The organism is Sapientia aquatica (genome assembly GCF_004358105.1).
GTDB lineage: Bacteria > Pseudomonadota > Gammaproteobacteria > Burkholderiales > Burkholderiaceae_D > Solimicrobium > Solimicrobium aquaticum.
In genome coordinates, this window is sequence record NZ_SMYL01000001.1 from 518,569 (window position 1) to 633,911 (window position 115,343).

103 protein-coding genes (2 of these 103 only partly in view) are annotated in these 115,343 nt (G+C 47.8%); 59 read left to right on the forward strand and 44 right to left on the reverse strand.

The genetic code is table 11. The annotated features are described in order from the left end of the window. Positions 1-1,065: the beginning of an Rne/Rng family ribonuclease gene (locus E2I14_RS02400; RefSeq protein ID WP_133325050.1), read on the reverse strand. 1,995 nt of this gene lie to the left of the window's left edge; the window shows 1,065 of its 3,060 coding nt (coding positions 1-1,065); its start codon is at positions 1,063-1,065; the stop codon falls past the left edge of the window. A gap of 705 nt (positions 1,066-1,770) precedes the next feature. Here E2I14_RS02400 and E2I14_RS02405 point away from each other — a divergent pair. The 6 genes from E2I14_RS02405 (at position 1,771) to ccoS (ending at position 7,130) form a co-directional block, all read left to right on the forward strand. Next, the gene (locus E2I14_RS02405) at positions 1,771-2,781 is read left to right on the forward strand and encodes an RluA family pseudouridine synthase (RefSeq protein ID WP_133325052.1); all 1,011 of its coding nucleotides are present in this window, start codon (positions 1,771-1,773) and stop codon (positions 2,779-2,781) included. A gap of 54 nt (positions 2,782-2,835) precedes the next feature. Continuing rightward, positions 2,836-3,495, forward strand: a complete 660-nt coding sequence (locus tag E2I14_RS02410; protein ID WP_133325054.1) for an HAD-IIIA family hydrolase — start codon at positions 2,836-2,838, stop codon at positions 3,493-3,495. 31 nt (positions 3,496-3,526) lie between these two features. Beyond that, positions 3,527-3,892: a Rieske (2Fe-2S) protein gene (locus E2I14_RS02415; protein ID WP_133325056.1), complete on the forward strand. Its 366-nt coding sequence runs from the start codon at positions 3,527-3,529 to the stop codon at positions 3,890-3,892. 510 nt (positions 3,893-4,402) lie between these two features. Then, positions 4,403-4,636: a heavy metal translocating P-type ATPase metal-binding domain-containing protein gene (locus tag E2I14_RS02420; protein ID WP_133325058.1), complete on the forward strand. Its 234-nt coding sequence runs from the start codon at positions 4,403-4,405 to the stop codon at positions 4,634-4,636. A gap of 38 nt (positions 4,637-4,674) precedes the next feature. After that, positions 4,675-6,894 (forward strand): heavy metal translocating P-type ATPase, encoded by a 2,220-nt coding sequence (locus tag E2I14_RS02425; RefSeq protein ID WP_165967728.1) that lies wholly within the window; start codon positions 4,675-4,677, stop codon positions 6,892-6,894. Between the two features lie 32 nt (positions 6,895-6,926). Further along, positions 6,927-7,130, forward strand: a complete 204-nt coding sequence (gene ccoS / locus E2I14_RS02430) for a cbb3-type cytochrome oxidase assembly protein CcoS (RefSeq protein WP_133325062.1) — start codon at positions 6,927-6,929, stop codon at positions 7,128-7,130. Here the strand turns inward: ccoS and mnmH are convergent. After that, positions 7,096-8,154, reverse strand: a complete 1,059-nt coding sequence (gene mnmH / locus E2I14_RS02435; protein ID WP_133325064.1) for a tRNA 2-selenouridine(34) synthase MnmH — start codon at positions 8,152-8,154, stop codon at positions 7,096-7,098. The two genes, ccoS and mnmH, sit on opposite strands and share 35 nt — an antisense overlap. Positions 8,155-8,347: 193 nt before the next feature. On the opposite strand from mnmH, the gene E2I14_RS02440 reads away from it, so the two are divergent. After that, the gene (locus E2I14_RS02440; RefSeq protein ID WP_133325066.1) at positions 8,348-9,358 is read left to right on the forward strand and encodes a patatin-like phospholipase family protein; all 1,011 of its coding nucleotides are present in this window, start codon (positions 8,348-8,350) and stop codon (positions 9,356-9,358) included. Between the two features lie 137 nt (positions 9,359-9,495). Here E2I14_RS02440 and E2I14_RS02445 read toward each other — a convergent pair whose 3' ends face one another. Further along, positions 9,496-10,017, reverse strand: coding sequence for a C40 family peptidase (locus E2I14_RS02445; protein ID WP_133325068.1), 522 nt, complete (start codon positions 10,015-10,017; stop codon positions 9,496-9,498). A gap of 189 nt (positions 10,018-10,206) precedes the next feature. On the opposite strand from E2I14_RS02445, the gene E2I14_RS02450 reads away from it, so the two are divergent. The 9 genes from E2I14_RS02450 (at position 10,207) to E2I14_RS02490 (ending at position 16,604) form a co-directional block, all read left to right on the forward strand. Then, a complete protein-coding gene (locus E2I14_RS02450; protein WP_133325070.1) occupies positions 10,207-10,614 on the forward strand; it encodes a GlcG/HbpS family heme-binding protein in 408 nt (135 codons plus the stop codon). 52 nt (positions 10,615-10,666) lie between these two features. Beyond that, the gene (locus E2I14_RS02455) at positions 10,667-11,551 is read left to right on the forward strand and encodes an aldo/keto reductase (protein WP_133325072.1); all 885 of its coding nucleotides are present in this window, start codon (positions 10,667-10,669) and stop codon (positions 11,549-11,551) included. A gap of 175 nt (positions 11,552-11,726) precedes the next feature. Then, a complete protein-coding gene (rpsF, locus tag E2I14_RS02460; protein ID WP_133325074.1) occupies positions 11,727-12,095 on the forward strand; it encodes a 30S ribosomal protein S6 in 369 nt (122 codons plus the stop codon). Between the two features lie 80 nt (positions 12,096-12,175). Beyond that, positions 12,176-12,466, forward strand: a complete 291-nt coding sequence (gene priB / locus E2I14_RS02465) for a primosomal replication protein N (protein ID WP_133325076.1) — start codon at positions 12,176-12,178, stop codon at positions 12,464-12,466. Positions 12,467-12,513: 47 nt separating this feature from the next. Then, the gene (gene rpsR, locus E2I14_RS02470) at positions 12,514-12,798 is read left to right on the forward strand and encodes a 30S ribosomal protein S18 (protein WP_105532900.1); all 285 of its coding nucleotides are present in this window, start codon (positions 12,514-12,516) and stop codon (positions 12,796-12,798) included. Positions 12,799-12,836: 38 nt separating this feature from the next. Next, positions 12,837-13,289 carry a 50S ribosomal protein L9 gene (gene rplI / locus E2I14_RS02475; protein ID WP_133325078.1) on the forward strand — a complete coding sequence of 151 codons (453 nt, stop codon included), beginning with the start codon at positions 12,837-12,839 and terminating at the stop codon, positions 13,287-13,289. A 165-nt stretch (positions 13,290-13,454) separates the two neighbouring features. Continuing rightward, positions 13,455-14,843: a replicative DNA helicase gene (locus tag E2I14_RS02480; protein WP_133325080.1), complete on the forward strand. Its 1,389-nt coding sequence runs from the start codon at positions 13,455-13,457 to the stop codon at positions 14,841-14,843. Between the two features lie 120 nt (positions 14,844-14,963). Continuing rightward, positions 14,964-15,590 (forward strand): DUF47 domain-containing protein, encoded by a 627-nt coding sequence (locus tag E2I14_RS02485; protein ID WP_133325082.1) that lies wholly within the window; start codon positions 14,964-14,966, stop codon positions 15,588-15,590. Positions 15,591-15,593: 3 nt separating this feature from the next. Then, positions 15,594-16,604 carry an inorganic phosphate transporter gene (locus E2I14_RS02490; protein ID WP_133325084.1) on the forward strand — a complete coding sequence of 337 codons (1,011 nt, stop codon included), beginning with the start codon at positions 15,594-15,596 and terminating at the stop codon, positions 16,602-16,604. Positions 16,605-16,701: 97 nt separating this feature from the next. On the opposite strand, the gene cysK is transcribed toward E2I14_RS02490, so the two are convergent. Both cysK and trhP read right to left on the reverse strand, forming a co-directional pair. Then, a complete protein-coding gene (gene cysK, locus E2I14_RS02495; protein ID WP_133325086.1) occupies positions 16,702-17,682 on the reverse strand; it encodes a cysteine synthase A in 981 nt (326 codons plus the stop codon). A gap of 213 nt (positions 17,683-17,895) precedes the next feature. Then, positions 17,896-19,257 carry a prephenate-dependent tRNA uridine(34) hydroxylase TrhP gene (gene trhP, locus E2I14_RS02500; RefSeq protein ID WP_133325088.1) on the reverse strand — a complete coding sequence of 454 codons (1,362 nt, stop codon included), beginning with the start codon at positions 19,255-19,257 and terminating at the stop codon, positions 17,896-17,898. A gap of 336 nt (positions 19,258-19,593) precedes the next feature. On the opposite strand from trhP, the gene E2I14_RS02505 reads away from it, so the two are divergent. Both E2I14_RS02505 and E2I14_RS02510 read left to right on the forward strand, forming a co-directional pair. Beyond that, on the forward strand, positions 19,594-20,727 hold the full coding sequence (locus E2I14_RS02505; RefSeq protein WP_133325090.1) for an HDOD domain-containing protein: 1,134 nt from the start codon (positions 19,594-19,596) through the stop codon (positions 20,725-20,727). Positions 20,728-21,474: 747 nt separating this feature from the next. Further along, positions 21,475-23,700, forward strand: coding sequence for a S9 family peptidase (locus E2I14_RS02510; RefSeq protein WP_227544558.1), 2,226 nt, complete (start codon positions 21,475-21,477; stop codon positions 23,698-23,700). An 85-nt stretch (positions 23,701-23,785) separates the two neighbouring features. On the opposite strand, the gene E2I14_RS02515 is transcribed toward E2I14_RS02510, so the two are convergent. Continuing rightward, positions 23,786-24,139, reverse strand: coding sequence for a CZB domain-containing protein (locus E2I14_RS02515; RefSeq protein ID WP_133325092.1), 354 nt, complete (start codon positions 24,137-24,139; stop codon positions 23,786-23,788). A gap of 63 nt (positions 24,140-24,202) precedes the next feature. Then, entirely contained in the window at positions 24,203-24,793 is a 591-nt protein-coding gene (locus tag E2I14_RS02520; protein WP_133325728.1) for an arylesterase, read from the reverse strand. Between the two features lie 61 nt (positions 24,794-24,854). Here E2I14_RS02520 and E2I14_RS02525 point away from each other — a divergent pair, with 61 nt between their 5' ends. The 3 genes from E2I14_RS02525 (at position 24,855) to E2I14_RS02535 (ending at position 27,406) form a co-directional block, all read left to right on the forward strand. Then, positions 24,855-25,586, forward strand: coding sequence for an ABC transporter ATP-binding protein (locus tag E2I14_RS02525; protein WP_133325094.1), 732 nt, complete (start codon positions 24,855-24,857; stop codon positions 25,584-25,586). A gap of 112 nt (positions 25,587-25,698) precedes the next feature. Continuing rightward, complete coding sequence (locus E2I14_RS02530; protein ID WP_133325096.1) at positions 25,699-26,847, forward strand: MGDG synthase family glycosyltransferase; 1,149 nt, start codon at positions 25,699-25,701, stop codon at positions 26,845-26,847. Continuing rightward, a complete protein-coding gene (locus tag E2I14_RS02535) occupies positions 26,834-27,406 on the forward strand; it encodes a hypothetical protein (protein WP_227544559.1) in 573 nt (190 codons plus the stop codon). Before E2I14_RS02530 ends, E2I14_RS02535 begins: the two co-directional genes overlap by 14 nt. Before the next feature lie 76 nt (positions 27,407-27,482). Here E2I14_RS02535 and E2I14_RS02540 read toward each other — a convergent pair whose 3' ends face one another. Further along, entirely contained in the window at positions 27,483-28,166 is a 684-nt protein-coding gene (locus tag E2I14_RS02540; protein ID WP_133325098.1) for an HAD family hydrolase, read from the reverse strand. 406 nt (positions 28,167-28,572) lie between these two features. Between E2I14_RS02540 and E2I14_RS02545 the strand changes: the two genes are divergently transcribed. Further along, the gene (locus tag E2I14_RS02545) at positions 28,573-29,127 is read left to right on the forward strand and encodes a flavodoxin family protein (protein WP_133325100.1); all 555 of its coding nucleotides are present in this window, start codon (positions 28,573-28,575) and stop codon (positions 29,125-29,127) included. A gap of 161 nt (positions 29,128-29,288) precedes the next feature. Here E2I14_RS02545 and E2I14_RS02550 read toward each other — a convergent pair whose 3' ends face one another. The 3 genes from E2I14_RS02550 to E2I14_RS02560 are packed head-to-tail and all read right to left on the reverse strand — an operon-like array spanning position 29,289 to position 32,055. After that, positions 29,289-29,906, reverse strand: a complete 618-nt coding sequence (locus E2I14_RS02550; protein ID WP_133325101.1) for a LysE family translocator — start codon at positions 29,904-29,906, stop codon at positions 29,289-29,291. Positions 29,907-29,918: 12 nt separating this feature from the next. Then, on the reverse strand, positions 29,919-30,734 hold the full coding sequence (locus tag E2I14_RS02555; protein WP_133325102.1) for an alpha/beta fold hydrolase: 816 nt from the start codon (positions 30,732-30,734) through the stop codon (positions 29,919-29,921). Position 30,735: 1 nt separating this feature from the next. After that, entirely contained in the window at positions 30,736-32,055 is a 1,320-nt protein-coding gene (locus E2I14_RS02560; protein ID WP_133325103.1) for an O-acetylhomoserine aminocarboxypropyltransferase, read from the reverse strand. 263 nt (positions 32,056-32,318) lie between these two features. Between E2I14_RS02560 and E2I14_RS02565 the strand changes: the two genes are divergently transcribed. Then, positions 32,319-32,768 carry a CBS domain-containing protein gene (locus E2I14_RS02565; protein ID WP_133325104.1) on the forward strand — a complete coding sequence of 150 codons (450 nt, stop codon included), beginning with the start codon at positions 32,319-32,321 and terminating at the stop codon, positions 32,766-32,768. A gap of 94 nt (positions 32,769-32,862) precedes the next feature. On the opposite strand, the gene E2I14_RS02570 is transcribed toward E2I14_RS02565, so the two are convergent. Further along, positions 32,863-33,465 (reverse strand): 2OG-Fe(II) oxygenase, encoded by a 603-nt coding sequence (locus E2I14_RS02570; protein WP_133325105.1) that lies wholly within the window; start codon positions 33,463-33,465, stop codon positions 32,863-32,865. Positions 33,466-33,754: 289 nt separating this feature from the next. Between E2I14_RS02570 and E2I14_RS02575 the strand changes: the two genes are divergently transcribed. Both E2I14_RS02575 and fdhD read left to right on the forward strand, forming a co-directional pair. Next, positions 33,755-35,398 carry an OFA family MFS transporter gene (locus tag E2I14_RS02575; RefSeq protein WP_227544560.1) on the forward strand — a complete coding sequence of 548 codons (1,644 nt, stop codon included), beginning with the start codon at positions 33,755-33,757 and terminating at the stop codon, positions 35,396-35,398. Between the two features lie 157 nt (positions 35,399-35,555). Next, on the forward strand, positions 35,556-36,422 hold the full coding sequence (fdhD, locus tag E2I14_RS02580) for a formate dehydrogenase accessory sulfurtransferase FdhD (protein WP_227544561.1): 867 nt from the start codon (positions 35,556-35,558) through the stop codon (positions 36,420-36,422). A 6-nt stretch (positions 36,423-36,428) separates the two neighbouring features. Here fdhD and E2I14_RS02585 read toward each other — a convergent pair whose 3' ends face one another. Continuing rightward, positions 36,429-37,520, reverse strand: a complete 1,092-nt coding sequence (locus E2I14_RS02585; protein WP_133325106.1) for a substrate-binding domain-containing protein — start codon at positions 37,518-37,520, stop codon at positions 36,429-36,431. A 137-nt stretch (positions 37,521-37,657) separates the two neighbouring features. On the opposite strand from E2I14_RS02585, the gene E2I14_RS02590 reads away from it, so the two are divergent. From E2I14_RS02590 to E2I14_RS02605, 4 genes are all read left to right on the forward strand, one after another. Continuing rightward, positions 37,658-38,203, forward strand: a complete 546-nt coding sequence (locus tag E2I14_RS02590; RefSeq protein WP_133325107.1) for a formate dehydrogenase subunit gamma — start codon at positions 37,658-37,660, stop codon at positions 38,201-38,203. Continuing rightward, positions 38,200-39,735 carry a formate dehydrogenase beta subunit gene (locus E2I14_RS02595; RefSeq protein ID WP_133325108.1) on the forward strand — a complete coding sequence of 512 codons (1,536 nt, stop codon included), beginning with the start codon at positions 38,200-38,202 and terminating at the stop codon, positions 39,733-39,735. The genes E2I14_RS02590 and E2I14_RS02595 overlap by 4 nt, the downstream gene beginning before the upstream one ends. Before the next feature lie 110 nt (positions 39,736-39,845). Beyond that, on the forward strand, positions 39,846-42,701 hold the full coding sequence (gene fdhF / locus E2I14_RS02600) for a formate dehydrogenase subunit alpha (protein ID WP_133325109.1): 2,856 nt from the start codon (positions 39,846-39,848) through the stop codon (positions 42,699-42,701). A 62-nt stretch (positions 42,702-42,763) separates the two neighbouring features. Further along, positions 42,764-42,985, forward strand: coding sequence for a formate dehydrogenase subunit delta (locus E2I14_RS02605; RefSeq protein ID WP_133325111.1), 222 nt, complete (start codon positions 42,764-42,766; stop codon positions 42,983-42,985). On the opposite strand, the gene E2I14_RS02610 is transcribed toward E2I14_RS02605, so the two are convergent. Continuing rightward, complete coding sequence (locus tag E2I14_RS02610) at positions 42,977-44,452, reverse strand: NAD(P)H-hydrate dehydratase (protein ID WP_133325113.1); 1,476 nt, start codon at positions 44,450-44,452, stop codon at positions 42,977-42,979. The genes E2I14_RS02605 and E2I14_RS02610 overlap by 9 nt on opposite strands. A gap of 54 nt (positions 44,453-44,506) precedes the next feature. Continuing rightward, positions 44,507-45,757, reverse strand: a complete 1,251-nt coding sequence (locus E2I14_RS02615; protein ID WP_133325115.1) for an FAD-dependent oxidoreductase — start codon at positions 45,755-45,757, stop codon at positions 44,507-44,509. Between the two features lie 338 nt (positions 45,758-46,095). On the opposite strand from E2I14_RS02615, the gene E2I14_RS02620 reads away from it, so the two are divergent. Further along, complete coding sequence (locus E2I14_RS02620; RefSeq protein ID WP_165967729.1) at positions 46,096-47,751, forward strand: phospholipid carrier-dependent glycosyltransferase; 1,656 nt, start codon at positions 46,096-46,098, stop codon at positions 47,749-47,751. Positions 47,752-47,766: 15 nt separating this feature from the next. Here E2I14_RS02620 and E2I14_RS02625 read toward each other — a convergent pair whose 3' ends face one another. The 3 genes from E2I14_RS02625 to glpD all read right to left on the reverse strand — a co-directional run bounded on the left by E2I14_RS02625 (position 47,767) and on the right by glpD (position 51,612). Continuing rightward, complete coding sequence (locus E2I14_RS02625) at positions 47,767-48,474, reverse strand: MIP/aquaporin family protein (RefSeq protein WP_133325119.1); 708 nt, start codon at positions 48,472-48,474, stop codon at positions 47,767-47,769. Positions 48,475-48,538: 64 nt separating this feature from the next. Beyond that, positions 48,539-50,038 (reverse strand): glycerol kinase GlpK, encoded by a 1,500-nt coding sequence (glpK, locus tag E2I14_RS02630; protein WP_133325121.1) that lies wholly within the window; start codon positions 50,036-50,038, stop codon positions 48,539-48,541. A 50-nt stretch (positions 50,039-50,088) separates the two neighbouring features. Then, positions 50,089-51,612, reverse strand: coding sequence for a glycerol-3-phosphate dehydrogenase (gene glpD, locus E2I14_RS02635; protein WP_133325123.1), 1,524 nt, complete (start codon positions 51,610-51,612; stop codon positions 50,089-50,091). A 627-nt stretch (positions 51,613-52,239) separates the two neighbouring features. Here glpD and gcvH point away from each other — a divergent pair. The 3 genes from gcvH (at position 52,240) to gcvT (ending at position 56,863) form a co-directional block, all read left to right on the forward strand. Beyond that, positions 52,240-52,617, forward strand: a complete 378-nt coding sequence (gene gcvH, locus E2I14_RS02640) for a glycine cleavage system protein GcvH (protein ID WP_133325125.1) — start codon at positions 52,240-52,242, stop codon at positions 52,615-52,617. Positions 52,618-52,803: 186 nt separating this feature from the next. Further along, positions 52,804-55,671 (forward strand): aminomethyl-transferring glycine dehydrogenase, encoded by a 2,868-nt coding sequence (gcvP, locus tag E2I14_RS02645; RefSeq protein WP_133325127.1) that lies wholly within the window; start codon positions 52,804-52,806, stop codon positions 55,669-55,671. A 49-nt stretch (positions 55,672-55,720) separates the two neighbouring features. Further along, a complete protein-coding gene (gene gcvT, locus E2I14_RS02650) occupies positions 55,721-56,863 on the forward strand; it encodes a glycine cleavage system aminomethyltransferase GcvT (RefSeq protein WP_133325129.1) in 1,143 nt (380 codons plus the stop codon). A gap of 135 nt (positions 56,864-56,998) precedes the next feature. On the opposite strand, the gene metE is transcribed toward gcvT, so the two are convergent. Then, positions 56,999-59,332 carry a 5-methyltetrahydropteroyltriglutamate--homocysteine S-methyltransferase gene (gene metE, locus E2I14_RS02655; RefSeq protein WP_133325131.1) on the reverse strand — a complete coding sequence of 778 codons (2,334 nt, stop codon included), beginning with the start codon at positions 59,330-59,332 and terminating at the stop codon, positions 56,999-57,001. Between the two features lie 95 nt (positions 59,333-59,427). On the opposite strand from metE, the gene E2I14_RS02660 reads away from it, so the two are divergent. Continuing rightward, complete coding sequence (locus E2I14_RS02660; protein ID WP_133325133.1) at positions 59,428-60,348, forward strand: LysR family transcriptional regulator; 921 nt, start codon at positions 59,428-59,430, stop codon at positions 60,346-60,348. A 13-nt stretch (positions 60,349-60,361) separates the two neighbouring features. Here the strand turns inward: E2I14_RS02660 and E2I14_RS02665 are convergent, their stop codons facing one another. Continuing rightward, positions 60,362-61,117 carry an NRDE family protein gene (locus E2I14_RS02665; protein WP_133325135.1) on the reverse strand — a complete coding sequence of 252 codons (756 nt, stop codon included), beginning with the start codon at positions 61,115-61,117 and terminating at the stop codon, positions 60,362-60,364. Positions 61,118-61,126: 9 nt separating this feature from the next. After that, the gene (gene ygfZ, locus E2I14_RS02670; RefSeq protein WP_133325137.1) at positions 61,127-62,149 is read right to left on the reverse strand and encodes a CAF17-like 4Fe-4S cluster assembly/insertion protein YgfZ; all 1,023 of its coding nucleotides are present in this window, start codon (positions 62,147-62,149) and stop codon (positions 61,127-61,129) included. A 195-nt stretch (positions 62,150-62,344) separates the two neighbouring features. Here ygfZ and mltG point away from each other — a divergent pair, with 195 nt between their 5' ends. Next, positions 62,345-63,322 carry an endolytic transglycosylase MltG gene (gene mltG / locus E2I14_RS02675; protein WP_133325139.1) on the forward strand — a complete coding sequence of 326 codons (978 nt, stop codon included), beginning with the start codon at positions 62,345-62,347 and terminating at the stop codon, positions 63,320-63,322. Positions 63,323-63,341: 19 nt separating this feature from the next. After that, positions 63,342-63,959, forward strand: a complete 618-nt coding sequence (tmk, locus tag E2I14_RS02680; RefSeq protein WP_133325141.1) for a dTMP kinase — start codon at positions 63,342-63,344, stop codon at positions 63,957-63,959. A 71-nt stretch (positions 63,960-64,030) separates the two neighbouring features. On the opposite strand, the gene E2I14_RS02685 is transcribed toward tmk, so the two are convergent. Next, positions 64,031-64,843, reverse strand: coding sequence for an outer membrane protein assembly factor BamD (locus E2I14_RS02685; RefSeq protein ID WP_227544562.1), 813 nt, complete (start codon positions 64,841-64,843; stop codon positions 64,031-64,033). Positions 64,844-64,888: 45 nt separating this feature from the next. On the opposite strand from E2I14_RS02685, the gene E2I14_RS02690 reads away from it, so the two are divergent. Beyond that, on the forward strand, positions 64,889-65,953 hold the full coding sequence (locus E2I14_RS02690; protein ID WP_133325145.1) for an RluA family pseudouridine synthase: 1,065 nt from the start codon (positions 64,889-64,891) through the stop codon (positions 65,951-65,953). Beyond that, positions 65,937-66,722: a peptidoglycan editing factor PgeF gene (gene pgeF / locus E2I14_RS02695; RefSeq protein WP_133325147.1), complete on the forward strand. Its 786-nt coding sequence runs from the start codon at positions 65,937-65,939 to the stop codon at positions 66,720-66,722. Before E2I14_RS02690 ends, pgeF begins: the two co-directional genes overlap by 17 nt. A 47-nt stretch (positions 66,723-66,769) precedes the next feature. Here pgeF and E2I14_RS02700 read toward each other — a convergent pair whose 3' ends face one another. Further along, a complete protein-coding gene (locus tag E2I14_RS02700; protein ID WP_133325149.1) occupies positions 66,770-67,018 on the reverse strand; it encodes a hypothetical protein in 249 nt (82 codons plus the stop codon). Positions 67,019-67,067: 49 nt separating this feature from the next. On the opposite strand from E2I14_RS02700, the gene phaC reads away from it, so the two are divergent. The 3 genes from phaC (at position 67,068) to phaR (ending at position 70,520) form a co-directional block, all read left to right on the forward strand. Beyond that, positions 67,068-68,855: a class I poly(R)-hydroxyalkanoic acid synthase gene (phaC, locus tag E2I14_RS02705; protein WP_133325151.1), complete on the forward strand. Its 1,788-nt coding sequence runs from the start codon at positions 67,068-67,070 to the stop codon at positions 68,853-68,855. A 46-nt stretch (positions 68,856-68,901) separates the two neighbouring features. Next, positions 68,902-69,642 carry a 3-ketoacyl-ACP reductase gene (locus tag E2I14_RS02710; protein WP_133325153.1) on the forward strand — a complete coding sequence of 247 codons (741 nt, stop codon included), beginning with the start codon at positions 68,902-68,904 and terminating at the stop codon, positions 69,640-69,642. A gap of 323 nt (positions 69,643-69,965) precedes the next feature. After that, positions 69,966-70,520, forward strand: a complete 555-nt coding sequence (gene phaR / locus E2I14_RS02715; protein ID WP_133325155.1) for a polyhydroxyalkanoate synthesis repressor PhaR — start codon at positions 69,966-69,968, stop codon at positions 70,518-70,520. 115 nt (positions 70,521-70,635) lie between these two features. Here phaR and E2I14_RS02720 read toward each other — a convergent pair whose 3' ends face one another. From E2I14_RS02720 to E2I14_RS02730, 3 genes are all read right to left on the reverse strand, one after another. Continuing rightward, entirely contained in the window at positions 70,636-71,382 is a 747-nt protein-coding gene (locus E2I14_RS02720) for a LytR/AlgR family response regulator transcription factor (RefSeq protein ID WP_133325157.1), read from the reverse strand. A 156-nt stretch (positions 71,383-71,538) separates the two neighbouring features. Then, positions 71,539-72,876, reverse strand: coding sequence for a sensor histidine kinase (locus tag E2I14_RS02725; RefSeq protein ID WP_133325159.1), 1,338 nt, complete (start codon positions 72,874-72,876; stop codon positions 71,539-71,541). 71 nt (positions 72,877-72,947) lie between these two features. Next, positions 72,948-73,199: a hypothetical protein gene (locus tag E2I14_RS02730; protein WP_133325161.1), complete on the reverse strand. Its 252-nt coding sequence runs from the start codon at positions 73,197-73,199 to the stop codon at positions 72,948-72,950. A gap of 343 nt (positions 73,200-73,542) precedes the next feature. On the opposite strand from E2I14_RS02730, the gene E2I14_RS02735 reads away from it, so the two are divergent. Further along, positions 73,543-74,304, forward strand: a complete 762-nt coding sequence (locus tag E2I14_RS02735) for a hypothetical protein (RefSeq protein WP_133325164.1) — start codon at positions 73,543-73,545, stop codon at positions 74,302-74,304. A 120-nt stretch (positions 74,305-74,424) separates the two neighbouring features. Here the strand turns inward: E2I14_RS02735 and recJ are convergent, their stop codons facing one another. Then, the gene (gene recJ / locus E2I14_RS02740) at positions 74,425-76,149 is read right to left on the reverse strand and encodes a single-stranded-DNA-specific exonuclease RecJ (protein WP_227544563.1); all 1,725 of its coding nucleotides are present in this window, start codon (positions 76,147-76,149) and stop codon (positions 74,425-74,427) included. Positions 76,150-76,158: 9 nt separating this feature from the next. After that, entirely contained in the window at positions 76,159-77,154 is a 996-nt protein-coding gene (locus E2I14_RS02745; RefSeq protein WP_133325166.1) for a hypothetical protein, read from the reverse strand. 45 nt (positions 77,155-77,199) lie between these two features. On the opposite strand from E2I14_RS02745, the gene E2I14_RS02750 reads away from it, so the two are divergent. The 3 genes from E2I14_RS02750 (at position 77,200) to E2I14_RS02760 (ending at position 80,099) form a co-directional block, all read left to right on the forward strand. Continuing rightward, entirely contained in the window at positions 77,200-78,462 is a 1,263-nt protein-coding gene (locus E2I14_RS02750) for a lipoprotein-releasing ABC transporter permease subunit (RefSeq protein ID WP_227544564.1), read from the forward strand. Continuing rightward, positions 78,455-79,174: a lipoprotein-releasing ABC transporter ATP-binding protein LolD gene (gene lolD / locus E2I14_RS02755; RefSeq protein ID WP_133325170.1), complete on the forward strand. Its 720-nt coding sequence runs from the start codon at positions 78,455-78,457 to the stop codon at positions 79,172-79,174. The genes E2I14_RS02750 and lolD overlap by 8 nt, the downstream gene beginning before the upstream one ends. Positions 79,175-79,340: 166 nt before the next feature. Continuing rightward, entirely contained in the window at positions 79,341-80,099 is a 759-nt protein-coding gene (locus tag E2I14_RS02760) for a GNAT family N-acetyltransferase (RefSeq protein ID WP_133325171.1), read from the forward strand. A 61-nt stretch (positions 80,100-80,160) separates the two neighbouring features. Here the strand turns inward: E2I14_RS02760 and E2I14_RS02765 are convergent, their stop codons facing one another. Together E2I14_RS02765 and ppk1 are read right to left on the reverse strand one after the other, a co-directional pair. Then, positions 80,161-80,634: a SixA phosphatase family protein gene (locus E2I14_RS02765; RefSeq protein ID WP_133325173.1), complete on the reverse strand. Its 474-nt coding sequence runs from the start codon at positions 80,632-80,634 to the stop codon at positions 80,161-80,163. Between the two features lie 22 nt (positions 80,635-80,656). After that, positions 80,657-82,741, reverse strand: coding sequence for a polyphosphate kinase 1 (gene ppk1, locus E2I14_RS02770; protein ID WP_133325738.1), 2,085 nt, complete (start codon positions 82,739-82,741; stop codon positions 80,657-80,659). Positions 82,742-83,163: 422 nt separating this feature from the next. On the opposite strand from ppk1, the gene pstS reads away from it, so the two are divergent. From pstS to E2I14_RS02815, 9 genes are all read left to right on the forward strand, one after another. Continuing rightward, complete coding sequence (pstS, locus tag E2I14_RS02775) at positions 83,164-84,219, forward strand: phosphate ABC transporter substrate-binding protein PstS (RefSeq protein ID WP_133325175.1); 1,056 nt, start codon at positions 83,164-83,166, stop codon at positions 84,217-84,219. 191 nt (positions 84,220-84,410) lie between these two features. Further along, positions 84,411-85,343, forward strand: coding sequence for a phosphate ABC transporter permease subunit PstC (pstC, locus tag E2I14_RS02780; protein ID WP_227544580.1), 933 nt, complete (start codon positions 84,411-84,413; stop codon positions 85,341-85,343). 44 nt (positions 85,344-85,387) lie between these two features. Then, complete coding sequence (gene pstA / locus E2I14_RS02785; protein ID WP_227544581.1) at positions 85,388-86,248, forward strand: phosphate ABC transporter permease PstA; 861 nt, start codon at positions 85,388-85,390, stop codon at positions 86,246-86,248. 13 nt (positions 86,249-86,261) lie between these two features. Further along, positions 86,262-87,053 (forward strand): phosphate ABC transporter ATP-binding protein PstB, encoded by a 792-nt coding sequence (gene pstB / locus E2I14_RS02790; RefSeq protein WP_133325179.1) that lies wholly within the window; start codon positions 86,262-86,264, stop codon positions 87,051-87,053. A gap of 58 nt (positions 87,054-87,111) precedes the next feature. Then, the gene (phoU, locus tag E2I14_RS02795; RefSeq protein ID WP_133325181.1) at positions 87,112-87,816 is read left to right on the forward strand and encodes a phosphate signaling complex protein PhoU; all 705 of its coding nucleotides are present in this window, start codon (positions 87,112-87,114) and stop codon (positions 87,814-87,816) included. A 17-nt stretch (positions 87,817-87,833) separates the two neighbouring features. Beyond that, complete coding sequence (locus tag E2I14_RS02800) at positions 87,834-88,523, forward strand: response regulator (RefSeq protein ID WP_133325183.1); 690 nt, start codon at positions 87,834-87,836, stop codon at positions 88,521-88,523. Positions 88,524-88,675: 152 nt separating this feature from the next. Beyond that, positions 88,676-89,968 carry a phosphate regulon sensor histidine kinase PhoR gene (gene phoR, locus E2I14_RS02805; protein ID WP_133325185.1) on the forward strand — a complete coding sequence of 431 codons (1,293 nt, stop codon included), beginning with the start codon at positions 88,676-88,678 and terminating at the stop codon, positions 89,966-89,968. Between the two features lie 344 nt (positions 89,969-90,312). Beyond that, the gene (locus tag E2I14_RS02810; RefSeq protein ID WP_133325187.1) at positions 90,313-91,560 is read left to right on the forward strand and encodes a dicarboxylate/amino acid:cation symporter; all 1,248 of its coding nucleotides are present in this window, start codon (positions 90,313-90,315) and stop codon (positions 91,558-91,560) included. A 188-nt stretch (positions 91,561-91,748) separates the two neighbouring features. Further along, positions 91,749-94,169 carry a PAS domain-containing sensor histidine kinase gene (locus tag E2I14_RS02815; protein WP_133325189.1) on the forward strand — a complete coding sequence of 807 codons (2,421 nt, stop codon included), beginning with the start codon at positions 91,749-91,751 and terminating at the stop codon, positions 94,167-94,169. A gap of 17 nt (positions 94,170-94,186) precedes the next feature. Here the strand turns inward: E2I14_RS02815 and E2I14_RS02820 are convergent, their stop codons facing one another. From E2I14_RS02820 to egtD, 3 genes are all read right to left on the reverse strand, one after another. Beyond that, complete coding sequence (locus E2I14_RS02820; protein ID WP_133325191.1) at positions 94,187-94,411, reverse strand: VF530 family protein; 225 nt, start codon at positions 94,409-94,411, stop codon at positions 94,187-94,189. A gap of 131 nt (positions 94,412-94,542) precedes the next feature. Further along, positions 94,543-95,778: an ergothioneine biosynthesis protein EgtB gene (gene egtB / locus E2I14_RS02825; RefSeq protein ID WP_133325193.1), complete on the reverse strand. Its 1,236-nt coding sequence runs from the start codon at positions 95,776-95,778 to the stop codon at positions 94,543-94,545. Beyond that, positions 95,768-96,718, reverse strand: coding sequence for an L-histidine N(alpha)-methyltransferase (gene egtD / locus E2I14_RS02830; RefSeq protein WP_133325195.1), 951 nt, complete (start codon positions 96,716-96,718; stop codon positions 95,768-95,770). The genes egtB and egtD overlap by 11 nt, the downstream gene beginning before the upstream one ends. Before the next feature lie 95 nt (positions 96,719-96,813). Here egtD and E2I14_RS02835 point away from each other — a divergent pair, with 95 nt between their 5' ends. The 3 genes from E2I14_RS02835 to E2I14_RS02845 all read left to right on the forward strand — a co-directional run bounded on the left by E2I14_RS02835 (position 96,814) and on the right by E2I14_RS02845 (position 98,709). Beyond that, on the forward strand, positions 96,814-97,098 hold the full coding sequence (locus E2I14_RS02835) for a DUF427 domain-containing protein (RefSeq protein ID WP_133325197.1): 285 nt from the start codon (positions 96,814-96,816) through the stop codon (positions 97,096-97,098). Between the two features lie 240 nt (positions 97,099-97,338). Next, positions 97,339-97,785 carry a hypothetical protein gene (locus E2I14_RS02840; protein ID WP_133325199.1) on the forward strand — a complete coding sequence of 149 codons (447 nt, stop codon included), beginning with the start codon at positions 97,339-97,341 and terminating at the stop codon, positions 97,783-97,785. Positions 97,786-97,992: 207 nt separating this feature from the next. Next, positions 97,993-98,709, forward strand: coding sequence for a glutathione S-transferase (locus E2I14_RS02845; RefSeq protein ID WP_133325201.1), 717 nt, complete (start codon positions 97,993-97,995; stop codon positions 98,707-98,709). A gap of 88 nt (positions 98,710-98,797) precedes the next feature. On the opposite strand, the gene E2I14_RS02850 is transcribed toward E2I14_RS02845, so the two are convergent. From E2I14_RS02850 to E2I14_RS02860, 3 genes are all read right to left on the reverse strand, one after another. After that, positions 98,798-100,021, reverse strand: a complete 1,224-nt coding sequence (locus tag E2I14_RS02850) for a WG repeat-containing protein (RefSeq protein ID WP_133325203.1) — start codon at positions 100,019-100,021, stop codon at positions 98,798-98,800. 200 nt (positions 100,022-100,221) lie between these two features. Next, positions 100,222-101,721, reverse strand: a complete 1,500-nt coding sequence (gene amaB / locus E2I14_RS02855) for an L-piperidine-6-carboxylate dehydrogenase (protein ID WP_133325205.1) — start codon at positions 101,719-101,721, stop codon at positions 100,222-100,224. Between the two features lie 131 nt (positions 101,722-101,852). Continuing rightward, a complete protein-coding gene (locus tag E2I14_RS02860) occupies positions 101,853-102,941 on the reverse strand; it encodes a saccharopine dehydrogenase family protein (RefSeq protein ID WP_133325207.1) in 1,089 nt (362 codons plus the stop codon). Positions 102,942-103,151: 210 nt separating this feature from the next. Here E2I14_RS02860 and E2I14_RS02865 point away from each other — a divergent pair, with 210 nt between their 5' ends. After that, positions 103,152-103,610 carry an Lrp/AsnC family transcriptional regulator gene (locus tag E2I14_RS02865; RefSeq protein ID WP_133325209.1) on the forward strand — a complete coding sequence of 153 codons (459 nt, stop codon included), beginning with the start codon at positions 103,152-103,154 and terminating at the stop codon, positions 103,608-103,610. Here E2I14_RS02865 and E2I14_RS02870 read toward each other — a convergent pair. Next, entirely contained in the window at positions 103,607-104,158 is a 552-nt protein-coding gene (locus E2I14_RS02870; RefSeq protein ID WP_133325211.1) for a DUF924 family protein, read from the reverse strand. The genes E2I14_RS02865 and E2I14_RS02870 overlap by 4 nt on opposite strands. Positions 104,159-104,167: 9 nt before the next feature. Beyond that, positions 104,168-104,449 carry a helix-hairpin-helix domain-containing protein gene (locus E2I14_RS02875; protein ID WP_133325213.1) on the reverse strand — a complete coding sequence of 94 codons (282 nt, stop codon included), beginning with the start codon at positions 104,447-104,449 and terminating at the stop codon, positions 104,168-104,170. A gap of 163 nt (positions 104,450-104,612) precedes the next feature. Here E2I14_RS02875 and E2I14_RS02880 point away from each other — a divergent pair, with 163 nt between their 5' ends. Continuing rightward, on the forward strand, positions 104,613-106,613 hold the full coding sequence (locus E2I14_RS02880) for an alpha/beta hydrolase family protein (RefSeq protein WP_133325215.1): 2,001 nt from the start codon (positions 104,613-104,615) through the stop codon (positions 106,611-106,613). A 137-nt stretch (positions 106,614-106,750) separates the two neighbouring features. Here the strand turns inward: E2I14_RS02880 and E2I14_RS02885 are convergent, their stop codons facing one another. From E2I14_RS02885 to E2I14_RS02910, 6 genes are all read right to left on the reverse strand, one after another. Next, entirely contained in the window at positions 106,751-107,740 is a 990-nt protein-coding gene (locus tag E2I14_RS02885; RefSeq protein WP_133325217.1) for an FHA domain-containing protein, read from the reverse strand. Positions 107,741-107,952: 212 nt separating this feature from the next. Further along, entirely contained in the window at positions 107,953-110,373 is a 2,421-nt protein-coding gene (locus tag E2I14_RS02890) for a fibronectin type III domain-containing protein (RefSeq protein WP_133325219.1), read from the reverse strand. A gap of 303 nt (positions 110,374-110,676) precedes the next feature. After that, positions 110,677-111,300 carry a response regulator transcription factor gene (locus tag E2I14_RS02895; protein ID WP_133325221.1) on the reverse strand — a complete coding sequence of 208 codons (624 nt, stop codon included), beginning with the start codon at positions 111,298-111,300 and terminating at the stop codon, positions 110,677-110,679. Positions 111,301-111,318: 18 nt separating this feature from the next. Next, positions 111,319-113,784 (reverse strand): ATP-binding protein, encoded by a 2,466-nt coding sequence (locus tag E2I14_RS02900; RefSeq protein WP_165967730.1) that lies wholly within the window; start codon positions 113,782-113,784, stop codon positions 111,319-111,321. A gap of 90 nt (positions 113,785-113,874) precedes the next feature. Continuing rightward, positions 113,875-114,585 (reverse strand): substrate-binding periplasmic protein, encoded by a 711-nt coding sequence (locus E2I14_RS02905; protein ID WP_133325225.1) that lies wholly within the window; start codon positions 114,583-114,585, stop codon positions 113,875-113,877. Positions 114,586-115,145: 560 nt separating this feature from the next. Continuing rightward, positions 115,146-115,343: the 3' end of an ABC transporter transmembrane domain-containing protein gene (locus E2I14_RS02910; RefSeq protein WP_133325227.1), read on the reverse strand. Its footprint extends 1,563 nt past the window's final position; only the last 198 of its 1,761 coding nucleotides appear in the window; its start codon lies beyond the right edge, outside the window — the gene reads right to left on this strand; the stop codon is at positions 115,146-115,148.

Below are 115,343 nucleotides of genomic sequence, written 5' to 3' on the forward strand. Positions count from 1 at the left end.
GCGCTGATTTTTGGCGTTTTCCATGTCGATAAAATCGATCACGATCAAACCGCCCAAGTCACGCAAGCGCAATTGGCGCGCAACTTCTTCTGCCGCTTCGCAGTTGGTGTTAAACGCGGTTGCCTCAATGTCTGAGCCGCGAGTCGCGCGCGCCGAGTTGACGTCAACTGACACTAACGCTTCGGTATGATCGATAACAATCGCGCCGCCCGATGGCAATGGAACAGTGCGTGAATAGGCGGTTTCGATTTGGTGTTCAATCTGGAAGCGCGAGAACAGTGGCACATCGTCGCTGTAACGCTTTACGCGATGCACCATGTCAGGCATGACGTGGCTCATGAACTGCTGAGCTTGTTCAAAAATATCGTCGGTATCAATTAAGATTTCGCCGATATCGGGTTGGAAGTAGTCGCGGATGGCGCGAATGACTAAGGACGATTCTTGGTAAATCAAGAATGCACCTGCTGCCGATTTGTTAGCACCTTCAATTGCGCGCCACAATTGCATTAAATAGTTTAAATCCCATTGCAACTCATCGACATTGCGACCGATACCTGCCGTACGAGCAATGACCGACATGCCGGATGGCAGATCAAGCTTATCCATCGTGTCGCGTAATTCTTGACGATCTTCGCCTTCAACGCGACGAGAAACTCCGCCGCCCCGTGGGTTGTTGGGCATTAACACCAAATAGCGACCAGCCAAGGACACAAATGAAGTCAGCGCCGCGCCTTTATTGCCGCGCTCTTCTTTTTCCACTTGCACCATGATTTCTTGACCTTCACGCAGCGCTTCTTTGATCGAAGCGTTACGTGGGTCAGCACCTTCTTTAAAGTAGCCGCGAGCGACTTCTTTGAAAGGCAAAAAGCCGTGGCGATCTTCGCCGTAATTGACGAAGCAGGCTTCTAAGGAGGGTTCGATGCGGGTGATGACGCCTTTATAAATATTGGATTTGCGTAATTCACGTCCAGCAGTTTCGATATCAATATCAATGAGTTTTTGCCCATCAACAATTGCCACTCGCAATTCTTCTTGTTGCGTGGCATTAAATAACATTCGTTTCATTGTTTACTCCATGATCTTTCGATCACTTTTGAGGCGCGAAATATGAATTTCGCACCGGCTTTACATGGGATGCACGTAGAGTTGGAGTAGCTTATGTAAGGAAATTTGCGCGGGATAGCGATGAGTACAACATCATGCTAAGGGCATGAATGGAGGGGTATCGAGTGCACATGTCTCTGGGCTACACAATTATGAGCGGTTTGCTTCAATAATCTGTGTAAGTAGAACAAAGTTCATCGCCAGGCGATGCGCAACTTGACTGTGCGTGTCACTTAAGTGTCCTATGACAGGATACGCTGGATAAGCAATCCTATTAACACCACGTCATAATCATTCTCATTTCGCTTATTGGCTTGCAACTTAGCGAAGTGATATTTTTGATTATTACGCTGCACTGCACAGCTTGTAAAAATCGATAACACAACAATTCATAAACCTAACAGCATACCCAACGTGAGTAACTGCTGTTTGGTAAAAATTCTCAATATCTAAACTACGACAATCTAATTCTCGGCAACTGATAATTCGGCATTAAAGTCCTATTCGGCATTAAAGCTCTATCTATGCACTGAGAAGGAACGCACACATCTTTTCAGTCAAATTTGCAAATAGGCGAGGCTGACTGACTCACCTCTGTGTAGAATGTATTCTTTTATTCCCACACAAGCAATTTAATTTAAATTGCGAACTAATTATATATTCAAAATGAAGGACTTAGCGAAATTTAATAGCAAGTCGCATGAAAAGAGTGCTCCTAATCAGGAACAATCTGCTGCGGCGGCGGTTGCACAGGTCCAAATGCTAACAATTTCGGAAGAAGACGTTGGTCAACGTATTGATAATTTCTTATTGAAAATATGTAAAGGCGTGCCAAAAAGTCATGTTTATCAAATTCTGCGCTCAGGCCAGGTTCGGGTAAATAAAGGTCGGATCGATCAGTTATATCGATTGAAACTGGATGACGTGGTGCGCGTCCCGCCGGTTCGGATGTCGGAGGCCAAAGTTAATAATGCGCCACGTGCTGAGTTTGCCATTCTGTTTGAAGACGCTCATTTATTAATTATTGATAAACCCAGCGGGGTTGCCGTGCATGGCGGCTCCGGCGTGTCTTATGGTGTTATCGAACAGTTACGTGCTTCGCGACCAGATGCTAAATTTTTGGAATTGGTGCATCGCCTTGATCGTGAAACATCAGGAATCTTGCTCTTGGCAAAAAAGCGCTCTGCATTAACCAATTTGCATGAACAAATGCGCGATGGTTTGACGGACAAGCGTTACTTAACATTAATTCAAGGCGACTGGAAAAATCAGCGCCAGCATATTAAATTACCTCTACATAAATACACGGCGGCCGACGGCGAGAGACGGGTTCGGGTGCAAGCCGACGGAATGGCCAGCCACACAATCTTTACATTGCTGCGCCGATTTGGTGAATTTACCTTGTTGGAAGCTGAATTAAAAACTGGTCGCACGCACCAAATTAGGGTGCATTTGTCGGCCAGTGGCTTTGCCATGGCTGGAGATGACAAATACGGCGACTTTGCGCTGAATCGTCAACTCCAAAAGCCGCAAGGCACACGAATTGCTTTAAAGCGGATGTTTTTGCATGCGCACCAAATAACCTTTACGCATCCAGACACCGGAGTTGCAATGACGGTCAAATCACCTTTGCCGCCAGATTGCGAACAATTCTTGACCAGTTTGTTGGAAAAATAAATCAAATAAATCACCAAAAGTGATGGAACTTGAAACAGGGGACGTTGATTTAAGATGGCAAAACGAAAATATGACCTAATAGTATTTGATTGGGATGGCACCCTCATGGATAGCACGGCCACCATCGTGCGCTGTATTCAAGCCGCCGCACGCGATCTGGGCTTGCCTATTCCCAATGACACCAATGCTTCGTATGTAATTGGCTTAAGCTTGCTCGATGCGATGCAAGCGGCGATTCCCGATATCGATCCTAAATACTACCCGCGCATGGTTGAGCGCTATCGCTACCATTTTTTAACCCAAGATCATGAATTGGTCTTGTTTAATGGTGTCAAGGATATGCTTAGTGAGTTGGCGCAAGATGGCTATTTCTTAGCTGTCGCAACCGGTAAAAGCCGAGTTGGTTTGAACCGCGCACTTAACGCTAGTAAGCTACTTTCTGTATTTGATGCTACCCGCTGCGCTGACGAAACATTTTCCAAGCCGCATCCAGCCATGTTGCTAGAGTTGACGCGGGAATTGGGGCAAGACATCAAGCGTACCGTGATGATAGGCGACACTACTCACGACCTATTAATGGCCAATAACGCTGGCGCGGACGCCATTGCCGTTAATTACGGCGCGCATTCGACCTCAGTTTTGCAAGAATATAATCCCCGGTATATGGCCAATTCAGTCACGCAGTTGCACGATTGGCTGACTGAGAATGCCTAGACTTAATTAGTTTCGCTATCAACGATTTGAAATGACGACTATTTTTGTATGTGAATCCAGTGATCTGCTTGAAGGCGGCAAAGGCGTGCGCTTTCCGGTAACGGCAGGCGACCAAGATACGACGGGCTTTGTTGTGCGCTATGGCGGCGAAGTGTATGGCTATTTAAATCGCTGTGCCCACGTCCCGATTGAGTTGGACTGGAATCCGGGTGAATTCTTTGAGGGCAGCGGATTGTATTTAATGTGCTCCACGCATGGCGCAATTTACCAACCCGATACCGGACATTGCAGCGGCGGTCCTTGTAGAGGGGGACGGTTGCGCGTGATTAAAGTGATAGAGGAATCGGGAAAAATCTCTTGGTTCCCTGACGAATTTGTTCGTCCAGCGCGCGCTTAGTGGGCCAAGGTATCTTGTCGCTGCCTGCGTAAAACGCAGTCTTTATAAAACACGCAACACTATAGTTTTCATCAAAAACAGTCCTAGACCAATAGTTTTAATTATCTTGGACTGTCAATTAAACAGGAATATATTTGTGACTTAGAGAAACAACCCAAAGGGGGCATTATTGAATAACAATTCCAGTAAGCATTTATCGATCGAATCTGTTACCCGATGATTTTCCTTGGTTTTTCTGCGAAGTTAGTCGTTGTGCATCGATAGCAGATTTTCTTTTAATTAGCTGTAAAGTAGTTGCACCTGTTGTAGTCGATACAGGATCGAGGATTGTTTAAATCCTCTTGGTTTCTCGGATGAAGGAACAAAAGCGGTGGTGCAATGCCACCGTTTTTCATTTCAGCGTGCCAATCTCAAAGTATTTCTTCCCGTTATTTTTTATCCTATATCAAGGTTGTTAGTTTGACTTGGGTTAAACTTCTCAGCTAGTTACGTTAATCACAATCGCGGCAAATGGGAATTCGTCAATTTTTTAATCGGCTCCAGCAAACGACCAAGCAAGAATCGGTGGCTTGTTACCATTGTGGCGAGCAGGTATCCTTGCGTCGGGTCGTTCGAGCCGATTTCAACGGAGCCTCACGCGAACTCTGTTGCCACGGCTGCGCTGCCGTATTGATGATGATTGAAACCAACGGCTTGATCGACGTCTATCTCAGCAATAAATCGCCCGTTAAACCTGTTAGTTAATGGGATTAAAGCCTGCGCTAATGGATATCAATTCAACTATGACTAGCTCCACGACCGAACTTGCGTCAGTGTCGCCAGCTCCCCAATCCCAAGAAAAAATCAGTCTAAACGGCATGCGCTGTGCAGCTTGTGCTCAATTGATTGAATTTCGACTAAAACAATTAGCCGGTGTCGATAAAGTGGTGATGAACTATGCCGGACATCGAGTCGATGTGACATGGCAACCAGAGACGACCTCGTTGCACAAAATCATCCAAGCCGTGCAGGATTTAGGCTACGGCGCCTTGCCGGAAGGCGAACATAAACTGCTGGAAAAGCGCCAAAAAAAGGATGTGTGGCGTTTGTTTGTTGCGGCTTTCGCAATGATGCAAGTGATGATGTATGCCTTTCCATCGTATATGGAGCCACACCCCGAAGTCGGCGGCGACCTAACGCCAGAGATTGATCATTTGCTCAAATTAGCTTGTTTTGCGCTAGCGATTCCTGTTTTGTTATTTTCCTCAATGCCGTTTTTTAAAGCGGCTTGGCGCGATATTAAAAACCGTCATGTTGGAATGGATGTGCCGGTCAGTACCGGAATCTTAGCGACCTTTTTTATGAGCGCTTGGGCCACTTTTACTGGCGGCCATGTTTATTTCGATTCGATGATTATGTTTGTGTTTCTGCTGTTGTCGGGCCGAATGATCGAGGCCCGAGTTCATCAAAAAAGCACCGCAGCATTGCGCAGTTTGACGCAGCTAACGCCCACATTTGCGCAGTATTTGCCCAACTTTCCTAACGTGCGAAACAGTGTGCAAATCGAAGCGCAACAATTACGGATTGGCGACTATGTGTTGGTACCACCTGGCGCCCAAATCCCCGCCGATGGTTGCGTGGTTGAAGGCAATAGCGAGTGCGACGAATCGTGGATGAGCGGCGAATCGAAACCGCAACCGAAGACAATGCATTCCAAATTAATTGGTGGTTCGTTGAATCTGACGAATCCTTTGGTGATGCGCGCCGAACAGGTAGCCGAAACTACCCAGTTCGCGCATTTATTGCGCATGATGGAAGCGGCCAGCAACGAGAAGCCACCATTGGTTGCGCTGGCTGATCGCCATGCCAGCCATTTTTTAACCATCATTATGCTGCTCTCAATAATCACCGGATTAGTGTGGTGGCAAATCGATCCTAGTCGGGCAATTTGGGTAGCGATCACGGTGTTAGTGGTAACTTGCCCGTGCGCGTTGTCGTTGGCGACGCCGGGCGTAATGTCGGCGGTTATTGGCTTATTGGCCAAACGCGGTGTGCTAATCGCTAAAGGTTCCGCGATCGAAGGATTGGCCCGTGCAGAGCACATTGTGTTTGATAAAACCGGTACGTTGACCGAAGGCAAATTGTCGTTAAGTGCCAGCCACATTTGGCGCGACGATACGAGCGCAATGCAAGTTTGCTCGGCGATGGCGGCGGCTTCGTTGCATCCCGTTTCTAAGGCATTGGTGGCAAGCGGCGCACTGCCGGAAAGCGCGATTGTTTGTGATCGATTGATTGAGGAATCTGGCCTAGGTATGCAGGCCAGCTACCTTGGCAATACCTATCGCTTGGGTAGGCCGAGCTTTGTGCAAGAACTGAGTTCCGGTTCTCAATCTGGCGAGATAGCGAGCTTACCGAGCATTTTTCAAAATTCGAGTTTGTGTGCGTTCGGTGACCAAGATGGATTGATCGCGCTGTATGCGCTCGCAGACGGGTTGCGACCTGATGCGCGGGAAATGGTGCGCCAATTGCATTCCATGGGCATCAAATTGCATATCCTTTCTGGTGATAGCGCGAATGTCGTACAACGAATTGCAGCGGAATTAGGTCTCGATCAAGCGCAAGGTGAAATGAGTCCTGAACAAAAATTTGCAGTCATCCAAGCGATGCAAAAAAACGGTGCGCGCGTGGTGATGATGGGTGATGGCATGAACGACGGGCCTAGCCTTTCAATTGCTAACGTATCGATTGCCATGGGGCAGGGTGCGCCGATTACCCAAGCGCGCAGCGACGTTTTATTGCTATCAAACCGTTTGTTGGATTTTTCGTATGCGGTGCAAATGTGTCGCCGTTCGCTGCGTTTAATTAAAGAAAATTTAGCGTGGGCGATTGCGTACAATGTACTCGCGATTCCCGCTGCGGTAATCGGTTATATTCAACCGTGGCATGCGGCCATTGGAATGTCGCTGAGTTCGTTAATCGTGGTGTGCAATTCTTTGCGCTTATTGATTGCTAAGAAAAATTAAAACTTTCACCTTTATAAGGCAAGAAAACTCTCGTGGAAATTCTCTATTTACTCATCCCAGTTAGCATTTTGTTGGTGTTCGTGATTGGCGCGATTTTTTGGTGGGCGCTCAATAACCGGCAATTTGATGGTTTGGATGAAGAGGCTAATCGTATTTTTTTAGACGATGAAATTCCCACCGCTGATTCATCCGGCGCTAATCTTAATGCTCCAAAAGTTGACGCGCCAAAAGAATAAAATCCGCTTCCTGAATTCCCGCTAACTGCGTTGGAATAGTCTGACTTAGTTGTGGAAAATTTCGACCAATCGAGCGCAAATAACTCGGATCGTAGTGGGAGTTAATCAAGTCATGCACCAATTCCACCATCATATTTTGCTCGATCAAACTTTGCCATTGCTGGATTTTCTGTTTGCCATGTAATGGAGTCAGAAATTGCAAGCGTGCGATTAATTCGGCGGGTTGTTCGATGAAATGCGCGTAATCCTGCATCAATAACGCCACGCGCAGTTCTTCCGAGAGTTGCAAGTTAATGCATTCTGCTTGGCGGATGCGCTCAATCAATTCGACCGGAACGCGGCAGTTGCCTACTTTTTTACTTTCCGATTCGACGAAGACTGGTTTGCTGGTATCGAACTGGCGCAAAGTGGCCCAGATCGCCGTTTCAAAGGCCTTTTGGGAAGGTTGCTTGCTACTGGCGAAGTCACCTAACACCGATCCACGATGAACAGCCAGTTTCTCTAAATCGAGCACCTGCGCGCCTTGCTTGTGCAGGGTTTCTAGCAAACGGCTTTTGCCGCTTCCAGTCGTGCCACAAATAACGCGGTAGGTGAAGCGCGCAATGAGCGCACCCAATTCGGTATTGATGTGTTGACGAAACGCTTTGTAGCCGCCGTCGAGTTGTACCACTGGCCAACCGATTTTTGCCAAAATTAATGCCATCGACCCGCTGCGATTTCCACCACGCCAGCAATAAATCAGCGGTTTCCATTCTTTTGGATGATGCAAAAATGCCGTCTCAATATGGCGACCAATATTTTGCGCGATCAGTGCAGCGCCGATTTTCTTGGCCTCAAAGGCACTAACTTGTTTGTACAAAGTACCAACCTGGATTCGCTCGGCGTCGTTTAGAACCGGATAATTAATCGCTCCCGGAATGTGATCGAGTGCAAATTCAGCGGGACTGCGGACATCGATAATCTGATCGAATTCGCCAAGATGCTCGGCTAAGTCAGTAAAGGCGCGGATTGCAGGATACTTCATTGGATAGTTGGCTGAAAAAGATAAGCGCAGAGTGTAAATCAAGTCCCAAAGATGCGTTGGAAAATTAGATATATGCCGAAAATTTTCATAAACAACTTGCTATTGGGTCTTGCTCCAAGCCAAAATGTGCGGCAATTTGGCTCAGCGTGAGCAATCGTTTGATGTTTCTCCTTGATTAGATTGACTTTTTTCTATGTTTATTCGCCGTTATTTATTCGCTTTATTGTTTGGATTGCTGCTCGCGGGTTGCCAATCTACAGGCCCAGTGCTTACCGATAAGCCGCAAATCACCAATCCGGCTGCACCAAATTCGACAGTTTCATCCTCCGTTTCTGGTACCAGCACGACACCGTCAAATTCGGCTTCGACCGCAAACGGCGTGGACAGCGTCGTAGTGCTAAAGCCTGCTCCAAGGAAAATCAAAATCGGCCTAGCATTGGGCGGCGGCGCAGCCCGCGGCTTCGCGCACGTTGGGGTGATTAAAGTCTTAGAAGCGCAGGGAATTGATGTCGATGTGGTCGCTGGAACCAGCGCCGGCAGTTTGGTCGGTGCGATTTATGCGGCGGGCAATAATGGTTTGGCTTTGCAAAAAATCGCGCTGGAGATGGATGAGGCCACGATTTCGGATTGGACTGTGCCCTTATTTGCGAAAAGCACCGGCGTTTTAAAAGGCGAGGGCTTGCAGAATTTTGTCAATCGCACGGTGCGTCAAGTGCCCATTGAAAAGCTCAAGAAAACATTTGGCGCTGTTGCCACCGAGCTCAATACCGGTAAAACCATTTTATTTCGCCGTGGTAACACAGGCGCCGCGGTGCGCGCTTCATCTGCTGTGCCGGGCGTGTTTCAGCCCGTCAAAATTGGTGACAAGTTATATGTGGATGGCGGCTTAGTGGCGCCAGTACCGGTGGCGGCTGCGCGCGAAATGGGAGCCGATTTTGTGATCGCGGTGAATATTTCGTCGCCACCAGACGTGCAAGCGTCATCAAGTTCGGTCAACGTGTTGATGCAAACTTTTTCCATCATGGGGCAAACCATTAATGTGCATGAATTAAAAGGCGCGGATGTCGTCATTCAGCCCGATTTGGGTGGTATGAAGGGCAGTGACTTTACTAATCGCAATGGCGCTATTTTGGCTGGTGAGCGCGCTGCCACTCTGATGATGCCGGAAATCAAGCGCAAGATTAAAGAAATGCAAGAGAAGTAATGATTGAGTCTTGCGAGCGTGGCTTGCAAGACCATTCACCTTCAGTTCGGAAAGAGTGCGGTAAATTTGAAACGCAGGGAAGCAGAAAATCTGGCAAAAGAGCTGGCATTCATGATGACCAGCTTGCCGATAGCGGCTTAATTTTGTCCGTCGTCGTTGATACGGCGAGCGCCGTTGAAGCGTTTCTTCCAGTAAGCCAATTCCATACTTTCGATACGAACTTGTCCGCCAGCGGAGGGCGAGTGGATGAATTTGTTGTCGCCTAAATAAATGCCAACATGCGAAAAACCGCGTTTGAGCGTGTTGTAGAACACCAAGTCGCCGGGTTGTAATTCGCTAGGATCAATTTTTTCGCCCGTGCGGCTGATTTCTAAGGAAGTACGAGGCAGCTCGACATTCAATGCGTCTTTAAATACTAAGCGCACTAAGCCGCTGCAATCTAAGCCTTGTTCAACGTTGTTGCCACCGCGTTTGTAGCGCGTACCAATGAAATCGACGGCTTTAGTCACCAAGTTAGAAGCGCGATCGGTGATCTCTTGAATCTTGGTCAGAACAGTGGTTTGTTCTTGTTGCTGGGTGTTATCTGCGCTGAATGCGGGAATGCTCACGCACAGCGCTAAGGCGACGATTAGTTGATGTAGGGCATGCTTTGTTGTCATTCTGAGAATTTCCTTTCAAAGGACTTCCGCAATGTAAGGGACTATCGCCGATCTGTCAAAAAAAGTTTGTAAATAATAGGTTATTGAAAACTTTCTCCTAGAGCGGCCTAAATTTATCGTAACGATGGCAAAACAGAATTGCTTGGCCTGACGTACAATTCGAGCTTCGATTCTTTACATGGAGCAAATATGCTAACCAAACCAGTGTTAACGCTAGAAGATGTGAAAAAAATCGCCGCCGCAGCCGAGGCGGAAGCCATTGCCAATAAATGGGCGGTTGTGATTTCTATCGTCGATGAAGGCGGTCATTTGCTTTGGTTGCAGCGCTTGGACGGCGTCGCCCCGATTTCTGCGCATATTTCTCCAGCGAAAGCTAAAACGGCAGCGCTGGGTATGCGTGAATCAAAAATCTACGAAGACATTATCAATAATGGTCGCTATTCCTTTTTGAGTGCACCATTGATCGAAGGCATGCTCGAGGGCGGCGTACCAATTTTCGTTGATGGTGTTTGTGTTGGAGCGGTCGGTGTTTCTGGGGTTAAATCGGCGGAAGATGCACAAATTGCAAAGGCCGGAATTGCGGCATTAGGTTTATAACTCGCTGGCGTCTGCGCAGCTTTAATGAACTCTTAAATTCACAGCGAAAATTATGTCTCGTATCAAGTTAAGTCCCAACGGTCTCGACGTTTCCCGCATCGCTCTTGGTATGTGGCGTCTTAGTTCGTGGCAATTTACAGCGGCGCAATGTTTGGAGTTGCTTGAGCAAGCGTTGGAATTAGGCATTACCACGATCGATCATGCTGATATTTATGGCAGCGAATCAGGCTTTGGTGAGGCGATGGCGTTGGCTCCGAGTTTGCGTGATCGACTGCAATTGGTTACTAAGTGCGGCATCGTCCTCAGAGATCAGCAGTCGGCTTTGCGGGTTTCGCATTACGACACCAGTCGGGCGCATATTATTGCTTCGGTGGAAAATTCATTGCGCTATCTGCGTACTGATTATGTCGATGTGCTGTTAATTCATCGCCCTGATCCGTTAATGCAGGCTGATGAAGTCGCGGAAGCGTTCCGCGCTTTGGAGCAAGCAGGCAAGGTGCGCCATTTTGGCGTCTCTAACTTTACCCCGGCACAATTTGATTTATTGGCTTCCCGGGTTACTTTGGTTACCAATCAAGTTGAATTGTCGCCACTGCATCTGGATCCTTTGCACGATGGCACGTTGGATCAGTGTCAGCGCCTAGGTATTTCGCCGATGATTTGGTCGGCGTTGGGTGGTGGTCGATTGTTCAGTGAGAAAACGCTGCAAATTGACCGACTCAACAATGTGCTGTCGCTGCTGGCCGCCCATTACGGTGTTTCTTTGACAACGATAGTCTATGCATGGCTGCTGCAACATCCTTCCAACCCGATTGTGCTGACTGGTTCTGGTCGGATCGCGGCAATCAAGGAAGCGGTTGCAGGGACCAAGCTCACTTTGTCGCGCGAACACTGGTTTGCGATCTGGAGTGCCTCAACGGGGACGCCTGTCCCTTAAAAAGTGGTGTAAAAAGTAATAAATGCCCACTTTTTCCTTAAAAAATTCAGCTATAAGTCACTAAGGCATTGAAATCCTTGAGTATTTAAAATAAACAAGGTATTATGCTCGGCTTACCTCTTCCCGCACTCAACTTGACGCTGAGGCGGGCTTTTATTGTCCACAAGGAGATTACATGCGTCATTACGAAATCGTATTTATCGTACATCCTGATCAAAGCGAGCAAGTGCCTGCGATGATCGAGCGTTACAAAGCCGCCGTCATTGCACGTAACGGCCAAGTTCACCGTGTAGAAGACTGGGGCCGTCGCCAGTTAGCTTACATGATTCAAAAATTGGCTAAAGCACACTATGTTTGCATGAACATCGAATGCGATAGCGAAACATTGAACGAACTCGAAACTAGCTTCAAATTCAATGATGCAGTTTTGCGTCATCTGACTGTTAAAGTGAAAAAAGCAGAAACTGCTCCTTCACCAATGATGAAATCAGTTCAGAAAGAAGATGCAGCTAAATCTCAACGCGCTGAGGCACCAGCAGCTTAATTGCTGTTTTGCAACGCACTTAGATTAACGTTGATCAGGAGCGGAAGTTTTACGGTGTAGTTTGAATTTATAAAGATTCGATGAATCAATTCCAATTAGTTGCACAGGTAGCGGAGCGCGAAATGTTGCGTTTCACTCCAGCGGGAATCCCGATAGTGGTCGCCAAATTAAGCCACAGTTCGCAACAGTTGGAAGCCAAAGTAATGCGCGTAGTTGAGTTTGAAGTTTCTGCCTTAGCTGTTGGTGAAATTTCAGGCCAGTTTAGTCAGCTAGTACTTGGGCAGTCTTATCGATTCACTGGATTCATGGCACGTAAAAACCGCAATAGCAAAAGTCTGATTTTTCACATCACAGCAATCGCTGAACAATGATGCAAGTCAGGCGACACACTAGATAGATTAAAAGATTGGGAGCCATCATGGCATTCGGTAAAAAATTTGATAAAAGCAAATTAAAACAAAAACGTCAGCAACAAAATCCTTTGTTCAAACGTAAAAAATTCTGCCGCTTTACAGCAGCACACGTTGAACAAGTTGATTACAAAGATGTTGATACATTAAAAGATTTCGTTCAAGAAAACGGCAAAATCATGCCAGCACGTTTGACCGGTACTAAAGCACTGTATCAACGTCAAGTAGATACAGCCATCAAACGCGCTCGTTATTTGGCCTTGTTGCCATACACCGATCTGCACCACGCGTAATTGACGACTTATTCAATTACTAAATATCGGAGAAAATTATGCAAATTATTCTGTTAGAAAAAGTCGTTAATCTCGGCAACTTAGGTGATGTAGTTCGTGTTAAAGATGGTTATGCACGTAACTTTTTGATTCCACAACGCAAAGCACGTCGTGCAACTGCAACTGCAATGGCTGAATTCGAAGCAAAACGCGCCGAATTGGAAAACGCTGCTGCAGCTAAATTGGCTGTGGCAACTGCTGCTGGCGAAAAATTGAACGGTTTGACTGTTCAAATTAGCCAAAAATCAGGCGTTGATGGCCGTTTGTTCGGTTCCGTTACTAATGCTGACGTTGCTGAAGCATTGACTAAGCAAGGTTTTGCAGTTGAAAAAGCACACATCCGTATGCCACATGGCCCATTGAAAACTGCTGGTGATCACCCAGTTTCAGTCGCTTTGCATACAGACGTCGTGGTTGAAGTAACTGTTGCTGTTATCGGCGATCACTCTTAATCTGAGTAGTCGTTAGTTTTAAAAAAAGCCGAGTTCGCTCGGCTTTTTTGTTGCCCAAAACATGGTTAAATTGCCATTTATGCGGCAATTTATATTTGCGAAAAAATTGCAATTTAGAATCTTGGTTGCTAAAAAAATGCTCGCTTACAAGGTATAATCGCGCCCATGAACAAGCCATCAGATCCACAGCTAGACTCCCTGCGCGTTCCCCCGCATTCCATTGAAGCAGAACAATCCGTTTTAGGCGGATTGCTACTCGATAATGCGGCGTGGGATCGTATTGCCGATTTTATTAGCGCGGAGGATTTCTACCGTTACGATCATCGTTTGATCTTTCAAACCATTGTCAAGTTAGTCAATTCATCACGCCCCGCGGACGTGATCACCGTGTATGAAGCGTTATCCGGATTGGGGCGTGCGGACGAAGTCGGCGGCTTGGCTTATTTAAATGCCTTGGCCCAAAATACACCGTCCGCGGCTAATATCCGGCGCTACGCCGAGATCGTGCGCGACCGCGGTGTGCTGCGCCAATTGATTACCGTGGCCGATGAGATTTCTGGTAACGCGTTTAATCCTCAGGGTAAAGAAGTTAAGCAAATGTTGGATGAAGCTGAATCCAAGATTTTTGCGATTGCCGAAGAGGGCGCGCGCGGCACCCAAGGTTTTCAAGATATTCAACCGCTATTAAAGCAAGTGGTTGAGCGGATTGATGAGTTGTATAGCCGTGATAACACCAGCGATATTACCGGCGTGCCAACCGGTTTTGCCGATCTAGATCGGATGACTTCGGGCTTGCAACCAGGCGACTTGATTATTGTCGCGGGTCGTCCGTCAATGGGTAAAACCGCGTTCTCGATCAATATTGGTGAAAACGTGGCGATCGATAGTGGCTTGCCAGTCGCCGTATTCTCGATGGAGATGGGTGGCGCTCAGTTAGCGATGCGTATGCTGGGTTCAGTTGGTCGTTTGGATCAGCATCGTCTGCGTACCGGACGTCTGGTCGATGAAGATTGGCCACGCTTGACCCACGCAATTCAAAAAATGAACGACGCGCAACTCTACATTGACGAAACGCCTGCGCTAAGCTCCATCGAATTACGCGCGCGCGCACGTCGTTTGGCACGTCAATGTGGCAAGCTTGGTTTGATCGTGATCGACTACTTGCAATTGATGTCAGCGAACTCGGCGGGCGAAAACCGTGCGACTGAAATTTCTGAAATCTCCCGAAATCTTAAAGGGCTTGCGAAAGAACTTAACTGTCCTGTGATTGCTCTATCCCAGTTAAATCGTTCTTTGGAGCAGCGTCCTAATAAACGTCCAGTTATGTCCGATTTGCGCGAATCCGGCGCGATTGAGCAGGATGCCGATGTGATTCTTTTTATTTACCGCGACCAAGTTTATAATCCCGACTCGCCAGACAAAGGCACCGCCGAAATCATTATTGGTAAGCAGCGTAACGGGCCGATTGGTAGCGTTCGTTTGACCTTTATGGGCGAATACACCAAGTTCGAAAATTACACTGGATCGCTCTCGATTTATGGTGATTCTGAATAATTGCTTGAGTACCGTTGTATCCAGATTACATCCAATAGTTACTTTGAATCAGAGCGGTGGTCGTTCCACCGCCATATCTTCCGTAAATAAGCACCAAAACTTAAACTTAGTGAGAACATCATGTTTGGACGATTGATGCCTAATGAAGGCAAATTTTTTGAGCTGTTTAATCAACATGCCGAATTGTGTATTAAAGGCGCAAAAGAAATGGTCGCGCTGATGACCAATTTTGACGACTTAGAGTCACGGGTGCATGCCATTGAAGTGATCGAAAAACGTGCTGACGTTATCACTCATACTTGCATCGATTTGTTGCACAAAACATTTATTACTCCGTTGGATCGCGATGACATTCATCAATTGATCACGCGCATGGATGATATTCTCGATTTGCTCGAAGACGCTGCTCAGACAATTTCGCTCTACGATATTCAGCACATCACTCCAGAAGCTAAGCGTTTAGCGGAACTTTGTTTGGGTTGCGCTGAAAAAGTGAGCGCAGCAGTTGCGCTGTTGCACAACATGGATAACGCGTCCGCCATCATGCGCATTTGCGAAGAAATCGACCGTTTAGAATCCGACGCTGATCACGTGATGCGTGCGGCGATGTCGAAATTATTCCGCGATGAACCTGATGTGCGTAATTTGATTAAGTTAAAAGCGATCTACGAATTATTGGAAACTGTGACTGATCGTTGCGAAGATGTCGCCAATATTATTGAAGGTATTGTGTTAGAAAACGCTTAAAACATGCACACACTTCAACTCAGTATTTATGTCTTGGTGTTATTGATTGGCATTGCGCTGATTTTTGATTTCATGAATGGATTTCATGATGCAGCCAATGCGATTGCTACCGTGGTTTCTACAGGCGTTCTAAAGCCGCAAACGGCCGTTGCCATGGCCGCTTTTTTTAATGTCGCGGCCTTTTTCTTCTTTCCATCGAAAGTGGCAGCAATGGTGGGCAAAGGCATGGTCGATCCATTAATCATTGACCAGTACATTATTTTTGGCGCCTTAGTTGGCGCCGTATTTTGGAATGTACTCACTTGGTATTTCGGTATTCCATCGTCGTCCTCGCATGCATTGATCGGTGGTTTGGTCGGTGCTGCGGTCGCCAAAGCGGGCGTTGGTGCTTTGGTCGCTAAAGGTTTGTGGATGACGGTTTTATTTATCGTTTTGTCGCCGCTGTTGGGCTTTGTGTTTGGCTCCTTGATGATGTTGTTGGTCTCGTGGCTGTTTGTTGGATCGACACCGAAAAAAGTCGATAAATGGTTCCGTCGTTTTCAACTCGGTTCGGCTGCGATGTACAGCTTGGGTCATGGCGGCAATGACGCGCAGAAAACCATGGGTATCATTTGGATGCTGCTCATTGCTGCCGGCTATTCGCAAGCCAGCGATGCTAATCCGCCGTTGTGGGTTGCCTTGTCGTGCTACGCGGCGATTGGTTTTGGTACCTTATTTGGCGGTTGGCGGATCGTTAAAACAATGGGGCAGAAAATTACCAAACTCAAACCGGTTGGCGGGTTTTGTGCTGAAACGGGTGGCGCGATTACGTTGTTCTTGGCGACCACTTTAGGCGTTCCAGTTTCGACTACGCACACAATTACCGGTGCCATTGTTGGCGTAGGCGCGGCGCATCGTGTTTCGGCTGTGCGTTGGGGCGTGGCGGGCAATATTGTCTGGGCGTGGATATTTACGATTCCGGCATCCGCTTTTGTCGCGGCCATTGCGTGGTGGATTGGTAAGCAAATTATGTAGTTGCCTACCGATTTTTTTCGCTAGTGCATAGAAAAACGCCCGTTAATTGTAAAGATTAACGGGCGTTTTTTGTGACTTGATTGAATTGCTGGACTAATTAAGCCGGCACTTGGCCGGTCGCATCAAAAATTCCCTCAAACAATGCCGAGCTTAAATAGCGCTCGCCCGAATCTGGCAGAACCACGACGATGGTTTTGCCTTTGTTTTCAGGACGTTTGGCAATCCGGATTGCAACCGTTGCGGCTGCACCGCACGAGATACCGCACAAAATTCCTTCTTCTCTCGCAAGTCGTAATGCCGTTGCAATTGCTTCTTCATTAGTCACGGTCTCAATGGCATCGACCAAACTTAAATCGAGCACGCCCGGGACAAAACCTGCGCCGATTCCTTGAATTTTATGTGGGCCAGGTTTGACTGCTTCGCCAGCGCGTGTTTGGGTCAGTACTGGGCTTGCCGCCGGTTCCACCGCGATGGATTGCACGTTAGCGCCTTTGGTTTTCTTCAAATAGCGCGAAACACCTGTGATTGTGCCGCCCGTGCCCACGCCTGCGACGAAGAAATCAATAATGCCATCGGTATCGGCCCAAATTTCTGGACCGGTAGTGGCTTCGTGAATGGCTGGGTTGGCTGGGTTTTTAAACTGCTGCAACAACACGTACTTATCTGGATCGGACGCGGCGATTTCTTCGGCTTTGGCGATTGCGCCGCTCATGCCTTTTGCGCCTTCGGTCAGCACCAATTTTGCGCCGTAAGCGAGTAATAATTTGCGCCGTTCGATACTCATGGTTTCTGGCATCGTCAAGGTGATCGGGATGCCGCGTGCCGCCGCAACGAAGGCCAGCGCAATCCCTGTGTTACCGCTAGTTGGTTCAACCAGTTCTTTGCCGGGAGTGAGCAAACCGCGCTCTTCGGCGTCAGCAATCATGGATGCGCCGATTCGGCATTTGACGGAATAGGCCGGATTACGACCTTCGATTTTTGCCAAAATGGTGGCACCCGCACCATCACCGACGCGGTTTAGACGAACTAACGGTGTGCGACCAATGGAGAGGGAATTATCCTTAAACCAGCCTGACATAGAAACTCCTTATTGAGTGGGGATACTGAGTGGGGATACTGAGTGGTAATCAAGTACGGATTCACGGCATCGCGGATTGGCGCACCGTCAAAAGTTCAATCGAAGAGCATACTCAACTGCCTAACAACAAACAACGAATAAAAAGGTATTTGCATATAGCTTTTAGTTTCGTTGCGGAATTCTTATATCAAACTGGTCAAAAGTGTCAGTAAACTAGTTCGCCTCCACCAATATACGGGTGATTAATGCTTGGTCATATTGCTGGTCTAGGGGAATGGCGACATCAGTTCCGCTGCCTAAAGCCACCTCAAGATCGCCGCCATCCGCTGCCCGCATCGCGTCCAGCGTAAATAGCTGATTTCCATTGGGATGAATTAATTCCAAAGTGTCGCCAACAGCAAATTTGTTTTTCACTTCCACCGTCGCCCAGCCTTCTGCAACCTGCTTAACTTGGCCGACATAAATACTGCGTTTGGACTTGGAGTGACCTTCGAGGTAATTTTGGGTTTCTTGGCTGCGGTGGCGCTGATAAAAGCCAGTGGTGTAACCACGATTGGATAATCCATCCAAATCAGCTAACAACGCCGGATTGAAAGGCCGACCCGCAGCGGCATCATCAATGGCTTGGCGATAGACTTGAGCGGCGCGGGAAACATAATAAACGCTCTTGGTGCGACCTTCGATTTTGAGCGAATCCACGCCAATTTTTACTAGCTGCTCGACATATTCCACGGCACGTAAATCCTTGGAATTCATAATGTAAGTGCCGTGTTTGTCTTCCATAATCGGCATCAATTCGCCAGGACGATTGGCTTCTTCAATTAAGTAAGTTTGGTCTGCTAGGGGATGACGTTCAATATGCGCCGCGCTGGAAAAAGCATGTTCTGCATCCCGTACAGCTTTATTAAATTCAAAATTAATGACCTTAGCTTGTCCCGCTTCATCGGTGGCAGCGTTGGCCATTTTGTAATCCCAGCGGCATGCATTGGTGCACGTGCCCTGATTCGCATCACGATGATTGAAATAGCCCGATAACAGGCAACGACCTGAGTAAGCAATACACAGAGCGCCGTGCACAAAAACTTCGATTTCCATGTCGGGACATTCTTGCCGGATTTGGGTAATTTCATCAAGGCTCAATTCGCGCGACAGAATAACCCGCGTTAAGCCCAGCTTTTGCCAAAACTTAACGCCCGCGTAGTTGACCGTATTCGATTGCACCGATAGATGAATCGGCATATCGGGCCATTTATCGCGCACCATCATAATCAAACCCGGATCGGCCATGATGATCGCGTCTGGTTTTAACGCAATGATCGGTTCCATGTCAGCCAGATAACTTTTGACTTTGTTGTTATGCGCCATGATGTTACTCGTCACAAACAATTTCTTGCCCCGTGCATGAGCTTCTTGAATGCCGGTTTTGAGATTCTCCAATTTGAAATCATTGTTGCGAGCGCGCAGAGAATAGCGTGGCTGGCCAGCATACACAGCGTCGGCGCCATAATCGAAGGCGGCTCGCATGCGCTCTAAGTCGCCAGCGGGAAGAAGGAGTTCGGGGATTAGTTTGGACATGATAGTTGGACTGCAATAAGGTAAGAAAAAGAGTAGCCGCAAGTCGCGGCTAAAACCTTGAAATGCTAGCCGAGATAGGGCGGCGGGATGTTGATCTAGATCATTTTCAATGTTGGAGAGCCCGAAAATGACCGATTGATGAGATTGGCGGCGTTTGGCTAAGGCATTGGAAACAGTTAAGCCGGTCTCCAGCGAGAATTGTTGCTTGGCGCTTACGCTTTTTTACGCAATATTTATAGGTTTTTTGTTGTTTTCTGCTATGTTGAAACGATAAAGGTGATTGTTTTTTGACAGATAGGCGCGGGTCGATCGTTTATAAGCGTCAACAGGATAACTATGCAGACGCTGATTGCGTGGATACACCACTTATTTCACACCAAGGCCAAACCGGCCCAAGCAAAAAGAGCGGACAAAAGTCGCCTATCTATTGTTAAGTCGCACAATTCCTCCACGAAGAATGATGCCTCCAGCAAACTAGCCACGCCCAAAGCGCCCACGCCTAGCCCAAGCAACACCTACCAAGGCAACTTGGTCGATTTACCCGCCCATGTCGACACCTACTTTTTTAAGTGGATGGTCGCGCAACCAACCCAATCGGCAATTCGGTCTGATTCAGCGCAAATGGCGGCGATCGATCAGCGTTTGGTGGAATACCTGGATACCGTTGCTGCCTCCGAATCGGCGGGTTCGAGCTTAATTCCGCGGGTTCCTAGCGTGATGCTGGAATTGTTAAAACGCATGCACGAGGAAAACGTCAGCGGCTCCGAGCTTTCCGCCTTGATTGCCCGAGATGTCGTGCTGGTTGCCGCCATTCTGAATGAGGTAAATAGCTCGTTTTACCAATTGAGCAAAAGAGTGACTGACCTGAGTCAAGCGATCATGTTGCTCGGACACAATCGCCTGCGCATGGTGTTGGCTAAAGTGTCATTCACCCCGATTTATAGCAATCGACTGGGGCCTTATACCCAACATCGCGCCGAAAAAATTTGGGAGCATTCTCAGAAACGCGCTTTAGCGTGTTATTTGCTGGCAAAACATCAACAAGTTGATCCTTTTATGGCATTTCTAGCCGGATTAATGGCTGATGTTGGCTTTATGGTCGCCTTACGTGTTTTTGATCGTGGCTGTGACGCGCGCTTTGAAGGCCAACTGCCCAATTCCAGCACGTTTAAAAACATGTTGCAAAAGAAATCGCTCATTCTTTCCGCCCGCATCAGCGCCATTTGGACCATGCCGGAAGTGGTGATTAAAGCGATTGAAGGGCAGGGGCTGGACAAATTGACTCGAGCCAAACTGCCTTTGGCTAAAGTATTAAACCGCGCAAATTTGCTCAGCAAGCTTTGTATCTTGATTCAGGCAGGCAAGTTGAATGTGGATATGGACAAGATGCGCGAGATCTTGTCGGAAGCCGAAATGGATTGCTTGTCGGTGTTGGTGGACGGGCGGGCGACACTGGCTTCGGTGGTGTAGCTTGTAACTAAACTACAAATTTATTTTTCCACGTTGAACTTCTTTGCTCCGAATCTTGTGTGATGTTGATCGTTGCCTTTGGTCTTGCGCGATGAGTTGACCTGCCATTGATTGAGTAATTTTTTTTGGCTCGCTAGAGCGAAGATTGATTTATTTCCGAACAAATAAGCATTAAATTTTTACTTTTCTAAATTAAATTCTGTAAAAAATCCCTGTGCAAAATTAAGATTTTATTTTGTCATATTGTTGAAATATGTTGTTTCGGGACAACTTTTAAGCTTTTAGATTTGAAATTTTGTTTCATAATTGACCCCGCAAATAGGACAAATATATGTCAAGAGCAAGTCTAAAAAGAGGTTTCTGCCGGAGGTGATTGAATTTATTCATCCCCTGATTTGGCAAGCGAACCTAGGCTGCGTGGAATAATAAAATGCGGGGAACAGGTTTTTTTGAAGGTTACACTGACTCAGTTATGTCGGTAGCAGCAGTGAAAACGGCCGGGTAACTCTGGCCGTTTTTTTTGTTCCGCTAATTTGCGTAAGTTTTGTTGGCAAATATTGTGACGGGTAGCTATTTCTGCTACTGTCATGCAGCATCAAACGAGCTGATTTTGCTTCAATAATGCAGTGTCAAGCACCGGCTCGTTTTCGATTGATCGACTGTTTTTAATCCTATTTTCCCAATCAGCGTTGGCTCGGCGGATAGACAAAATTTATCCGAAGAACTCCGCGTAACCAGTCAATAAAAATGAAGAGACTTCTGTTCGCCATGATACTTTCCCTCACCAGCATTGCCTCACACGCCGATAAGTTATCGCTTGAGCGCATTCATGCTGATCCTTCCCTATCCGGTCCGGGTGTTGGGCATTTGAAAATGTCGCCCGATGGTTCGCGCGTGACGTTTTTGCGCGGACGCAGCGACGATCGCTATCAGTTGGATTTGTGGGAATTCAATATTAAAGATAAATCGACGCACCGTTTGCTCGATTCCAAAGCCATGCTGCCAGAGGAGAAAATTTCTGACGCAGAAAAAGCCCGCCGCGAACGCACTCGCACGGCAGGATTCACAGGGATTTCGGATTACAGCTGGTCGCCCGATGGCAAACAATTATTGGTGACCTTGGCCGGTAATCTGTATCTGGTCGAAGTTGCTCATACCGATAAGGCGCGTCAGATCGTAACGGGTGACGTGATTGATCCAAAAATTTCGCCTAAAGGGCATTTTGTTTCGTTCGTGCGCGATCAAAATTTATTCACGATTGATTTAGCCAGCAACAAAGAAACCCAACTCACCACGGATGGCAAAGGTACGGTGCACAATGCCGAAGCCGAATTCGTGGCGCAAGAAGAGATGGATCAAACCAGCGGTTACTGGTGGGCGCCAGACGATTCCATGATCGCGTTTAAGAAGTTCGACGAAGCGCCAGTGCCAAACGCGCATCGCTATGAAATTTATGCCGACCATACCGAAGTCATCGAGCAGCGCTACCCAGCCGCTGGTGATCCAAACGTGTTGGTTAGTTTTGCCTTGGTTAAACCGACCGGTGGCGAGATTCGTAACGTAGATTTAGGCAAAGAAACCGACATCTATTTAGTCCGCGCTGATTGGAGTGCCGATGCCAAGGAAGTAGTCTATCAGCGTCAAACTCGCGATCAAAAACGCTTGGATTTAGTCGCCGTGGATGCCGCGACTTTGGCGCAGCGCAATTTGCTAACCGAGACAGCCTCAACCTGGGTGAGCTTAGCGCCGCGTCCGCACTATTTGGAAAAGACTAAACAATTTATCTGGGAATCCGAACGCAGCGGTCGTAATCATCTTTATTTGTACGACAACCAAGGCAAGCTGCTGCATGCAATTTCGTCGGGCGAATGGGGCATTGATCATATTTTGGCGGTCGATGAAAAAGCCGGCAAAGTCTATGTTGCGTCCAATCGCGATGCAGTGACCGATAAACAAGTCTACGCATTAGCGCTCGATGGCAGCACTGCGGACAAGCCAGTGCGTATCACTAAAGTCGACGGCTGGCATGAAGCGCAGTTCTCTAACAAAGGCGAAGTCTTTATCGATACATTCTCCGATCCAGCAACGCCGCCGCAAGTTAGTGTTAATCATGCTGACGGAAGTTTGATTACGTGGCTGGAGCACAATGAACTCAACAGCACGCATCCTTACGCAAAGTACAAAGATGCGCATGTGCCTAAAGAATTTGGCACGCTGACTTCGGCTGATGGCCAGACTTTGCACTACTCAATGTTAAAGCCATTACATTTTGATCCAAGCAAACGCTATCCCGTTTTCTTGAGCGTTTATGGTGGCCCACACGCGCAAGTCGTGACCCGCGCTTGGGGTGATTTTTTTGGTCAGTACATGGCACAGCGTGGCTATGTCGTGTTCAGTTTGGATAACCGTGGCTCGTCGCGTCGTGAACGCAAATTTACCGATGTGATTTATAAAAACTTAGGTAAAAACGAGGTAGAAGATCAACTTGTTGGGATTGATTGGTTGGGCAAACAGCCGTATGTGGACGCCAAGCGGATTGGCGTGTTTGGTTGGAGCTATGGCGGATTTATGACCCTGCGCTTGTTGGAAGCCGCGTCGGACAAAATCGCTTTGGGCGTTTCGGTTGCGCCGGTAACTGATTGGGCTTTGTACGATACGCATTACACCGAACAATTTATGACGCGCCCACAAGACAACGCCGATGGATATTTGGATAGCAGTGTGTTGACGCACTTGGATGGCATTAAGTCGCCGTTGCTGCTGATCCACGGTATGGCAGACGACAATGTGTTGTTTACCAATACCACGCGCTTTATTGATGCGATGCAGGACAAGGGGATTTTATTCAATATGATGACTTACCCGGGCGGCAAGCATGGCATTTCTAAGAAGTCGCATAATCTGCACGTATTCCGCTCGATCAGTAATTTCTTTGATCAGCATTTTGGTGTGACGGATGTGGAAAAGAAGTAAGGCGTTACGCAAATAAAAACTGAGTTTATTGCAGCATCGCTCGAATAAACTCAGGAATCATTCAGATCAAGGCGCTAGATTATTTTTATAATTTAGCGTCTTTTTTTAATGCGATTAATGCAACGCCAAGCTGAGCCAGGGATTTGTAAAATGGCGTCCCATCAGCAATCATCGCTTTGGCACTTTCATACTCGCCTAGATTGATTTGTCGCGCTACTTTGGATGCTTGAACGTGGAAAGCATCGTGCGCTTCGATGCAAGGCTTATAGGATTTTAAGAATTTGTATTTGCGCTCGGCTTCGCCCGACAACCACGCACCCAACTCGCAACGATCGGATTTGGCAATGATGGAATCGTCCAATTGCCATTTCGATTCAATCGCGGCAATGAATTTGTCCTTTAATTCTTTATCTTTTTCATAGACGCTGCGTAAATCCATGTTTATCTCCTGAGTTGAAAAGACCCCAACTCAGTGTAGTAGGAGATTCGTTAATTTCAATCTTTATTTAATTAATGGCAAGACTACCGGCCAGACATTGTCAAGCATGCGCGGATGGGCCGCCGCGATTAAGTGAATGTGATCGGCTTGGAACAACTCTGGCTTATCCGCCACGCCTTCGAGTAGGAAGGGCACTAGCGGCAGTTTCAATTCCTTAGCAATTTTTCCATACATGCCGGTAAATTGATCGGTGTAGGTTTTGCCGTAATTAGGTGGAATTTGCATGCCGACCAAGACGACTTTGGCCTTGGCTTCTTGGCAAGCGCTAATCATGGCGCGGAAATTTTGTTCCGATGCCGATAGCGGTAATCCCCTTAGTCCGTCATTACCACCTAATTCTATGATGACGACATTCGGCTGGTACTTTTTGAGTAAGGCGGGTAAGCGCGCTAAGCCGCCGCTAGTCGTGTCGCCGCTGATGCTGGCATTGGTGACGGTAACACTTAATTTTTTCTCTTGAATACGTTGCTCCATCAATGCTACCCAACCAGTGCCGCGCGCTAAGCCGTATTCAGCCGATAAACTATCGCCTAACACAAGTAACGATTTTGGTGCAGAATAGGCGGTCTCGATTTGGCATAGCAAAATCAACATACCAAACAGCGAGTTGATAGCCAAATTTAATAACCATTTCTTAGTCAGGCGGCGTTGTTGCATGAATCATTTACTCCCAGAGAATCAGACTGATTTAAATCCATCGGCACCGGCGGCAATTTCGGTGATTAATCTTACCAAGCGCGTGGTCGATGCCAGCGGTGAACTCACTATTTTGGATGACGTGAATTTTACCGTACCTGCCAGCCAAACGATTGCTATCGTGGGATCGTCCGGTTCAGGGAAATCGACTTTGCTGGGCTTAATGGCCGGTTTGGATGTGCCTAGCTCTGGGACTGTGCAGATCGATGGCGTTGATATTTTTAAACTCGATGAAGACGGCAGGGCGGCGTTGCGCAAGCAAAAGCTGGGATTTGTGTTTCAGTCTTTTCAATTATTGGGACATTTAACCGCCTTGGAAAATGTGATGCTGCCCTTGGAATTGCGCGGCGATCAGTTTGCTGCCTCCGAAGCAAAGGACAAAGCCGCGCATATGTTAGCGCGTGTCGGCTTGGCTAGTCGCTTAAAACATTATCCGAAATATTTATCCGGCGGCGAGCAGCAGCGGGTGGCCTTGGCGCGTGCTTTTGTGACCGAACCGCCACTGTTATTTGCAGACGAACCAACTGGCAGCTTAGATGTGGTTACCGGCGCAGCGGTGATGGAGTTGATGTTTGCCCTTAATCGCGAACGCGGTTCAACGTTGGTCCTTGTGACCCACGATCCCAAAGTGGCCGAGCAATGCTCCCGAGTCCTCACCATTGCTGGCGGAAAGTTAATTTTAACAGGCTAAATCGACGTCATATTCTTGACATGTGTTGCACATAAACTGGTTGGTTATGAATAAACGCTGCGTACACCGATCGTGCCCAGCGGATTAATCGTAACCATTCTGGAACCCATACATGCAACAACAACGCGTATTGATGATTAGCGTCTCGGCCGGTTCGGGACATGTTCGCGCCGCCGAAGCTCTGTTAGAAGTCACTCCCCAATTCCACGATGTTCATGCGCAGCATATCGACGTGATGCATCACGTTAGTCGCAGTTTTAAAGGCGTCTACAGCGACTTCTACAAACACTTAATTCAACATGCTCCCGCTCTGTGGGCTTATCTGTACAAAAAAACCGACGACGCGCAACAGACTGATATCAGTACATTATTGCGCCGTTCGATTGAGCGGTTTTGCACCAAGGATTTAATTCGTAAAATCAACGAATTCCAGCCCGACCACATTGTTTGCACCCATTTTTTACCGGCGGAATTACTGTCCCGTGAAATCAAGCAAGGCCGCATGACTTGCCCAGTGTGGGTGCAAGTAACCGATTTTGATTTGCACAACTTGTGGGTGCAGCCCAATATGAGCGGCTTTTTTGCGGCCAATCACGAAGTCGCGTTTAAGATGCGCGAACGCGGCATTGCGCCCGAAATGGTGCATGTCACTGGCATACCAGTTTCCCAAGTATTTTTGCAAGCCAAACAAATTCCCAATGCCAAACAGCTCAACCGTGCTGAACTCGGTTTGCAGGTCGATGTGCCGACCATATTGATCCTCAACGGCGGCGCGCGCATTGGTACGGTGAGTGAGATTGCTGAACGCTTATTGCGCTGCAACCCCCAACTGCAAGTGATTTCGGTGGCGGGAAATAATCCCCAGCGCTTGCAAGAATGTCAGAAATTAGCCACCCAATATCCGGGTCGTTTGGTTGCTATTGGTTTTAGTAAAACCATCGAAAAACTCATGGCTGCGAGCGATATGGTGGTCACTAAGCCGGGTGGCTTAACTAGTTCGGAATGCTTGATTATGGGTTTGCCGATGATTTTGGTCGATCCGATTCCGGGGCAAGAAGAACGTAATGGTGATTTTTTGATGGAACAAGGCGCTGCGTTGAAAGTGCACGATATTGCCGGACTCGATTATAAAGTCCGCCAATTATTGGCCGATCCAAATCGCTTGGAGACGATGCGAAATAATATGCTGGAGATGGGCAAACCGTCGGCAGCTAACGATGTATTAACGCGTGTTCTGGAGAAAACTCATGCCGCAAGCTAATCAACTTCACTCGCCATCCATCGTTGATCGGGTTCGCTCTGTGTGGACCAAGTTTTTACAAGAACTCGATGTAAAACAATTTTTATTGCTGTTTGTGTTCGTGTTTGTGCTGGGCTTTTTCTTCGCTAAAGTCGAAATCCAAATCGAAGGCTCCGAAGGCTGGGCCGCCAGTTTGCCTACGTGGCGGATCGAGCAGCATTGGTTGTTGACCTTGTTCTGGGGTGGGCGCGCCATGACCGGTTATCATGCTTGGGTATTTACCTTCATCGGCTTGATTTTTCATTTGCCGGTATTTTTAATGGGTAAGTGGAATTGGAAAATCGAAGGCCGTATCGTGGCATCGGTGATGCTGTTTTGGGTGATTGAGGATTTTTTATGGTTTGTGTTGAATCCGGCTTTTGGCTTAGCGCGTTTTGATCCAATCAACGTTACTTGGCATCGTCATTGGTGGGGTGGTGCGCCAGTCGATTATTGGTTTGCGTTGGGAATTGGCTTGGTGATGATGGCGAACTGCTTTACCGAAAAAGTGGATAAACCAGGCTTTGATGAGCCGGTTTGATCGGTCAGGAATGTAGCAGGGAAAATGAAAAATCGCCGCAACGACTGCGGCGATTTTTATTTGGATTGCGCTTGCTTTAGGCTTGGTTTAAGTGCAGCGCATGCAGAACCCGCGCACTCAATTCGCCGGGGCTGCGTGCAATGACTTCATCGGGAATGTCAAACTTTTCGGTCAAACGTTGGTAGTCCTCAAAACCATATGACACGATAAAAGGATGCATGCCACTGGCCAACGCCGCGTTGTAATCTTTGTGCTCGTCGCCGCAAACATAGCTCAACGCGGGATTGATGCCGAAGTGGTTGCGTAACTCTTTAAACGTGGCGATTTTGTTTTCTTTGACTGGAATATGCTGCATGAAATCAATCTGCTTAATATCGATTCCGTGGCGCAGAAATAGTCTAGCCAGCGTTTCAATCGGCTCATTCGTGATATTGCGCGTCACAATGCCGACCACTACATCGGGCGCGTCAATCAAACGCTGCATCAAGGCGGCAATTCCCGGATACAGCTGGGCTTCGTCGCGGTAGACGTCAGTTAATGTTTCAATCAGTTTTTTGCGATGGCTGAGTTGCTTTTTAATGTTGCGTGGGAATTCTTTAAAGCCGCCCATGTATTTGAACAAATTGTGGCGTTTTTGGAAATTGTCTTCGTTTCCCAACGCCATTCCATGTTGGGAAAACGTGGAAGTGATCGCGCTAAAGGCGTCAATCGTGGTGCCGTCGGCATCCAGAATAATTAATCGTTTATTACTTTTATACATAGTTTTCTAAAATAAACGTTGAAGGGAACCGCTGAAATGATATTCAAAAGAAGCCCGAACTTAATCTGAAGTATGGCGCTGTTGTTTGACAGGAATATGTCAAGAACCCGAAATAGAGGAAATGTGTTGCTAGATTGGGATAGTTGTTTGCTGGATGGCTAGATTGCGATGTACCAACGATAGCCGACACACGGATTGCAGAGTTGGGAGAAATAGATTCGGATTAGCTCATGCGCGTGTAACCCAAACTCGAAAAATCCGTGCTTAAACGCGAATATCAACTTTAAGCTATGATGTGCAGCGCGCTGGATGATTCTTCGTAAAGTTGAATGACCGGCCTTGAAAAGTCTGCTTTCATGACTATTTCCGACACTTGTAATTTCATTATTTTAAAAGGGAGTTAGATATGACTAAAGTTGCTGTGGTATTTCATAGTGGTTACGGACACACTGTTAAACAGGCGGAAGCCGTCGCCAAAGGTGCTAATGGCGAATTGATCGCCATTGACGCAGAAGGCAATATCACTGAGGCGCAATGGGCAACTTTAAACGCAGCAGATGCGATTATTTTTGGCTCACCAACGTATATGGGAACAGTAAGCTGGCAGTTTAAGAAGTTCGCTGACGCGTCTTCTAAAGCATGGTTTAGCCAACAATGGAAAGACAAAGTGTTTGGCGGTTTCACGAATTCCGCCTCGATGAATGGCGATAAGCACTCGACCTTGCATTACTTCATGACTTTAGCAATGCAACACGGTGGCGTGTGGGTTGGTCTGGGTTTGTTGCCATCGAATGCGAAGTCAGCTAAGCGTGACGACATCAACTACGTGGCTTCATCAGCTGGCGCGATGATGCAAACACCGTCGGATGCGAGCGTCGATGAAGTTAATGCAGGTGATTTGGAAACAGCGCGTTTGTATGGTGAACGTGTTGCTAAAATTACTGGTAAATTTGGCGCGTAATTGCCGGATTTTCGGTATCTGAAAAAGGGAGCTTAGGCTCCTTTTTTTGCCTAGGTCATCCTTGCTGGATGCTTGGGTCAATCAGCGAGGGCGCCCGCGAGCAACGCCCTAACCGTTTAATTGATTACTCGGGTGTGTAGCAATTGAATAGGCGTGATTGCCTAGACAACTGCCACCATTACCCCCGCCATGAGCACCAAACATCCCGCTACGCGCTCGGTAATGACAGCATATTTTTGCTGGGTCAAGGTGCTGCTAGCCTTGGAGGCCAATGCGCCGTAGCCTAATAAAATAAAGAATTCCGGCACGATCGAGCAGGCTGCCAAGATCAGCATTTGCCAACCGATCGATGCGGTCGGATCTATAAATTGCGGCAAGATGGAGACAAACATTAATAGAGACTTGGGATTTGATAATTGCAGCAATGCCGCTGCTCGAAAAATATGCCAACCCGAACTGTTACTGGCATCCAATTTGGACAAGGTAATAGGTGACACTTTGCCGAAAATCGCTGACAAGCCGAGGTAGATCAAGTAGGCCGCACCCAGCCATTTGATGACATGAAAAATATCCGGCGACGCGGCAATCAATCCACCGATTCCGGTTGCGGACAGCGCAAAATACAGCGCGTTGGCGGCGAGAATTCCACTGGTGACGCATAACGCGCCGCGCTGCCCGCGAGCGATGCCGTAGGCCACCACCATAATGACGGCGGGGCCAGGAGAGAGAGAAAGAGCCGCTTCGGTAGCGGTAAATAGCCAAATGCTAGGAGTACTCATTGTTTATTCTTGTTAGTGGGATTGGTTTAAAAATTGTTTGAGCGCGTTCAACACAGCGTCAGGTTGCTCGGTCATTAAAGAATGTCCGCATTGGTCGATCTCAACCGTTTTGGCATGGACAATGGAGGAGCGTAACGCTGCGCTGGCTTTGGTTGGCGTCATGCGATCTTGCTTGGCCATGACGAATAACACGGGTAATTGCTGCGCGGTGATTGCTTGCGCGGCGAGTTCGCCCTGCTGGTAATTATTGCAGGCTGAAAAATCGGTATGAAATAACTGAGCAGGATTAATCGCCGACATACGTTGCATTAAACGGCGGGCGCTGCCTTGTAAGCTAAATCCGGGAATCGCTGTTTGCTGAGTTGCATTCAAATGCGACCAAGTCGTGACCAATTCGATGGCGCCAGGTTCGTCGTCATGTGCCATCGTTAATAAAGCGTCTGCCACTTTCATTGGATAAGCGTTCCCGAGTAAGGCTAATTTGCTTATCCGTGTCGGGGCGATACGCGCTGCTTCTAAAGCGATTAATGAACCCATGCTGTGCCCGATCAAACTCGCTTGCGCGATTTGCGCTGCGTCCAACAGGGCGATGATCCAGTGCGCCATGTCCTCAACATTTGTTAGCGCCGCGCCCAAACTGCGGCCATGTCCGGGCAGATCAAGCGCTAACACGTTAAAGCCATGATGGGCAAAATAACGGCTTTGCAAGGCCCAGACAGAATGATCGGTTTGGGCGCCGTGGATGAAGACTAAGGTCGGTAAATTGGGTTGCAGCGGTTTGCTGCCGGTGTAGCAGTAAGCGGGCTGGTGATTGACTTGAAATAGCATCTCACGCTCCCTTTTTGGTAGCGAGTGCGGCTTTTAGGCCAGCGCTTAAATCGGCGATTAGGTCGTCCACATTTTCTAATCCAATCGACACGCGCATCGTGCCTTCGGTAATTCCTGATGCTGCTAATTGATCTGCTGGGACGCGGAAATGCGTCGTGGAAGCTGGGTGAATGATTAACGATTTAGCGTCGCCAACATTGGCCAGATGCGAGAATATTTTGAGTGATTCAACCAAACGTGCACCGGCTGCGCGGTCGCCTTTGAGTGAAAAAGTAAATACTGCACCAGCGCCTTTGGGTAGCAATTGTTTGGCTAATTGGTAATCGGGATGCGTTTCTAATTCAGGATAAGTTACCGATTCAATCGCAGGATGAGTCAATAAAAACTCAATGATCTTGCGGGTGTTGGCGATGTGTTTATCCATGCGCAGCGATAAGGTTTCAATACCCTGCAAAATTGCAAAGGCATTGTGCGGACTCATGCAAGCGCCGAAGTCGCGCAACCCTTCGCGTCGTGCGCGTAAGGCAAATGCGGCGGTGGTCGATTCTTCGGCAAACACCATGCCGTGAAAGCCGTCGTACGGTGCGCACAATTCCGCAAAACGTCCAGTTTGGTCAAAAGCTTGCTGCCAATCAAAACGTCCGCCATCGACTAACAAACCGCCAATAGCCGTGCCATGTCCGCACAAAAATTTAGTCGCGGAGTGAAAAACTAAATCCGCGCCGTGATCAAACGGGCGCAATAAATACGGCGTGGTAAAAGTTGAATCCAACATCAACGGTAAATTGTTTTCGTGCGCCAATTGCGCGATGGCGGGAATGTTGAAAACGTCCAAGCCAGGATTGCCCAAGGTTTCGCCAAACATTACTTTGGTATTTGGTTTTATTGCGGCGCACCATTCGTCAATATTGCGCGGATCGACAAAGGTAGTCTCAATCCCAAATCGCTTTAATGTGTACGCCAACAAGTTGTGCGACCCGCCATACAAAGCGCGCGAAGCGACAACATGGGAGCCAGCGCCAGCGATAGTGCTTAATCCTAAATGCATCGCTGCTTGACCACTTGCGACCGCTAAGCCCGCCACGCCGCCTTCTAATGCTGCAATGCGTTCTTCCAAAACGGCGTTGGTCGGATTAGAAATACGCGAATAGACATGACCAGTGCGTTCCATATTAAATAGCGCCGCCGCTTGATCGGCATCGTCGAAGACATACGACGAAGTGAAATAAATCGGCGTGGCACGTGCGCCGGTTGCCGAGTCAGGCGCGGCGCCCGCGTGCAAGGACAAGGTGTCAAATCCGGGTGTGTCGGATGTGCTCATAATGGCTTTCTAAATTCGGTGGTGGATTTGTGTTAACTATTTCTGGTTGGGGGATGATAGTTATTATTTTGCGTAAACCGACGGAGCAATTTGCATTCGCCCGACTCAATTGCTGGATTTTTTGAGTCGCTTAAGATACATTGTTTAGGTTAGTCCGCGTTTTGACCCGATAACATTCGGAGACCTTAATCAACGTCAGTATTGTTTCAGCACTGCAGTTTTTTAAGACGCTTATTTTAAAACAAATTGTCGTGGAGGAAAGCATGAAAGTTTCAGAAATTCTGCAAGTAAAAGGTCATATTCTTTACACCGTGACGCCTGACGAAAGCATGTTGAATGCCGTCAATCTGATGGAAGAAAAGGATATCGGCTCTTTGGTAGTGATGGAATTTGGTGAATTGGCTGGCGTGCTTTCTTTCCGTGAAGTAATTAAAGCGATCCACGCTAACGGCGGTTCTTTGGGAACGTGGACAGTAAGAAAATACATGGATGATCATCCATTAACTGTCACGCCAGAAACCGAAGTCAACGAAGTGCGTCGCGTGATGTTAGAAAAACATGCGCGCTATTTGCCGGTAATGGATGCCAAAGTGTTGTTGGGTGTGATCTCATTTTATGACGTTGCGAAAGCCGTGTTGGAAGCACAAAGCTTTGAAAACAAAATGCTCAAAGCCTATATTCGTGATTGGCCCGCTGAGCAAGAAGAAACCTAATGTGCTTGCTGGGTGTAGAAGTTGAAAAGGCCTAGTTCTGTAAAGAATTAGGCCTTTTAGTTTGTGTAGGGGATTGGAATTGTGTGCCTGAAAGTCAGGTTCGTCGTTTAAACCATCCGGTAAGCGACAGCCGTTGGACCTTGGTAGGTAAGACTTCATGCCAAATATCGGCGGATACAAATAGAGCCAAGCGATTGGCGATTGGGCTGATGTCGATTGCTTGATCTTGATCAAATAGGCGTAGTTCGCCGCCAAAATCAGCTTGCCAATGCTCGTTTAAATACAAAACCGAGGAAATCGTGCGGCTGTCGTTATCGCGGAAACGATCAAGGTGACGTTGATAAAAAGCGCCTGGCGGATAGAGTGCGAAGTGATTTTCGTTGCTTTCTAATCCCAGAAAAAGCTGTTCGTTGAGCATATGCCGCAAGGCGCTCATGCTATTGAGGTAGGAATCGATGGCGGCTGACATGCCGTGCTCTAGCCATTGGATTTTATCGCCGCGTATCGACTGCTGCACCGCGCGAGCGTTGGCGCGACCAACGGCGGCTTGCTCCAAATTGCCTGCACTATCACGTTCGCGGCATTCACGCGCCAATTGCTCGATTAATTCCTTGGGTAAAAAGTTGTCGATGATGACCCAGCCTTTGGTGCTGAGTTGATCGCAAATGTGGGTTTGGTGCTGATTAATGAAATCCATAGCCGTGGTCGATCCGTTTCTGGCGAATTGGGTGTTGCAAAATTGTTGCTAGTTGGCAACGCGCTAATAATTTAACTTAGGACTGCTTGAGTCGCTGGCGAGCCAGCATTTTAGTTGAAATAGCCGATTAAATCGGGATGAATTTTAGATTTGAACTTTGCTGCGCACGCACATGTAACAGTGGTAAATATGATTGTCATACAAGTTTTTTTCGGACATTATTCCGAGCAAAATAGTTTCCACAAGAAAATATTTTGTTTAAAAAATCAATTATAAACGGAGGTCGTGAATGTCTTTTTCTCAAATGTTTGATAAGGAACACACCGTAGCTGGCGCTGGTTTTAATCGATGGTTAGTTCCGCCTGCCGCACTCGCCATTCATCTTTGTATTGGGATGGCCTATGGTTTTTCCGTATTCTGGCTGCCATTGTCGCGCGCCATTGGCGTTACTAATCCGTTGGCTTGCGCCAAGGATTTGGGTTTCTTCGAAGAACTTTTTGCGACCAACTGCGATTGGAAAATTTCCAGTTTAGTTGTGATGTTCCAATTATTTTTTATTTTTCTGGGCGGCGCCGCAGCGATTCTTGGCGGTTGGTTAGAGCGCGTTGGCCCTCGTAAAGCGGGTGTCGTTTCGGCCTTGTGCTGGTGCGGTGGTCTGGTGGTCTCCGCTCTCGGGATTTACCTACATCAAATTATTTTGATGTGGCTGGGTGCTGGCGTGATTGGCGGGATTGGTTTAGGTCTGGGCTATATTTCACCGGTTTCCACCTTAATTAAATGGTTCCCCGATCGGCGCGGTATGGCAACTGGCATGGCGATTATGGGTTTTGGCGGCGGCGCGATGGTTGGTGCTCCGCTGGCGGATTGGTTGATGCGCCACTTTGCCACCCCAACTTCGGTCGGTGTTTGGGAAACTTTTTTAACCATGGCCGCGATTTATTTTGTGTTCATGATGGCTGGAGCGTTCGCTTACCGCATTCCTGCAAATGGATGGAAGCCAGCCGGCTGGACTGCGCCACCCGCGCAAGTGAATAACGCCATGATTACCAACCAACACGTGCATGTCAGCAAAGCTTGGCGCACGCCGCAATTCTGGTTGATTTGGGCGGTACTGTGTTTGAATGTGACGGCTGGGATTGGTATTTTGGGCATGGCTTCACCGCTATTGCAGGAAGTCTTTGGCGGCCATTTAATCGGCCTGGATTTAGGCTTTAATGATTTGAGCGTGGCGCAAAAAGCCCAAATCGCCACCATCGCGGCAGGCTTCACTGGCTTGCTGTCGTTGTTCAATATCGGCGGTCGCTTTTTCTGGGCGTCGTTGTCGGATCACATTGGCCGCAAGATGACTTACTTTGCATTCTTCGTCATTGGTTTCTTGTTGTACGGCGCCATTCCGACCATCGGGAAAAGCGATCACTTAGCGTTGTTCGTGCTGTCGTTCTGCATTATTTTGTCGATGTACGGCGGCGGCTTTGCCACTGTTCCGGCCTATTTAGCCGATATGTTCGGTTCGCAAATGGTTGGCGCAATTCATGGTCGTTTGCTGACTGCTTGGGCTACTGCCGGTGTGCTCGGCCCAATGGTGGTTAATTCGATTCGTGAATATCAGCTCAATAGCGGCGTGCCAAAGGCGCAAGCATATGACGTGACGATGTACGTTTTGGCCGGTATGTTGGCGCTCGGTTTTGTCTGCAATCTGTTGGTGCGTCCAGTTGATAAACGCCATTTTATGACTGAGGAAGAATTAGCCCATGAACGCAAGCTGGCTAGCGACAAGGCTGCTGCGGCAAATGTCGGCTCGGCCGTTGGTACGTCGGACGTTGCGCCAATTAGCCATCCAGTGCTTATCTTGCTGGCTTGGTCTGCCGTGGGAATTCCAATGGCAATTGGTATTTGGATTACCTTGCAAAAAGCATTGATTTTGTTTAAATAAATCTTCTGCTTGGATTCGATCCGTTAACGAATCGAATAGTAAAAGCCGTTACCGTGACAGGTAGCGGCTTTTTTCATTGAAATCGAGATCGCGTCACTTATGGTAATCTGCGAACATATTTTGCCGAGCATCAACACAAGTGTAGGAATTATCCCAATTGGAAAACACGTCCTTGCCCAACGAACCGAATACGCCGGAAATTGGCTATAGCCAAGTCGCCATCGTGCGCGCCAAAGACAATCACTTTAGCGCGAGCGAAGATTTCGTCGCCAATGAAGTGCCGGTGGCCTTAGTGTTCAACGGGATTTCTCACGCGGTGATGTTGGCGTCACCATTGGATTTGGTGGACTTTGCGATTGGCTTTAGCTTTTCCGAAGGAATTATCAATCAGCGCTCCGAAGTCTATGAGATCGAAGAAATTCATCATCCTGAGCTTGGTATTGAAGTGCATTTGACGATTTCAACGGCTTGTTTTATGCGACTGAAAGAACATCGGCGCAGTCTGGTGGGGCGCACGGGTTGCGGAATCTGTGGGATAGAGAGCTTGACTTCGTTTGAGACTAATAATCTGCCCCAGCAAATGGGAACGAGCGAATTAATCGATTCACCGTTTGCTATTTCTCAAGCCGCGTTGCTGAATGGTTTTAACGAACTCCAGCAAGTGCAGGCGATTAATCGAATTACCGGTTCGATGCATGCGGCGGCGTGGATTAACGCAGCAGGAAAAGTGCTGTTAGTGCGCGAGGATTTAGGGCGGCATAACGCGCTTGATAAATTAATTGGCGCAATTAAGTCAGACCCAGCTTCCTACCATCCGAATAGTGGTTGCGTGATTATGACCAGCCGCGCTAGTTACGAGTTAGCGCAAAAAACGGCACGCGCAGGCTTTGCATTGTTGGCGACTATTTCTGCGCCAACCAGCTTGGCGATTAAACATGCCGATCAACATGGCTTAACGTTGGTGGGCTTTGTACGCAAAGGGAGTTTGGTTGTGTACGCGCACCCTGAGCGAGTCATTAGTTAAAGCAGCCTAATTAGTTTTGGATTTTTTTCGTGCTCCAAACGCATCGGTGATCGAGATAATTTCTCCCGTCTCGCCAGACTCGTATCCCACCAACTTATCCACCTCCTGCTGAAAGTGAGCAGACTTTAAAATTCCAATAATCTGTTGAATCTTGGGATCATTTAATGCATTGATCGATAACGCAAAAAAGTAGCGCTCCTTCACTAGCGGGATGAAATCCAAGCCAAAGCGCTGCGCCGCTGTTTGCACACCAAAGCCTACATCCGCCATGCCGCTAGCGATAAACGCCGCCACGGCAGAATGGGTGAATTCGTTGTTGTCGAAGCCTTGAATTTCCTTGCTTGCGATAGCCTGCTTAGCAAGCATGAGTTCTAGTAGTAATCGAGTTCCTGAGCCTTTTTGGCGATTGACGAAATTTAAATTGGGTTGGTTTAAGTCTTTTATACCGCGAATTTTTTTGGGGTTGCCGCTGGCTAAAATCAATCCCTGGGTGCGCACGGCCAGATGAATTAAGCAATGAGTTTTTGGATTGAGCCACTGCAAAAACTGCTCAACCGCTGGCGCTTCAAATTCACCTAAGGGAACATGGAATCCGGCTAAATCGCATTCTTTACGTGCTAAGGCTGCGACTGCATCAGTACTGTTGCGGTACCGAACTTCGGTGGTCAAATTTTCTTGATTGATAATGTTGAGCATGGCGGCCACGGCAAATCCGTGACTAGCATGCAGTCGAATCGCGCCGGTATTTTCGCTGGAATTGACATTCAATTCACGCTCCAACTCGGACGAAAGGCTGTCCAAGGTGGGCGACAAGCGGGCCGAAATCCGGCGCTCGGCCCAAATCAGTTTTTCTGCCAATGGGGTTAAAACCGTGCCGCGCCCGCGATTGGTGGTCATTAACGACTCGCCAAACAATTTTTCGCCATCCCGTAATAATCCCCATGCATAACGGTAGGAAAGTTTGACTTTCTCGGCTGCTTTGGCAATCGAACCGTCTTCTTGCACAGCTAGCAGTAAATCGAGCAATGCCGAGGTATCCAAAGCGGCATCGTTGTCTTTGCTGATTTCCCAGTGCGGAGTGATGTGGACTTTATACATGGGGTAGCTATATGTAGTTTACAGCCTATTGATGGGAAGAAACATTGATGCTAACGTAGAGCATAAACAAGAATAACTAGCAGACTATATGCTTTTGTAAGCATATATGTCAAATGTAACCTAATTTGAGGTTGAGCATGAGTGCACAAAGTTTATTGAGACAAAACGACCTAGGTAAGGGCAATAAAGGTACTTCCATACCCTCCAGCGCGCTTAATGCCGCCGCCTTAGCCAGCATCGCTCATATCATCGAGCAGCACCAAGACGAGCAGGGCGCGTTGCTGCCGATGCTGCATGCAATTCAGGAAAAAGTTGGCTTTGTTCCCGCCGAAGTTGTGCCGACCATTGCCAACGCGCTCAACATTTCGCGCGCAGAAGTGCATGGCGTGATTACCTATTACCATTTTTTTCGGCAGCACCCAGCAGGCAAACAAGTCGTGCAGATTTGCCGCGCCGAAGCCTGCCAAGCAATGGGCGGCGAAGCCTTGGCTGAACATGCTAAAGCGGCGTTGGGTTGTAACTTTCATGAAACTAGTGCCGACGGTCAATTCACTTTGGAGCCAGTTTATTGCTTAGGCCAATGCGGTTGCGCGCCGTCGATGACAATCAACAATGATGTCTATGCGCGCATGTCGGTGGAAAAATTCAATCGCCTGATTGCCGCGAAACGAGGTGCAGCATGACGATACCAACGATTTACGTACCGATTGATTCGTCTGCCATTGCGCTGGGCGCCAATGAAGTGGCCGAAAAAATCGCTAGCCAAGCACAAGCCCGTGGCATTGAAATCAAGCTCATTCGCAATGGTTCACGCGGCATGTTTTGGTTGGAACCTATGGTCGAAGTCGCGACCGATAAAGGCCGAATCGCCTTTGGTCCGATTGAAGTGGAGGACGTAGCTGGATTGTTTGAGGCGGACTTTATTCATGCAGGATCGCATCCTAAGTCCTTGGGCTTGACCGAAGAAATCCCTTTTTTAAAAAACCAAGAACGTTTAACGTTTATGCGCGTTGGTATCACCGAGCCGACTTCGCTAGACGATTATTTGGCGCACGAAGGTTATGTTGGTTTGCGCCATGCGGCGGCGATGGCGGCGGCTGATGTGGTGCAGCAGGTGCTGGATTCGGGCTTGCGCGGACGCGGCGGTGCGGCTTTCCCAACGGGGATTAAGTGGAAAACGGTACTCAACGCACCAGCCGATCAAAAGTACGTGGTGTGTAATGCAGATGAAGGCGATTCGGGTACCTTTTCGGACCGCATGGTGATGGAAAACGATCCGTTCATGTTGATCGAAGGGATGACCATTGCTGGCTTAGCGGTCGGCGCGACACGCGGATTTATTTATGTGCGTTCGGAATATCCCCATGCTATCGCCGCATTAAATAAGGCGATTGCGCTAGCTAACCAACACGGCTATTTAGGCAAAAATATTTGCGGCTTTGGGCATGACTTTGAGTTGGAAGTACGAAAGGCGGCAGGTTCCTATGTCTGCGGTGAGGAAACTGCATTGTTAGAAAGCATAGAAGGGCGGCGCGGCATTGTGCGCGCTAAACCGCCATTGCCAGCGATTGAAGGATTATTCGGCAAACCGACTGTGATTAACAACGTAATCTCGTTAGCCGCGGTACCACTAATTTTGGCGCGCGGTGCGGAATTCTACAAAAACTGCGGCATGGGACGTTCACGCGGCACCTTGCCGATTCAGTTGGCAGGCAACGTTAAGCAGGGCGGTTTGGTTGAGAAGGCGTTCGGCGTGACCTTGCGCGATTTGTTGGACAACTATGCGGGCGGCACAGCCAGCGGTCGGCCGATTCGCGCCGTGCAAGTCGGCGGCCCCTTGGGCGCGTATATGCCCGAATCGCAATTTGATACGCCGATTGATTACGAAGCGTTTGCCGCCATTGGTGCGACCGTTGGGCACGGCGGGATTGTGGTGTTTGACGATACTGTCGATATGGCCAAACAAGCGCGCTATGCGATGGAATTTTGCGCTGCCGAATCGTGCGGAAAATGCACGCCATGCCGGATTGGCTCGACGCGCGGTGTTGAGACAGTCGATAAAATTATCGCCAACCAAGATCGCGTGCAGCAGGTGGAATTATTGCGCGATTTATGCGATGTGATGGTCAGCGGTTCGCTGTGCGCGATGGGCAGCTTGACGCCTAATCCTGTGTTGTCGGCGTTAAATTATTTTCCGAATGATTTTAATCGGTGAGCGGCATTAGCGAGCGCGAAGCAGGTGCATCAAGGTTGACAACGATTTTTTAATGTATCCACCAAAATAATAAATTTTCCCAAATAGTTATCTTGGGTAAAGGACGACAAATGAACCAACTAAACCAAACCGATTACGGCACCCCAGCGCGCCAATCCGAGAACCTGGTCACGATTGAAATTGATGGCGTAGAAGTCCAAGTCGCCGCCGGAACGTCGGTGATGCGCGCAGCGGTAGAAGCGGGCGTGAACGTGCCAAAATTGTGTGCCACCGATAGTTTGGAGCCGTTCGGTTCATGCCGTTTATGTTTGGTTGAAATCGAAGGTCGGCGCGGTTACCCCGCTTCCTGCACCACGCCGTGCGAGCCGGGCATGAAGGTCAAAACCCAATCACCAAAACTGGCCAGCCTGCGCAAAGGCGTCATGGAGTTATACATCTCTGACCATCCGCTCGATTGTTTAACCTGCCCAACCAACGGTAATTGCGAATTGCAAGACATGGCTGGCGTGGTTGGCTTGCGCGAAGTGCGGTACGGCTACGAAGGTAAAAATCATCTGGAATTAAAAAAGGACGAATCCAATCCTTACTTCACCTACGACGCATCGAAATGCATCGTCTGCAATCGCTGCGTGCGAGCCTGTGAAGAAACGCAAGGAACCTTCGCCTTGACGATTTCTGGCCGCGGCTTTGAATCGCGTGTTTCTCCGGGGCAGAGCCAGCCATTTATGGAATCCGAATGCGTCTCCTGCGGCGCTTGCGTCGATGCCTGCCCAACTGCCACCTTGACCGAAAAAACCATAATCATGATGGGGCAAGCGGAACACAGCAAGATCACGACGTGTGCGTATTGCGGCGTTGGTTGCTCGTTCAAAGCCGAAATGAAAGGCAATGAAGTTGTGCGCATGGTGCCGAACAAGGATGGACACGCGAACCACGGACATTCTTGCGTGAAAGGTCGTTTTGCATGGGGTTATGCAACCCACAAAGACCGCATGTTAAAGCCCATGATTCGTAAAAATATCACCGATCCTTGGAAAGAAGTGTCGTGGGACGAAGCCTTAAATTACGCCGCGTCCGAATTCCGCCGAATTCAAGCCAAGTTTGGTAAAGATTCCATCGGCGGCATTACTTCGTCACGCTGCACCAACGAAGAAACGTATTTGGTACAGAAATTAGTGCGCGCTGCGTTTGGCAATAACAACGTCGATACCTGCGCCCGGGTGTGCCATTCGCCAACCGGCTTTGGACTTAAACAAACGCTGGGCGAATCGGCTGGAACCCAGACGTTTGATTCGGTCATGAAGTCCGACGTCATCATGATTATTGGTGCCAATCCGGCGGCTGCGCATCCAGTATTCGCCTCCCAAATGAAGCGCCGCTTGCGCCAAGGCGCAAAGCTGATCGTGATCGATCCGCGCACCACAGAAATGGTCAAGTCACCGCACATTCAAGCGGATTATCATTTAAAACTGAAACCGGGGACCAATGTGGCCGTGATTACCGCATTAGCGCATGTGATCATGAGCGAGAAATTGTTCGACGCCGATTACATCGCGCAACGCTGCGACACCGAATCGTTTGAACATTGGACTAAGTTCGTATTGAAACCAGAAAATTCGCCCGAAGCGATGGAGCCGATTACTGGCGTGAGCGCCGAGGAACTGCGCGGTGCCGCGCGCATGTACGCGCAAGGGAATAATGGCGCAATTTATTATGGCTTAGGCGTAACCGAACACGCGCAAGGTTCTACCATGGTGATTGGTATCGCGAACTTGGCGATGGCAACGGGCAATGTGGGGCGCGAAGGCGTGGGCGTGAATCCACTGCGTGGACAAAACAATGTGCAAGGTTCGTGCGATATGGGTTCGTTCCCACATGAATTGCCGGGCTACCGCCATATCTCTGATACGACGATTCGTACCCAATTTGAGCGAGCCTGGGATTGCACGTTGAACCCAGAACCCGGTTTGCGGATTCCAAACATGTTTGATGCCGCCTTGTCTGGTTCCTTTAAGGGCTTGTATTGCGAAGGCGAAGACATCGTGCAATCCGATCCCAACACCCAGCATGTGACCGCAGCATTGTCAGCCATGGAATGCATCGTGGTGCAAGACATCTTCTTGAATGAAACTGCTAAATACGCGCATGTGTTTTTACCGGGTTCGTCCTTTTTAGAAAAAGACGGCACCTTCACCAATGCCGAACGTCGGATTTCGCGCGTAAGAAAAGTCATGCCGCCGAAAGCCGGTAAATCGGATTGGGAAGTCACCGTCGCGTTATCTAACGCATTGGGCTATCCAATGAACTACAAACATCCGTCCGAAATCATGGATGAAATTGCCGCTTTAACGCCAACCTTTAAAGGCGTGAGCTATAAACGTTTGGAAGAATTAGGCAGCATCCAATGGCCATGTAACGACGCTGCGCCAAATGGCACGCCGACCATGCACATCGATCAGTTCGTGCGCGGTAAAGGCAAGTTCATCAATACCCAATTCTTTGCCACGTCGGAAAAAGTGACGCCAAAATTCCCATTGATTTTGACGACTGGGCGCATTCTGTCGCAATACAATGTGGGAGCACAAACACGGCGCACGGAAAACGTACATTGGCATAACGAAGATTTACTGGAAATTCATCCGCATGACGCCGAAGATCGCGGCATTAAAACCAATACCTTGGTCGGCATCGAATCGCGTGCGGGTCACACGGTGTTGCGTGCCTTGGTGACTGAGCGTATGCAACCGGGCGTGGTATATACGACCTTCCATTTTCCTGAGTCCGGCGCGAATGTAATCACCACCGATAATTCAGATTGGGCGACCAACTGTCCTGAATACAAAGTCACGGCGGTGCAGGTAATGCCGGTGCTGCAGCAATCGGAATGGCAGCAAAAATACTCACAGTTCCATGAGCAACAAATGGGCTTGCTCAAAGAAAATGCCGAAGAAGCGGGTATCAAATAATTAGCGCAATGTAGCTCAGAGCAAACGACGGATGTTGGCTCTGGGTTCAACGAAGGGCTTGTATGAACGTAGAAAATTTAGTGACGATGGCGAACCAAATCGGTTCGTTTTACGAAACCATGCCAGATCGCGCCACAGCGTTAGCGGATAGCGCCAATCACATTAAGAAGTTTTGGGAGCCAAGAATGCGACGTGCTTTGTTGGCCTATCTGGATGAAGCTAAAGAGACGGAACTGTCTCCATTTGTGCTGGAGGCAATTCAATCGCATCGCTCTTTATTGTGAATTAAGTTGTTGGCGAATTTCTACTAGCAATTCACTGGCCGTTAAGCCAACCGGCCCAATGCCCCGTTTCACCAAATTATCGGCTGCTGCGCCGTGCAGATACGTCGCCGCGAGCGCGGTTTGCCAGCAATCTTTGTGTTGCGCAAATAACGCTCCGCAAACTCCCGCTAATACGTCGCCCGTGCCGCCACTGGCTAAGCCGGGATTACCGGTTGGATTAATCACCACTGCGCCATCGGGATGGGCGATAACCGTTCCAGAGCCTTTTAATATCACCACTGCGGCAAAACGTCGCGCGATTTTTTTGGCGGCCTGCACGCGATCAGCTTGGACGACATCAATGCCGCAACCCAGCAGGCGCGCCGCTTCCAAAGGATGGGGAGTGAGTATGGTGCTCGACTTGTCGCGTCCGCTGCACAGTGCATGCAAGGCTGGTTGCTGTGAAAGTAAATTCAACGCATCGGCATCAATTACTAATGGACTGGTGGCTAATAGTGCGCGGCTGACGATTTCAAAACTCGCTACCGAACTACCCAAGCCCGGGCCGATCACTACCGCATTGTCTGGCCCAAAGATAATTTGCTGCGCTGGGCGGCACATGATTTCTGGTTGCTGCAAATCGTAATGCGGCGGGTTGTCGATAAAGCCCGCGATAGTTTTGCCTGCCCCTGCATACAAAGTGGCACGCGCAGCCAGCACCAGTGCGCCTTGCATGCCCGTTGTGCCACCGATCAGCGACACCGTGCCATTGCTGCCTTTGTGGCTGTTTTGTCGACGTGCTTGGCCGATAATTGGAAATAGGGCGGTGCGGTTTAATTGCAGGTCGGATGCAGGAAATTGGCCGCGCTCGATTCCCAAGTCAGCCAAGACAATTTGCCCGGCGTAGTCTTTTCCATCGGCGGTATGCAAGCCAATTTTGTCGCCAATAAAGGTAATCGTATGGGTGGCGCGTATGGCGCAGGCAATGATGGTGTTGCCGGTATCGGCATCCAAACCACTTGGTATATCTAAGGCCAGAACAGGACAAGACAGGGCATTAATTTGCTCGCACTGCTGCTTTAAGGAGCGACTGATTTTGCTCGGTTTAAGTCCGATACCGAATAGGCCGTCGATGACTAAATCGTAGTCCTCTGTCACAGCCGATTCGGCATCTAACCAGTGTATCGATTTAAGCGCTTGCGCTTTATCCAAGGCTTGTTGTGCTTCGTCCGAGCGCGGCGTTTTGCTTTGGATTTGGAGCACGCTAACGTGGTGTTTTGCGTTTGCTAAATGTGCCGCGGTTTCGAAAGCGTCGCCGCCGTTGTTGCCGGGGCCTGCGACGACTAAGATGCGCTGTGGTGTTGAGTTAAGGAGTTGTAAAGCCAATTGCGCGGCGGCTAAACCGGCAGCGCGCATTAAGGTTCCTGATGCTAATTTTGCTTGAGCTGCTTGTTCGATCTGACGGAGCTGTTTGACTGTGTACAACATGCGCGACACCTTTCTCAGACTGTTCAAATAAATTCTATTGTAGCCAGCTTCAAGTTAGCGCAGTAAACCGATCCCATCAAGATTTATGTCCGGTTTGATGTCAGAAATCAGATCAGCAATGATCTTGCCCGCGCCGGTTGCCATGGCCCAGCCATTTTCGGCATGCGCTAAGTTCACAAACACGTTGGCCTTGCAAGTTGGCCCAATCAACGGAACGCCATCGGGTAACATTAAATGCTCACTCGTTAATGTTTGGGCAGTGTGGTAGTTGGCAGCATTGGGGAACCAATCGGTGGCGATTTGGCGTAAATTTTGCCACGCTATTTCGTCGGTCTTTTTACTGTTTTTACCCAAGCGCAGCGTGCCAGCGACGCGGATACGTTTATCCATGCGCGTGATCACGGTTTGTTCGTATTCATCGATGATGCTGATGTTTGGACTGTCTTCGTTATTCTTAATGCTAGCGGTGGCTGAATAGGATTGAAACTGCGCTACGGGTAAATCGATACCGATCTGTTTAAAGAACAAACTGCTGTTAGCGCCTGCGGCAATGACGACAGCATCGAACTGGACATGATTAGCCAGATCACCTTGTTTTAATAAAAGTGTCACGCCGTTCTTGTTCGATTGAATCTGTTCGCACGCGCTAGCAAATTCAAACTTAACGTCAAGTTGCTGCGTAATCAGCTTTAATTGCTTGCTAAATAAGACGCAATTGCCTTGTCCATCCTGCGGCATGTACACGCCACCGACGAGCGCTGTTTGTTGATTTAATGCTGGTTCTAGTTGGTGGCAGGCCGCTGTATCGAGAACTTGAAAAGGAATCCCTGCGTCAGTTAATACAGCCAATCCGGCTCGAATTTTTTGTTGTTCCTTGGTCGTGCGGAAGAGTTGCAAAACGCCGTTACGGTGCTGGAAATCTAAATTGTGTAGGTGTTCAATATCGGTCAGTAGATGCTGTCCGTAAGCGCCTAAGCGTTGTAATTTTTCTTTATTAATGAGCAGCTTTTCAGCCGAACATTCGCGCATCCAAGCACGCAACCAGCTCCATTGCGCTAGACGAAACGAGGGGTTTAATTTAACCGTGCTATTGGAATTTAACCATTGCGAGAGGATGCGTTTAACCATTCCAGGCGCACCGAGTGGGGCTAAATGCGCTGGGCCGAGCAGGCCAGCATGCGCCAAACTTGCTTCTTCGCTGACATTGCCGCGTTGCTCAATAACGCTTACTTGATGCCCGTTTTGCGCCAGAAAATACGCTGTCGTCATTCCCACTACACCAGCACCGATAACTGCAACCCGCATTTGTTTCTATCCTTTAATTCAAAATGGCGCCTAGGATAGCATTGTTCTAAATTAGATTGAGCTGTTGAATTAATTATTTGTCGTTCTGAAACGTTAAAAATGGTGGTATTTAAGCAATTTTTGGCTGGCGCATCGACGTTTTAATGCAACGCAAAGGTCAAGTTTGGTTAACTTTATTAATTCCTCGGCTGTGGGGCGTTAAAGGTAGCTTTTCGCGCAGACAAAGTTCTTTTTAATGTGAAATAATGGCGGGCTTTTTTAAATTGTAAGGCGACATCTTAATGTTTTTGAGTCAACTTAACACGCAACGAAATTCTCCAAACAGTACTGCAATGGGTATGGCGATTCCCGTTTGGCTAGTTTGGGTTGTTTCCATCCTGTGCGTCTGGGTTGGCTTGGGCTCGTATGGCGTGCTCAATAATAACGAAGGGCTATACGCTCAAATTCCGCACGAAATGCTGGCCTCCGGCGACATCAAGCATTGGATTATCCCGCACTTAAATGGCTTGCCCTATATGGAAAAGCCGCCACTGCTGTATTGGCTCACCGCCTTATCGTTTGTGCTTTTTGGACAAGCTGAATGGGTCGTGCGCTTAATTCCAACCTTGGCTGGATTGGGATGCGTCGGTTTAATCTTGAATTTTGGTGAACGGATTTATCGTCCGCAAGTTGGCCGATTGGCTGCGTTGATGTTTATCTCTGGACTGGGCATCCTGATTATCAGTCGAACATTAGTGTTCGATATGTTGTTGACGTTTTTCCTTACCGGCGCATTGATGTGCGCGTATTTATACAAGGTGGAAGAACATATTAGTGACTTGCGCTGGGCCCATGTGTTTTTAGCGTTTGGCGTGCTGACCAAGGGTTTTGTCGCGATCTTGTTGTGCAGTTTAGTCGTGCTGGTTTGGATTATGATGGTGCATGGCACGGACGCTTGGAAGCAGTATCGCAAATGGATTGATCCTGTGTCGATTGCCATCTTTTTTGTCATTACCGTTCCTTGGTTTGTCGCCGCCAGCTTGAGTGAGCCGATTTTTCTTTGGTTCTTCTTCATTAACGAACATGTCTTGCGCTTTATGGGGCAGAGGTTGCCGCACGATTTTTACTCCGGCCCTTGGTGGTACTATTTGCCGCGCATGGTGATTTATCTTTTCCCTTGGTCGTTGTTGCTGCCGGTCGCGCTGATGGCAACCTGGTCGCGCCGCTCGCGCATTGAGATTCAAGAATTTACTATCCTGCGTAAAACGCTGATTTTTGCTTGGCTCGTGCCGTTAGTGTTTTTCTCGCTGTCGAGCGCTAAAGCTAATTATTACTTGATTGTTGGAATGCCATTTGCGGCACTCAATTTAGCTTTATTGCTGGAACAAAGCGAATTTTTAAAAGGCATTCGTAGCGTCTTATTGGGCTTGATATTGGCCCTGCTGACAGCGGCAGCGGCGATTTATTTATCGTTGACGGATCGGTTGACTTCGTTTGACTTGATTTTACAAGGGCTGTCAGTGAGCCATTATGCGCAATTAACGTTGTGGACGATTACTAGCTTGTCGCTCATCACGGCGTTGGTCGCCTGGCGTTATAGTCGAATTGGCTTGGCGGCATACAGCGTGCTGCCGCTGTTTATCATGCTGGCATTGGTGGTTGCTGCAAATGGCGTTAGCCCCATGATTTCTGATCATACGATGGCTGACTTTATCCAACAGAAATTACCCAACCGAACTGTTTATATGTACCGTAATTACGAACAGAATTCTTCGCTGCCTTTTTACTTAAAAAGAACAGTGCGGGTTATTGATAGTTCGAGCAGCGATTTGTATTGGGGTAATCGATTGCGACCCGAAAATTCACTTATGGTCAGTCGGGAAGTGCTGAAATCCAAGAAAGAACCAATGGTGATCGTGGTTCCAAATACCTTGCTGGATGAATTTGCACACGAAAAATTGCATACCCGATTTTTAAATAATAAACAGTTCGGCTACGCGACACTGTTTTATTGACCCATTGCGAAGGGTTTAGACCGGAAAGCGGTACAGCAGCGCTGCGCCAATACTCCCGATTAGTGGCCCTAGCACGGGAATGTACGCATAACTCCAGTCGCTATCCCGTTTGCCCCTGATCGGTAACACGGCATGCATTAAACGCGGAGATAAATCGCGCGCTGGATTCATCGCATAACCCGTCGTGCCACCGAGTGAAACACCCAATCCCACGACTAATAATGCGACTGGCAGCGCGCTGATTGCACCTAACCCATGTTCCGGTTCGGCCATGCACAAAATCGCAAAAACCAAAACAAAGGTGGCGAGCGCTTCCGAGGCAAGATTGCTTACTGGATTGCGAATTGCTGGTCCTGTGCAGAACGACGCTAATTTCAAATCCGCGTCAGGCGTTGCTTGAAAATGATCGCGATAAATTAGCCAAACTAGCAGCGCACCCGCCATGCCGCCCAACATTTGAGCCGCGATATAAAACGGCGCAGCTTGCCAAGCAAATTTATTCGTCATTGCTAACGCAATTGTCACCACTGGATTTAAATGCGCTCCGCTGACCACGGCGGAACAAATGACGCCGACAAATACCGCGATACCCCAACCAAAAGCGATAACAATCAAACCGCTATTGTGGCCTTTAGTTTTGTTTAGTAAGACGTTAGCGACAACGCCATTACCCAATAAGACAAGCAACATCGTGCCGATAAATTCGGCAAAGTGAGGACTCATAGTTATTCCTAGATCGATTTAATCAATTAAAAAGTGGTTGCATTGCGCTGATTTCGAGTTGGCTTTACTCGCTATCGGCCCAAGCAATGCTGGCATTGACGGCGCGTTGCCAACCTTTTTTATGTGCATTGATTTTGTCTTGATCTTCGGTACGACTAAAGCGCTGATCCTGCTTCCATTGTTGTTTGATTTCATCGATGCCGGACCAATAATTAACGGCCAATCCTGCGAGATAGGCGGCTCCGAGCGCTGTCGTTTCAATGATTTGCGGACGCACGACATCGACCCCGAGTAAATCAGCCTGAAATTGCATCAATAAATTATTCGTCACCGCGCCGCCATCGACGCGCAGTTCAGCGATTTTGACACCCAAGTCAGCTTCCATCGCTTTTAAAACATCGTAGGATTGAAAAGCAATCGCTTCTAATGATGCGCGCGCGATGTGCGCCGAAGTAGTCCCGCGGGTGACGCCAAAAACACTACCGCGTGCGCGTGGATTCCAATGTGGTGCACCAAGCCCAGCAAAGGCCGGAACAATGTAGACCCCATCGCTAGTTTGAACACTGCGCGCTAATTGTTCAATTTCGGGCGCGCTTTTAATCATGCTGATGCCGTCACGCAGCCACTGCACTAATGCGCCACCGATGAAGATACTGCCTTCCAGCGCGTAGTTGACCTCATCGCCGACTTTCCACGCGATGGTGGTGATTAGATTGTTGTTCGATTCAACCGGCTTTTTGCCGGTATTCATGACCAAAAAACAGCCCGTGCCATAAGTGTTTTTCGCCATGCCCGGCTCGGTACACATTTGCCCAAACAGCGCCGCATGTTGGTCGCCCGCGATGCCAGCAATCGGAATCGGTGTGGCAAAGACTGTACTCTTAGTCATGCCCACGATTTCTGAGGAAGCATGGACTTTGGGGAGCATATTGCGCGGAATATCCATTGCAGCGAGCAATTCATCGTCCCAATCAAGCATGTGAATGTTGAATAACATCGTGCGCGAAGCATTGGTTACATCGGTGACATGCAGCCCCTGTTGGCTGAAATTCCAAATCAACCAAGAATCCACCGTGCCGAAGGCCAGTTCGCCGCGTTCGGCTTTGGCGCGGGCGCCCGGAACATTGTTGAGTATCCAGTTGATTTTGGTCGCGGAAAAATACGCATCGATGGGCAAGCCGGTTTTAGCGCGCACGGTTTGTTCTAAGCCGCGTTCTTTTAGTTGATCGCAATAGTCGGCTGTGCGCCGATCTTGCCAGACAATCGCGTTATAAATCGGCTGTCCTGTGGCGCGTTCCCAGACAATGGTGGTTTCGCGTTGATTGGTAATGCCAATAGCGGCAATCGATGTGCCGTTTAAGCCCATCTTCGTCACCGCTTCTGCCGCCACGCCGGCTTGCGTAGCCCAGATTTCACGCGGATCGTGTTCGACCCAACCGGGTTGCGGATAAATTTGGCGGAACTCTTTTTGAGCGACAGAAATAATATTGCCGGCATGGTCAAATAAGGCGGCGCGTGAACTGGTTGTGCCTTGGTCAAGGGCGAGAATGTATTTGTTTTTCATAGCGGTGTTCCAAAGAGTGAACTACATGGATAAAGGTAATTGCTGATGCTTTAGTTACTGCTTTCCCTTGACCGGTAGTGCTCCAGCCATTGTTGTAATCGTTGGGTTGATTCTGGCGTGGCAGATAGTCCTAGCTTGGTGCGGCGCCATAAAATATCGTCGGCTTGTTGCGCCCATTCGACGTCAACTAAATATTGTGCTTCGAGTTCGAATAAGCCGGGGCTGAGTTCTTCGCCCAAATCGGCGATGGAATTGGCTTGCTTGAGCATGGTAGTCATCCGTGTGCCGTAATTGCCTGCATAACGGCGGGCTAAATCAGCGGGCAGCCAAGGGTAACTTTGCTCGATTTTTACGCAAAATGAATTAAAGTCGGCGTTGGCAATGTCACCTCCTGGCAGCGACGCTGTATCAGTCCAATTGGCGTGATGATTGGCGAATGCAGGTTGAATCAGCGTGACTGCTTCTTGTGCCAAGCGCCGGAAGGTCGTGATCTTGCCGCCGAAGACGGACAACAATTGCGCTCCTGCGGTTGGCGCATCGAGTTCTAAATGGTAATCGCGGGTGACTGCAGAGGCGTTCTTGGTATCTTCTTGCTCCAGCAATGGCCGCACACCAGAATAATCCCAAAGCACGTCAGTTGGTTGAATCGATTGTTTGAAGTAGGTATTGACCGAGTCGCACAAATAGCGAATTTCATCGGTGTTGATCGTGACCTGATTCGGATCGTCTTTGTATTCCAAGTCGGTGGTACCGATTAAGGTGTATTGATGGAGATAGGGGATGGCGAACACGATGCGGTTATCGGGATTTTGAAAAATATAGGCGTGATCGTGATCGAATAATTTTTTCGTCACGATATGGCTGCCTTTGACTAAGCGGATTTCATTACGCGGCGTAATTGATTTTGGATGGATAGATTCGTTGATTAGCGAACTCACCCAAGGGCCGGTGGCGTTGACGATGGTACGCGCTTGGATCATAAATGGGCGTTGATGTGTATCGATCAGTTCGACCTGCCAGCCTTGTTCGCTCGGCTTTGCAGCAACCATCTTGGTGCGCGTCAAAATTGTGGCGCCACGTTCTTGCGCATCCATAGCATTTAAGACGACCAGTCGCGCATCATCCACCCAAGCATCCGAATACACGAAACCTTTGGTGATCGATTCACGTAGGGGCTGACCCGAGGGGTGCGTTTTGAATTGAATACCGCGTGAGCCCAATAAAATATCACGCGAACTTAAGTGGTCGTATAAAAATAGCCCAAGTCGAATCATCCAAGCAGGGCGCAAATGCGGCATGTGTGGCATCACAAAACGCAGCGGGCTGATGATATGCGGTGCAGCGCGCAGCAGAACTTCGCGTTCTTGTAGGGCTTTGCGCACCAAGCCGAATTCGTAATATTCCAGATAGCGCAAGCCGCCGTGGATTAGTTTGGTGGAAGCGGACGAGGTATGGGACGCTAGATCATCTTTTTCGCAAAGCATCACAGACAGCCCGCGCCCGACCGCATCGCGCGCAATGCCCACGCCATTAATCCCGCCACCGACAACTAAAACATCTACATTGGTTTTCATTTGTGCTGATTTCCTGATTTTTTGGGGCTGGTTAGAACAAGTTAGTGTGCGGTTTTATTTATGCCATTTGTTCAAATTACTAGAAATTTGGGTGGATGGTAGCAATTGATTTGGCATTTTTAATTAAAACCGCGTTAGCCATTGCATTTGCTAACAAATCAAGTTTTTTTGATTTAGGTATTCGTGTTTATTTTTAAAAATAAATTCCATTTAATTTTTAAAAATAAACAAAATAACTGAGATATTTATCTTAAAATCGAAATTTTCGCCCTTACTATGAATACCTGAAAATCTTTGATGCCTCTACAATCTCGCAGTAAAAATGCACGTAATCAATCGGTAACAATCGCCTCAAAACAGCGCAACTTTGCGTCTTCAACCGGCATCTTTTAGCGGCAACTGTTAAGAAATCGGAGTAAAGGCGGTCATTGAATTGGCTTGGGCATGTTGATTTAGGCGCTGTTTTATTCGCAAAACAGAAATTGATTGTAAATTTATTACCAATTAATGGCAAATGTGTTACAAAAGTAAATGCTAAATCGAGCTGTTTTTTTACGTTCCGTGCTTCTAAACTAATCTACTAATCTGCATTAGACGATGCAGTTCAACCTCTTAAGGAGATCAAACATGAGCAACACTAAATTCACATCCGAACACGAATGGCTGCGCTTGGATGGCGACGTGATCACTGTCGGTATTACCGATTACGCACAAAGCCATTTGGGCGACTTGGTCTACATCCAATTGCCTGACGCGGATACAAGCTACAGCACAGGTGAAGAAGTTGCCGTGATTGAATCGGTTAAAACCGCTGGTGGAATTGCCATGCCTTTTGACGGCAAAGTGGTAGAGGTAAATGCGGCGTTGAATGATGAACCTGGCGTGGTCAACGAAGACCCGTTGGGCGCTGGCTGGTTCTTCAAAATGACGGTTACTGACACCGCATTGTTGAATGGCTTAATGGACGAAGCCGCCTATAAAGATTACATCGCGACATTAGGTTAATTGCATTCCTATCCCGAAACGGCTGCCTAGGTTGAGTAGCCGTTTGGGGGTGATTGAATCGTAAAAAAATTCGAAAATAAGAATCGAAAAGAGTCAGTTTCTAGCGCATCTCAGCGCGCATTATTGCGATTAATCCGCACTAGTCAATAAAGCAATAAATCAGTCAGAATAAATTGGGGAGTTATTATGGTTTTGCACCAAGCAGCGCAACACGGCGAATTAAATTCAGAATTTATCGGGCGTCACATCGGTACGTCTAATAAAGATATTCAATTCATGTTGAATACATTGGGTTTTGACTCGATGGATGCGTTTATTCGCAAGGTTATTCCGGCTGCGATTTTGTCGGACAAACCGTTGGAATTAGGACATGCTCGTTCTGAATCCGATGTGCTGGCTCAATTGCGCGAAATCGCGCAGCAAAACCAAGTGGTCAAATCGTATATCGGTATGGGTTACTACAATACGCACACACCGAATGTGATTTTGCGTAACTTGCTCGAGAATCCAGCGTGGTACACGGCTTACACGCCGTACCAGCCTGAAATCTCGCAAGGTCGTTTAGAAGCCTTGTTGAATTTCCAAACTATGATTAGCGATTTGACTGGTATGGAAATCGCTAACGCATCGTTGCTCGACGAAGCGACTGCGGCAGCGGAAGCGATGACGTTCTGCCAGCGCGTATCGAAAAGCAAAAGCAACGTGTTCTTTGTCTCCGAAGACTGCTTCCCACAAACCATCGACGTCATCAAAACCCGCGCCAACCCAATCGGTATCGACGTCGTGGTGGGTGACCATCGCACCGCACTAAAAGACTTAGATTGCTTCGGCGTATTGCTGCAATATCCAGCATTAAACGGTGAGATTCATTCTTACGCCGCAACCTGCGAAATCGCGCACGCAAAAAATGCCATGGTCGTGGTCGCTGCTGATTTATTAGCATTGACATTGCTCACACCTCCGGGCGAATTTGGCGCGGACGTTGCCATCGGCACCGCGCAACGTTTCGGTGTGCCGCTCGGATTTGGCGGCCCGCACGCCGCTTATTTCGCGACCAAAGATACGCATAAACGTCAAATGCCAGGTCGAGTAGTTGGCGTGTCGATCGACAGCCACGGCAACCCAGCGTATCGCTTGGCATTGCAAACCCGCGAGCAACATATTCGCCGCGAAAAAGCCACCAGTAACGTCTGTACCGCACAAGTGTTGCTGGCCAATATCGCCGGCATGTTTGCGGTGTATCACGGCCCAGAAGGTATTAAAGCGATTGCCCAACGCGTGCATCATTTAACGGCTACTTTGGTCGCTGGTTTGCAGCAACTCGGTTATAGCATTGTTAATCAACGTTATTTCGATACCATTGAAGTCGTTACTGAGGCGCGCACGAAAGTCATTCACGCGGTTGCGCGCGGTCAAGAAATTAATTTGCGGGTGGTGGATGACGCCACTATCGGGATTTCTTTGGACGAAACTTGCAATGCATCCGACGTAGAAGCAATTTGGGCTGCCTTTGCATCCAATAATCAAGAATTGCCCGATTTCAACGCGGTGGCAGCCAAAACGGTGGAATCTATCCCGACCGAACTGCAACGCACCAGCGCGTATTTGACTCATCCAGTATTCCACCGTCATCGCTCAGAAACCCAATTGCTGCGTTATTTACGCGCTTTGGCTGACAAAGATTTGGCTTTGGATCGCACCATGATTCCACTGGGATCATGCACCATGAAGTTAAACGCGACTGCTGAAATGATTCCGGTCACTTGGCCAGAATTTGGCAGTATTCACCCGTTCGCTCCTGCCGAACAAACGCAAGGTTACGCCCGTTTAATCACCGAATTAGAACAAATGTTGGTCGCTTGCACCGGCTACGATGCCGTTTCGTTGCAACCCAATGCCGGTTCGCAAGGTGAGTACGCTGGTTTGATGGCAATCCGTGCTTACCATCACAGCCGCGGTGATACCCATCGCAATATCTGCTTAATTCCAAGTTCTGCGCACGGCACCAATCCGGCAACCGCGCATATGGTTGGTATGCAAGTGGTGGTGGTGCAGTGCGATCAGAGCGGTAACGTTGATTTGGCCGATTTGACTGCCAAGGCAGAACAACATAGTGCAAACTTAGCCGCATTGATGATTACGTATCCATCGACACATGGCGTATTTGAATCCGCAATTAAAGAAATTTGCGCTGTGATTCATGATCACGGCGGTCAAGTGTATATCGACGGCGCGAATATGAACGCCATGGTTGGTTTATGCCAACCCGGCAAATTCGGCGGTGACGTATCCCACCTCAATTTGCACAAAACCTTCTGCATCCCTCATGGCGGTGGCGGCCCGGGTGTTGGTCCGATTGGTGTTAAATCGCATTTGGCGCCGTTCTTGCCAGGCCATCATTTGTTGGACAACCAAACTGCGCCAGTTTGTGCTGCACCGTGGGGTAGCGCTAGTATTCTGCCAATCAGTTGGACTTACATTAAGTTGATGGGGCAAGAAGGATTGAAGCAAGCCAGCCAAGTGGCGATCTTGAATGCTAACTACATCGCAAAACGTTTAAGTGCCCATTTCCCTATTTTGTACGCAGGTCCAGGCGGTATCGTAGCGCACGAATGTATTGTTGATTTGCGTCCGTTAAAAGACGAAACCGGCGTGACCGTCGATGACGTGGCGAAGCGTTTAATGGACTTCGGTTTCCATGCGCCGACCATGTCGTTCCCAGTTCCTGGCACCTTGATGATTGAGCCAACCGAATCCGAAGATCGCGGCGAATTAGATCGTTTCTGCGATGCGATGATTGCCATTCGTGCTGAAATCGCTGATGTGGCGAGCGGCAAAATTAGCTCAGAAGACAGCCCATTGCGCCACGCGCCACATACCGCGATGACGTTGACGGCAGAATGGACTCATGCATATAGCCGTGAGCAAGCTGTATTCCCGGTGGCGTCACTCAAAAACGGCAGCAAATACTGGCCTCCAGTTGGCCGCGTCGATAACGTGTATGGCGACAGAAACGTGGTGTGCACATGCCCGCCGATGTCGGATTACGAGTAATCCTAACCCAGCATAAAGCACAACCAGATCAACGAATTGAAAGACGATTATGTCAACTGAAACAGAAAATTTGCTCCGCACGCCGCTGTACGATTTACATCTTGAATTGGGTGCGCGTATGGTGCCTTTTGCTGGCTACCAAATGCCAGTGCAATACCCGCTGGGCGTGATGAAGGAACACATTTTTACTCGTACCTCGGCAGGTTTGTTTGACGTTTCCCACATGGGGCAAGTGCGTTTAAGCCCATTGGCTGGCGGCACCGTGCAAGACGTTGCCAAAGCGTTAGAAACCTTGGTGCCGATTGATGTGTTGGATTTGCCGCTGCACAAGCAGCGTTATGCCGTATTCACCAACGAGCAGGGCGGCATTCTGGACGATTTGATGATTAGTAATATGGGCGACTCGTTGTTTGTGGTGGTCAACGCCGCCTGCAAGCAACAAGACATCGCGCATATGACCCAGCATCTGTCGGCACACTGCAAGGTCGAAGAATTAGCCGATCGTGCCTTGTTAGCGATTCAAGGCCCAGCGGCGGCCGCAGTGATTGCGCGTTTAGCGTCAGAAACAGCTTCGATGGTGTTTATGGATTCTAAAGCGGTAACTTTGGTTGGCGTGCCGTGCTTCATTAGTCGTTCGGGCTACACCGGCGAAGACGGTTTTGAAATCTCGGTGCCGAATAGCCACGCAGTCGAATTAGCGCGTTTGTTGTTAGCGCAAACCGAAGTGCAAGCAATTGGCTTGGGCGCGCGTGATTCCTTGCGTTTGGAAGCGGGCTTGTGCTTATACGGTCACGATATGGATACATCGATCACACCGGTCGAAGCTAGCCTGGTGTGGGCCTTATCCAAGGTGCGTCGCGCTGATGGTGCGCGTGCCGGTGGTTATCCGGGTGCGGCGATTGTTCAACGTCAATTGGCGCAAGGCGTGAGCAAAAAGCGCGTTGGTTTGCAAATCAATGAAAAAGTACCAGTGCGTGAAGGCGCTGAAATCACCGATTTAGACGGCAAAGTTATCGGCAAAGTGACTTCTGGTGGTTTTGGCCCTAGCGTCAATGCGCCGGTGGCGATGGGCTATGTTGAGCAAAGTTTTGCGGTCGTTGGCACTAAGTTGAACGCGATTGTGCGTGGCAAACCAGTGGCGATAGAAGTAGCTAAAACGCCGTTCTTCCCGCAACGTTATTTCCGCGGTTAATTTAGCTGTTAGCTAGTTGCAAAATTTGCGATTGATTCATTAAGCGACACAACGTTGGGCAAAACAACTCATTTGCCCAACGTGCTCAATCAAAGCTCTTAATCAAAGCTCCCAAGCAAAGCTCTCAATCAATGCTTACTGCGCTTGCTCCTGCAGTTTTTCCTTAGTCACTTCCGCACGCAGTAATTGCGCCGCTGTCACCATGTTTTTTAATGCTTCGATGGTTTCTGGCCAGTTGCGCGTTTTTAAGCCGCAATCTGGATTTACCCAGAGACGCGCATCAGGAATCACTTCGCGCGCTTTACGCAATAATTTTTCCATTTCCAACACGGTTGGAATTCGCGGCGAGTGAATGTCATACACCCCTGGACCAATATCATTGGGATAGTTAAATTCTCCGAAGCCTTCCAATAATTCCATGTCCGAGCGCGATGTTTCGATGGTAATCACATCGGCATCCATAGCGGCAATCCACGGCAAAATGTCGTTAAATTCGGAATAGCACATGTGCGTGTGAATTTGCGTTTGATCTGTCACGCCGCAAGAGCTAATCCTAAAAGCGTGTACCGCCCAATTCAAATATGCGGCCCATTCTTTTTGTTTGAGTGGTAAGCCTTCGCGGAAAGCCGGTTCATCAATTTGTATCATCCCGATGCCAGCTTGTTCCAACTCCTGCACCTCGTCACGTAATGCTAAGGCGATTTGTAAGGCGGTCGTTGAACGTGGCTGATCGTTGCGCACAAACGACCATTGCAACATCGTCACTGGTCCGGTCAACATACCTTTCATCGGTTTGCTGGTTAAGCTTTGCGCGTATTGGCTCCAGCTTACCGTCATCGCTTCTGGGCGATATACGTCACCGTAAATGATGGGCGGTTTAACGCAGCGTGAACCATAACTTTGTACCCAGCCGAATTCGGTAAATGCGTAACCCCAGAGTTGTTCACCAAAATATTCGACCATGTCATTACGTTCCGCTTCACCGTGTACTAACACGTCTAGCCCCAGCTTTTCTTGTTGCTCAACGACGTGGCGAATTTCATCGCGCATTTGATTGAGGTAAGTGAGGTTATCGATCTCGCCGCGTTTGAATGCTGCGCGGCTTTGTCGAATCTGTTTAGTTTGCGGGAAAGAACCTATCGTCGTTGTTGGGAAAAGCGGCAATTGCCATTTTTCAGCCTGCGCTGCGATGCGCTCAGCGAACGCTGATTGGCGATGTGCATCGGAGGTACGCAATTCTTTGAGGCGGTTTTGGACGATGTTATTGTGAATTCGAGCGGATTTTTTACGTTTATCTAACGCAATCCGCGCGTCGGAAAATTGCTGCCGCACGTCGCTATTTAATGCGTCACGATCAGTGCCAAGCGCGGATTTTAGCAATGCTAGCTCATTTAATTTTTGCGTCGCAAAGGCCAGCCAACTCTTCACTTCAGCATCGAGTGTAATCGAAGTGGATTCATTGTTCAGATCGACCGGAACGTGCAACAGCGAGCAACTCGGCGCAATCCAAAGTTGTGCGCCCAACTGATGATGTAACGGTTGCAGTTGTTCCAAGCAGTTATCCAAATCGGCACGCCAAATATTGCGCCCATCAATAATACCAGCGGATAAGACTCGTCCCGTTGGCCAGTTTTGGGTAAATGCTGCAAGCTGATTTTGACCGCGAATTAGGTCGAGATGGATGCCGTCAATGGGCAAGCTGTGCAGCAAATCGGCATGGTCGTTCACCGCGCCGAAGTAGGTGGCTAGTAACAATTTCGGTGCGTTTTGGCTCAGCAGGTTATAGCTTGGTAAGAAGGCGTTGAGCCATTCTGAGGCTAAATCGAGCGACAAAATCGGCTCATCAATTTGCACCCAGTGCACGCCAAGTTGCTGCAAGCGCTTGAGCACATTTTGGTACGCCGCCAGAACCCGTGGCAATAAATCGAGCGCATGTTTGAGTTTGGTTTGGTCGGCATTGGCTTTAATTTTGCCTAGGTAGAGCAACGTTAACGGACCGATTAACACTACTTTAGTGGGATGCTTGAGTTTTTGGGCTTCCGTCAGTTCTTCATATAACCAATTCACGCCGCCTTCGAATGTGGTGTTGCTAGTCCACTCTGGGACTAGGTAGTGATAATTGGTATCAAACCATTTGGTCATTTCCATCGCATGCAGTTTGTCGCTGCCGCGCGCTAACGTGAAATAGTCGCTGAGCGTTAATTCGCTAGGTTTGAACTTGAATCGCTCTGGAATGGCGCCAAGCAAAGCCAAGGTATTGAGCACTTGATCGTACCAAGCAAAATCACCCACGGTGACAAAATCCAAACCAGCATCAATTTGCTGTTGCCAGTGGCGCTGGCGTAATAGGCTACCGGTGGTTTGCAATTGATGTTGTTCGCTGTCGCCACGCCAAAACGATTCGAGGGCGATTTTTAGTTCGCGTTTTGCGCCGATGCGTGGAAAACCTAGTGTGTGTGCTAATGCCATAACAAGCTCCTTAAAGTAACAGCTTGCTATGGTGGGCGAATTTCCATTATTATTCAAACGACATATTTTAATAATTACTATGAATTTTACTCATAATGATCTCGATTTTGGAGCTGCGTCATTTAAAGACACTTACCGCGTTAAGGGAAGCTGGAAACCTGTTGCGTGCTGCTACTTTGCTCAACGTCACGCAATCCGCTTTATCTCATCAAATCAAGCAATTAGAAGAATTTTATGGCCTGGCATTGTTCGAGCGGAAATCCGTTCCAGTGCGCTTTACGCCTGCTGGTGAACGTTTATTGTCTCTGGCGGACATGATTTTGCCGCAAGTAGAAAGTGTTGAACGCGACATGGTGCGCCTAGCCCAAGGCGTCGCAGGACAACTGCGGATTGCGGTGGAATGCCACACCTGTTTTGATTGGCTCATGCCCGCCATGGATGTGTTTAGGCAGCGCTGGCCTGAGGTGGATTTGGATATTGTGTCGGGATTTCAGGCCGATCCAATTGGTTTGCTGTACGGCCATCGGGCTGATATTGCCATTGTGGCGGACACCGATTCGTCCGAAAACGTCGATTACCATCCGCTCTTTAGTTTTGAAATTGTCGCGCTGGTGGCGAAAGATCATGCACTGGCCGAACGCGATTATTTGGTGGCTGAGGATTTTGCTGCGGATACCTTAATCACTTACCCGGTGCCAGATGACATGTTAGACATCGTTCGATTGGTGCTGAAACCAGCGGGATTAAATCCACCGCGCCGCACGACCGAGCTGACCGTGGCGATGCTGCAACTCGTTGCCAGCAAGCGCGGTATTGCGACACTGCCGCATTGGGCAGCGCAGAATTACATTAATCGCGATTACGTGTTGGCTAAGCGCATTACTCCAACTGGACTCACTGGGCGGCTGTACGCGGCCTGTTTGCCTGAGTTATCGAGCCAAGCCTTTTTACGCGACTTTGTGCAAAGTACGCGCGAAAATTGTTATCTGAAATTAAGCAATGTTGAGTTGCTGTAAGCGCGCAGAAAGACTAACGCAAGATGCGCTCTTCATAAAGGAAATCAAACTGATTGGTGACTTTCACCAACGCTGAGCTGCGTGTGCCGTAGTTCTCCGAATGAATGCAAGTTGCCGACAATAATCGCTCGGTAGCGAAGCTCACTCCAGTATCGGGTAATAAATGATCGGGAGCGGGAAGGGTGTTCGATAACATCTCAAAGTAGGCTTCTTGCGGTGCATGTTGACACAAGAGACTGGCTAATTCGGCTTTGGTTTTTCGGACCTTAGGCCAAGGAGAATCCAGAGCGCCGTTTGATAGGCCATAAATGCCCGGGGTGAGCAACTGGCCATTGCGGCTGTCAGCGCTGTTACGGTTGGAATACCAACATAATTCTTGTTTGACTGGGCTGACTTCGCCGAGCAAAATATTAAATCCATTGTAGCCATTAGCGTGTTGCGAGATCCGTTGCACGTAGCTCTCAACATCATCTTCCCCCGCTAAATAGCCTGCCACTAATTCACCCCGCGAAGGAGCGTTTTCAATTACCTCAGAGCCATCGCGCACATTGGTAATGGCAGCAAATTTATAGCCCGAGGTTTGGTCGGGAAGTTTGGCAATTCCCATCCATGTTCCACCTTCTTCTAGGTCACGTGGCGCAAATACATTCGGATAATCCTGCCACCACGCTGCAGGGTTGGTAGGCCGACTGTAATATTCATCCCGATTGGCCGCTGCGATGAATGGTAAGCAGCCAACAACTTGCCAAGAAAAAACGATTAAGCACATGGTGTTTCCTTAGACCGAAGGGATTGGTGAAGCGGCGTTTGAGCTATCTGCGCTTGCATCGTCGGGCAATTGGTATGGCATTGGCAGCCAATGACAAACGGCTCCATCCAAAGTTTGCACAGTGTCTTGCGCGAGGAAAGCGGTTTTAATTTCAATTAAACAGTCGCTGCCTCTCAAATCATTGGCTTGCGCGTTCACGACCATTCCGCATGGTTGGGTGAGATCGCTAGCGGCAAATACTTCAGTGCCGTTTTGTACCGAAGTTGAATTAATTTGCGCGAGCACCATGCGTCGCTTTTGCTTGCCTAAGTATTGACTGCGTGCCACGATTTCTTGGCCTGGATAGCAGCCTTTTTTGAAATTGACGCCACCGATTAATTCATAATTAATCATTTGGGGTACAAACTTCTCTTGGGTCGCTAACGTGATGTGCGGAATGCCTGCATGAATTTCGCTCAGGTTCCAAGCCGCTTCCGTAAATTGGCCGGAGAGCATACTCAACGAACTCCAATTTTGTTCCAACAGCTCGTTACTAATAATCCATTGAAAACGAGCAACGCCATTGGCGTCGGGCAGTCTCAGCAAATGGCCAAAATCGTTGCTAACTGCGGCATAGGACAAGGAGGGAAGGGTGGGAAACCAGTTGCTGAGTTGCTGCGCTGTTGATTCTCCTAGGATGCCCAGAATGGTATGGCTCGCGGCCAAGTCAGTGAGTGTGACTTTGGATCGCATGACAAACATTTTCAACCGCTTTTGTAGCGTTTCTCGTAGCTCTGCTGGCACTTCCAACAGGATTGCCTCTTCACCCGCTTCATGGCCCACTTTAATGGCCAACATACTCGCCAGCAGACGACCTTTCGGTGTGCAATACCCAGCTAAGCAAGCATGATCGCGGCTCAGTAATTTAATGTCATTGGTCAGTTGACTGTGCAAAAACGTAATCGCATCCGATCCGGTTGCAGAAATTAACGCGAATTGACTTAGTTTGCCCAAACCGAGAGCGGCTTGGTGTGATGGACTTAATGCAGGCATGTGGGATTCTAGGTAAGTGTCAATAGTGAAATTTTAAGGTTGATTAGGGGTAATTTACTGGTTTTAGGATTATCATTACGCCTAATTTTTGTTTTGCATTCAACGCAGTTTTTCTTGCTCCAAGCAGATTTTGCAAATTATAAAGCGGTTCAAAAAAACACGTATGAACTCGTCGAAATCGGTAAAACCCAGAAAATGATAAAAAAACTAGTCAGCTTAGTGTTCGTTGCGATAGTCGCGGCATGCGCGGGATTTTACTCTTGGTCAATGCAACCAATCTCAGAAAGTACGATTGAATTTACGATCAAACCGGGCAGCAGCGTGCGCAGTAGCGCGCAGCAGATAGCTAACGCAGGAGTGCCAATTAACCCAGTAATGTTGGAGCTGTTAGCGCGCCTACATGGGCAAGCCAATAAATTTAAAGCCGGACCTTACGAAGCCGAGGCCGGTATCACGCCAGTTGGCCTCATTAGCAAAATCGTGCGCGGCGAGTTTTCTCAATTCAGTTTTGCGCTGATTGAAGGCTGGACATTCAAGCAGATGCGCCAAGCTTTGCTGCAAAACCCCTATGTAAAACACGATGCGGCCAAACTCAGCGATCAAGAAATATTGGCCAAGTTGACCACCGACTTTACTCAGCCCGAAGGATTGTTCTTTCCCGACACGTATTTATTTCCCAAAGGCGTGAGCGATATGGACGTGTATAAGCGCGCCTTCGATCAATTGCAGCAGCATTTATTGACCGCTTGGCAGCAACGCGATGCTGGCGCTTCACCGATAAAAACACCGTATGAAGCCTTGATTTTGGCCTCTATCGTCGAAAAAGAAACTGGTCGTGCATCGGACCGTGAAATGATTGCGGGCGTGTTTGTGAACCGCTTGCGCTTGGGGATGCTGCTGCAAACTGATCCGACGGTAATTTATGGAATGGGCGATCAATATCAAGGCAAAATCCGCAAACGCGATCTGCAGCAAGATACGCCATACAACACCTATACACGCGCTGGTTTGCCGCCGACCCCAATCGCATTGGTGGGAATGGATGCGCTGAAAGCGGCATTAAACCCTGCTCACACGGACGCTCTTTATTTTGTTGCGCGCGGCGATGGCAGTAGTCAATTTTCGTCTAATTTGGATGACCACAACCGCGCCGTTAATCACTTTATCCGGTAATTTTTGAACTATAAAAACAATGAAAAAAGCTTTATTCATCACCTTTGAAGGCATCGATGGCGCAGGCAAATCGACCCACATTCCGTTTGTCGTGGGCTTACTGCAGCAAGCAGGTCACAAGGTGATTAGCACTCGGGAGCCCGGTGGCACCAAATTGGGTGAGCAATTACGCGACTTGTTGTTACATCAAGCGATGCATTTAGAAACCGAAGCGTTGCTCATGTTTGCTGCTCGACGCGAGCACATCGCACAAGTTATCGAACCAGCGTTGGCGCGCGGTGATACGGTGGTTTCGGATCGCTTCACGGATGCGAGTTTTGCCTACCAAGGCGGCGGTCGAAAACTCGCTTTAAGCAAATTGGATGCGCTAGAAAACTGGGTGCATCCGCATTTGCAGCCCGATTTAACCTTGTTATTTGATGTGCCGCTGGAAGTAGCGCGAACGCGCTTAGATGCGGCGCGTGATCCGGATAAATTTGAGCAAGAACAGTCGAATTTTTTTGCTGATACCCGTGCTGAATATTTGCGCCGCGCCGCCGAGTTCCCAGAGCGTTTTCGGGTGATCAATTCCAATCGCGCCATTGCTGACATCCAGCATGAACTAACTCAAATTATTGCCAGCGTTCTCGCCGCATAATTCTCTTGTAACGGGCGATAAAAAAGGGAGCTAATTTCAGCTCCCTTTTTAGTTACCCAAATTGGCGATGCTTACCAAATCTTCCACCAATGACTATCGTCAGTTGCTACTTGCGTGAATTTGCTGTTAGGGAAATTCTTATTAAACACGCGTTGTGCGTCGTCGCGTAATTCGATTAAGCCCATTTTGTCATAGCTGTTGTAGAGCACAAATAATGCTTCTTCAATTGCTGGGGCATCAGGATATTCTTTGATGGCGGATTGGGAGCGATTGGCTGCGGCCAAATAAGCGCCGCGACGATAGTAATATTTCGCCACGTGCAAATCATATTGGGCCATGGTGTTGACCAAGTATTTCATGCGCAATAACGCATCGGGAGTATATTTGCTATTCGGGAAACGAACGGCTAATGCTTTAAATGCATCAAATGCTTCGCGCGCTGCTTTCGGATCGCGCTCGGTCATGTCTTGGTGCGCTAACGCTTGGAAGAAGTTAATTTGGTCATTAAAGTTGACCAAACCACGCAAATAAAAAATATAGTCCAAATTATCGTGATTTGGATGCAATTTAATGAAGCGTTCTATCGCTGCAAGTGCCTGAGCTTGATCACCTTGTTTATAATAGACGTAAGGGATGTCCATTTGCGCTTGTTGCGCATAAGTTCCAAAAGGAAAACGATTTTCTAGCTTTTCTAAATTCTTGATGGCACTTTCATAACTGCCATTTGCCAAGTCACTCTGAGCCTCCTGATACAACCTTGCAGCAGACCACGTTTTAGTTTCATCTGATTTTTCTGGCAATAAGCCGCAGGCGGAAAGTCCAAAAACGGTAACAACGATGAGGGTTGCAATGGAGCTAAAGCGTGTTAATGATTTATTTTGCATGAGGTTTTGCATGAGCACTTTTAAACAATCTTTGAATTATATCCGATGGGACTTACTGTGAAAGCAACTATTCCATCCAATTTACCCGATTCCACAGTTCTCGACGACGCATTTATTGATGAAGCCGTTGACGATATTACGGATGAATCCGAATTAAGCGCCGGTTTTGACGCGCAACCGATTATATTCAAATTAGACGATGATGTGTGCGGTGATCGCTTAGATAAAGTCATTGCCAAATTAATACCGCAATTCTCCCGCAGCCGACTGCAACAATGGATCGCCTCTGGACACGTGACGGTGGATGGCGTTCCAAGCAAAGGCAAAATGACCGTGTTGGGTGGTGAAGAGGTGATCGTTTATCCGCAACCTGCGCCGGAAGACACCGCGTTTTTACCCGAGAAAATGGATCTCGATATTGTGTTTGAAGACAAGCACATTATGGTCATCAATAAGCCCGCAGGTTTAGTAGTGCATCCGGCGGCAGGTAATTGGTCCGGTACTTTGCTCAATGGCTTGCTCGATCATTTTCCCGCGATTTCTGGCGTGCCGCGCGCGGGAATTGTTCACCGCTTGGATAAAGACACGAGCGGCTTAATGGTGGTAGCCAAATCCTTAGAGGCGCAAACTGATTTAGTCCGTCAACTTCAAGCGCGTACTGTAAAGCGTGAATACTTAGCTTTAGTTTGGGGCAAACCAAATTTAACCGGCACTATCGATCTGCCGATGGCGCGCCATCCACGAGATCGCATAAAAATGGCGGTATCGGAAAGCCCGTCAGCCAAACCCGCAGTAACGCATTTTCAGCGCCTAGCCGCTGGCGTATTGGATGGCAAAGCGGTGACCTTGGTCGCATGCCAACTTGAAACTGGCCGGACTCACCAAATTCGGGTACACATGGCGCATCTGGGATTCCCGTTAGTTGGCGACGTGTTATACGGTAAGCAGCATTTAGCTAGCTATTTCAATCGTCAAGCCCTGCAAGCACGTCGCTTAGGTTTGCAGCATCCGAAAACGCAGAAAGACTGCCTCTGGCAGGTCGAACTGGCTCAAGATATTGCCGATTTGTTGGTCAGTGCTGGAATTAATTACGATGCCATCGAAAAATAATCCCTTTTTGCTTGAACTTGATTGGCCTCAATTACCTCCTCATTTTGGTGCTTGCTCAACCATGCGCAGTGGCGGGTTCAGCCAAGCTCCGTATGACGATGGTTCTGGACAGGGTGGCGGTGGATTTAATTTGGGTGATCATGTTGGTGATTCGATCCAAGCTGTTTCCGATAACCGCGCAAAGCTGGCTGAATTTCTATCCGCTCAACCGCATTGGCTAACGCAAGTTCACGGTGTGGATGTAGTTCAATTGAACTCAACTACGTCAGGAAAGTTAATCGCTGATGCGAGTTTTACAATTCAACCCAAGGTTGTTTGCGCTGTATTAACAGCCGATTGTTTGCCCGTATTGTTTTGCGATCCTAAAAATGGCGTAGTGGCCGCAGCGCATGCTGGTTGGCGGGGGTTAGTTGATGGAGTCTTGGAGCGAACTGTCCAAACTATGCAACAAGCAGGAGCGCAGGTGGATGAACTCTTGGTTTGGTTGGGGCCAGCAATTGGCCCCTTGAACTTTGAAGTCGGGGCGGAAGTGCGTGAGCGATTTGTGACGTTTGATCCAATATCGGCGCAAGCATTTCAGGCAAGCGAAGCGCGAAGTGAAAAGTTTTACGCCAATATTTATATGCTGGCGCGACAACGTTTAAGCAAACTAGGTGTGCAGCATATCAGCGGTGGCAGCCATTGCACTGTGCAACAGGCAACCCAATTTTTTTCATATCGACGCGATGGCGTGACCGGCCGAATGGCTAGCTTGATCTGGATTAAGTAGCCTGACCAAAATTTGGTTCAAAATAATTTGCGCCTTATTGTTGAATTTTATGGTTCCATTTTTTCCACAGTTTTGGTACTGTCGTGTTGTGGACTTTTTAAATCAATATCATGCGGTGCAGCATTTTTGCTTGGTGTAGCGTTAGAGCGCTTGCCTCGGGTCAGATACCAAAGTAGTCCCAATGGAATAGCGCAATACATGGTAAATGTCATGATGCCCGCGGTGATACTTGATTCAAAAATCGCCATCATTAAGACAACGTAAATCCAACCCAAAGCAATGATGTGCATGAACATGAAAAGCAAAGCCTTTAAAAAGTGTGTTTAAAGTTTAAACAGGAAGCGCATGAATACTTTTGAACCTGAAGCATTAGTTGCAGCAATGATGTCCCAGCTTAAAAACCAACCACAGTGGCAAGCGTGGACAGCCTCAAATAATAGCATGCCAGGCATTCCAGGCGCATTCCCATTCCCCAGCCTGAATTCGTTTCCTAGCTCAGCGAGCATTGCCGACACAATGTCTGAGCAAATTACTGAAGTACTCAATCAGCTCGGCGGCACAATTGATCCTCAAGATATGACCCGGCTGCAGCAAGAATATATCGCCAAGCTTACCGCGCTATGGCAAGACATGCTGCAATCCAAACCAGTAGCCTTGGAGGATCGCCGTTTTAAAGCGCCCGAATGGCATAACTCCTCGATTCACGCCTACACTGCCGCTTCGTATTTGTTGAACGCTGAGTATCTGACTTCGCTAGCAGAAGCCGTTCAAGCTCCGAAGAAAATCAAACAAAAAATTCAATTTTCGGTCGCGCAAATCGCTGACGCCTTGTCCCCGGCTAATTTCCTTGCGATGAACCCAGAAGCGCAGGGCAAAGTTATCGCAAGCCATGGTGAAAGTTTGACCAAAGGCATGGTCAACATGCTAAGCGATATGCAAAAAGGTCGGATTTCACAGTCGGATGAAAGTGCTTTTGACGTCGGACAAAATGTCGCCACAACCGAAGGCAAAGTCATTTTTGAAAACGAGCTAATTCAATTAATCCAATATAAGCCGCTCAGCAGCACCGTGCATCAGCGCCCATTGCTGATTGTGCCACCTTGTATCAACAAGTTTTATATCTTGGATTTACAGCCCGATAATTCATTGGTGCGCTATGCGCTAGAGCAGGGCAACACGGTCTTCTTAATTTCGTGGATTAATCCAGATGCTACCTTGGCACACGTTAATTGGGACGATTACGTCCAGAACGGTGTAATTGAAGCGATTCGCGTGGCGCAAGCCATTTCTGGTCAAGAAAAAATCAATACATTTGGCTTCTGTGTTGGCGGCACTTTATTGTCAACCGCATTAGCAGTTTTGGCTGCGCGTGGTGAACAACCAGCCGCCAGTTTGACTTTGCTGACTACTTTGCTGGATTTCGAAGATAGCGGAATTCTCGACGTTTTCGTCGATGAAATACAAGTTGAAATGCGTGAAAAAACAATTGGGCAACATGGCTTGATGTCTGGCCGCGATTTGGGAAGTGCTTTTTCAAGTTTGCGTCCCAATGATTTAGTTTGGAATTACGTCCAGTCCAATTATCTAAAAGGCGAAGAACCACCTGCATTTGATCTGCTGTATTGGAATGGTGACGGCACAAATTTGCCCGGCCCAATGTTTTGCTGGTACTTACGTAACACCTACTTAGAAAATAATTTGAAACAGGCCGGCAAGCTTTTGGTGGCTGGGGAAAAAGTTGATCTGGGTAAAATTGATGCCCCCGTCTTTATCTACGGTTCGCGCGAAGACCATATTGTTCCTTGGACGTCGGCCTACGCATCGATGGCATTATTAAATCCAAAAAAGCAAAGTCGTAACCGTTTCGTTTTGGGGGCTTCTGGTCACATTGCCGGCGTTATTAATCCGCCGGCAAAGATGAAGCGCAATTATTGGTTTAACTCGAGCGCGGCTAAAACGGCGCAGCAATGGTTCGACGGCGCCGAGTCACGCCCGGGTAGTTGGTGGCCTGAGTGGAGTGCATTTTTAGCCGAACATGGCGGAAAAAAAGTCAAAGCTCCAACCAAGTTTGGCAACACGAAATATAAGGTCATCGAATCAGCGCCAGGGCGCTACGTAAAAGTTTCTTGCTGAATTAACTCAGTCTTGAATATCTCGCAAAACTAAAAAGGAGAGCAAAATGAAAAAACGCATTGCATATGTAACTGGTGGTATGGGCGGAATCGGTTCAGCAATTACCAAGCGGCTGTGTAAAGATGGCTTTACCGTCGTTGCTGGATGCGGGCCAAATTCAATGCGTAAAGATTCATGGTTAAAATCCATGCGCGAAGAAGGTTTTGACGTACACGCCTCGGAAGGTAATGTGTCGGACTGGAATTCAACCAAAGAGGCGTTTGAAAAAGTGCGTGCAGAAATCGGCGAGATCGACGTATTGGTCAACAACGCGGGTATCACGCGCGATGGTCAGTTCCGCAAGATGTCACGCGAAGATTGGGATGCTGTCATCAATACGAATTTGAATTCGTTGTTCAATGTAACTAAGCAAGTGATTGACGGTATGGTCGAGCGCGGTTGGGGTCGTATCATCAATATTTCTTCGGTTAATGGTCAAAAAGGCCAGTTTGGTCAAACCAATTATTCGACTGCTAAAGCAGGTTTGCACGGTTTTTCAATGGCGTTAGCGCAGGAAGTCGCGACAAAAGGTGTGACTGTCAATACCGTTTCTCCAGGCTATGTAGGCACTGACATGGTTAAGGCGATTCGCCCTGATGTGTTAGAAAAAATTGTTGCTGGTATTCCGGTTAAGCGTTTAGCAGAGCCAGATGAAATTGCTTCCATCGTTGCTTGGATTGCCTCCGATGAAGGTGGTTATGCAACCGGTTCTGACTTTTCAATTAATGGCGGCTTGCACATGGGCTAAGTCGCATTGTGTTGAGATTGAGGGAGTAATACCGCGGTAATACTCCCTTTTTCTTGCGTGACACGCAGTCTTAGTTGTTATTTTTAAAATTTAATTTTGTAAATCAGTTGTTCTAAAGTTGCACTGCGGTAAAATAATCGCGATAAATGGATAAGCATTGTTATAATTCCCAGACAGTAAATGCAAAAAAAATTAACAGTTGTCGTACGCAATAACGTTAATTAATAAGTACAAAACGAGACACGGATCAATCCAAGGTCGATTTTGATTAACCAACTTTTCTTCTGTCTTGTTAAGACAGTGAAAAAATCATTGGAATAACCATGAGCAGCGCAAAAAAATCTACCGAGCACTTAATTAAGAAATACCCTAATCGACGTTTATACGACACGCAGACGAGCACGTACATCACTTTGTCCGACGTAAAACAATTAGTGATGGATAGCGACAATTTCCAAGTTGTTGATGCTAAAACGAACGAAGACTTAACCCGCAGCATTTTGCTACAAATTATTTTGGATGAAGAAGCCGGCGGATCGCCGATGTTTTCGAGCGAAGTGTTATCGCAAATCATTCGCTACTACGGTCATGCCATGCAAGGCATGATGGGCAATTATTTAGAAAAAAATATCCAAGCTTTTATCGATATCCAACACAAACTGGCGGAGAATTCGTTGGCAAGCTATGACGGTAAACCGTTTAGCCCAGAAATGTGGACGCAGTTTATGAATATCCAAGGCCCGATGATGCAAGGCATGATGGGTAACTACATTGAGCAAAGTAAAAACTTGTTCGTGCAGATGCAAGAACAGATGCAGAATAAAGCGCTAGGGATATTTACCGCATTCCCGTTTGGAACAGAAAATAAACCGAAATAACAATATCTAAGCGGCACCCAAAATCTGCATAAAAAAAGCGATGTTAGCAACATCGCTTTTTTTTATTTCGGTAAGAAAATTAAATCACCTGGTATTGCTCGGCCATCAGCGCGGCTTACATTTGTTTGAATAAATGTACGTAGCTGCGACTGACTTCTAACTTCTCGGTTAATCCTTTAATTTGCACTAAATGGCGACCACGCATATCGCGGATCACGCCGTCGATCGCCTTGGCGTTGACTAACGTTGAACGATGAATTTGCCAAAATAGCGCTGGATCCAGCTCTTCGACTAATTCGCGCACTGGCTTTCGAATTAACGCTTCCACGGTCTTCGTTTGAACCCGTGTGTATTTCTCGTCCGATTGAAAAAACAGGATTTCTTCTACCGGAAATAAACGCAATTCCTGTCCAATCGAGGCTTGTATCCATTGCAAATAGCTGGGCTTGTGCGCGATCTGCTTGCTCAGTTGTTCGATCAAGCTGCTCATGTCGTTCGGAGTTTGACTAATTCTTTTCTTGAGCCGCTGCACCGTCAAGCTAAGGCGATCTAAGTCGGCAGGTTTCAAGACATAATCAATCGCGCCGTGTTCGAAGGCCTCGACCGCGTACTGATCATAGGCGGTGATGAAAACAATATGCGCCTGCCCAGCAATGGCTTGAGCAGCTTCAAGCCCCGTTTTACCCGGCATACGAATATCTAAAAATGCAAAATCCGGTTTGTGCTGATTGACCAACTCAACCGCTTCCTCACCATTTTTGGCCTGCGCCAAAATCGTTAATTCTGGCCATGCTTGTTGGAGGCGCAAAATCAGTTGATCGCGCATGAGTCGTTCGTCGTCGGCAATGATGGCGGTTGGCATGAGCTAAAGTTGTCGGTTGTTAAATTGGGTTAAATTGTATTTTAGTTTTGTTGTTAAGCAATAATTTTTTCGAAAAAAATAGAGCATATTTCTATGCTCTATCCAAAGTACAACAGTACCTACCGGGAAACTTGATCTTAATTACTGAATTTGCGGTTAAACCTTCGCCACTTGATACGGAATTTCTATCGTTACCGCGACACCACTTGGATGGTTGGGGGTAATGATGAACTGGCAGTTGCCTTGATAAAACAGCGCTAAACGTTCACGAATATTTTGTAATCCCAATCCTGTGCCGTTACTAGGAACTGCGCCAAATCCAAGTCCGTTGTCACTCACGCAAACACGCAGCTTATTGTTAGCAACTTCGGCAGTGATGCTTACTTGCCCGCCTTCGGCTTTGGGTTCCAAGCCATGTTTGATGGAATTCTCTACCAAGGTTTGCAGCATCATGGTTGGGAAGGTGGCTGAATTCAGTCCTTCGGGAATCGAGATTGAAAACTCTAAGCGTTCTTCCATGCGCATCTTCAGCAGGGTTAAATACTCTTTCACAATCGCGACTTCACGGCCCAAATTGGTGTTGCTGGTGTTCTCACGCACTTGGGGAATCACTGCCCGCAAGTACTGAATCAAACTGCGTTGCATGGCCGAAGCGCGTGGTGGATCCGTTTCAATCAAGTGTTCAACCGAGGCCAAGGTGTTGAATAAAAAGTGCGGTTCAATTTGAGCCTGCATCATTTGCATCTTGGCTTCGGCGACTTGCCGATGCAGCGCTTGTTTTTCAGCGTCTTCTTTGGCCGCTTCGGCCAAAATTTCTGCTCGACGTTTGCCGCCCATTAAGGCTTTAATCCCGAACAAGCTGACCAAAGAAATCATGATTAAGCTCATAAGCCAATCGGTTTTCTCTTTACGATAGCTGGTGACTTCTTGTTCGCTCGCGTCGGCTACTGCTTCGTCAATAGCATTGCTGATGTCTTCGCTTACACCGGGTGGCAGACGCACATTGATTTCGTCGTCGCTCGGTGTAGTGCCATGTTTATTGGCGGATGCGTCGTCGGTGGCGTCTTGCGCTGATTTCTTCGCCTCTTTCATGCTCCTCGATGCTTGCGCCAATGCTTCTGAAGCTGTTTTTAAATCATTCGGTAGCGCTGGCACGCTTGGCGGTGCAGGCGGAGCTGGAGGCGTTAATTCGGGTAATTTTTTGTTCTTCCTGATATTGATACCGGAATCATTGATCTCGATTTGCGTGTCGCGGTTGGTGATGCGTTTGCCGCCGGGCGTGCTGGCTGATTTGGAAATGACAATTTTTTGTTCTTGGGTGGAAATCAGGCTTTGGGTAATCCCGCCAACAATCATGACGACGATGGCGAACAAGAAAAACTTCATCCACGATAAATCGGTGACCCAAATGGTGACCGCGTTAAAAAAACGTTTTAAGTTGTTAATCAAGCTGGTGAGGAATTCGCTGATTAGTATAAAAATTGGCTGTTTCATGATGTCCACCTTAGGTGATCTTGTTTGTTGTTATGGTGTGTAAAGCGTGTGTCATTTACTTTTTAAGTCGCTCATTTTACGGCAATGAGCGTTCTATTTTGCTTAATTACAGGGCCTGCTGTTTGCGCAAATTCAATGTCGTAGCGCAGCTTTTCTGCATCTGTCATGCGTTTTCCAACCACGACAACTTGGGCAACCTTGGTTTGTGGCCGCGTCAATGCTGAATAGGCATCGACATGCTGATCTAAAGTACTGGTGGTGAAGGCGGTAGCAAAAAGGGTGGTCACTGCAACGAGCGCAAGTGCTTGGCTAAATCGTTTCATGATGTTCTCCCGTTAAAGGCTGTTTTGATGGTGTCACTGTAATCAAGTGCTCCATGCCGTGTCATAGGAATGCGACAGTCTGCAAAAAAATGGGGATGAGCTGCTTTTTTTGATCGGGATTGGCACTGGGTAAGGCATGAATTGTGTTGTTGCCGGGGCGAAGTGACACATCAATCCTCAAGTTCGGTTGCTGCGTGGACTGGCCTGGGAGGGGCTGGTGAGTTTGTAGTCGAGTCGGACTGCTTATTTACCCTCATTGAAGCGACGAAAAATTAATAAAAATGACATAAAAAATAGCAATTACTATAAAATTATTTTTTTATTAATTTAAATGGAGGTGGTGATGAAAGCGACTGGATTTATGGCTGCTTTGAGTGTGTTATTACTGTTATCGGCCTGTGGCGGTGGCGGGGGAGATTCCTCCGCTAATCAGCCACCAAGCAGGGAAAGCGCCGCCGGTCTTTGGACCGGCTCAACTAACTCTGGCGCCGATATTGCATCGTTAATTTTGGAGGATGGGACTTTTTATAATTTCTATAGTGCCCCTGGTTCTAACAGCATTTATGGGGTGATTGTCGGTAATGGCGTTACTTCAAAAGGTACGTTTTATTCTACCAATGCAATCGATGTGAATTTTGCTGGCTATGGAGCGGCGCAGGCCACTGTTTCCGCTAACTTTTCCGCTAAACGCTCATTGAGCGGTACAGTTAATTATTCCGCCAGTCAAAAAGTCGGATTTACCAGTACCTATAATTATGCGTACGAGGCTAGACCCACATTAGCGGCTATTGCTGGTTCATACAAAGGGGCGGTAGCAACAGTGGAAGGAGAATATATTGATACCAGCAGCACTAATTTGATTATCGGTCCGGACGGTTCGGTCAATGGCGGCGGATACGGTTGCAGTGTGTATGGCTCAGCAGCGCCGCACAGCTCCGGTAATGTCTATCAGGTATCAATTTCGTATATGGGAGCGTCTTGTCCAATTGGTGTGGGAAAAATGTTTGGGCATGCTTTTTTCGACTCCAGTCGCAAGATTTTCTATTCGGTCGCAATAAACTCCGGTCGAAGCGCTGGATTGGTGTTTGTCGGTAATAAGCAATGAGCGCACTACTTGATTAAACGTAGGACTAAAAAACCCGCCAGTCAGCGGGTTTTTAATTTGTGCGATGCTGCTTTTCAGTCTGTTGATTCTAACCAAGGGTTGATATGGTCAAGTAAGCACCTAGTTATCAAGCCCCTCAATATGTTCAACCAGTAATTGAACCCGAGTAACGCCGTTATATTCATTGGCGTCGAGTCTAAATGCCACTTTCACTCTCGCCGGTAAATTATCGGTATGCCCAAACCAAATCGCGTCGTAACGTTGGCCGTTTTTTTCTAGCATCAATTTGAGATGACGCTCTTTTAAAACGCGCTGCGAAATCAATCGGAATTCGTCGCTAAACGTTGGGGCAGGGAAGCCTTGGCCCCAGACTTGTTGTTCTAAAAGATGGATAAAATCCACCGTGTAGTAATTATCTTCAAGAATTCCATCGGTTTCTACGATGCGTTCTAGCTGAGCCGGCTCTAACAAATGTTTGCCGACTTGTTCAAACGCCGCTTGAAAGGTAGCTAAATCGTTAGCGCCAATAGTCAAGCCAGCCGCCATCGCGTGACCGCCAAATTTGTGAATCAGACCGGGAACATGCTTAGACACCAGGTCGAGCGCGTCGCGTAAATGGAATCCGGGGATGGAACGGCCAGAGCCTTTGATCACGCCATCGCCGCCGGGCGCGAAGGTGATGGTGGGGCGATAGAACTTGTCTTTTAAACGCGAAGCGACAATGCCGATAACGCCCTGATGCCAGCTTTCATCGAACACGCACAGAGTAGTGCTGTCTTGCGCTTCAAACTGATCGAGCAGCAACAGTGCCGCATCTTGCATTTCAGCTTCTTTGGCGCGGCGTTCTAGATTGAGATTATTTAATTGCTGCGCGATGTCCCAAGCGCGGCCTTCGTCATCCGTTGTTAAACACTCGATCCCGATTTTCATGTCGTCCATGCGACCGGCAGCATTAAGTCGTGGGCCAACGGCGAAACCTAAATCAAACGGAGTTGCTGTATTCGGATTGCGGCCCGCAACGCGAAATAGCGCGGCGACGCCGGCATGCATTTTTCCGGCGCGCATACGTTTTAAACCTTGAGCAACCAAAATTCGGTTGTTGGCGTCCAGCTTGACCACGTCAGCTACCGTGCCTAATGCCACCAGATCAAGCAAGGTATCCAATTTAGGTTGGTTGCTCACATCAAAGACCCCGCGATTGCGTAATTCGGCGCGCAAAGCGAGCAACACGTAAAACATCACGCCGACGCCAGCTAGATTTTTACTTGGGAAGCCGCACTCCGGTTGGTTGGGATTGACGATCACGCGTGCATCCGGCAAGGTGGCGGCCGGTAAGTGATGGTCGGTCACCACCACGTCAATGCCGCGCTTATTGGCTTCGGCCACGCCTTCGATACTAGCGATGCCGTTATCGACGGTGACGATAATGTCGGGCGAAGTAGTGCGCTGAGTGAGTTCAACGATTTCTGGAGTTAAGCCGTAGCCGTATTCAAAACGATTCGGCACGATGTAATCGACCTGCGCGCCGAGCATGCGAAGTCCGCGTAAGCCAACCGCGCAGGCAGTAGCGCCATCGCAATCGTAATCGGCCACAATCACCATTTTCTTGTTGGCTGCAATCGCATCGGCTAAATACGCTGCGGCAGCATCAATGTGCAAGAGTTGTTTGGGCGAGATTAATGCGTTTAATTCGGAAGACAATTCGCTTAACTTTGTCACACCGCGTGCGGTATATAAGCGCGCCAAAACGGGATGCACACCTTGTTGACGCAGCATTTCGGATTCGCGAAATAAGCTCGGGCGGGTGCGGATTTGACTGGTTTTGGCTGCTAGATTATTGCTCATGGATAGACGTTAAATTGGCGTGATAAGTGGTTTTAAAGACGGGCTACGCCAGAACTGACGCAGGGCAGAGCGCGATAGTTCTAGACGCATCAACGCGCTACTGTGGCTTAAATACAGGTCACATTGTTTTAGCTGACCAGATTTCAGCGCTTGCGCGAGTGGCTTCAACCAGTTTTTTTCCAGCTCTATCAGTTGCGCGGCCCACGTGCTCCAGTCGCCGGCTAAAGCGGATTCGCTGAGCTGATCCAATACCAATAGTTGTGGCGCTTGAATGAATTGTTCAATACTTGTTGGCTTGCTCGCTGCGGCATTAGTTGGATTTGGAATAAACCCTGTGCCGATTTGTGTGCCGCACCAAAGCCAAGCACCGTTGACCGGCTTTTCGCGCTGCATAGCGCGCTGTTCTTGTACCGGATGGATAAACCATTCCATCTGAATTTCGTTCTGCAATTTGCGCCAAGCCAGTTCCTTGCTGCCTTTGGCAGACCAGATTTCAATATTGTGCCCGCACGCTGCATCGGGCGACGCGGTGACAAAATCCGACCAATCATCGGCACGTAAGAACCAGGTTGACGGCGATCCATATACCAGTTCAATTCCCACCTCAGCACACAGTGTCTGCGCTTTATTGAATAACTGCTGTGCGTCTGGCTCGGATAAATTCAGTTGGCGTTGGTCGGTTAGTACTAGATGATTGCTGGCGATGTGCAAATGAATCGGATTAAAGATAAACCAATACCCCGCGGGCAGACGAACGCCTAATTGTGATGCTAACTGCAATAATTGGCTTGGCTGTCTTTGCTCGATGGCGTGCTTACTAAGCCAATCTTCGTGCGGTAACAAGGGCGAGAAATCATCAAAGCGGGTGATTTTTCGGGATTTATTTCTTGCTAGTAGCAAGGCTAAACCGTCCGCACCTGTTTCGGACGCCAACATCTTGACCAAGTCTTTGGCATGTTCGGCAGGGGGAAGGCTAAAGGGGATAAGAATTTGTGGATGACTCATGGCGTTATTATATGGCACACTGCGGGCTGTTCTCAGGAGGCAACATTGAAATTTCTTACTAAACTGCCTTACGAATGGCAGATAGGCTTACGTTATACACGCGCTGGGCGGCGCAGTGGACGCAATAGTTTTATTTCATTTATTTCATTAATTTCCATGGCCGGTATCGGTTTGGGTGTCGCGGCGCTCATTATTGTTCTGTCAGTCATGAACGGATTCCAAAAAGAAGTACGCGACCGCATGTTGTCGGTAGTGTCGCACATCGAGATCAGCGATGCTGGCGGTGTGATGACCGAATGGCAAACGACGGCACGCGAAGCATTGCTCAACCAGCATGTCAAAGCGGCAGCTCCGTATGTGGATGGCCAAGCGCTAATTATTAATGACAATATGCGCGGCGTGGTGGTGCGCGGCATCTCGCCCGAGCAGGAGCCTTCGGTATCAGATGTGGTCAGCAAAATTAAACGCGGCAGCTTGTCCAGCTTACAACCCGGCGAATTCAACGTGGTGATTGGCAAAGATTTAGCACAAGCGCTCGACGTAAATCTGGGCGACAAAATCACCTTGGCCGTGCCGCAAGGTCAAATGACACCCGCCGGATTTGCACCGCGCTTAAAGCCGTTCACCGTAACCGGTATTTTTGAAGCGGGTCATTATGAATACGATGTGGGCGTTGTATTTATCGAGTTAAGCGACGCAGAAAAATTATTTCGCCTAAATGGGCCGACCGGCGTGCGCTTGCGGGTGGACGACTTATTACAAGCGCCGCAAATCGCGCAACAATTATCGACAACGTTGAGCGGCGCATTAATGTTGCGCGACTGGTCGCAGCAAAATCGTAATTATTTTTCGGCCGTTAAAACGGAAAAACGCATGATGTTCATTATCTTGACGCTCATCATCGCCGTGGCCGCATTTAATCTGGTATCCACCCTGGTGATGACTGTGCGCGACAAGCAAGCCGATATTGCTATTCTGCGTACCTTGGGATCTTCGCCAAATTCAATTATGAAAATTTTCATGTTACAAGGCTCAATGGTTGGCACCTTGGGAACTTTGTTGGGAGTGGGGTTTGGTGTGCTTATTGCGCTCAATATCCCGCAAATCGTGAGCTTTATTGAGCATTTGTTTGGCGTGCAGTTTTTGGACAAAGGCGTGTATTTCATCACCAGCGTTCCATCGGATTTGCATTGGGATGATGTGGCCTACATCGGCGGCATGGCGTTTTTGTTTGCTTTGCTGTCCACCATTTATCCAAGCTGGCGTGCAGCTCGCGTAAAGCCTGCGGAGGCGCTGCGTTATGAATAATCACATCAATAGTAATTCTATGAATCAAGAATCCGAGATCGTATTGGAGTGCGCTAACTTAGCCAAAACTTACGGTGATGGCGCCTTCGCGGTTCCGGTGTTGTCTGGCGTTAATTTGCAGGTTAAGCGTGGCGAGCGCGTTGCAATTGTCGGCGCCTCGGGAACCGGTAAATCATCTCTGCTGCATGTACTTGGTGGATTGGATACGCCCACCGACGGTTGGGTTAAATTATTGGGGCACGATTTCTCACGCATGTCGGAATTGGAGCGCGGTAATTTGCGCAATGTGGCCTTGGGTTTTGTGTACCAGTTTCATCATTTATTGCCTGAATTTTCCGCCCTAGATAATGTCGCGATGCCCTTATTAATTCGTCGTATGCCGAATAAATTGGCGCAAGAACAAGCAAAATTAATGTTGGAACATGTCGGTCTGGGACATCGTATTACCCACGTTCCCGGCGAATTATCGGGTGGCGAACGTCAGCGCGTTGCTTTGGCGCGTGCCTTGGTTAGCAAACCTGCGTGCGTTTTAGCGGATGAGCCAACCGGCAATCTCGATAGGCAAAATGCGCAACACATTTTCGATTCGATGTTGGCCTTGGCGCGTGATTCTGGCACGGCTTTTGTAATTGTCACGCATGACATGGATTTGGCGGCGCGTTGTGATCGGATCCTGAAATTGACGCCCAAAGGATTAGAACCGCTGCAATAAAGTGTTAATTCTTCAGCAAACAAGGCGCGGCTATTCGCGCCTTTTTTATTGTTAAATCCAAATTTTCGCAAAAATGGCAATTTGTCATAATTTGGAAATACAGCCGTCATTAACTTGAAGTATTCGCTCGGTAGTCTATGCAGGTCTAATTTAATAAAACGTGACTATGCGCCTACTTACCTCGACCTCAGAACAAAACACCAGTTTTTCAAAATTAACGCTTAGCCTCGCCAGCACGCCCGAAGAAGTGCGGGAAGTGCAACGTTTGCGTTATAAAGTTTTTATCGAAACGATGGGTTTGTCGGCCCTTGAGAATTCCGAAGGTTTGGATAAAGACGAGTTCGATGATTATTGCGACCACCTCATCGTACGCGATACGAAGACACTAAAGATTGTGGGAACCTATCGCGTTCTAGGGCCACATTCGGCGCGCAAGATCGGTCGTTATTATTCCGAAGCCGAATTCGATTTATCCCGTTTTGCCCATATCCGCGATCAAATCGCTGAAGCAGGCCGTGCGTGCATTCATCCTGATTACCGCAGCGGCGCAGTGATTATGTTGTTGTGGGCTGGTTTAGCGGCATTTATGCGCCGTGAACAATGCAATTATTTAGTCGGTTGCGCTTCAATTAGCTTGGCCGATGGCGGTATGAATGCCAATGCGATTTTTAATAATTTGAAGCCAGAAGATTTTGCGCCTATCGATTACCGCGTAACACCTTTATTACCGTTCCCATTGAGTGGCGATGACGACGCGAGCTTTAACCAAAGCGTGCCGCCTTTACTCAAAGGTTACTTGCGCGCAGGTGCTTGGGTGTGCGGTGAGCCGGCTTGGGATCCTGATTTCCATTGCGCTGATTTGTTCTTGTTGCTGCCATTAGAAAACTTAGACGGCCGTTATTCGCGCCATTATCTAAAAGACTAAACAACAAAAAAGCCAGTAATCTTTCAACGGATTACTGGCTTTTTTTATTGACTTGTCCGGTCTATTTCACGATCAGTTCGGGCGTCATAATCGCTTTTAAAAATGTCGCCGGATTGTCTTCACTTTCTTTCTGACTAATCCACCAAACGTTCCCTTTGCGTATCGAGCAATGTTGATAGCTCGGAATCAGTCTCGTCACGACTTCGCCCAAATGCGGCTGGTGGCCAATGATTAACACCGGCTCTTTACTGTGTGGCCAATTGCAGGCTGCCAAAATATCGTCGGCGGTGCTTTCGGTTCCGACTTCGGGAACGATCTTATATTTGCGTCCCAAAGCGTTGGCGGTTTGAATGGTGCGCTGGCTAGGGCTCACCAAAATTTTGGTTGTATCTGGCAGAACGCTGCCCAACCACAGCGCCATTTTCGCTGCCTGTTTATGGCCTTTGGTGGTGAGCTTGCGTTCGCCATCAGTTTTGCTTGGCAACTCTTCACTGAGCATTTCGGCTTGCGCGTGACGCCATAAAATCAGATCCATTTAAGTTGCCTTTGTGATGGGATTAATCTGGATTTTGTCCTAGTGTTTCCATTAAAAACTGTTGAGCGCTGAAAGGCTGAGCGCGGCTCTTGCGGCGGCTATAAGTGCCATCTTCGTCCAAAATCCAAGCGTGGGTGTTGTCTTTGAGATAGGGCAGTAAGCCTTCTTCCATAACGCGCTTTTTGAGATTTTTATCCAAGATCGGGAAGGCGACTTCGATGCGGCGGAACAAGTTGCGGTTCATCCAATCGGCGCTGGATAAATACGTGTCGTGCGCCAAATCGTTGCGGAAGTAAAAAATCCGGCTGTGTTCCAAAAAGCGACCGACAATCGAACGCACCGTAATATTTTCAGATAAGCCCGGAACGCCAGGGCGCAACGCACACGCACCGCGCACAATCAGGTCAATTTTCACTCCGTCGTTGGATGCCGCATAAAGCGCTTTGATGACCGATTCATCCAACAAGGCATTCATTTTGGCAATGATGCGCGCAGGTTTGCCGGACTTGGCAATGCGCGCTTCATTGCGAATCGAGCGAACCAATTGGTTTTGCAATGAAAATGGCGCCAGCCATAAATATTGGAATTTCTTGTGCTTGGTTAAGCTGGTCAAGTGGATAAAGACTTCGTTGACTTCCGCGGCAATCGTTGGGTGCGCGGTCAAGAGACCAAAGTCGGTGTAAAACTTGGTCGTCGTGGCGTGATAGTTGCCGGTACCTAAATGTGCGTAGCAGCGTAATTGATGTCCTACTTCACGACGAATGACCAACGCCAACTTTGCATGCGTCTTTAATCCGACCACGCCGTACACTACTTGCGCGCCGGCGCGTTGCAGGCGATCAGCCCAGTTAATATTGGCTTCTTCATCAAAGCGCGCCATCAACTCCAAAATCACGGTGACTTCTTTACCGGCTTGCGCAGCACTAATCAAGGCTTCCATCAAATCGGAATTCATGCCGGTGCGATAAATCGTTTGTTTAATCGCCACCACTGCCGGATCAGCCGCAGCGCTGCGGACAAAATCGATGACAGTTTGGAAGGTCTGGTAGGGATGGTGCAGCAATATATCTTGTTTGCGTAAGGCGGCGAAGATATCGGATTGGGAATAGGGCGTCGATGTGTCCGCATAGAACGCTGGGAAGCGTAAATCCGGCAAATTGACCAAATCACCGATTTCAGACAAACGCGCCAAATTAACTGGGCCGTTGACTTCGTATAAACGCGAATGATCTAAGTTAAATTGCTCGAGCAAGAATTTGGACAAGTTAGGCGGGCAGTTTTTAGCCACTTCCAAACGCACCGCAGCGCCAAATTGACGTCCTTGCAATTCGCCTTGCAATGCTAAGCGCAGATTTTTGACTTCATCCTCATCCACCCATAGGTCGCTATCGCGGGTTAATCGGAATTGCGAATAGGCCACCACTTCGCGTCCATTAAATAGATCATCAATATGCGCATGAATAATCGAAGACAGAAGGCAGATCGATGCGCCTTTCTTATTGGATAACTCATCCGGCAAGCGAATAATGCGCGGCAATACCCGTGGCGCTTTGACGATCGCAATCGCTGTGCCACGACCAAAAGCATCTTTTCCAGCAAGCGAGACGATGAAATTTAAACTTTTATTAACAACTTGCGGGAACGGATGCGCCGGATCTAAACCGATTGGCGTCAATAAAGGGCGCACTTCGCGCTCGAAATACGCTTTGACCCAAGCGCGTTGGGCTGGATTGCGATCGTTGTGTCTTAATAGGTGAACGCCGTGGGCAGATAATTGTGGCAGGACTTCGTCATTGAGTACTTCGTATTGGCGATCAACAATGCGATGCGCTTCGATACTAATTTGCTCTAAGGTCGCCCTTAATTGCGGTGGCAGCTTGCCTGCGTTGCCATGTTGAGCTAACAAACTGGCAACTCGCACTTCAAAGAATTCATCTAGATTGCTGCTGGCAATACTTAAATAGCGCAGACGTTCTAATAAGGGGACTGAGCTGTCTTCAGCCTGAGCCAGAACCCGCCAGTTAAACGCGATCTGGGATAACTCACGATCTAAAAATGGAACCAATTTCTTTTCGACGACATCATTTTTGACCGGAGTTATGCTCATTTTTTGTTTTTTAATTGCTGTTTGCGATGGCTTTTTACCAGGATTGGTGGGCGGCTTTTGTTTGCTACGTGCAGTTTTTATTGTCGGTTGCTTAACAATGCGCGATGTGCTCATGACTACCTTTATGTTTATTGCCGAAGATTGTAGATTTGATTTATGACATTACTGTGACAAATCAATAATTCCTTTAATTGCAATAACTTAGCGCAAAATAAAGGATAATTTGCCCTTGTTATAAGTGCTCTCAGAGATTAGTCTGGTTAAATATTACAAGCCTATATTCTTAACATTTAGTGTCACATTCCTGTCATAAATGGACTGTAAAGTTAGCGCGAAATTAATTAAATCACTGCCCCTTCAAATTTGTACGTTGTAGTGCATTAGTCGTTTTCCCCACAAATCGTGTCTTTCTCGGAGAGAATATGCAAATCAAACCTTTAGTAGTTAAATTCATCGCCCCAATTATTTTTGCGGTTAGCGCAAGCGCGACATTCGCGGTTGCAAACGCTGCTGAAATTACCGGCGCTGGTGCAACGTTTCCTTACCCAGTTTATGCAAAATGGGCTGATGCCTACAAGAAATCGACTGGCACTAGCATCAACTATCAATCCGTTGGTTCAGGTAACGGTATCAAGCAAATCAAAGCAAAAACAGTTGATTTTGGCGCGACTGACGATCCATTGTCGATTGAAGAATTGGATGCTGCAGGCTTGACACAATTCCCAGCAATTATGGGCGGCTTAGTTCCTGTGGTCAATATCGACGGCGTTGCTCCTGGCAAGATGAAATTAACTGGTGACGTCATTGCTGGCATCTATTTGGGCAAGATCACTAAATGGAATGCACCAGAAATCACTGCATTGAATCCAGACATTAAATTGCCTGCATTGGATATCGTTGTTGTGCATCGTTCCGATTCTTCTGGTTCGACTTTCTTGTGGACTGACTATTTGTCCAAAGTAAATGCCGAATTCAAAACCACTGTTGGCGCAGCTAAAGCAGTTAAATGGCCGGTTGGTTTGGGCGGCAAAGGTAACGAAGGCGTGGCAGCAAGTGTGACTCAACAAAAGGGCGCAATTGGCTATGTTGAGTATGCGTTTGTGAAACAAAACAAAATGACTTACACCCAATTGAAAAATAAAGACGGTAACTTTGTTGAGCCAAGCGACGACAGTTTCAAAGCTGCTGCAGCTGGTGTGGATTGGGCTAAAACTCCAGGTTTTAACATCATCCTGGACAACCAATCTGGTAAAGCAAGCTGGCCTGTAACTGGTGCATCGTTCATTCTCGTGTACAAGCAACAAGCTGATGCTGAGAAAGCCAAAGAAATCCTGAAGTACTTTGACTGGGCATTCAAAAACGGTGGCGCAATGGCTAACGATTTGGATTACGTTCCAATGCCAGCAGCAGTAGTTAAGTTGGTGCAAGAAAAATGGAAAGCAGAAATCAAAGATGCAAGCGGTAAGGCAATCTGGTAATTCTTAGTTAGATGAAGAACCCGGCATCGCGCAGCGTGATGTCGGGTTTTAACACAGCTAAATTTGATCGCTAACTTAAGTTTATGAATAGTTCACCTACCATGACACCCGACTCGATAAATGAATTGAACGTTGAAGAGGTTGCTAAGTCAGCTGCCACTAAAGCGCATTCAGACTCAACGCCGCCCGCTATGCGCTCGCATAAGTTGGGCGATTTTATATTTCACAAGGTGACATTTGTTTTTGCGTTGAGTGTCTTACTGGTTTTGTTGGGCATTATTGCCTCGTTATTAAAAGGCGCGTGGCCTGCCTTGCATGAGTTTGGCCCTAAGTTTATTTCCACCGTTGAGTGGGATCCGGTTAATGACCAATACGGCGCATTAATCGCAATTTTCGGTACCTTAACAACTTCACTGATCGCGCTAGTGATCGCCTTCCCAGTGAGCTTTGGTATCGCCTTATTTTTGACTGAGATTTGCCCGGCGTGGTTGAAGCGCCCACTGGGAACCGCCGTGGAATTATTAGCCGGCGTGCCAAGTATTATTTATGGCATGTGGGGCTTGTTTATTTTTGCGCCGTTCTTTGCCGATCATGTGCAACCGCTGTTGGCGGGTAGTTTAGGTAACGTGCCGGGCATCGGTAAATTGTTTCAAGGCCCGATGATCGGGATTGGTATTTTGGCGGCAGGGATTATTTTGGCGATCATGATTATTCCTTTTATCGCCTCCGTGATGCGCGACGTGTTCGAAGTCGTGCCTAGTATTTTGAAAGAATCGGCCTACGGTTTGGGCTGCACTAAATGGGAAGTTGTCCGCAAGATTGTTTTGCCTTACACAAAAATTGGTGTGGTCGGCGGCGTGATGCTTGGATTGGGTCGTGCCTTGGGTGAAACAATGGCGATTACCTTTGTGATTGGTAACGCCAATCGTATTTCTTGGTCGCTATTTTCGGCCGGTAACAGTATTGCCTCAACCCTAGCCAACGAGTTTGGTGAAGCCGATACGCCGCTGCATGTTTCCTCTTTGTTTGCCTTAGGTTTGATTTTGTTTGTGATTACCTTAATCGTGTTGTCCGCAGCTAAATTGATGCTGTTAGGCCTGCAAAAAAATGAGGGTAAAAAATAATGGCCTCTACTAACCCTAATTCAATTTCAAGCACCGCGCGAGTAATGGATAAATCGATTAACAACGGTGTGTATCAACGCCGGTTATTGACTCACCGCATTGGTATTACCTTGTCATTTTTAGCGATGACGATCGGTATTTTCTTCTTGTTGTGGATTTTGCTTACGTTGTTTATGAAAGGCTTTAACGCTTTTAATATCGGCATGTTGACCGAATCTACTCCGCCACCGGGCGCTACAGGTGGCGGCTTACTTAACGCGATTGTTGGTAGTTTATTGATGGTTGGCGTTGCGACATTAATTTGTACACCGATTGGTATTTTGGCCGGGATTTACCTAGCCGAATACGGCGATGAAAACTGGTTCGCGCAATTAACTCGCTTTGTGACTGACGTGATGTTGTCGGCGCCTTCGATTGTAATTGGTTTGTTTGTGTATGCCATTTTTGTGGCGAACATGAATCACTTCTCGGGCTGGGCTGGCAGTATTGCTATCTCGTTAATCGCAATCCCAGTGATTGTCCGTACCACCGACAATATGCTGCAATTGGTTCCCGGTAGCTTGCGCGAAGCAGCGTTTGCACTCGGTGCGCCACGTTGGAAGGTGGCGATTTTGGTGCGTTTGCGTGCAGTTAAAGCGGGTGTGATTACCGGCGTATTGTTGGCGGTCGCGCGGATTTCTGGTGAGACTGCACCGTTATTATTCACCGCGTTAAACAATCAATTCTTTAATGCAGACATGAATAAGCCGATGGCCAATTTGCCCGTCGTGATCTATCAATTTGCCATGAGTCCGTATGAAAACTGGCGTGCATTAGCTTGGGGTGGCGCGTTGCTGGTCACGTTGAGCGTGTTGGGTTTAAATATTTTGTCGCGCACTTTATTTAGTCAAAAAATTCAAGGTTAAATCAGGAAAAACTATGCCTCCTACAGAACAAGCTTTAGCACACGATGCATTACCAGCGGCGCTGCAAATCTCTAATTTGAATTTCTATTACGGCGCGACCAAGAGTCTAAAAAATATTAATTTGTCGATCAAAGACAAAAAAGTAACCGCCTTTATCGGCCCATCGGGTTGCGGTAAATCGACGTTGTTGCGGACCTTAAATCGTATGTACGATTTGTATCCTGGCCAACGCGCCGAAGGAAAAATCGAATATAAAGGCAAAAACATTCTCGACGCCGATCAAGACATCAATATGTTGCGCGCCAAAATTGGGATGGTGTTCCAAAAGCCGACACCGTTCCCTATGTCGATTTACGACAACATCGCTTTTGGTGTGCGCTTATATGAAAACCTGTCCAAAGGCGAGATGAATGAGCGCGTTGAATGGGCGCTCAACAAAGCCGCTTTATGGGGTGAAGTGAAAGACAAATTGAATAAGAGTGGTTTGAGTTTATCGGGCGGTCAGCAACAACGTTTGTGTATCGCGCGCGGCGTAGCGGTTAAACCTGATGTGTTACTGCTTGATGAACCAACTTCAGCGCTTGATCCAATTTCAACCGCCAAAATCGAAGAATTGATCAACGAATTAAAAGACGATTACACCATCGCCATCGTGACTCACAATATGCAACAAGCCGCGCGTTGCTCGGACTACACGGCCTATATGTATTTGGGTGAATTAGTCGAAGCCGGTGTGACCGATCAGGTGTTCATGAATCCAGTGAAGAAAGAAACACAGGATTACATCACTGGTCGCTTTGGTTAATTCGTCGTTTAAATAATATTGAAAACTATTTGGTTTCAACACTTTCAAGGAAATCGCAATGACAGGTGAACACTCTTCAAGGCAGTACGACGCCGATTTGGAAACCCTACGTTCCAAAGTTTTGCTCATGGGCGGTTTGGTTGAGAATCAATTCCATGACGCGATTGCTAGCTTCCGTAGCGGCAATGCTGAATTGGCCGCCAGCGTGATTACCGCCGATTCTGGCGTGAATCAGTTGGAAGTCGATTTGGACGATGCCTGCCGTCATTTGATTTTGAAGCGTCAACCAGCGGCCAATGATTTGCGCACCGTCATGGCAACTGTCAAAGTGATTACGGATTTGGAGCGTATCGGTGACGAAGCGACAAAAATCGCCCGTATCGCGCAAGGCAAAGATCCGCAACGTGGCGTGATGATTTTTAACGACTACGATGCAGTTCGTGGTTTAGCGTCCCAAGTTGGCAATATGCTGCACGACGCCTTAGATGCGCTGGCGCGTTTAGATGAAAAACAAGCGGTGAAATTAATCGCCAAAGACGCCATCATTGATCAAGACTTCCGCGCTGTAATGCGTAATTTGATCACTTACATGATGGAAGATCCGCGCACGATTTCGCCAGCGTTGGATGCTTTGTGGATTGCCAAAGCGATTGAACGTATTGGTGACCACGCAAAAAATATCGCTGAGCATGTCATCTTTATCGTCGAGGGAAAAGATATTCGCCATAGCGATTACGCCGCAACTCACGTTGACGGTAATTAAAATAACACTGGAAAAAAATGAGTTTAGATAAAGCGACCATATTAATCGTTGAAGACGAGCCAGCCATTGTAGAGCTAGTCAGCTTTACCTTGCGCGCTGCAGGTTGGGAAACCTACGCGGTCAACAATACTGCTGATGCGTGGGCTTTTATTACCCGCCGCATGCCGCAGTTGGTGTTGTTGGATTGGATGTTGCCCGATCAAAGTGGTATCCGTTTGTTGTCTAAAATTCGCTCGGATCGTCAGTTCAGTGGCTTACCAATTATTATGCTCACCGCCAAGAGCATGGAAGAAGATAAAATCGCTGGTCTAGAAAACGGTGCCGACGATTATGTCACCAAGCCATTTTCGCCGCGGGAATTGACAGCCCGTATTAAAACGGTGCTGCGTCGTAAAGCACCAGAACACGGCCAAGGCGTTTTGTCTGCTGGCCCGATCGTGCTTGATCCCGTTAGCTGCTCGGTGACGTTAAACGATCAACGAGTGGACATTGGTCACGCTGAATTTAAATTATTGAAATTTTTCTTGGCGCATCCAGAACGCGTGTTCTCACGCAGCCAGTTACTCGATAAAGTGTGGGGCGATCACGTTGTGATTGAAGAACGTACCGTGGATGTGCATGTCTTGCGCTTGCGTAAAGTGTTAAAAAACTCAGAATCATTAATTAAAACCGTGCGCAGTGTTGGTTATATGCTGTCGGAAAAATAAAATAGAAAAATAAGAACAGGTGCGCGACGGGAAACCTTGCGCGCCTTTTTTATTGGGCGGATGATTGAGCACGATTGAAGTTGTTTTAGACTGATTGTGGTTCACATCTGCCAGGGAATAGTACTTGGTTAGCCAGTAAAAAGAGAATATAAATGAGCTCCTTAATTGTTTTTTGGGTCCCCGCGTTAATCCGCATGGTTATCGTATTGATTGGGGCGATTGTGGTTGGCTATTTGTGGGGATCGTTTTGGTTTGCGACCACAATCTGCGTGGGCTTGATTATTTTGATCGGCCTGCAACTCCATTATTTATATCGACTATCGCTGTGGCTCGATAAACCCGAGAGTTGCAAGTTGCCTGACGGGTGGGGCGCTTGGACCGAAATTTTTTCGCGCCTGTATCGCATGCGACGCGAAGATGAGAAGAACCAATTAGAACTGTCCGAATGGCTAACCCGCTTCCGCCAAGCGATGACTTTGCTGCCGGATGGCGTGGTTATTATGGACGACGTGCTGTTTTTGGAATGGTGCAACCCGGTCGCAGAACAGCATTTGGGGCTGGATATGACGCGCGATAAAGGCATGCGCGTCACCAATTTGGTACGTAGTCCAGAATTTATGGATTACATCATTTTGGGACGCTTTGAGCAGCCTTTGGTGATCTCACACCGCAATCGCAAATTGATCGCACACATTATTCAATTTGAAAATCGCCGCCAGATTTTGGTGACCCACGATATTACCGAGAGCGAGCGGATCGACATGATGCGGCGCGACTTTATCGCCAATGCATCGCATGAATTGCGTACTCCACTGACCGTGATTAACGGTTTCTTGGAAATTTCCTCCATGCAACCCGATTTGGATGTAAAGACGCGTACCGCGCATTTAAAGCTAATGACTGAGCAAGGGCATCGGATGCAAAGCTTGGTCGACGACATGTTAACTTTAACGCGCTTGGAATCGGTTGATTTTCCGGTTCGGCCCGAGCACATCAATATGACGGCGCTGATGGAACAATTGGTGGCCGATATGAACGGATTGTCGATGGGAAAACATCCGCTGACCTTCATCAACGAAGGCCCTGATTTAATGGGTAGCATGGATGAGCTGCGCAGTGCCTTCAGTAACTTAGTCTCAAACGCCGTGCGCTACACACCGGCTGGTGGCAACATCACTATTAGCTGGACTAATACCGAAGCGGGTCCAAAGTTCATGGTGAAAGACAGCGGCATTGGCATCGGTTCCGAACATTTATTTAGGCTGACCGAGCGCTTTTATCGCGTGGATAAAAGTCGTTCGCGCGAAACCCAAGGCACCGGACTCGGCTTGGCGATTGTCAAACATGTGGCACTGCGCCATAAAGCCCAACTGACCATTGATTCCACGCCCGATGTGGGCAGCACGTTTGCCCTACAATTCCCGATTGAGGCCGCGATCTTGTAACGTTATTGACCAATTTGTTGACTGCTTGAGTAAGAGCCAAACGCAGCTTTGCTGTTTTTGGCTGTTTTTATTGATCGGCTTCAGTCGGGTAATTTACTGCTGAACAACTTAGGCTTGTTGTTCAACTATTGTTTTGGCCTAATTCACGTAGCGAATTAACACTAATTAGCAATTTGATTCTGCATTTATTCACTATCCACTGAACTATTTAGTTGAACCAGTGAAATTTAATTTAAAATAAGTGTTGTTATATATTAATTTTCTTGCGATTCCTTACGGAAAATTAATCATAATAGAGCGCATGCGCGGAGACATTGCTTCGGTAACCTAAACGACAAAATAAAATGAAAAAGCCATTCTATAAAATTCTATATATTCAGGTCTTATTTGCGATTTTTTGTGGAATTTTAATTGGGATGCTGCAGCCGGACGTGGGCGTTCAATTAAAACCGTTCGGTGATGGATTCATCAAACTCATCAAAATGATTATTGCCCCAGTGATTTTCTGCACCGTCGTAAGCGGAATTGCTGGAATGCAAGACATTAAAAAAGTAGGGCGAGTTGGTGGTAAAGCGCTGATTTACTTTGAAATTGTCTCGACTTTCGCACTTGTCATTGGTTTGATCGTCGCCAATGTCATTCAACCTGGCGCTGGCTTCAACGCCAATCTAGCCACTATCGATACTAGTTCGATCGCGCAATACACAACCAAAGCGCATCTTCCTACCACCGTTGAATTCATCATGAATATCATCCCCGATACGTTTGTCGGCGCGTTTGTGCATGGGGATATTCTGCAAGTACTGCTAATCGCGATCTTGTTTGGATTTGCGCTCTCGACCATCGGTGAAAAGGGCCAACCAGTTCTGCATTTGATCGACGATGTATCGAAAGCGATTTTTTCGGTGGTTAATCTAATTATGAAGGCCGCACCGGTTGGCGCGTTTGGTGCGATGGCGTTTACGATCGGTAAATACGGGATTGCAGCCTTACTGCCATTGGCAAAATTGATGGGATCGTTTTATCTGACCTGCTTCTTATTTGTCTTTATCGTCTTGGGATTGATCGCTCGTTTTACCGGTTTTTCAATCTGGCGCTTTGTGGTTTATATCAAGGAAGAACTGCTGATCGTGCTCGGCACAAGTTCATCTGAGAGTGGTTTGCCGTCCTTGATGGAAAAGCTGCAAAAGCTCGGTTGTTCTAAATCGGTTGTTGGTTTGGTGGTTCCAACCGGTTACTCCTTTAACCTTGACGGCACGAATATCTATATGACGATGGCAGCCTTATTCGTCGCGCAGGCAACCAACACTGATCTGACTTTATCGCAAGAACTCACCATTTTATTTGTGGCGATGTTGACTTCAAAAGGCGCTGCGGGCATTACTGGCGCAGGCTTTGTGACCTTAGCTGCGACCTTAGCCGTCGTTCCAACAATTCCGGTCGCTGGCATGGCTTTGATTTTGGGTATTGATCGTTTCATGAGCGAATGCCGCGCACTCACTAATTTTGTGGGTAATGGCGTCGCAACCATTGTTGTATCCAAATGGGAAAAAGAACTTGATGTAGCAACGATGAAGCGCGAACTGGGTTGATGTGTAGGGGCAGAGCGCATGCTTACAAGGTGTGCCACGCTGCCCGAGTTGAAGCAACAAATCATTCTGTGTTTTGTTGCTTTTTAATTGCCCAAAATAATTGATTGTGCAATTCGCTTGATCTCTTTTTAACGTAGGCTAATTCTGTGGTGGTGTCGGATCGTGCTTACTCTGTTGATGATGGTGTTATGAGAATTTCTCTAAAGTGGAAAGTCATTACTGGTTGCGTTTTACTAGAAATTATTGCCTTGGTGATTATCGCCGGCGTTAATTTCAATATTAGTAATGACTATCTAGAGCAAATCGCACAACATCAATTACAAAATCTAAAGTCCTGTTTAACCAACGAAATTGTCCATCGCAGTCTTGAAGTTCAAACCGATTCCGTTAGCAGCATTATTTCTAGTTGCCAGATTCCAGATAGCTCGGCCTACGTTTTATTGTTCGATAAAAACAGCCGCTTAGTCGATCAAAAAGGTTGGCCCGGCGCCCCTTTGGCGCCAAAAACTGAGTTGAGTGCGGTCACTTCAGCAGTAGCTAAACTTCCTAATAAACTTCCCCGTTTTGATTCCACCACGCCGGTATTTTCCAGCGGTTATAGTCAAATTATGTTTGGCGGAACCACGGTCTATAAAGTCAAGGCGCAGACCGAATTAGCCCTGAAAACATTGATGTTGTCGCTGCTGGCGGTTGTGATTAGTGTGTTGTTTTTCTGGTTTGTCGCTAGCCGTTTAGGGCGTCATTTAAAAACCTTAGAAAACGCCACCAAAGAAATTTTAAAAGGTAATTATGACGTCTCGATCGACTATCTTGACGACAACGAAATCGGTCGGGTTGGCTTTGCTATCAACTTAATTACCGACACCTTAAAAAATGAAATCCAGGCTCTGAAAAAGAGCGAAGAAAGCGAGCGCAAAACTGCTGAGCGGATGTTGAATGTGATCGATTCCGTCCCTGACTTTATGCTGTTATCGCGCATGTCCGACGGCTACGTGATTTACGCCAACGTAGGCGTAGAAAAAATGACCGGTTTTAGCTATGACGAATTGGTCGGTAAAACCATGAACGATGTGGATATGGGCATCACATCCGAGCAGCGCAACGACTGGCAAAATCAGTTGATCCAAAAAGGTGCGTTGACCAATTACGAAACAATTATCAAGCACAAGAGCGGCAGCTTAATTAATGTATTGGTCTCGGCATCGTTGTTAGAAATCGACGACGCCTACCATGTGCTTATTATTTGTCGTGATATCACCGACCGTAAATTGGTGGAAGCGGCCGTCGCGCACGCTAACCGCCAGTTAAATTATGTGTTGGACGCCGCGTCGGAAATCGCCATTATTGCCACCGATATCCACGGCATCGTGCAGATGTTTAATCGCGGCGCAGAAAAAATGCTAGGGTACCGCGCACGCGAATCGATCGGTAAGCCATTGCGCCTTGATGTGCATGACAAAGACGAACTCAAGCTGCGCAGCCAAGAATTAAGCCATCAGTTTTCGCGTGAGATTCCTTTGCAAGAAGTGCTGATGCTTATTCCGGCCAAGCAGGGCTCGGAAACACGTAATTGGACTTATATTTGCAAAAATGGTGATCGCTTAAAAGTCTCGCTAACCGTTACCCGCGTTTTGGATGGCATGGGTAAAATCGTCGGTTTCTTAGGCATTGCGCGCGACATCACCTTGCAATTGCATGCTGAGCAGGCGCTGCAAGAATTGAACTACCAACTAGAAAAACGGGTAGAAGAACGTACCGCCGAATTAGAAGAAACTAACCGCAACTTAGCGCAAACTATGCATAACTTGCAGCTAGCTCAAACCGAATTAGTGCGTTCAGAAAAACTCACCGCCTTGGGCGATATTGTGGCTGTGGTAGCGCATGAAATTAACACTCCAATCGGCAATTGCTTAACGGTTGCCACCACCATGCGCGACCAATGCAATGAGCTAGAAGTCGAAATCACTAACGGTACGATACGTAAATCGAGCCTGAGTAAATACATCGCGGACAATAAAACCGGCATGGATATTTTGATTCGCGGCCTGAATCGGTCGAGCGAATTGATTACCAACTTTAAACAAGTAGCGGTTGATCAAACTAGTGAACAGCGCCGCACCTTTAAGCTCAACCAAGTCATTAATGAAGTCGTCGCGCTGCTCATGCCGATGCTGCGCAAAACGCCGTATCGCTTGGATATCACGATTCCTGAATACATCGTGATGGATAGTTACCCTGGACCGATTGAGCAGATTATTTCTAACTTCATCAATAACTCGGTGCTGCACGCCTTTGAAGGCGCCGAATCCGGCACGATGACCTTGACCGCAATTTTGCAGCATAACTACGTTGCCATTGAATTCTCGGACGATGGAAAAGGAATCCCTGAAAACCATTTAAATCGGATCTTTGACCCGTTCTTCACCACCAAATTAGGCCGTGGCGGAACGGGGCTCGGTTTAAATATCGTGCACAACATTGTCAAGAAAATGCTGGGTGGGCAAATTGAAGTGAGCAGCAGAGCAGGGCGCGGCACCGCGTTTATGATGCTCTTGCCGCTAGTCGCGCCCAACGTAACTAGCGTTGAAAAACGCAGCGCGTTGGTCTAAACGAAAACGCCGAGCGATTAAACCCGACCTTGATTGACGTGTTGCACGTAAAGCGCTTCCACCTTCTCCCGCGCCCACGGCGTGCGGCGTAAAAATTTCAAACTCGATGAAATACTGGGTTCATGGGTAAAGCAGCGTATATCAACTGCACGGGCCATCTCGTCCCAGCCAATGTGCGCCACCAAGTCGGTCAAAATGGCTTCTAATGTTTTGCCTTGCAGTGGGTTACTTGGTGCGTTCATAAGGGCAGTCGAAAAGGGAATGCGTGATTTTAACAATCTCTGCTAATTTGGTGTGGGAAGTTGCGCTTAGTGGTCAGACTTTGGCGCTTGGTTTTTCACGCTGGTATTGGGATTGGCGATATTTATCCCTCTTAAAGACCATCTTTAGCCAGTCTCAAGCCCGTCATTTGCCAGCGCGCTTGGGTCGGGAAAAAATTACGGTAAGTTAAGCGCGAATGACCAGCGGAAGTGTAAGCAGAACTGCCGCGCAATACCATTTGGTTAATCATAAACTTGCCGTTGTATTCACCTGCAATGCCGCCCCACGGTTGGTAGCCAGGATAGGGCGTGTAATTGCTGCTGGTCCATTGCCAGACTTGACCAAATAAATCTTCGGCCAAATGCGCTTTCTCACGCGCGAAACTTTCCCATTCGAATTCGGTTGGCAAGCGTGCGCCGGCCAGTGCGGGTAGGTTTTTACTAGCCCAACGGGCAAATGCGTCGGCTTCAAAGTAGCTGATATTCGAAACTGGTTCGTGCAATGCTATCGGCACGTAGCCGTTAAGACTGAAGCACGAGTAACGCTCTGCAGCGTCGCTGCTCCAGTAGAGTGGGGCGCTAATCTGTTCTGATTTTATCCATGCCCACCCTGCGTCCAACCACCATTGTGGATCGCGGTAACCACCTGTTTGGATAAATTCTAGCCATTGGGCGTTGCTGACTAAGTGCTTGCTTAACGAGTGGACTGGGTTAATCGCGGGATGAACTGGTGCTTCGTTATCGAAGTGAAATCCATCGCCCTTAAAACCAACTTCAACCAAGCCGCTGACACCTGCTATCCATTCCATCGTGTTCGCATTGTTGGATGTTGGACGCGCGTGAGTGGAATACGCAGGTAACAAGGAATTATTGGAAAAAAGATGCTGAATATCGGTTAGCAATAATTCTTGATGTTGTTGTTCGTGGTTGATGCCGAGTTGAATTAACCACTGCAATTCTGGTGAAGCTTGCGCGGTCAATAAACGCGCAATTCGTTGCTCGATATTTTGGCGCCAGTGCAATACTTCGGTCAGCGTTGGGCGTGTTAATAAGCCGCGTTGATGGCGCGGATGTTTATCGCCCACGCCGTTGTAATAGCTGTTAAATAAAATCGCAAACTGCGGATTCCAATACTGAAAATTAGGTTCAAACGGCTTTAGCACCATAACTTCATAAAACCACGTCACGTGTGCTAGGTGCCATTTGGCAGGGCTAGCGTCGGGCATCGATTGGGCTTGGCAATCCTCGGGAGTTAACCCTTTTATGAGCGATGTGGTGTAGCTTCTGGAGCGGTTAAATTGCTCAAGTAAATTGGCGGTGATGTTCGCATTAGCCTGATTATTTTGCATAGATCACCGCAAAATATTTTTTAGCATCAGTCCAGATTTGGATGGATTCAAATCCAGCGCTGCGCAATAACTGCTTGATTGATTCGATCGTGTATTTGTGCGAATTCTCAGTGTGAATGCGCTCGCCTTTTTTGAAGGTGCGCACGTTGTTTGGCCACTGCACGCGCACATCGTCGAGCGCTTCGAGATACAGTTCAACCCGATTTTCTTGATGATTGATCGTGACGACGTGCTTAAATTGGCTCACATCAAAATCAGAATTTAAATGGTTGTTGATCGACCGCAGGATGTTAAGGTTAAACGCCGCAGTAACCTTTAACGGATCGTCATAGGCGTCGATTAATACATCATCGGGCTTCATTAAATCCATGCCGATTAACAGCCCGCCATCAAGAATTTGGCTTTTGATTTTTTTTAATAATTGCAGTGCTTCGACGGCAGAAAAATTGCCGATACTCGACCCGGGATAGAAAAACGTTCGATGCTGCATCGGAATCGAATTGGGCAGCGTTAAGTGCTGCGAAAAATCCATGCCCAGCGCGTGCATGGCGATCTCTGGATGTTTGCTTTTTAATTGATTGAGCGCCTCATTAAGGTACTCAATAGAAAAATCGATGGCCACATAAGTTGAGGGCTTAAGCGAATCAAAAAGCGAGGCAGCCTTCAGGCAATTACCCGCTCCCAAATCAATCAGAACGCCATCTTTTCCGACTACCTCGGCAATTTGGTTGCGGTACTGGGCTAGTATGCTTTTCTCGGTATTGGTTGGGTAATATTCCGGTAAAAATGTGATCGCTGCAAACAGGTGGGAACCCAGCGCATCGTATAAAAATTTGGGCGAAATAGTCGCGCAATCTTGCAGCAATCCCGCTTCTATTTCAGCAGTAAAACTATGCTGTGTGAGCAGAGCACTCTCTTCTAAGACGGCGGATGTGTGCATGAATTTGGTCCATTCGGGATGGCTTGAGTGCACCTATTCTACATGCAACGGAGAAACTTATTTTGGTCTATGCTGTGGCTTTACTTGGGGGTCCTATGAAAGCAATTTGGAATAACGAAATTATCGCTAGCTCAGACAATACTGTTGTTGTGGAAGGTAATCATTATTTCCCTCCGGCAAGTCTTACGATGCAGTATTTCAAGCCATCCGATAAGCACACCGTTTGCCCTTGGAAAGGCACCGCCAGCTACTACGATGTCGAAGTCAATGGTAAGGCCAATAAAGATGCTGCTTGGTTTTATCCTGATACCAAATCGGCGGCTGATAACATCAAAGGCTATGTGGCATTTTGGCGTGGCGTAGACGTGGTCGAGGGGTAATACCTAGGCTTTAAATTACCGCTTCTGGGCGCGAGTTGAATGAAGATGGTTTGACTCGCAGGTGACCGCTTTTGACGCCTTGGGCTGTCCGCTATTTGATCGGCTTGGTCGTTTTTTTGTCTGATTTACAGGTTGCAAAACTCAATTGCCTTCTGAATGTGTTTATCCTAGACTGGATTTCTCATGTCAAACAGGCTTCATTGATTTGGCGATCTCGATTACGCATTTAAATTTACCAACATGGCAACTAAAAAAATCACCTCCACTGACGACTTCGACCCGAAAAAATTCCGACCCCACGGGCGCGTCAATTTCATCAAAGACGACGACATCATGATTTGCGAGGCCAAAGGGCCATTCGATGTTGAGTTGATCGAGGCAGTCGCCCATGCCCGCACCATAGCCTATGAAGAAATGAACGACTGTGAGAAGTGGGGCACGATAGTGGTGATTAAAGAAAGTGCCGTTGCGTCCGAAGTTTGTATCGATTTATTGATTGCTTATCTATCCAATTTAGGCAAAGCAAACCTACGCTCCCACGTCACCAGTATGGTGATTGCGGATGACGTTGAGGGTGCTGAAGTAATGTCCGCGCGATTCATCAGCGCCTATGCCGATGCAGCACAAACATTGACTGTCTTTAACCGGCTTAACGATGCCAAAGTATTTGTGAAATTGCATTTGTAATGAATACTGGCGCACAATTTATCCCAATATCAAGCAAGTAAGATTTCATCTTCCCCAGCCCTCTATGCGTGTGACGTCGAACGGACTAAGCACGCCTTTCAGACTAATTTAGCTACTGGCTTATCGACTGTTCTACTTTGTCGTTGGATGCGTTCATTGCATTCGTGCCGACGCGGTTGAGCGATGCACACTCAGGAGTTATAAAAAATGTCTGACTACAGTTTGTATTATTGGGCCATGCCGTTTCGTGGTCAGTTTGTGCGGGCTGTGTTGGCCTACGCCGGAAAAACATGGACCGAGCATGACGATACGGTGATCGCAGCCATGATGAAGGGCAAAGTGACCAAGATGCCGATTCCGTATATGGGGCCGCCGATGCTGATCGACAAACAAGCCGATTTTGCCATCGCTCAAATGCCAGCAATTATTATGTATCTGGGCGAAACTCTGGATCTGCTGCCGGCAACGCCACAGTTGCGTGCGATGACTTTGAAGGTTGTATTGGACTGCAACGATTTGATCGATGAAATCACACTCAATGGCGGACGAGAAATGTGGACCGAGGCGAGTTGGCGCAAGTATATTCCGCGCTTAGAAAAATGGATGTCGTTTTGGGAAGAAACCGGTCGGGCGCATGGATTAGGCGAGGATTCGGGTTTTATGTTGGGTGGACATACGCCCGGCTTAGCAGACGTGGTCAGTGCGACCTTGTGGTCCACATTGAGCGAACGCTTTCCAGTAGTCGGCGAATTGCTAGTGCAAACAGCGCCGATGACAGCGGCGTTGACAACCCGCACGGCAAGTTTGCCAGCACTCATCAAGTTAGCTGCCAAAGCGAAGCTTGATTACGGTGATGCATACTGCGGCGGGGAAATTGAAGCGTCGCTGCGTAAGGTGCTGCATGCGTCTATTCCATCGCATTGACGCGCAACAAAAAAGGCGCCGAAGCGCCTGTTACTAAGGTTGAAAAGAATGACCAAACATCCATCGCGGTAGTTGTGCCAATAAAACGCTAATTGAGCCTAATAAACCGATATTTATAATTCCCAAACGAGCCATCTCCCTGCACACGCGCGATTCCATCGACGAAGTAACCGGCATTGGTAAAGGTGGGCGGGATGATGAATTTGCCGCTTGTATCGATGTAGCCGAATTTGTTGTACATGGAAACCAGCGCGATGCCGTTTTTGAAGGGGCCAGCGTGGTCGAATTGGGCGGGGATGACTACTTTGCCAGCTTTGTTGATGTAGCCGAATTTGCCGGATATCCAATTGGCGGCATCGTTGTCGGTGGCTGATTTATTGGGATTTTTGGCTGGCGGTTTGCCTAGTTCCATCTGGCATAAACCTTCCGAGAAAAAGGCTAGGCGTTCAGTTTTGTCGGAGCTGAGTTCAAAGCTTGGTTTGATTTTGACGTTACCTTGTTTGTCGATAAATCCAATTTTTCCATTCTCTTTAAAGCGCGCTAATCCGTCGGAAAAAGCGCTCAAGCCTGTAAAGCTTTTGTTGATGACTTTTTTGTTTTGTTTGTCGATGATGAAGTTGACTTTATTGAGTTCGACTACCGCAACGCCATCGTTAAAATAAGCGGGACTGTCGTACATCGGCTCAATCACCATGCGACCAGTTTTGTCGATGAATCCGTATTTATCGCCAACGCGCACCGAAGCTATGTCTTCATTAAAATCGGTCGCTTCATCGAATTGCGGCTCAATTACATAAGCGCCGGTTTTATTGATGTAGCCGTAGCGGGTTCGCAATCCTAAGGTTTTTAACGTGGTGCCGATAAATCCTGAGCCGATCACAGCCAAGCCGTTGTAAAAGTGCGGCGGCGCGTAATAGTTGGCGCTGAATTGCGTTGGGATAAGCAGCTTGCCGCTTTTGTCGGCAAAGCCCCAACGGGCGCTGCTGGGGTCGTTTCCAGCGATGCCGTTAATTTTGCCGTTGACGGTATTGACGGCGACCAAACCATCGGAGAAATACGCATTAAATTGTGCCTGCCACGGATTGAATTGCGGCGCGATCACCAGTTTGCCGGTCTTGTCGATAAAGCCCCATTTCTTGTCGATGCTAACCGGCGCTAATCCTTCCGAAAAATCTCCCGCGTTCTCGTAGGATTCGTTATTAATCGCTTGGTAAGCGGGCAGGTTGTCTTTAGCTTTAACAGGACTTTTTTGCGCATGCGCCAAGGAAACCGAGATGGATAACAGCGCAACGATTAGACGGTATTTAGACATAGGGCAGGGCGGAAAAATAAGATGGCGTTGCGTGGATCGCTAGCGATTCAGCGAATGGGTCATTATTAAAGCATAAAAACACGCGAGGCCGACTGCCTAATTGTGAAATCGTGTAATCCGCGGTAAATAGTCGAAAAAAAAGCCCAGAAGGTTATCCTGGGCTGCTAGAAAGACTCACCAACTCTACAACTTAGAACTACTTAAAAATCAAAACTAATTCCCTGTGCTAAAGGCAAAGAATGGCTGTAATTGATCGTGTTGGTCGAACGGCGCATATACGCTTTCCATGCGTCAGAACCCGATTCACGTCCGCCACCAGTATCTTTTTCACCACCAAACGCGCCGCCGATTTCGGCACCTGATGGGCCGATATTGACGTTGGCAATACCGCAATCGCTGCCGCTGTCGCACATGAATTTTTCGGCTTCCCGCACATCGGTGGTAAAGATTGATGACGACAAACCTTGTGGCACTTCGTTATTCCACGTGATCGCTTGCGCTAAATCGGTGTAACGCACAATGTACAAAATTGGCGCGAACGTTTCATGGAACATTGATGGCGTTTGGGTCGGCATTTCTACCAAAGCAGGATGCACGTAATAGCCATCACCGGCGACCTTGGCGCGTTCACCACCAAACACGACGCCGTTTTCGGATTTGGCTGTGGTCAGCGCTGTTTGCATATTGCTAAACGCTTGGGCATCAATGAGCGGGCCAATTAACGTTGTTTTCTCTAATGGGTTGCCAATTGGCAGACCGGCATAGATTTTTTTCAAGCGTGGCACAATCGCGTCGTATACGCTGTCATGCACAAACAAGCGGCGCAGCGTGGTGCAACGTTGTCCGGCGGTTCCCACGGCTGAGAAGGTAATTGCACGTAAAGCCATTTCAACATCGGCACTTGGCGCGACGATCATGGCGTTATTGCCACCTAATTCTAAAATGGTACGAGCCAAGCGGGTGGCGCAACGTTGTGCCACATCGCGTCCCATGCGCGTGCTGCCGGTTGCGCTAACGACCGGAACGCGGCGATCTTCCACCATGGCGATGCCTGCGTCGCTGTTACCGATGATTAATTCGGCTAAACCAGCTGGCGCATCGCTACCAAAACGCGCCACCGCTTTCATAAATAAACTATGCACGGCGATTGCTGTTAATGGTGTTTTTTCCGATGGTTTCCACGTCACGCTGTTACCGCAAACAAAGGCCAAAGCCGCGTTCCAAGCCCAAACTGCGACCGGGAAATTGAACGCGGAAATCACACCCACCACACCGACCGGATGCCATTGTTCCATCATGCGGTGACCTGGGCGCTCGGATGCGATAGTCAGGCCATACAATTGGCGCGATAAGCCGACCGCGAAGTCGCAGATATCAATCATTTCTTGCACTTCGCCCCAACCTTCTTGCAAAATTTTACCGGCTTCCAAGGTCACTAATTGACCCAAAGCGGCTTTGTGGGTGCGTAGTTCTTCGCCAAATAAGCGCACCAATTCGCCACGACGCGGCGCAGGGATTTCGCGCCATTGCAGATGCGCTGCATGAGCTGAAGTAATTTTGGCGGCGACGTGAGCCGCGTTATCGGCTTTTAAGCTAGCTAAAGTTTGACCGTCAATTGGTGAGACGCTGTGGATTTGGTTACCAGAATAAGGGGCTAGGTCAACGCCTAATTCAGTTAGCAAGTTGTTGATATTGTTCATGGTGGGTACCTGATGGGTTGGTAGTGCAAAGTTGAATTTGAAACGACGCTACGATTTCTAGATAAATTCCAGAAATCGTAGCGGCTTGCATTGTAATCCAGTGCGCCAAATAAGGCTGAAAGCGACTGCGATTAATGTGCGTAGTATTGACCAAAACGGTTAGCCAAGAAGTCTTTCAACGTTGCTTGCTCTTGGCGTACCAAACCAGTTTGTGGCAATTGACCGTTGACCAACATATCGACCATCGCGCAAATGCCGGAGGCAGTCGTCAATTGAATCGCGGATAACAATTGGCCGTTGACTTTTTGGCTGTAGATTTTCTTGGCATACGATTCTTGCTCTAAACGTCCATCGCGCATGCCGCACACGCTGACAAACACCAACACCACGTCTTGCTTCGTGATTGGGATTGCTGTTTCCATGACTTCTTTGAGGATAGGGCGGCGATCAATATGACCTAATTGCAAATCGCGCACCAACATTTTGATGATGTCGCGGTGGCCTGGGTAACGTACTGTTTTGTAGTTCAGATTTTGTACTTTACCTTGCAGGCTTTCGCACAAGGTTCCTAAACCGCCCGAGGTATTAAATGCTTCGTAATCGATACCGTCTAAAGAGAAATGCTCGATTTCTTCCAAGGGAGATGTTTCGCGCAATTGGCCGTCCACAATCGCTTCGCATGGATTGCAATATTCATTGATTAAGCCATCTGTGCTCCACGTTAAGTTGTACTTGAGCGCATTGTTCGGGTAGGTCGGCAGCGCACCTACACGCATGCTAACGTCACGTAAGGTGTCAAAACCTTTGGCCACATCGTTCGCTACGATAGAGATAAATCCTGGTGCTAAGCCGCATTGTGGGATGAAAGCTGTCTCGGCGTTTTCTGCCAATTGCTTAACGATACGTGTGCTTTCAACGTCTTCGGTCAAATCAAAATAGTGTGAACGCGCTGCTTTAGCTGCGGCGGCGATGATAGGGGTTAAGAAATATGGGCATGCCGACATCGTGACTTGATGACCGCGGATAATTTCAGTCACGGCGTCTTTGTCGGATAAATCAATTTGTACGCACTTGGTATTGGGGAAGCCAATTTTGGTGACGTAGTCCAAACGATCTTGATCGCGGTCCGCTACGGTGATTTGGTAGTCGCCAGTGTGGGAAAGTAAATTGAGAATAGCGTCGCCGATTTTACCTGCGCCCAATAAGATTAATTTAGTCATGGTTGGTCTCCTAAGATGTAGTGCGATTTGGATTATTTCGTGGCGTGCTCGAAGTTCGGTACGCTGTTGTTATGTTGCTGAGGAGAAGTTTAAGGGGCTTTCGTGTCAGATAATAGAGAGCAAAATAGTGTCAATATGATGTGCAACACTACAATTTGACGATATAATTGTTGAATATGATCAAAATGTGCGCAAGCAGACGGAGCGAGTATGAAAATCAACTTAGACAAAATCGATAATCAAATCCTGTCCTTATTGATGGACGATGCGCGTATGCCGGTGACCAGTATCGCCAAAAAAATCGGCATGGCGCGAACCACTGTGATCGCCCGCATCGCCTCATTGGAGCAAAGCGGCATCATTGCCGGTTACGGGGTGCGATTAAATCAGGAGTTATTTCAATCGGGCGTGCGCGCTTATGTGGGCATGTCGATTGAGCCGCGCAGCGCGGCGGCTTTAGTCAAATTGTTGCAGCAATGGCCGGAAGTCGAAACGCTGTGTGCCGTCAGTGGTGTGATTGATTACATGATGACGCTACGTTGCACTAGCACCGAAAATCTAGACAAATTGCTCGATCAAATCGGGGATTTAGAAGGCGTGCGCCAAACCTCAACCTCGGTGATTTTGAGTAAACGGATTGATCGCAGCGCCATCGGCTTAAGCGTTTAAAACGACGAGCCAGGCTGGCGCAAGAATTCAATTTCTTCCGGCGTCGATTGCCGCCCTAAAGCAGCATTGCGATGCGGGTAACGGCCAAAGCGCTCGATGATGGCTTTGTGTTTATGTTCAAACGCTAGATTACTTTCTAAGCCGGGTTGGTCAAACAAATGCAGCGCTTGCTGATGAACCAAGAGCGATTCTGAATGCATAAACGGTAAATACATAAATGCTTTTTGGGCTGGAGTTAACTCTTTATCTGCGCCTAAACTGATTGCATGCTGCGCTAAACATAGCGCCAAATTATCCGATGCAAAGGCCAGCGCAGCGTGGTTGCCCGGTGCGCGCGCTAGATTGCGTGAAAACTGATCAAGAACAATAATTTCAGCCAATCGTCCGTGCGCCGACGAACGCCAATCCGCCAGTTCACCCGCATTAGCGCTGCGATGAACCTCGGCAAAACGCTGATAAATCAGCGCATCAAATTCAGCATCTTTGGCATACCATTTTTTTGGTTCAATCTCGTTAAACCAAAACTGTAGAATGTCGTCGTGTCGCATAATTTTTTCTTAAATTTGATAGGTCTTTTTTCGTTCAGCAGTAAATTCCCACCACGGCAATTCTGGCCCACCTTCCATAAAATTCACCACCGCCATAAACACATCCAAGGCACAAGGATCGTGCCGCTGACCAGTGATGCGGCACAACTCTTGATACAAGTGCAGCGGATCTTGTCCGCGTAATTGGTCTGGCTGCGTGATGCCGAGTAAACGCAAATCGGCTGCCGTGGCTTTGCCTACATTGGGCAAGTCCTCTAACTTTTTAAATTGTGTACGCTCGGTTGTTGGCATGGTCGTCTTTCGAATTAGGCGTCAAGTATAAACCTATTTATTGTGCATTTTGGCAACGTCAGTTATGATTCTTGGCAACATTACTTATTTCCAAGAAGAAATAAATAGCTTAATAAATAATGTTAAATCTAACGTTTATAAAAACTAAAACAGGGGTCGATGAATGAAAATAAGTTCGCTAATTTCTTGCATTGCTTTAGTGGGGATGAGTTTAACCGGCGGATCTTGGGGCGCTGATCGCCTGCCTAGTGTGGAGAGCTTTTTTAGTAATCCCGACGTCACCCAAGCGGTGATGTCGCCCAAAGGTAACTACATTGCTTTTATAGCGCGCAACGCCGATGGCAGCCAAAAGATTGCCGTGCGCGCCACTGCCGATTTAAAAAATGGGGAGGTCGTCAACGAAGGAACTGTTGATGACAAAATTTTGAGCTTGCATTGGGTCAATGAGGATCGTTTGGTCTTTATCGTCAAAAGCCTTAAAACTGAATTTATCGGCAACACGGATGTAATTGCAGTCAATCGCGATGGAACAGGCGTAGCGCACTTAATTTCGGGTGACTGGGAGCATACGGCCCAGAGCACCGGAAGCAATATTTCGAGCAAAATACTCACCGCCGATTACGCATTTTTTAGCGTGGCACACGACAATAGCGACGATATCATCGTGCGCAAGTACCTTTTTTCTACGACAACGTATGAGATTGTTGGCACGCGGCTTTATCGACTCAATACCAAAACCCGCAAATTATCCGAACTGCTCGATGGCCCTCAACCACCCAATGTCACCGGTTGGTGGCTTGATGCCAGCGATGTGCCACGCATTGCTGCCTCACAAGCTAAAGGCAAGTGCATTATTTCTTACCTCGATCCGAAATCAAATGTGTGGTCCGAGTTAGCCAATGCCGACTGTTACGAGGGCAGTACATTTAATCCCGTTGACTTTGAATCGTCCGACACCATCATTGTGAGTAAAAGTTTTAAGGGACTTGGTGCGTTGTATCGTTTTGATTTAAACAAAAAGCAATTAGCGAGCGAGCCTTTTTTAAACATTGCCGGAATGGATTTTGAAGGCAGTATTGAGACCGATTACGGTATCAAGAAAATGATAGGCATTCATTATGATGGTGATGCCAAAGCAACCGTTTGGTTTGATCCACATTTCAAAGACATCCAACAAAAAGTGGATGGAATTTTGAAGTCAACCATCAACGAGATAACGTGCGGCACCGATTGCATTAATGCGCCAGCGGTTTTGGTTAAAGCACAATCAGATCGGCAACCAACCCAATATTTTGTCTACAACGTCGTTAATAATTCCATCATCGGCATCGGCGGTGAGCATTCGGCCATCAAACCTGCACAAATGGGGATGCGAGACTTTGCCTATTTCACCGCGCGTGACGGTCTCAAAATTCCCGTTTATGTCACGCTCCCACCGGGAAAATCCACATCGCCAAAACCCGCCATTGTCTTAGTACATGGCGGTCCTTGGGTGCGCGGTTCGTCGTGGGAGTGGGAGCCAGACGCGCAATTTTTGGCGTCGCGCGGCTATGTCGTTATTCAGCCTGAGTTTCGCGGTAGCGAAGGTTTTGGTCATGCATTCTTTAAAGCCGGTTGGAAGCAGTGGGGCCAAAGTATGCAAGATGATTTGGCGGATGCGGCCAATTGGGCGGTGCAGAAAGGATGGGCTGATCCAAAACGTGTGGCCATTATGGGGGCGAGTTATGGCGGCTATGCCACGCTCATGGGCCTGATCAAACATCCCGATGTATTTCGCTGTGGTGTGGAGTGGGCGGGGGTGACGGATATGGGGCTGCGTTACAGCACGCCGCAAGATGATGCTACTTCCGATGTGTTGAACTACGATTTAAAAACCTTGATGGGCGATCCAGTAGCGGACGCCGACATGTTTAAGCAAAATTCGCCATTACAAAATGCCGACAAGCTCAAACAACCATTATTGATCGCGCACGGTGCATTAGATCGTCGGGTCCCGATTGTGCATGCGACCGATTTTTATAGCGCGGTTAAAAAACACAATAACAACGTGGAGTGGATAGTCTATAGCGACGAAGGTCACGGCTGGTATCACGAACCAAATCGATATGATTTTTGGAAGCGGGTTGAAGTGTTTTTAGATAAAAATCTTAAGAATGTGGAGTAAGTGCTTCGTGTAGCGTGATGGATAAGAAAGCCCGCTATTGGTAATCGATAGCGGGCTTTTTTTTAACCAAGCTAGTCACCTTGATTGCGCCGATTGACTGTGATTTTGCTCTGCCGAGGTTAAATCAATCAATCTGCTTAAGTCGTTAACTCCACGGTCGCTGGCTTTGGTTCAACATGTACTGCCGGCCTTAAATTGGCGGATACCACATTTGGCATGGCATCAGTCCAATATATAAAACGTATTGCATTAGCATGGCGCGTCAATTGGAAATGGCCTTGCCCCGTTAAATTCACACGCCGTCCATCACGCAATATTCGAGCGTCGTTAACATAGGTCCCAAACTTAGAATGATCGACTAAGAAAACACTTTTTTGGACCGGGTCCCAGTCAAGTACCACATGTTGTCCAGAGACGTCGTTTTGATTGACATGAATATCTGCACAAGGAGAGCTGCCGATAATAATCGGGAAATGAGGAATAAATAATTCGCGGGCATTATTTTCTTCAGCCATCACTAGATGGAAATTGTCTGGCGTGGTCTGTTCGGTAGCGAGTGGACAAAATTTAGTTTCCAAAGGAGCGGGGCTGCTTTTCTTGGCGTCGACGATTTCATCCAAATAGTAAAACTGAATCGCAATATTTAAATGGTCAAGGATGGCTAATGCGCCGCCCGTATATTCTTCGAGGTCTAGTTCTGAGATGATTTTTAAGTCTTCAAATTGCGAAATATCGACTAAATTGTCAAAAATTCTGTGCGCAAGAACAGCCTTCACCATTAATCGCAAAGTGATGTCAGAGAATTTTTTAATTTGCTCCAACATGGCTTGATTTTCGGCCGTCTCGACAATTTTGATTTGTTTGATCTGCCAGATTTTTTCAGGTCTGGCTTCCAATAATGGCTCAACACTTTTTATAAAGTAGGTCTGTGTGGCATCCCTTAGCGCATTCATCACCAGGACTTGAGTGGGCAGAATTCCTAGGTGGATATCTGCCTTTGGATACTCCAAATTGGTCAAGGCGTTTTCTGCGTCAGGATTTGGTACTCGGTTTTTAGCGATTGTTGGTTTATTTTTGAAAATCTCTTTCCCAACAAAACTCAACATAAAATCAACAATTTTTTTCATAACTTCAACATAACTGAATCATTAGTACGGCATCAATACCAGCGGTAATTTACGGTCCTACAAAGCACGAACAAAGCGGTGTGAAGTGGACGACAACAAGCCACAGCGCTAAATCGCGCAGTAGGTGGTTTTAATAACTGCCAAGGTGAATACAAGTTGATTGCGCGGCAAAAGACCGACTAGGATCTATTGCCGAGCAAATCAGAATTGCTTTATTGGGTCTGGCGTTGAATGTCAAAGAAGGTCGTTTGCACCACGAGCGGAGCGCCGACGGTTTGGTTCATATAGAACGGCTTAATCACTTTGAAGCCAGGACCATTACTGATGAACGTAGCTCGCACAGTATGGTAATTCGGCGTTCCTGTTTTATTGTTGAAATCAGCGGCCATATCGGCATACCAGTTTTGGGGCATGCGCCATTGCACGGGGAAGTTGCTGCCTGTCGCGGTGAAATAATAACCGCCGCCTTGCACATATTGCGTGCCTGTTGCGCCATTGGCGATTTGCTCCGCATTAATGTAGTCGGGCGCTCCAGTGCTTGGATTTATGGGGCCAAAGCCACTTCCAGCAACACCTGCCGTGTCCGTCAAAGTAATGGTCTGGTAAGAGATAGCGTTGGATTGATTTAAGGTCGATAAATCACCGTCTGCCGCGTGCACAAAATACTCAAGTTTTAAGGTAATGACTTCACCTTTTGCTGGCGTGCTTGCCACACCGCCGTAAATCTTTAATGCCCATCCTTGATTGCTACCCGCCAGCATAAAGAATGGAAAATAGCCATGCGAAGGCCAAGCATTAACGCCTGCAGGAATTGCGCCAACAGGCCAATAATTGAATAGAGTTTGTTCAAGAGCAGAACCTAGCAAATTGCCAGAATTAGCTTGTGGTGCAGCTCCGTAAGGCATCCAGTCGTACATTCCAGCAACTGCTCCAATACCAACATCGCGCTGTGGTGCGTACATAAAGGCGGCGCGATGCCCTAATCCGGCAATGTTGCCGCTTCCTGCTTCATCCCAGATGGATGCTAATTTCGAATTGGCGGGGAAAGCCGTTAAGGCGCCGTAATTAAGCTTTGTATTGACACTGCCGCCCATTAAACAACTGCTCGAACGGCCAGCAGAAATTGCGCTAAACATGGCTCCGCCCATACCTGCCGCATTGGCATCATTGACGCTTGGGGAATGGCTGCCAGGTAAGTTAGACATTGAGGCAACCTGTGATGCCACTTCTTTATATCCCGACATAAACACCCATTGAGCGCCATATAACGCCCGGGTAAAGTTATAAAAGTCGACGGCATTTTGCTGCCAGCCTAAATTTAAAATTCCCATGTCATAACTGCCTTCGACCCATTTCGGTAGCTCGGCATAAACAGGCAAGGTGCCAGTGTATTCTTTAAAAATACTGGTATCGCCATTTCGGATGTTGTTATAAAAATTGATTAAATCCAGACGTTTTGTACTCCACGCGTCGTTACCTTTGCTGGTCACACCTTTGAATGAATTATAGGGAATGGCCGCAAACGCCGCCGTAGCAGCTTTATAACTAGTAACAGTGCTAGCCGAATCCTTGGCGGTAGGTGTTGGAGGTAAGCTAATCGGCACGGTCGATGTAACGAACGACGCTGGCAAAAGTGGGGCGTAGCTTACTGGCAGCGTTGCAGGAAGTTGCGCCGGAAGATTTGCTAATAAGGTTGATTGGGTATAAAAGTTGCTGTCATTTGCTGTCACCGCAGCTAACAAATCCGCCGACATTGGTGTGCTGGTCGATATAGCGCTGGCAGGCGAACAACCACTAGCATTGCACAGTTGAACCTGATAGGAATAGCTAGTCCCTTGACTCAGACCAGTGTCCACAAAAATCGATTTTTGCGGCGGGTTGGTGTAGTTCGTCGTTGTTACGGCAGGGGAGGTGACGACGACTCCGTTGCGGGTAATCACATAGCTCGTGGCACTAGCATTGGCCTGCCAAGCAACCGTAATACTGGATGCGTCCGCGGCAGCAGTAGAAATAATTGGCGCGCCGGGAATGGCTGGTGGCGTAACCGCTGGGGAGCCAGATGAACCCGTAGAACCCGCAGAACCCGTAGAACCCGCAGAACCCGCAGAACCCGTAGAACCCGTAGAACCTGTAGAACCTGTTGAACCTGTTGAACCCGTTGAACCCGTTGAACCCGTTGAACCCGTTGAACCCGTTGAACCCGTTGAACCCGTTGAACCCGCAGAACCCGCAGAACCCGCAGAACCCGCAGAACCCGCAGAACCCGTTGAACCCGCAGAATCCGCAGAACCCGTTGAACCTGTTGAACCCGCAGAACCTGTTGAACCTGTTGAACCCGCTGAACCAGTTGAGTCTGTTGGGCCGGTAACCACCGCTGGTGGTGTGCCGCCAATTACACCGGGACTTGTTTCAGAAGGTGGCTGCGTTACGGGTGGCGTCGTAGTCGATGCAAGTCCGAAATTGCCATTGGTACCGGTCATTACCCCCGATCCGGTATCCGCCGCAGGAGGTGTCGAGCTGCTTGCTGCACCCGTTCCGCCACCGCCGCCGCAACCTGCGGCGCTCATTAAAATAAGTAAGCCTGCTAATTTTTTTGTTGTGTTGACCGTTATTGCCGTTCTGAATTTGTGCATTTGATTACGCTAATTTTCTAAAATGGTGTTCTGTATCTGGGGGGCCGTTAATGGAATTGCTCATTATTCAATGCAGATAAAAAAGCATTTTGGAAAAAATTTGAGCAATAAAAAGATGCGCGAAATGGTAGGTTGAAAATCGGCGAGCGACAATTTGTAGTTCTACGCAGCGAGTTACGGGCACTACTGAGATGGGACGGTCAGGACGACGCGTATGCAGAATTTTCGTGAATTTCTATGTTTTCACGAGCAGGTAAAGTTGACGTTAATTGAGATTGGTCAAGAGCAATTGGAGGGGCTTACTCAGTTCTTTTGATGTTGAATTTCCTGATAGGCCAGTTGAAGTTTTACACAATCGGCTAAAGAAGTTACCTCTAGTTTTTCGATCGCATTGGCGCGATGTGATTCTATGGTACGCACACTAACACCAAGTTTATCGGCGATAGTTTTATTTGGTAAGCCGTCCACGATTAACTCTAAAACTAATTTTTCTCTGTCGGTTAATCGGCCAATTTTTAATAAAACATCTTCATTATAACGACGTGCTTGATATCGCTCTTCGGACAATTTAATTGTTTTTTGCACGCAATCAATTAGCGCTTGCTCATCAATTGGCTTAACCAAAAAATCAACAGCTCCAGCTTTAAATGCGCGCGTGCATTGGGCAAGATCCCCGTGACCGGTAATAAAAATAATCGGGATAGTGCTCCCCATTTCATTCAACGATTCCTGAAATGACAGTCCATTTACACCCGGCATGCGGATATCTAATATTAAGCAGCACACCACATCGGGCTGATAGTGATTTAAAAATTGCTGCACATCTTCAAAGGCTTGCACCCGCAGACCGATAGAGCGTATCAATAAACTTAATGAATCTCGGACAGCTCCGTCGTCGTCAATCAAAAATACAGTCGGCTCAATCATAATAATCTCTCATCCCGCCTAAACATTGAAGTTGCTGGTAACCGATAACACCGTGGTATTGGCTTTAAAAATTGGAAAAGTCACGATAAATTCAGCTCCGCCATGTTCTAAGTTACGCGCGCTCAGTTGACCTCCATAGGATTCCACAATGGACGTGCTAATGGTTAACCCGAGTCCCATTCCGTCTTTTTTGGTGGTGAAAAATGGATTGAACAGTTGATCGGCATCGTCTTTAGCGATGCCACTGCCATGGTCTTTTATTGATACCGCAACTCGATCAAATTCTTGCGTAGACCTTATCGTGATCACTTTTTGTGGAGGCTCAACATCACTCATGGCTTCCATGGCATTGCGGATTACATTCAGAATGACTTGCTCTACTTGAATACCGTCAGCGGCAATGAGCGCAGGCGATTGAATTAAATCGATGTCGATAGCAATCTCGTGATCACGTAAATCATGCTCAATTAAGGTCAACACATTTTGGATTAGTTGATTAATTTGAATTAACTCTACGGGAGCACGTTTTTTAGTCACAAACGATCGTAAGCGCGAGATGATTTTGCCCGCTCGTTTGGCTTGCAATGCCGCCGATTGCATCGCTCGGATAATTTCCTCTTTATCTGGGTGCTCCTCTTGGATCAAGCGAATACAGGCTTGGTTATAACTGAGGATGGCGGTGAGTGGCTGATTGATTTCGTGTGCAATACCGGAAGCCATTTCACCCATGGTCGTCAAACGAGTTACGTGCGCTAATTCTGCTTGATGTTGACGCAGACGTTTCTCGCTGGCCTCGATGGCGGCTAGTGCTTTTTTTCGTGCCGGCCCTAAATCCCTAAAGACCAACACCGCCCCGATGCAGCGGTGATCGAGATTAAACAAAGGCGAAATACTACCCTCAATTAATTGGTGTAAGCCCTGTTCGATGTTTAGGACTGTATTTTCAGGAAAATCGACGATGCGCTCTTCGTTCAAACACGTTTGAATTGGATCGGGAATCGCGCTGCTGGCAAAGTCGTAATGAAGATTGAGTACTCGCCCAACATGCAGTCCATTAATGCTGTCCATATCTTTATGCAATGCAGTCAATGCAGCCGCGTTGGCGTAGTTGATGCAGCCGAACGAATCAAGCGTGAGCACGGCATCGTTAATCGAATGCAGTGTCACTAACGCGCGTTCTTTTTCCCGAAAAATGATGTCGTTGGTATTGTGGGTTAGTTCTTTTTGTTGATCTCGTATGCGAATTAATGCGGCGGCGAGTAGCGCAACGCCCAAGCTAATTAATGCACTAATCACGGTAGCCGTACCGCTGAATAATTCCCAACCCACTTGGCGGCTGGATTCAATCAAATAGGGCTGCTGCACGTTCATGTTGCGGTGCGAATAATGAAACACAGGGAACAGAAAATTGCTCCAGTTGCGATTTAACTGAGGTGCCGCGCCTGGATTGAATATCGCTATGGTGTCATTCGATGAGCGATTTAAAAAATATCCGCTGTCAATTTTGACCATCGTGTTTGGCGATGGCATTTCATCCGAACTTAATAGTTTGATGGGATTAATCGTGATGGATAGAACATGTGCTGCCTGAGCATGCCGGATTTCGACATCGGTAGAGGGCGTGGCGGTCGCAAATACGGCTTTTAATAAACCAAAAACGCGATCATTGTTGACGGTAAATGGTTTGGTGATGGCATATTTTTGCGTGCGAATCGATCGATCAATGGCGTCGCGCCAAATCGGATCGTCGTACATATCAACACCTAATTGTTTCATATCGCTTTTGGCGATAGGCTCTTTGAACGTGACTGGATAATAAAAAGCATGCGGGAAAACGGAATGCGGGTTAGTTGAATTAGCCTTGGTATCGATGGAGTCAATTCTGCTAATCGGCTCCTGATTTATCGACTTAATTTTGTAATTCATCGCCAACATCGATTTGGCATGCTCTTCAAACTGAGTAACTTCTTCGCGCTCAACTCTAGGTTCAATCGTGACCGAAGTAATATAAGGATATTGGACAATAATATCCTTAACATAACCCCGCAGCCGATTAAATAGAACAGCATCAAAATTGCCTGCCTCGATGTTCAGTGTTGGCATGGCGTTGATATCGATTAACGATAGGCCCGACGCGGACGCTTTAAATAGCGACTCAAATTCAGTCGTAGCGCTTTGTTTTGTTAACGAGTGTTGGTGAGGAAATTGGGCTAACTTGGCATTTGGGGAGGGTTCCATTCCATAGAACGGAATCACATCAAAAATATGGAGGATGGTTTCTATGCTTCCGACAACGACTTCACTTTGAATTAATCGCTGGTGCACCAGCTCGGTAATCGCCGCTGATTTATTGTTGAATATTTTTTCTTGATTACGATATTCGTTGAACACTAGCACGCTCATTGCTGATAAAAATAGCGCGAACCAAAGAATGACGGTTAATGCAATAAAATTGCTTTTAACAGCGTGCCACTTTTGATTCATGAATATCAGCATAGTGTGAAGTTAAAAACACGGGCAATAGAAAATATAAACTAAGGCAAATTAAATCAGTGGATTTTTAGTGGCGTTAGGCTACAAGCCCATCTTAGACATTTCGCCTGATTTTTCTAACGATCGTACCGCGTTATTGAGGTGCTCAATGGTCGTATCGCTAAGCTGACGGTTGCACGCAATGTATCCGTCGATGGTGCCGATTATCGTGACCAATCTTGGCTCAGCGACGTTGAGTTCTCGCATCGCCGCCACAGCAGGAATAGCATTAACCGCCCAAAGATCAATCTTTTTTGCGGCCAATTTACTTAAATTAATCGCTTCGTTCTCTTCTTCTTCTACCTGAAATCCACTACCTTTCAATTTACTTGCAACTGCGGACTTACGTCCAACCCCAATGACTAGCCCGCGAGCGTCCTCAAGAGTGCGAATCGGACGCTTGTCGTTCGTATTTGCGTAGAGAAGCATTTTTTGTCGCACGATTGGCCCGACCCATTTGAATTTGGATTCATTAACATTGTCCCGGCCGATTCCCATGGCGCAGGTTGCTGATTGATGTTCAGCCAATTCATACGCTTTTGCTAAGGGAGCAATTTCATACATATCAACCACACCGGCGCGGCTGGCAACGACGTGGATGAAATCGATAGCCGCTTTATTGATCATTTTTCCGTTATCACGACTGGTAATTAAACCCGGCGTTTCAGGCGCTAGAAAAGTGATTGTTTCCGAGTGCGAGACAATTGGGTTGATACAAAACAGGAATATCAGGCCGAAAAAGTTTTTTTTCATAGTTCTCTAAAAGTGCGACCTCGACTCAAACCATGTTCAGTGGTGTCAATTGGCGGGTAACGATGCAGCTGAAGCCGCTTGCGTGATGAGCTTCTCGTCAATCCAGAATAGGTCAAAACCAAATAATTGTTAATGTAGAAGTCGGCTGGCAGCGGATAAAAATTCACAATTAAACTCAGGGGGCAACATTGCGCGAGCGGATTTTTTTTTGTACAAAAAACAAAAAACGCCACAAGAACGGCGCTTGTAACCTGTTGCTCGGTAATGTCTTACGACTAAAGCTGGCTAACAAAAAAATGAATGTTGTTACCAATTTAGTCAGTTTTACACTGCACCAAAAATGCCTAGACAAGGGATTCGCAGCCAAGCGCGGGAGCCGGCAGGATGGTAATCGTAAAAATACCTTGTGGCTAGTTGTAGAACTACGCAGGATTTTGCGGGAACTACGGAGACGGATAGAGTTAGTCGGCCTGAACCGCTGCTTGGATGTGTAGTGGCATCAATTCATTGAGAATTGAGCCACTTTGGATTTGGCAGTAAATTAACCTGAACTGATTAGATTAAGTCGTTTGAAACTGCAGCGCCGCCAATTTGGCGTAGATTCCGCCTTGATCGACCAAACTGGCGTGCGTACCAGTTTCGACGATTTGACCATGCTCCATCACCAAAATACGGTCGGCGCGTTGCACCGTTGCTAGTCGATGCGCGATGATTAGTGTAGTTCGGCCTTGCATGGCAGTTTCTAAAGCACCTTGCAC

Coding starts and splice junctions, on each gene's coding strand:
- E2I14_RS02405 (WP_133325052.1), top strand. CDS start 1,771: ATGAAGGACTTAGCGAAATTTAATAGCAAGTCGCATGAAAAGAGTGCT.
- E2I14_RS02410 (WP_133325054.1), top strand. CDS start 2,836: ATGGCAAAACGAAAATATGACCTAATAGTATTTGATTGGGATGGCACC.
- E2I14_RS02415 (WP_133325056.1), top strand. CDS start 3,527: ATGACGACTATTTTTGTATGTGAATCCAGTGATCTGCTTGAAGGCGGC.
- E2I14_RS02420 (WP_133325058.1), top strand. CDS start 4,403: ATGGGAATTCGTCAATTTTTTAATCGGCTCCAGCAAACGACCAAGCAA.
- E2I14_RS02425 (WP_165967728.1), top strand. CDS start 4,675: ATGACTAGCTCCACGACCGAACTTGCGTCAGTGTCGCCAGCTCCCCAA.
- mnmH (WP_133325064.1), bottom strand. CDS start 8,154: ATGAAGTATCCTGCAATCCGCGCCTTTACTGACTTAGCCGAGCATCTT.
- E2I14_RS02440 (WP_133325066.1), top strand. CDS start 8,348: ATGTTTATTCGCCGTTATTTATTCGCTTTATTGTTTGGATTGCTGCTC.
- E2I14_RS02445 (WP_133325068.1), bottom strand. CDS start 10,017: ATGACAACAAAGCATGCCCTACATCAACTAATCGTCGCCTTAGCGCTG.
- E2I14_RS02450 (WP_133325070.1), top strand. CDS start 10,207: ATGCTAACCAAACCAGTGTTAACGCTAGAAGATGTGAAAAAAATCGCC.
- E2I14_RS02455 (WP_133325072.1), top strand. CDS start 10,667: ATGTCTCGTATCAAGTTAAGTCCCAACGGTCTCGACGTTTCCCGCATC.
- rpsF (WP_133325074.1), top strand. CDS start 11,727: ATGCGTCATTACGAAATCGTATTTATCGTACATCCTGATCAAAGCGAG.
- priB (WP_133325076.1), top strand. CDS start 12,176: ATGAATCAATTCCAATTAGTTGCACAGGTAGCGGAGCGCGAAATGTTG.
- rpsR (WP_105532900.1), top strand. CDS start 12,514: ATGGCATTCGGTAAAAAATTTGATAAAAGCAAATTAAAACAAAAACGT.
- rplI (WP_133325078.1), top strand. CDS start 12,837: ATGCAAATTATTCTGTTAGAAAAAGTCGTTAATCTCGGCAACTTAGGT.
- E2I14_RS02480 (WP_133325080.1), top strand. CDS start 13,455: ATGAACAAGCCATCAGATCCACAGCTAGACTCCCTGCGCGTTCCCCCG.
- E2I14_RS02485 (WP_133325082.1), top strand. CDS start 14,964: ATGTTTGGACGATTGATGCCTAATGAAGGCAAATTTTTTGAGCTGTTT.
- E2I14_RS02490 (WP_133325084.1), top strand. CDS start 15,594: ATGCACACACTTCAACTCAGTATTTATGTCTTGGTGTTATTGATTGGC.
- cysK (WP_133325086.1), bottom strand. CDS start 17,682: ATGTCAGGCTGGTTTAAGGATAATTCCCTCTCCATTGGTCGCACACCG.
- trhP (WP_133325088.1), bottom strand. CDS start 19,257: ATGTCCAAACTAATCCCCGAACTCCTTCTTCCCGCTGGCGACTTAGAG.
- E2I14_RS02505 (WP_133325090.1), top strand. CDS start 19,594: ATGCAGACGCTGATTGCGTGGATACACCACTTATTTCACACCAAGGCC.
- E2I14_RS02510 (WP_227544558.1), top strand. CDS start 21,475: ATGAAGAGACTTCTGTTCGCCATGATACTTTCCCTCACCAGCATTGCC.
- E2I14_RS02515 (WP_133325092.1), bottom strand. CDS start 24,139: ATGGATTTACGCAGCGTCTATGAAAAAGATAAAGAATTAAAGGACAAA.
- E2I14_RS02520 (WP_133325728.1), bottom strand. CDS start 24,793: ATGTTGATTTTGCTATGCCAAATCGAGACCGCCTATTCTGCACCAAAA.
- E2I14_RS02525 (WP_133325094.1), top strand. CDS start 24,855: ATGAATCATTTACTCCCAGAGAATCAGACTGATTTAAATCCATCGGCA.
- E2I14_RS02530 (WP_133325096.1), top strand. CDS start 25,699: ATGCAACAACAACGCGTATTGATGATTAGCGTCTCGGCCGGTTCGGGA.
- E2I14_RS02535 (WP_227544559.1), top strand. CDS start 26,834: ATGCCGCAAGCTAATCAACTTCACTCGCCATCCATCGTTGATCGGGTT.
- E2I14_RS02540 (WP_133325098.1), bottom strand. CDS start 28,166: ATGTATAAAAGTAATAAACGATTAATTATTCTGGATGCCGACGGCACC.
- E2I14_RS02545 (WP_133325100.1), top strand. CDS start 28,573: ATGACTAAAGTTGCTGTGGTATTTCATAGTGGTTACGGACACACTGTT.
- E2I14_RS02550 (WP_133325101.1), bottom strand. CDS start 29,906: ATGAGTACTCCTAGCATTTGGCTATTTACCGCTACCGAAGCGGCTCTT.
- E2I14_RS02555 (WP_133325102.1), bottom strand. CDS start 30,734: ATGCTATTTCAAGTCAATCACCAGCCCGCTTACTGCTACACCGGCAGC.
- E2I14_RS02560 (WP_133325103.1), bottom strand. CDS start 32,055: ATGAGCACATCCGACACACCCGGATTTGACACCTTGTCCTTGCACGCG.
- E2I14_RS02565 (WP_133325104.1), top strand. CDS start 32,319: ATGAAAGTTTCAGAAATTCTGCAAGTAAAAGGTCATATTCTTTACACC.
- E2I14_RS02570 (WP_133325105.1), bottom strand. CDS start 33,465: ATGGATTTCATTAATCAGCACCAAACCCACATTTGCGATCAACTCAGC.
- E2I14_RS02575 (WP_227544560.1), top strand. CDS start 33,755: ATGTCTTTTTCTCAAATGTTTGATAAGGAACACACCGTAGCTGGCGCT.
- E2I14_RS02585 (WP_133325106.1), bottom strand. CDS start 37,520: ATGTATAAAGTCCACATCACTCCGCACTGGGAAATCAGCAAAGACAAC.
- E2I14_RS02590 (WP_133325107.1), top strand. CDS start 37,658: ATGAGTGCACAAAGTTTATTGAGACAAAACGACCTAGGTAAGGGCAAT.
- E2I14_RS02595 (WP_133325108.1), top strand. CDS start 38,200: ATGACGATACCAACGATTTACGTACCGATTGATTCGTCTGCCATTGCG.
- fdhF (WP_133325109.1), top strand. CDS start 39,846: ATGAACCAACTAAACCAAACCGATTACGGCACCCCAGCGCGCCAATCC.
- E2I14_RS02605 (WP_133325111.1), top strand. CDS start 42,764: ATGAACGTAGAAAATTTAGTGACGATGGCGAACCAAATCGGTTCGTTT.
- E2I14_RS02610 (WP_133325113.1), bottom strand. CDS start 44,452: ATGTTGTACACAGTCAAACAGCTCCGTCAGATCGAACAAGCAGCTCAA.
- E2I14_RS02615 (WP_133325115.1), bottom strand. CDS start 45,757: ATGCGGGTTGCAGTTATCGGTGCTGGTGTAGTGGGAATGACGACAGCG.
- E2I14_RS02620 (WP_165967729.1), top strand. CDS start 46,096: ATGGCGATTCCCGTTTGGCTAGTTTGGGTTGTTTCCATCCTGTGCGTC.
- E2I14_RS02625 (WP_133325119.1), bottom strand. CDS start 48,474: ATGAGTCCTCACTTTGCCGAATTTATCGGCACGATGTTGCTTGTCTTA.
- glpK (WP_133325121.1), bottom strand. CDS start 50,038: ATGAAAAACAAATACATTCTCGCCCTTGACCAAGGCACAACCAGTTCA.
- glpD (WP_133325123.1), bottom strand. CDS start 51,612: ATGAAAACCAATGTAGATGTTTTAGTTGTCGGTGGCGGGATTAATGGC.
- gcvH (WP_133325125.1), top strand. CDS start 52,240: ATGAGCAACACTAAATTCACATCCGAACACGAATGGCTGCGCTTGGAT.
- gcvP (WP_133325127.1), top strand. CDS start 52,804: ATGGTTTTGCACCAAGCAGCGCAACACGGCGAATTAAATTCAGAATTT.
- gcvT (WP_133325129.1), top strand. CDS start 55,721: ATGTCAACTGAAACAGAAAATTTGCTCCGCACGCCGCTGTACGATTTA.
- metE (WP_133325131.1), bottom strand. CDS start 59,332: ATGGCATTAGCACACACACTAGGTTTTCCACGCATCGGCGCAAAACGC.
- E2I14_RS02660 (WP_133325133.1), top strand. CDS start 59,428: ATGATCTCGATTTTGGAGCTGCGTCATTTAAAGACACTTACCGCGTTA.
- E2I14_RS02665 (WP_133325135.1), bottom strand. CDS start 61,117: ATGTGCTTAATCGTTTTTTCTTGGCAAGTTGTTGGCTGCTTACCATTC.
- ygfZ (WP_133325137.1), bottom strand. CDS start 62,149: ATGCCTGCATTAAGTCCATCACACCAAGCCGCTCTCGGTTTGGGCAAA.
- mltG (WP_133325139.1), top strand. CDS start 62,345: ATGATAAAAAAACTAGTCAGCTTAGTGTTCGTTGCGATAGTCGCGGCA.
- tmk (WP_133325141.1), top strand. CDS start 63,342: ATGAAAAAAGCTTTATTCATCACCTTTGAAGGCATCGATGGCGCAGGC.
- E2I14_RS02685 (WP_227544562.1), bottom strand. CDS start 64,843: ATGCAAAATAAATCATTAACACGCTTTAGCTCCATTGCAACCCTCATC.
- E2I14_RS02690 (WP_133325145.1), top strand. CDS start 64,889: ATGGGACTTACTGTGAAAGCAACTATTCCATCCAATTTACCCGATTCC.
- pgeF (WP_133325147.1), top strand. CDS start 65,937: ATGCCATCGAAAAATAATCCCTTTTTGCTTGAACTTGATTGGCCTCAA.
- E2I14_RS02700 (WP_133325149.1), bottom strand. CDS start 67,018: ATGTTCATGCACATCATTGCTTTGGGTTGGATTTACGTTGTCTTAATG.
- phaC (WP_133325151.1), top strand. CDS start 67,068: ATGAATACTTTTGAACCTGAAGCATTAGTTGCAGCAATGATGTCCCAG.
- E2I14_RS02710 (WP_133325153.1), top strand. CDS start 68,902: ATGAAAAAACGCATTGCATATGTAACTGGTGGTATGGGCGGAATCGGT.
- phaR (WP_133325155.1), top strand. CDS start 69,966: ATGAGCAGCGCAAAAAAATCTACCGAGCACTTAATTAAGAAATACCCT.
- E2I14_RS02720 (WP_133325157.1), bottom strand. CDS start 71,382: ATGCCAACCGCCATCATTGCCGACGACGAACGACTCATGCGCGATCAA.
- E2I14_RS02725 (WP_133325159.1), bottom strand. CDS start 72,876: ATGAAACAGCCAATTTTTATACTAATCAGCGAATTCCTCACCAGCTTG.
- E2I14_RS02730 (WP_133325161.1), bottom strand. CDS start 73,199: ATGAAACGATTTAGCCAAGCACTTGCGCTCGTTGCAGTGACCACCCTT.
- E2I14_RS02735 (WP_133325164.1), top strand. CDS start 73,543: ATGAAAGCGACTGGATTTATGGCTGCTTTGAGTGTGTTATTACTGTTA.
- recJ (WP_227544563.1), bottom strand. CDS start 76,149: ATGAGCAATAATCTAGCAGCCAAAACCAGTCAAATCCGCACCCGCCCG.
- E2I14_RS02745 (WP_133325166.1), bottom strand. CDS start 77,154: ATGAGTCATCCACAAATTCTTATCCCCTTTAGCCTTCCCCCTGCCGAA.
- lolD (WP_133325170.1), top strand. CDS start 78,455: ATGAATAATCACATCAATAGTAATTCTATGAATCAAGAATCCGAGATC.
- E2I14_RS02760 (WP_133325171.1), top strand. CDS start 79,341: ATGCGCCTACTTACCTCGACCTCAGAACAAAACACCAGTTTTTCAAAA.
- E2I14_RS02765 (WP_133325173.1), bottom strand. CDS start 80,634: ATGGATCTGATTTTATGGCGTCACGCGCAAGCCGAAATGCTCAGTGAA.
- ppk1 (WP_133325738.1), bottom strand. CDS start 82,741: ATGAGCATAACTCCGGTCAAAAATGATGTCGTCGAAAAGAAATTGGTT.
- pstS (WP_133325175.1), top strand. CDS start 83,164: ATGCAAATCAAACCTTTAGTAGTTAAATTCATCGCCCCAATTATTTTT.
- pstC (WP_227544580.1), top strand. CDS start 84,411: ATGCGCTCGCATAAGTTGGGCGATTTTATATTTCACAAGGTGACATTT.
- pstA (WP_227544581.1), top strand. CDS start 85,388: ATGGATAAATCGATTAACAACGGTGTGTATCAACGCCGGTTATTGACT.
- pstB (WP_133325179.1), top strand. CDS start 86,262: ATGCCTCCTACAGAACAAGCTTTAGCACACGATGCATTACCAGCGGCG.
- phoU (WP_133325181.1), top strand. CDS start 87,112: ATGACAGGTGAACACTCTTCAAGGCAGTACGACGCCGATTTGGAAACC.
- E2I14_RS02800 (WP_133325183.1), top strand. CDS start 87,834: ATGAGTTTAGATAAAGCGACCATATTAATCGTTGAAGACGAGCCAGCC.
- phoR (WP_133325185.1), top strand. CDS start 88,676: ATGAGCTCCTTAATTGTTTTTTGGGTCCCCGCGTTAATCCGCATGGTT.
- E2I14_RS02810 (WP_133325187.1), top strand. CDS start 90,313: ATGAAAAAGCCATTCTATAAAATTCTATATATTCAGGTCTTATTTGCG.
- E2I14_RS02815 (WP_133325189.1), top strand. CDS start 91,749: ATGAGAATTTCTCTAAAGTGGAAAGTCATTACTGGTTGCGTTTTACTA.
- E2I14_RS02820 (WP_133325191.1), bottom strand. CDS start 94,411: ATGAACGCACCAAGTAACCCACTGCAAGGCAAAACATTAGAAGCCATT.
- egtB (WP_133325193.1), bottom strand. CDS start 95,778: ATGCAAAATAATCAGGCTAATGCGAACATCACCGCCAATTTACTTGAG.
- egtD (WP_133325195.1), bottom strand. CDS start 96,718: ATGCACACATCCGCCGTCTTAGAAGAGAGTGCTCTGCTCACACAGCAT.
- E2I14_RS02835 (WP_133325197.1), top strand. CDS start 96,814: ATGAAAGCAATTTGGAATAACGAAATTATCGCTAGCTCAGACAATACT.
- E2I14_RS02840 (WP_133325199.1), top strand. CDS start 97,339: ATGGCAACTAAAAAAATCACCTCCACTGACGACTTCGACCCGAAAAAA.
- E2I14_RS02845 (WP_133325201.1), top strand. CDS start 97,993: ATGTCTGACTACAGTTTGTATTATTGGGCCATGCCGTTTCGTGGTCAG.
- E2I14_RS02850 (WP_133325203.1), bottom strand. CDS start 100,021: ATGTCTAAATACCGTCTAATCGTTGCGCTGTTATCCATCTCGGTTTCC.
- amaB (WP_133325205.1), bottom strand. CDS start 101,721: ATGAACAATATCAACAACTTGCTAACTGAATTAGGCGTTGACCTAGCC.
- E2I14_RS02860 (WP_133325207.1), bottom strand. CDS start 102,941: ATGACTAAATTAATCTTATTGGGCGCAGGTAAAATCGGCGACGCTATT.
- E2I14_RS02865 (WP_133325209.1), top strand. CDS start 103,152: ATGAAAATCAACTTAGACAAAATCGATAATCAAATCCTGTCCTTATTG.
- E2I14_RS02870 (WP_133325211.1), bottom strand. CDS start 104,158: ATGCGACACGACGACATTCTACAGTTTTGGTTTAACGAGATTGAACCA.
- E2I14_RS02875 (WP_133325213.1), bottom strand. CDS start 104,449: ATGCCAACAACCGAGCGTACACAATTTAAAAAGTTAGAGGACTTGCCC.
- E2I14_RS02880 (WP_133325215.1), top strand. CDS start 104,613: ATGAAAATAAGTTCGCTAATTTCTTGCATTGCTTTAGTGGGGATGAGT.
- E2I14_RS02885 (WP_133325217.1), bottom strand. CDS start 107,740: ATGAAAAAAATTGTTGATTTTATGTTGAGTTTTGTTGGGAAAGAGATT.
- E2I14_RS02890 (WP_133325219.1), bottom strand. CDS start 110,373: ATGCACAAATTCAGAACGGCAATAACGGTCAACACAACAAAAAAATTA.
- E2I14_RS02895 (WP_133325221.1), bottom strand. CDS start 111,300: ATGATTGAGCCGACTGTATTTTTGATTGACGACGACGGAGCTGTCCGA.
- E2I14_RS02900 (WP_165967730.1), bottom strand. CDS start 113,784: ATGAATCAAAAGTGGCACGCTGTTAAAAGCAATTTTATTGCATTAACC.
- E2I14_RS02905 (WP_133325225.1), bottom strand. CDS start 114,585: ATGAAAAAAAACTTTTTCGGCCTGATATTCCTGTTTTGTATCAACCCA.